This window comes from Mesoplasma florum L1 (assembly GCF_000008305.1).
Taxonomy (GTDB): Bacteria; Bacillota_I; Bacilli_A; order Mycoplasmatales; family Mycoplasmataceae; genus Mesoplasma; species Mesoplasma florum.
On sequence record NC_006055.1, the window covers coordinates 230,685 to 346,027 of the forward strand.

95 protein-coding genes, 2 tRNA genes and 1 other RNA gene (2 of these 98 cut by a window edge) are annotated in these 115,343 nt (G+C 25.9%); 90 read left to right on the forward strand and 8 right to left on the reverse strand.

Features of this window, described 5'->3' with window-relative positions; translation table 4 throughout:
- From recA to MFL_RS01130, 9 genes are all read left to right on the forward strand, one after another.
- Positions 1-851: the 3' portion of a recombinase RecA gene (gene recA / locus MFL_RS01090; RefSeq protein ID WP_011183103.1), read on the forward strand. Its footprint begins 190 nt before the window's first position; 851 of the gene's 1,041 nt are visible here — the last part of the coding sequence; its start codon lies off the left edge, out of view; its stop codon occupies positions 849-851.
- A gap of 89 nt (positions 852-940) precedes the next feature.
- Positions 941-2,452: a ribonuclease Y gene (gene rny, locus MFL_RS01095; protein ID WP_011183104.1), complete on the forward strand. Its 1,512-nt coding sequence runs from the start codon at positions 941-943 to the stop codon at positions 2,450-2,452.
- A gap of 72 nt (positions 2,453-2,524) precedes the next feature.
- Positions 2,525-3,487, forward strand: coding sequence for a Gfo/Idh/MocA family protein (locus MFL_RS01100; RefSeq protein ID WP_011183105.1), 963 nt, complete (start codon positions 2,525-2,527; stop codon positions 3,485-3,487).
- Positions 3,488-3,539: 52 nt separating this feature from the next.
- Complete coding sequence (gene rnr / locus MFL_RS01105; protein ID WP_011183106.1) at positions 3,540-5,654, forward strand: ribonuclease R; 2,115 nt, start codon at positions 3,540-3,542, stop codon at positions 5,652-5,654.
- Positions 5,655-5,673: 19 nt separating this feature from the next.
- Complete coding sequence (gene smpB, locus MFL_RS01110; protein ID WP_011183107.1) at positions 5,674-6,123, forward strand: SsrA-binding protein SmpB; 450 nt, start codon at positions 5,674-5,676, stop codon at positions 6,121-6,123.
- Between the two features lie 9 nt (positions 6,124-6,132).
- Complete coding sequence (locus MFL_RS01115; RefSeq protein ID WP_011183108.1) at positions 6,133-6,363, forward strand: hypothetical protein; 231 nt, start codon at positions 6,133-6,135, stop codon at positions 6,361-6,363.
- A gap of 9 nt (positions 6,364-6,372) precedes the next feature.
- Positions 6,373-6,861, forward strand: a complete 489-nt coding sequence (locus tag MFL_RS01120; RefSeq protein ID WP_011183109.1) for a hypothetical protein — start codon at positions 6,373-6,375, stop codon at positions 6,859-6,861.
- 78 nt (positions 6,862-6,939) lie between these two features.
- Positions 6,940-7,173, forward strand: a complete 234-nt coding sequence (locus MFL_RS01125) for a hypothetical protein (protein ID WP_023025545.1) — start codon at positions 6,940-6,942, stop codon at positions 7,171-7,173.
- 39 nt (positions 7,174-7,212) lie between these two features.
- Positions 7,213-9,342, forward strand: coding sequence for a PTS transporter subunit EIIC (locus MFL_RS01130; RefSeq protein ID WP_011183111.1), 2,130 nt, complete (start codon positions 7,213-7,215; stop codon positions 9,340-9,342).
- A 42-nt stretch (positions 9,343-9,384) separates the two neighbouring features.
- Here MFL_RS01130 and add read toward each other — a convergent pair whose 3' ends face one another.
- Complete coding sequence (gene add, locus MFL_RS01135) at positions 9,385-10,389, reverse strand: adenosine deaminase (protein WP_011183112.1); 1,005 nt, start codon at positions 10,387-10,389, stop codon at positions 9,385-9,387.
- Positions 10,390-10,565: 176 nt separating this feature from the next.
- On the opposite strand from add, the gene MFL_RS01140 reads away from it, so the two are divergent.
- On the forward strand, positions 10,566-11,684 hold the full coding sequence (locus tag MFL_RS01140) for a serine hydrolase domain-containing protein (RefSeq protein WP_011183113.1): 1,119 nt from the start codon (positions 10,566-10,568) through the stop codon (positions 11,682-11,684).
- Positions 11,685-11,724: 40 nt separating this feature from the next.
- Here the strand turns inward: MFL_RS01140 and ssrA are convergent.
- Positions 11,725-12,132: a transfer-messenger RNA gene (gene ssrA / locus MFL_RS01145) on the reverse strand.
- Between the two features lie 49 nt (positions 12,133-12,181).
- On the opposite strand from ssrA, the gene mgtE reads away from it, so the two are divergent.
- Genes mgtE through MFL_RS01185 form a run of 8 tightly spaced genes read left to right on the forward strand, consistent with a single transcriptional unit; the run spans position 12,182 to position 19,811 of the window.
- Positions 12,182-13,588, forward strand: coding sequence for a magnesium transporter (mgtE, locus tag MFL_RS01150; RefSeq protein ID WP_011183114.1), 1,407 nt, complete (start codon positions 12,182-12,184; stop codon positions 13,586-13,588).
- 8 nt (positions 13,589-13,596) lie between these two features.
- Entirely contained in the window at positions 13,597-14,268 is a 672-nt protein-coding gene (gene trmB / locus MFL_RS01155; protein WP_011183115.1) for a tRNA (guanosine(46)-N7)-methyltransferase TrmB, read from the forward strand.
- Between the two features lie 53 nt (positions 14,269-14,321).
- Positions 14,322-15,665: a hypothetical protein gene (locus tag MFL_RS01160; protein WP_011183116.1), complete on the forward strand. Its 1,344-nt coding sequence runs from the start codon at positions 14,322-14,324 to the stop codon at positions 15,663-15,665.
- 26 nt (positions 15,666-15,691) lie between these two features.
- Positions 15,692-16,456 carry a PP2C family protein-serine/threonine phosphatase gene (locus MFL_RS01165; RefSeq protein ID WP_011183117.1) on the forward strand — a complete coding sequence of 255 codons (765 nt, stop codon included), beginning with the start codon at positions 15,692-15,694 and terminating at the stop codon, positions 16,454-16,456.
- A 1-nt stretch (position 16,457) separates the two neighbouring features.
- Positions 16,458-17,618, forward strand: a complete 1,161-nt coding sequence (locus MFL_RS01170) for a serine/threonine-protein kinase (RefSeq protein ID WP_011183118.1) — start codon at positions 16,458-16,460, stop codon at positions 17,616-17,618.
- Positions 17,619-17,627: 9 nt separating this feature from the next.
- On the forward strand, positions 17,628-18,524 hold the full coding sequence (gene rsgA, locus MFL_RS01175) for a ribosome small subunit-dependent GTPase A (RefSeq protein ID WP_011183119.1): 897 nt from the start codon (positions 17,628-17,630) through the stop codon (positions 18,522-18,524).
- Positions 18,524-19,195 carry a ribulose-phosphate 3-epimerase gene (gene rpe / locus MFL_RS01180; RefSeq protein ID WP_011183120.1) on the forward strand — a complete coding sequence of 224 codons (672 nt, stop codon included), beginning with the start codon at positions 18,524-18,526 and terminating at the stop codon, positions 19,193-19,195. The genes rsgA and rpe overlap by 1 nt, the downstream gene beginning before the upstream one ends.
- The gene (locus tag MFL_RS01185) at positions 19,188-19,811 is read left to right on the forward strand and encodes a thiamine diphosphokinase (RefSeq protein ID WP_011183121.1); all 624 of its coding nucleotides are present in this window, start codon (positions 19,188-19,190) and stop codon (positions 19,809-19,811) included. Before rpe ends, MFL_RS01185 begins: the two co-directional genes overlap by 8 nt.
- Before the next feature lie 8 nt (positions 19,812-19,819).
- On the opposite strand, the gene MFL_RS01190 is transcribed toward MFL_RS01185, so the two are convergent.
- Both MFL_RS01190 and MFL_RS01195 read right to left on the reverse strand, forming a co-directional pair.
- The gene (locus tag MFL_RS01190) at positions 19,820-20,257 is read right to left on the reverse strand and encodes a hypothetical protein (protein ID WP_011183122.1); all 438 of its coding nucleotides are present in this window, start codon (positions 20,255-20,257) and stop codon (positions 19,820-19,822) included.
- Positions 20,258-20,366: 109 nt separating this feature from the next.
- Positions 20,367-20,451: transfer RNA gene (locus MFL_RS01195), tRNA-Leu, on the reverse strand.
- 54 nt (positions 20,452-20,505) lie between these two features.
- On the opposite strand from MFL_RS01195, the gene MFL_RS01200 reads away from it, so the two are divergent.
- Positions 20,506-21,249, forward strand: coding sequence for a hypothetical protein (locus MFL_RS01200; RefSeq protein WP_011183123.1), 744 nt, complete (start codon positions 20,506-20,508; stop codon positions 21,247-21,249).
- Positions 21,250-21,286: 37 nt separating this feature from the next.
- Here the strand turns inward: MFL_RS01200 and rpmB are convergent, their stop codons facing one another.
- Complete coding sequence (rpmB, locus tag MFL_RS01205) at positions 21,287-21,487, reverse strand: 50S ribosomal protein L28 (protein WP_011183124.1); 201 nt, start codon at positions 21,485-21,487, stop codon at positions 21,287-21,289.
- A gap of 155 nt (positions 21,488-21,642) precedes the next feature.
- Here rpmB and MFL_RS01210 point away from each other — a divergent pair, with 155 nt between their 5' ends.
- From MFL_RS01210 to MFL_RS01290, 17 genes are all read left to right on the forward strand, one after another.
- Positions 21,643-21,954, forward strand: coding sequence for an Asp23/Gls24 family envelope stress response protein (locus MFL_RS01210; RefSeq protein ID WP_011183125.1), 312 nt, complete (start codon positions 21,643-21,645; stop codon positions 21,952-21,954).
- A gap of 28 nt (positions 21,955-21,982) precedes the next feature.
- Positions 21,983-23,629, forward strand: coding sequence for a DAK2 domain-containing protein (locus MFL_RS01215; RefSeq protein ID WP_011183126.1), 1,647 nt, complete (start codon positions 21,983-21,985; stop codon positions 23,627-23,629).
- A 63-nt stretch (positions 23,630-23,692) separates the two neighbouring features.
- Complete coding sequence (plsX, locus tag MFL_RS01220) at positions 23,693-24,688, forward strand: phosphate acyltransferase PlsX (protein WP_011183127.1); 996 nt, start codon at positions 23,693-23,695, stop codon at positions 24,686-24,688.
- Position 24,689: 1 nt separating this feature from the next.
- On the forward strand, positions 24,690-25,385 hold the full coding sequence (gene rnc, locus MFL_RS01225) for a ribonuclease III (protein WP_011183128.1): 696 nt from the start codon (positions 24,690-24,692) through the stop codon (positions 25,383-25,385).
- 149 nt (positions 25,386-25,534) lie between these two features.
- Complete coding sequence (locus tag MFL_RS01230) at positions 25,535-28,522, forward strand: AAA family ATPase (RefSeq protein ID WP_011183129.1); 2,988 nt, start codon at positions 25,535-25,537, stop codon at positions 28,520-28,522.
- Between the two features lie 143 nt (positions 28,523-28,665).
- The gene (ptsS, locus tag MFL_RS01235) at positions 28,666-29,805 is read left to right on the forward strand and encodes a phosphate ABC transporter substrate-binding protein (protein ID WP_011183130.1); all 1,140 of its coding nucleotides are present in this window, start codon (positions 28,666-28,668) and stop codon (positions 29,803-29,805) included.
- A 28-nt stretch (positions 29,806-29,833) separates the two neighbouring features.
- Positions 29,834-31,981: a phosphate ABC transporter permease PstA gene (gene pstA, locus MFL_RS01240; RefSeq protein ID WP_011183131.1), complete on the forward strand. Its 2,148-nt coding sequence runs from the start codon at positions 29,834-29,836 to the stop codon at positions 31,979-31,981.
- On the forward strand, positions 31,974-32,834 hold the full coding sequence (gene pstB / locus MFL_RS01245) for a phosphate ABC transporter ATP-binding protein PstB (RefSeq protein ID WP_011183132.1): 861 nt from the start codon (positions 31,974-31,976) through the stop codon (positions 32,832-32,834). Before pstA ends, pstB begins: the two co-directional genes overlap by 8 nt.
- Before the next feature lie 3 nt (positions 32,835-32,837).
- The gene (gene phoU, locus MFL_RS01250; RefSeq protein ID WP_011183133.1) at positions 32,838-33,524 is read left to right on the forward strand and encodes a phosphate signaling complex protein PhoU; all 687 of its coding nucleotides are present in this window, start codon (positions 32,838-32,840) and stop codon (positions 33,522-33,524) included.
- A 79-nt stretch (positions 33,525-33,603) separates the two neighbouring features.
- On the forward strand, positions 33,604-34,707 hold the full coding sequence (gene ftsY, locus MFL_RS01255; RefSeq protein ID WP_011183134.1) for a signal recognition particle-docking protein FtsY: 1,104 nt from the start codon (positions 33,604-33,606) through the stop codon (positions 34,705-34,707).
- Positions 34,700-35,026 (forward strand): YlxM family DNA-binding protein, encoded by a 327-nt coding sequence (gene ylxM / locus MFL_RS01260; protein ID WP_011183135.1) that lies wholly within the window; start codon positions 34,700-34,702, stop codon positions 35,024-35,026. The genes ftsY and ylxM overlap by 8 nt, the downstream gene beginning before the upstream one ends.
- Positions 35,026-35,790, forward strand: a complete 765-nt coding sequence (locus MFL_RS01265) for a TIGR00282 family metallophosphoesterase (protein ID WP_011183136.1) — start codon at positions 35,026-35,028, stop codon at positions 35,788-35,790. The genes ylxM and MFL_RS01265 overlap by 1 nt, the downstream gene beginning before the upstream one ends.
- Positions 35,791-35,876: 86 nt before the next feature.
- Positions 35,877-37,010, forward strand: a complete 1,134-nt coding sequence (gene metK, locus MFL_RS01270; RefSeq protein WP_011183137.1) for a methionine adenosyltransferase — start codon at positions 35,877-35,879, stop codon at positions 37,008-37,010.
- A 66-nt stretch (positions 37,011-37,076) separates the two neighbouring features.
- A complete protein-coding gene (locus MFL_RS01275; protein ID WP_011183138.1) occupies positions 37,077-38,975 on the forward strand; it encodes a M13 family metallopeptidase in 1,899 nt (632 codons plus the stop codon).
- A 79-nt stretch (positions 38,976-39,054) separates the two neighbouring features.
- Complete coding sequence (gene trmFO / locus MFL_RS01280) at positions 39,055-40,383, forward strand: methylenetetrahydrofolate--tRNA-(uracil(54)-C(5))-methyltransferase (FADH(2)-oxidizing) TrmFO (RefSeq protein ID WP_011183139.1); 1,329 nt, start codon at positions 39,055-39,057, stop codon at positions 40,381-40,383.
- Positions 40,367-41,026: a uracil-DNA glycosylase gene (locus MFL_RS01285; RefSeq protein WP_164919777.1), complete on the forward strand. Its 660-nt coding sequence runs from the start codon at positions 40,367-40,369 to the stop codon at positions 41,024-41,026. The genes trmFO and MFL_RS01285 overlap by 17 nt, the downstream gene beginning before the upstream one ends.
- Before the next feature lie 27 nt (positions 41,027-41,053).
- The gene (locus MFL_RS01290; protein WP_011183141.1) at positions 41,054-42,034 is read left to right on the forward strand and encodes a 3'-5' exoribonuclease YhaM family protein; all 981 of its coding nucleotides are present in this window, start codon (positions 41,054-41,056) and stop codon (positions 42,032-42,034) included.
- An 83-nt stretch (positions 42,035-42,117) separates the two neighbouring features.
- Here the strand turns inward: MFL_RS01290 and MFL_RS01295 are convergent, their stop codons facing one another.
- The 3 genes from MFL_RS01295 to MFL_RS01305 are packed head-to-tail and all read right to left on the reverse strand — an operon-like array spanning position 42,118 to position 47,428.
- A complete protein-coding gene (locus tag MFL_RS01295) occupies positions 42,118-42,525 on the reverse strand; it encodes an HIT family protein (RefSeq protein ID WP_011183142.1) in 408 nt (135 codons plus the stop codon).
- Positions 42,525-44,573 carry a lipoprotein gene (locus MFL_RS01300; RefSeq protein ID WP_011183143.1) on the reverse strand — a complete coding sequence of 683 codons (2,049 nt, stop codon included), beginning with the start codon at positions 44,571-44,573 and terminating at the stop codon, positions 42,525-42,527. The genes MFL_RS01295 and MFL_RS01300 overlap by 1 nt, the downstream gene beginning before the upstream one ends.
- Positions 44,573-47,428 carry a lipoprotein gene (locus MFL_RS01305; RefSeq protein ID WP_011183144.1) on the reverse strand — a complete coding sequence of 952 codons (2,856 nt, stop codon included), beginning with the start codon at positions 47,426-47,428 and terminating at the stop codon, positions 44,573-44,575. Before MFL_RS01305 ends, MFL_RS01300 begins: the two co-directional genes overlap by 1 nt.
- Positions 47,429-47,579: 151 nt before the next feature.
- On the opposite strand from MFL_RS01305, the gene MFL_RS01310 reads away from it, so the two are divergent.
- From MFL_RS01310 to MFL_RS01575, 54 genes are all read left to right on the forward strand, one after another.
- Positions 47,580-48,806, forward strand: a complete 1,227-nt coding sequence (locus tag MFL_RS01310; protein WP_011183145.1) for an aminotransferase class V-fold PLP-dependent enzyme — start codon at positions 47,580-47,582, stop codon at positions 48,804-48,806.
- A 9-nt stretch (positions 48,807-48,815) separates the two neighbouring features.
- Positions 48,816-49,244 carry an iron-sulfur cluster assembly scaffold protein gene (locus MFL_RS01315; protein WP_011183146.1) on the forward strand — a complete coding sequence of 143 codons (429 nt, stop codon included), beginning with the start codon at positions 48,816-48,818 and terminating at the stop codon, positions 49,242-49,244.
- A gap of 57 nt (positions 49,245-49,301) precedes the next feature.
- Positions 49,302-49,949 (forward strand): 5-formyltetrahydrofolate cyclo-ligase, encoded by a 648-nt coding sequence (locus MFL_RS01320; protein WP_011183147.1) that lies wholly within the window; start codon positions 49,302-49,304, stop codon positions 49,947-49,949.
- Positions 49,950-50,043: 94 nt separating this feature from the next.
- On the forward strand, positions 50,044-50,400 hold the full coding sequence (locus MFL_RS01325; protein ID WP_011183148.1) for a MerR family transcriptional regulator: 357 nt from the start codon (positions 50,044-50,046) through the stop codon (positions 50,398-50,400).
- 73 nt (positions 50,401-50,473) lie between these two features.
- Positions 50,474-51,460, forward strand: coding sequence for an aldo/keto reductase (locus MFL_RS01330; RefSeq protein ID WP_011183149.1), 987 nt, complete (start codon positions 50,474-50,476; stop codon positions 51,458-51,460).
- An 89-nt stretch (positions 51,461-51,549) separates the two neighbouring features.
- Complete coding sequence (locus MFL_RS01335) at positions 51,550-52,050, forward strand: hypothetical protein (protein ID WP_011183150.1); 501 nt, start codon at positions 51,550-51,552, stop codon at positions 52,048-52,050.
- A 128-nt stretch (positions 52,051-52,178) separates the two neighbouring features.
- Positions 52,179-53,459, forward strand: coding sequence for a glucose-6-phosphate isomerase (locus MFL_RS01340; protein WP_011183151.1), 1,281 nt, complete (start codon positions 52,179-52,181; stop codon positions 53,457-53,459).
- A gap of 114 nt (positions 53,460-53,573) precedes the next feature.
- Positions 53,574-54,278, forward strand: coding sequence for an ABC transporter ATP-binding protein (locus MFL_RS01345; RefSeq protein WP_164919778.1), 705 nt, complete (start codon positions 53,574-53,576; stop codon positions 54,276-54,278).
- Positions 54,278-55,243: an ABC transporter permease gene (locus tag MFL_RS01350; RefSeq protein WP_011183153.1), complete on the forward strand. Its 966-nt coding sequence runs from the start codon at positions 54,278-54,280 to the stop codon at positions 55,241-55,243. Before MFL_RS01345 ends, MFL_RS01350 begins: the two co-directional genes overlap by 1 nt.
- A gap of 108 nt (positions 55,244-55,351) precedes the next feature.
- A complete protein-coding gene (locus tag MFL_RS01355) occupies positions 55,352-55,855 on the forward strand; it encodes a dUTP diphosphatase (RefSeq protein WP_011183154.1) in 504 nt (167 codons plus the stop codon).
- Position 55,856: 1 nt separating this feature from the next.
- The gene (locus tag MFL_RS01360; RefSeq protein WP_011183155.1) at positions 55,857-56,612 is read left to right on the forward strand and encodes a TrmH family RNA methyltransferase; all 756 of its coding nucleotides are present in this window, start codon (positions 55,857-55,859) and stop codon (positions 56,610-56,612) included.
- An 80-nt stretch (positions 56,613-56,692) separates the two neighbouring features.
- On the forward strand, positions 56,693-58,111 hold the full coding sequence (locus MFL_RS01365; protein WP_011183156.1) for an NADP-dependent glyceraldehyde-3-phosphate dehydrogenase: 1,419 nt from the start codon (positions 56,693-56,695) through the stop codon (positions 58,109-58,111).
- Positions 58,112-58,250: 139 nt separating this feature from the next.
- Positions 58,251-60,746, forward strand: coding sequence for an MOLPALP family lipoprotein (locus tag MFL_RS01370; protein ID WP_011183157.1), 2,496 nt, complete (start codon positions 58,251-58,253; stop codon positions 60,744-60,746).
- A gap of 27 nt (positions 60,747-60,773) precedes the next feature.
- Entirely contained in the window at positions 60,774-65,855 is a 5,082-nt protein-coding gene (locus MFL_RS01375; protein WP_011183158.1) for an FtsX-like permease family protein, read from the forward strand.
- A gap of 94 nt (positions 65,856-65,949) precedes the next feature.
- Positions 65,950-71,124 (forward strand): ABC transporter permease, encoded by a 5,175-nt coding sequence (locus MFL_RS01380; RefSeq protein WP_011183159.1) that lies wholly within the window; start codon positions 65,950-65,952, stop codon positions 71,122-71,124.
- Positions 71,125-71,134: 10 nt separating this feature from the next.
- Positions 71,135-71,680, forward strand: coding sequence for a DJ-1 family glyoxalase III (locus MFL_RS01385; RefSeq protein ID WP_011183160.1), 546 nt, complete (start codon positions 71,135-71,137; stop codon positions 71,678-71,680).
- 35 nt (positions 71,681-71,715) lie between these two features.
- Positions 71,716-73,533 carry a cysteine peptidase family C39 domain-containing protein gene (locus tag MFL_RS01390; RefSeq protein ID WP_164919779.1) on the forward strand — a complete coding sequence of 606 codons (1,818 nt, stop codon included), beginning with the start codon at positions 71,716-71,718 and terminating at the stop codon, positions 73,531-73,533.
- A 31-nt stretch (positions 73,534-73,564) separates the two neighbouring features.
- On the forward strand, positions 73,565-74,074 hold the full coding sequence (ybeY, locus tag MFL_RS01395; protein ID WP_011183162.1) for an rRNA maturation RNase YbeY: 510 nt from the start codon (positions 73,565-73,567) through the stop codon (positions 74,072-74,074).
- Positions 74,067-74,972: a GTPase Era gene (gene era, locus MFL_RS01400; protein WP_011183163.1), complete on the forward strand. Its 906-nt coding sequence runs from the start codon at positions 74,067-74,069 to the stop codon at positions 74,970-74,972. The genes ybeY and era overlap by 8 nt, the downstream gene beginning before the upstream one ends.
- On the forward strand, positions 74,972-75,775 hold the full coding sequence (gene recO / locus MFL_RS01405) for a DNA repair protein RecO (RefSeq protein ID WP_011183164.1): 804 nt from the start codon (positions 74,972-74,974) through the stop codon (positions 75,773-75,775). Before era ends, recO begins: the two co-directional genes overlap by 1 nt.
- Positions 75,776-75,866: 91 nt before the next feature.
- On the forward strand, positions 75,867-77,222 hold the full coding sequence (locus MFL_RS01410) for a glycine--tRNA ligase (RefSeq protein ID WP_011183165.1): 1,356 nt from the start codon (positions 75,867-75,869) through the stop codon (positions 77,220-77,222).
- Positions 77,223-77,250: 28 nt separating this feature from the next.
- A complete protein-coding gene (gene dnaG / locus MFL_RS01415; RefSeq protein WP_164919807.1) occupies positions 77,251-79,122 on the forward strand; it encodes a DNA primase in 1,872 nt (623 codons plus the stop codon).
- 16 nt (positions 79,123-79,138) lie between these two features.
- Positions 79,139-80,554, forward strand: a complete 1,416-nt coding sequence (locus MFL_RS01420) for a sigma-70 family RNA polymerase sigma factor (protein ID WP_011183167.1) — start codon at positions 79,139-79,141, stop codon at positions 80,552-80,554.
- A 1-nt stretch (position 80,555) separates the two neighbouring features.
- Positions 80,556-81,245 (forward strand): tRNA (adenine(22)-N(1))-methyltransferase, encoded by a 690-nt coding sequence (locus MFL_RS01425; protein ID WP_011183168.1) that lies wholly within the window; start codon positions 80,556-80,558, stop codon positions 81,243-81,245.
- A complete protein-coding gene (locus tag MFL_RS01430) occupies positions 81,223-81,999 on the forward strand; it encodes a Nif3-like dinuclear metal center hexameric protein (protein WP_011183169.1) in 777 nt (258 codons plus the stop codon). The genes MFL_RS01425 and MFL_RS01430 overlap by 23 nt, the downstream gene beginning before the upstream one ends.
- A complete protein-coding gene (locus MFL_RS01435; protein ID WP_011183170.1) occupies positions 81,989-83,371 on the forward strand; it encodes a DEAD/DEAH box helicase in 1,383 nt (460 codons plus the stop codon). Before MFL_RS01430 ends, MFL_RS01435 begins: the two co-directional genes overlap by 11 nt.
- An 89-nt stretch (positions 83,372-83,460) precedes the next feature.
- Positions 83,461-85,005 carry a YitT family ABC transporter gene (locus MFL_RS01440; RefSeq protein ID WP_011183171.1) on the forward strand — a complete coding sequence of 515 codons (1,545 nt, stop codon included), beginning with the start codon at positions 83,461-83,463 and terminating at the stop codon, positions 85,003-85,005.
- Positions 85,006-85,067: 62 nt separating this feature from the next.
- Complete coding sequence (locus tag MFL_RS01445) at positions 85,068-89,078, forward strand: protein translocase SecDF, variant type (RefSeq protein ID WP_011183172.1); 4,011 nt, start codon at positions 85,068-85,070, stop codon at positions 89,076-89,078.
- A 17-nt stretch (positions 89,079-89,095) separates the two neighbouring features.
- Positions 89,096-89,608 carry an adenine phosphoribosyltransferase gene (locus tag MFL_RS01450; protein WP_011183173.1) on the forward strand — a complete coding sequence of 171 codons (513 nt, stop codon included), beginning with the start codon at positions 89,096-89,098 and terminating at the stop codon, positions 89,606-89,608.
- Positions 89,609-89,665: 57 nt separating this feature from the next.
- A complete protein-coding gene (locus MFL_RS01455; protein WP_011183174.1) occupies positions 89,666-90,229 on the forward strand; it encodes a DNA-3-methyladenine glycosylase I in 564 nt (187 codons plus the stop codon).
- 72 nt (positions 90,230-90,301) lie between these two features.
- Entirely contained in the window at positions 90,302-92,599 is a 2,298-nt protein-coding gene (locus MFL_RS01460) for a RelA/SpoT family protein (RefSeq protein WP_011183175.1), read from the forward strand.
- A gap of 85 nt (positions 92,600-92,684) precedes the next feature.
- Positions 92,685-93,272, forward strand: a complete 588-nt coding sequence (locus MFL_RS01465) for a sigma factor-like helix-turn-helix DNA-binding protein (protein WP_011183176.1) — start codon at positions 92,685-92,687, stop codon at positions 93,270-93,272.
- 26 nt (positions 93,273-93,298) lie between these two features.
- A complete protein-coding gene (locus MFL_RS01470) occupies positions 93,299-93,577 on the forward strand; it encodes a hypothetical protein (RefSeq protein WP_011183177.1) in 279 nt (92 codons plus the stop codon).
- 1 nt (position 93,578) lies between these two features.
- Entirely contained in the window at positions 93,579-94,139 is a 561-nt protein-coding gene (coaE, locus tag MFL_RS01475) for a dephospho-CoA kinase (protein WP_011183178.1), read from the forward strand.
- A 54-nt stretch (positions 94,140-94,193) separates the two neighbouring features.
- Complete coding sequence (gene truB / locus MFL_RS01480; protein ID WP_011183179.1) at positions 94,194-95,054, forward strand: tRNA pseudouridine(55) synthase TruB; 861 nt, start codon at positions 94,194-94,196, stop codon at positions 95,052-95,054.
- Complete coding sequence (locus MFL_RS01485; protein WP_164919780.1) at positions 95,054-95,596, forward strand: FAD synthetase; 543 nt, start codon at positions 95,054-95,056, stop codon at positions 95,594-95,596. Before truB ends, MFL_RS01485 begins: the two co-directional genes overlap by 1 nt.
- A gap of 118 nt (positions 95,597-95,714) precedes the next feature.
- Positions 95,715-95,981, forward strand: a complete 267-nt coding sequence (rpsO, locus tag MFL_RS01490; RefSeq protein ID WP_011183181.1) for a 30S ribosomal protein S15 — start codon at positions 95,715-95,717, stop codon at positions 95,979-95,981.
- A gap of 68 nt (positions 95,982-96,049) precedes the next feature.
- Positions 96,050-96,123, forward strand: a tRNA-Gly gene (locus MFL_RS01495).
- 75 nt (positions 96,124-96,198) lie between these two features.
- Positions 96,199-96,915, forward strand: a complete 717-nt coding sequence (locus MFL_RS01500) for a DxFTY motif-containing membrane protein (protein ID WP_011183182.1) — start codon at positions 96,199-96,201, stop codon at positions 96,913-96,915.
- A 75-nt stretch (positions 96,916-96,990) separates the two neighbouring features.
- Complete coding sequence (locus MFL_RS01505; RefSeq protein WP_011183183.1) at positions 96,991-98,046, forward strand: phosphatidate cytidylyltransferase; 1,056 nt, start codon at positions 96,991-96,993, stop codon at positions 98,044-98,046.
- Positions 98,047-98,060: 14 nt separating this feature from the next.
- Complete coding sequence (locus MFL_RS01510; protein WP_011183184.1) at positions 98,061-99,329, forward strand: M50 family metallopeptidase; 1,269 nt, start codon at positions 98,061-98,063, stop codon at positions 99,327-99,329.
- Positions 99,330-99,342: 13 nt separating this feature from the next.
- Positions 99,343-103,824: a PolC-type DNA polymerase III gene (locus MFL_RS01515; protein WP_011183185.1), complete on the forward strand. Its 4,482-nt coding sequence runs from the start codon at positions 99,343-99,345 to the stop codon at positions 103,822-103,824.
- A gap of 22 nt (positions 103,825-103,846) precedes the next feature.
- Positions 103,847-104,476 carry an NAD(P)H-dependent oxidoreductase gene (locus MFL_RS01520; RefSeq protein ID WP_011183186.1) on the forward strand — a complete coding sequence of 210 codons (630 nt, stop codon included), beginning with the start codon at positions 103,847-103,849 and terminating at the stop codon, positions 104,474-104,476.
- 33 nt (positions 104,477-104,509) lie between these two features.
- Positions 104,510-105,628 carry an AbiH family protein gene (locus MFL_RS01525; protein ID WP_011183187.1) on the forward strand — a complete coding sequence of 373 codons (1,119 nt, stop codon included), beginning with the start codon at positions 104,510-104,512 and terminating at the stop codon, positions 105,626-105,628.
- An 87-nt stretch (positions 105,629-105,715) separates the two neighbouring features.
- Entirely contained in the window at positions 105,716-106,210 is a 495-nt protein-coding gene (rimP, locus tag MFL_RS01530) for a ribosome maturation factor RimP (RefSeq protein WP_011183188.1), read from the forward strand.
- A 9-nt stretch (positions 106,211-106,219) separates the two neighbouring features.
- The gene (gene nusA, locus MFL_RS01535) at positions 106,220-107,635 is read left to right on the forward strand and encodes a transcription termination factor NusA (RefSeq protein WP_011183189.1); all 1,416 of its coding nucleotides are present in this window, start codon (positions 106,220-106,222) and stop codon (positions 107,633-107,635) included.
- Positions 107,622-107,885 (forward strand): RNase P modulator RnpM, encoded by a 264-nt coding sequence (gene rnpM / locus MFL_RS01540; RefSeq protein WP_164919781.1) that lies wholly within the window; start codon positions 107,622-107,624, stop codon positions 107,883-107,885. The genes nusA and rnpM overlap by 14 nt, the downstream gene beginning before the upstream one ends.
- A complete protein-coding gene (locus MFL_RS01545) occupies positions 107,872-108,171 on the forward strand; it encodes a L7Ae/L30e/S12e/Gadd45 family ribosomal protein (protein WP_011183191.1) in 300 nt (99 codons plus the stop codon). Before rnpM ends, MFL_RS01545 begins: the two co-directional genes overlap by 14 nt.
- An 18-nt stretch (positions 108,172-108,189) precedes the next feature.
- Complete coding sequence (gene infB / locus MFL_RS01550) at positions 108,190-110,079, forward strand: translation initiation factor IF-2 (RefSeq protein WP_011183192.1); 1,890 nt, start codon at positions 108,190-108,192, stop codon at positions 110,077-110,079.
- A gap of 13 nt (positions 110,080-110,092) precedes the next feature.
- Positions 110,093-111,544 (forward strand): AAA family ATPase, encoded by a 1,452-nt coding sequence (locus MFL_RS01555; protein ID WP_011183193.1) that lies wholly within the window; start codon positions 110,093-110,095, stop codon positions 111,542-111,544.
- Positions 111,545-111,546: 2 nt separating this feature from the next.
- Entirely contained in the window at positions 111,547-112,101 is a 555-nt protein-coding gene (locus tag MFL_RS01560; protein WP_011183194.1) for a hypothetical protein, read from the forward strand.
- 127 nt (positions 112,102-112,228) lie between these two features.
- The gene (locus MFL_RS01565; protein ID WP_011183195.1) at positions 112,229-114,118 is read left to right on the forward strand and encodes a DUF2075 domain-containing protein; all 1,890 of its coding nucleotides are present in this window, start codon (positions 112,229-112,231) and stop codon (positions 114,116-114,118) included.
- A 31-nt stretch (positions 114,119-114,149) separates the two neighbouring features.
- The gene (locus MFL_RS03630) at positions 114,150-114,806 is read left to right on the forward strand and encodes a J domain-containing protein (protein ID WP_011183196.1); all 657 of its coding nucleotides are present in this window, start codon (positions 114,150-114,152) and stop codon (positions 114,804-114,806) included.
- Positions 114,806-115,343, forward strand: the 5' portion of a protein-coding gene (locus MFL_RS01575) for a hypothetical protein (protein ID WP_011183197.1). Its footprint extends 371 nt past the window's final position; only the first 538 of its 909 coding nucleotides appear in the window; it begins with the start codon at positions 114,806-114,808; its stop codon lies off the right edge, out of view. Before MFL_RS03630 ends, MFL_RS01575 begins: the two co-directional genes overlap by 1 nt.

Consider the following 115,343-nt stretch of genomic DNA (forward strand, 5'->3'; position numbering starts at 1 on the left):
ATCAAGCAATTGGTATAGGTGGTTATCCAAAGGGAAGAGTTGTTGAAATATTTGGTCCAGAATCTTCAGGAAAAACCACACTTGCATTACATGCAATTGCTGAAGCACAAAAACAAGGTGAAATTGCTGCTTTCATTGACGCAGAACATTCTCTTGACTTAAATTATGCTAAAAAAATAGGTGTTGATATAAATAGCTTGTTAGTTAGTCAACCATCTTATGGAGAAGAGGCTTTAGATATTTTAGAAACTCTAGTTAAATCTAATTCTATAAGTTTGATAGTTGTTGATTCAGTAGCTGCTTTGGTTCCTAAAACTGAATTAGAAGGTGAAATGTCTGACCAATCTATAGGACTTCAAGCAAGAATGATGTCAAAAGCTCTTAGAAAATTAAATGGAGTAATTTCAAAGTCTAAAACAACTGTAATTTTTATTAATCAATTAAGAGAAAAAATAGGAATAATGTTTGGAAATCCAGAAACAACGACTGGTGGTAGAGCTTTAAAATTTTTCTCTACTTTAAGAATAGAAGTAAGAAAAGGTGAATCTTTAATTGAAAATGGAATTGTTGTTGCTAACAAAGTAAAAGTAAAAGTTGTTAAAAATAAAGTTGCTGTTCCTTTTAAACAAACACTAATAACAATTGGTTATGACAAAGGAATTGAAAGAATTAATGAAATAATAGAATTAGCAACTCTTTATAATATTTTAGATAAATCTGGTGTTTGATACTCATATGAAAAAGAAAAAATAGGACAAGGTAAAAACGCAGTAAAAGAATGATTAAATAAAAACCCTGATAAACTATCAAAAATAGAATTTGAATTAAAAGAATTTATTGAAAAATCATAGACGCCTCTTATTTTAATCTATTTTTTTAATCTTCATTTTGAAGTATAATATATATGTGTCTAATAAACACACTTATATAAGGAGTAAAAATGGGAATTATTATAGGTCTGATTATTGTATCAGTAGCCTTGATAATATCACTATGCTCATTACTTTATATATTGACTTCTAAATCTCAAAAAGTCTTAAATGAAAAAAAGATAAAAGAAGCAAAAAATGAAAGAAAAAAAATTCTCTCAGATACATATAGAGAAATTAATGAACAAAAAAAGTCATTTGAAGAGAATCTTCAATTTGAAAAAAATAAATTAGAGATCGCTAAACAAAACATTGAAAATGAAAATAATTTATTAATCAAGGAAAGAGCTATTATTATCAAACAACAAGAAGCAATTGATGTTAAAAATACTGACTTGGATAAAAGAATAAAAAATTATTCTGATAAAAGAGAAGAGCTTATAAAAAGATTAGAAATTATTAGTAACATGACAAGTTTTGAAGCAAAAGCAGAGTTAATGAAAAATGTTGAATCAAAAATTCAATATGAAATTGTAAGTCAGATTAAACAAGCTGAAAACTTAGCTCACGCAAGAGCTAAAGAATTATCAAATAATATTATTTTATCTGCAATGGAAAGATTTAAAACAGATATTGTTAATGAAAAAACAACAAATTTAGTTAAATTGCCAAATGATGATATAAAAGGTTGAATCATCGGAAAAGATGGTAGAAATCTTAAAACTTTTGAACAATTAGCTGGTGTTGAAATAATTGTTGATGATACACCTGAAGTGGTAACTATTTCTTCTTTTAATCCGATTAGGAGAGAAATAGCAACAAAAACCTTAGAAAAATTATTAATTGATAAAAGAATTCAACCAATAAAAATCGAAAAGGAATTAAAAGTACAAGAAAAATTAATTGATGAAACTATTTTAGAAATAGGATATCAAGTAATGGATGAGCTTGGTATTCATGATATGGACAAAGAACTTGTTAAATTAGTTGGTAAATTGAAATATAGAACAAGTTATGGTCAAAATGTTTTACTTCACTCAGTCGAAGTAGCTAAAATAGCTTCAAGTATTGCTTCTGAATTAGGTTTAAATGCCAAACAAGCGCTTAGAGCAGGATTACTACATGATATTGGTAAAGCAATTGATTTTGAAAAAACAGGTAGCCACGTATTCTTAGGCGTTGAAGTAGCTAGAAAATATGGTGAAGATGAAGTTATTATTAATTCAATTGAAGCTCACCATGAGGATGTTGCTAAAGAGAGCGAAATAGCTGTCATAGTTGCAATAGCGGATGCTATTAGCGCTTCAAAACCAGGTGCTAGAAATAATTCAATAGAAGATTTTATTGTAAGAATGAAAGAAATTGAAAAAATTGGGAATAGTATTCCTGGAATTTCAAAAACTTATGCATTTCAAGCAGGAAGACAAATCAGAGTTATTGTTGATCCAGTAACTACTGATGACAAAGACCTTGCTGGTATATTAGAAACTCTAAAAAATGACTTAAAAAATAGTGTTATTATCCCAGGTGAAATAACAATTACAGCAATAAGAGAAAAAAGAGAAATCTTAGTATTTAATTAAAAGGTTGATAAACCTTTTTTTGTTTGTCTAAAAGATTTAAAATTAATGTAAATAGGAATAGAGGGTCTTTATATGAAATTTGCAACAATTGGAACTGGATGAATAGTAAAAGAATTTTTAGATGCTGCAAAGGATTTTGCTGAGCTTGAATATTCTATTTGTTATAGCAGAAAAAAAGAAACAGCTTTAAGTTTTTTAAATGAAACAAACAATACAAATACTAGAATACTTACAGATTTAAACGAGCTAGCAAAATCTGATTGTGATTTTGTTTACATAGCATCTCCAAATGGATTACATTATGAACAAACTAAACTTTTATTGGATAATCATAAAAATGTTATATTAGAAAAACCAGCAACTTTTAAAACACAACAAATAATTGAATTAAAAGAAATTGCCAATAAAAATAAAGTAATTTTAATGGAAGCAACAAAATCTGTTCACGTTGATGAACTTAAAATTTTAGAAAGTTTTATAGAATCTAATAATGTTAATTCGGCTATATTTAATTTAAATCAATATTCAAGTAGAATGCCTGATGTAAAACAAGGAAAGTTTAATTCTGTTTTTGATTTTGAACTTGGTAAAGGATCATCTTTTGATTTAAATGTTTATCCTGTAGAACTTGCAATTAAACTCTTTGGAAAAGTTTCAGATGTTGTTGCAAAAAATGTTAGATTAAAAAACAATGTTGGAATTATGAATCATTCAATTTTGTCGCATGAAAATGGAATAATAACTTCTATCACATGTTCAAAGAATAATTTTCAATCAATAAACTCACAAATTTTTGCAGAAGATAAAAATGTAGAAATTAAAAACATCACATCAATAGATGAATTTACAATAAACAATTCTATTTTAAGAGTTGCTCCACTTAATATCAAAATTTCTAAATCAAATGCAATGTGATATGAAGTAAAAGATTTTATTAATCTAATATTAAATAAAGATTTTGAAAAAATGAATTATTGACTTGATATAACAATAGAAACCATAAGAGTACTTGAAATTATTGAAAATAATAACTAGGTTATTATAAAAGAAATGAGTAAAAAGCATTTAATACTTTATAATTATTAGTATGAATAAAGAAATAATATTACAAATAGTTAAAGAAAATAATGAAATGATATCAATTAATAGTTTAGCAACGAAGCTAAACTATTTTGATTTACCAAAATTAGAAGATTACTTAAAAGAACTGAACGAAGAAAATATTCTTGCTTTCACTACTGAAAAAAATGTTTATTTATTGGGTGGTTCTTTTAAAAAAGGAAACTTGAGAATGAATCCAAAAGGATTTGGATTTGTAAACGACGTATTGCAACCTGAAGAAGAGGCTTATTTTGTTCCCCCTGTTAGTTTAAATGGATGTTTTGATAGTGATGAAGTTATTTTTAAAGTTGTTAAAGACCAAGAAAAAACAAGAGCTGAAATTGTTGAATTATGTTTAAGGGTTAAAGAATTTTTAATAGGAGAAATAGTAAGAAGTTTTGATGGTAAGTTTTTAGATTTTATACCTAGTGATCAAGCATTTACAGGTTTTAGAATTAGGATATTAAATAAAAAAGAATTTCCAATTCAAGAATACCAAATTGTCAAAGCTAAAATAATATCAGTTAAAGAAAGATTATTATTTGTAAGACTTAAAAAAGTAATAGGTGATGCTAGAAAAGCTAGTGATAGAATTTTATCCATTGCTGAAGAATTCGAAATTAGAACAGAGTTTGAAAAAGCAACTTTAAAAGAGGCAGAAAGAGTAAATGTTCCTGTTGAGCATGAAGTTGATGAAATAAACAGAAGAATGAAAAATTCATTATTAGATAAAATGGTTGTTACAATTGATGGAATTGACTCAAAAGATTTAGATGACGCAATATGTGTTGAAAAATTAGAAAATGGTGAATTTAAATTATATGTTGCTATTGCTGATGTTAGTCATTATGTTGAACCAAAAACACCATTAGATAAAGAAGCATTAATAAGAGGTAACTCAACTTACTTAGCTAATAGAGTCTTACCTATGCTTCCAAAAATTTTAAGTGATGATTTATGTTCATTAAATCCAAATACAAAAAAATTTGCATTAGCATGTGAAATGAAGTTTGATAAAAATGGAATTATGATTAGTAAAGAAGTTTATGAAACAATTATGATTTCAAAAGTAAGATTAAACTATAATGAAGTTAATGAATATATTGCAAATAAAACATGAAATCATTGCGAAGAATCAAGAACAATGATTGATCAAGCAATTGAACTATTTAAATTAATTGAACAAGTAAAAATTAAACGTGGAACAATTACTTTTGATGTTAGAGAACCAAAAGTAATAATGGATGAAAATAGTAACGTTATTGAAATTAAAGCAAGACAAACTGGTGAATCTGAAAAGTTGATTGAACAATTTATGGTTAGTGCAAATGAAGCTGTTGCTGAAATAGTTTATGAAATGGAATTACCATTTATTTATAGAAATCATGATAAACCTGATGAAGAAGATTTAATTACATGATATCAATCATTGAAATCATTTGGGATTGATCCTAAATTAACACCATTGGAAATGTTAGATCCTATAAACATTAATAAAACATTAAAAAGAATTAGTGAACAAACCAAAGATCCTATTGAAGAAGAATTATTAAACTTATCTCTTTTAAGATATATGGCAAAAGCTAAATATGAATTAGAAAATATTGGGCATTTTGGTTTATCAAGTAAATGTTATACCCACTTCACTTCACCAATTAGAAGATACAGTGATTTAATTGTTCACAGATATTTAAAACAATACATCATTAATAAAGATTATGATCAAAAAGCATTAGAAATGAATGAAGCATTTATCAAAAAAGCATCAGTAATAATTAATGAAACAGAAACAACTAGCGTAGACTGTGAACGAGAAGTAGTTAAAGCTTGTACAGTTGAATATATGAGCGATAAAATAGGAAATATTTATGAAGGAACAATCTCTGTAGCATTAAAATTTGGTATTTTTGTTCAACTTGAAAATATGGTAGAAGGTTTGGTTCATATTTCAAATCTTGAACCTAACATAGTTTATGATGAAACTAATAAAATACTAATTAAACATGATAATACATTTTATAGAATGGGACAAAAAGTTAAAATTAAAGTTATAAGCGCTGATATTAGAAAAAGAAAAATTGACTTTATTTTAGTTAAATAAAAGTAAGGAGGTTCTTGTTATGGGTGAACATGTTATTGCATTAAACAAAAAAGCAAAATTTAATTATGAAATACTTGAAACTTGAGAAGCAGGAATTGAACTTTACGGACCTGAAATTAAATCTATTAGAAATCATGAAGCAAATATTGCTGAAGCATTTATATTAATCAGAAAAAAAGAAGCATTTTTAATAAATGCAAATATTAAAAAATATGATTATGCAAATTTTGTAAAAGGTATAGATCCTTTACGAACAAGAAAATTGTTACTACATAAAAAGGAAATTAATAAAATTTTAAAAAGAGTAATGCTAGAAAAACTTACAATTGTACCTTTAAGACTTTATTTAAAAGGCAATTATGCTAAATTAGAAATTGGTTTAGGTCGTGGTAAGAAAATACATGATAAGAGAGAAACAATTAAAAAAAGAGATATTGAAAGAAAAGAAATGCGAAAATATAAATATTAGGAGAACAATATGAATAGACAACAAACTATTGGATTAATTATTTTATTAATAGGTTTAGCATTTTTTATAGGTTTTGGTTTAATAGCATTGTTTTATAGAAAAACTATTAAGAAGTCTGATGATTTTTTAACTGAAAAAAAATATGTAGGTATGCGAGAATTTACAAAGACAAATTTTACACTTTTTCTTTCTTTATTTGGTTTAGTATTAGCAATAGCAGGATTAGTATTTTTAATCTAAAGGAGTATTATGGAAAATAGCACAAATATGAATTCTCTTCCTTCATGGGGAATAGCAATTTTAATAGTAATATTTGTCATAGCTTTAATTATTGCTTGTTGGGGTTTTTTATCAGGTTTTAATTTAAAAAGAAAACATTCTACAACTTCTTCTTCAATTGTTTGAAATGAATTATTTGTGAATAAGAAAGCAATTAAATTTGATCAAACTTTTAATATTAACAAAGGTATATTTGCTTTAACTTTTGCTAAAGTTGAAAAAAATGATTTTTTCCTGCCTATATATATATTTGAGACTGATGATTTTAAACGTGAGTCAAAAGAATTAATTTCAAAAATAATTGAAAATGAGTTTGAAACTATAAACAATTATATGAAAGAAAATAAAAAGAATTTAAAAGATATATTTTTTGTCCAATTAGAAGAAAAAACTTCTGATTTAAAAAAAGAAGAATGAATTAAAAAAACCGGAAGCAAAAATAGAGGTTTTAATACATAACATGGTTTTATTTGGAATAATTTCCCAAATAAAACCTTTTTATCTTTTTTTATGTGAAAATATACAATGAGGTGCAAAATGGAAACAAACAAATTATTAGGATTAATTATAATGATTATCGGTCTATTAATAATGGTGATTTTTGGTGTGTTAGCTTTTTGGGTTAAGAACAGATCAAAGATTCATGATGAGTTTTATAGAAGAAATAAAGAAAGTCAAACTATTTGAGAATTCACTAAAAAGAATTTCCCTATTTTTCTATCTTTATTTGGATTTGTTATGGCGTTTTCAGGATTAATGATGTTAGTCTAATTTTGCACCATTAAAAACAAATTATGAAAGGGAAAAAAGATGAAAAGTTTTTCTTCTATTGAATGAAAAAGTAGTGCTAAAAACTCTTGAGAAATGTTCAAAAAGGGTTGTGGAAACATTATGCCTACACTTTCAAAACTAAGTAAAGCTTTCCTTTTACCTATTGCTTTACTTCCAATCGCGGGAGTATTCTTAGGTGTAGGGTCAGCTATAGCTTCAAATTCAGTTGATGGTACTTTTGGTTATTTCTTAGGATCATTGCTTAATAAAATGGGTGATGTATGTTTTGGGAACTTACCAGTACTGTTCTGTATTTCAGTTGCCCTTGCATATACTAAAGACTCAGGAATTGCAGCTATTACAGCTGTTGTAGGTTTCTTAGTTATGAATGGTATGCAAGCAGCGTTATTACATACTCAACAATTAAACATTGATACAACAAACTTATGAGTACAAACAAGTATCGATGAAAATGGTAAAGCTGTTTGAGAACATTTTACTAGTGTAGTTGTAGATGCAAACGGAAAAGGTAAAATTAATTGAGCAGACTCTTCAATTAATTTACAAAATATAATGGCTTGAGGAATTGGTTCTAGTGAAGATAATCTTCGTATGGTTAATTCAAATTTTGAATTAATTGATGGAGCTGGATCAGTTTACTATTCATTATTATGAATTAATAAAATTCCTAATGGTTTAATTACTTCAAATATTGGTGTAAATTCATTAAATACAGGAGTATTTGCAGGTATTTTCGTTGGAGCTATCGCAGCTAAATGTTACAATAAATTTCATCAAACTCAATTACCATCAGCAATTAGTTTCTTTAGCGGAACAAAATTAGTTCCGATTGTAACTTTTGTTGCTGTTATACCATTATCATTTATTTTTATGTTTATTTGACCATATGTTGGTATGGGATTAGCAGCATTTGGTCAAGCATCAGGAAAATTACCTGGTGGTTTAGATTCATTTATCTATGAAGTAGCAGAACGTTCATTAGTTCCATTTGGACTACACCACGTATTCTATGCTCCATTATGATGGACAAATGCTGGAGGTTCAATTGCTGAAGCATTCAACAAAGCAACTCCAGAACAACAAGCAGAATTTGTTAAAATTTGATCAGCAAATCATTCAGTTTTAGCTGAAACACTTTTAAACGGTGTTTCAGAAGGATTAAAATTCCAAACAATTAGAAATATGATTTCAAGTGATTATCCTGATTTATGAAAATCAATGGGTGATCAAACTATGGCATATTCAGTTATCGCAAAAATTAATGTATTAAACTTTACAGACTTAGAAGCTTTAGGGTTAAACATAGGTAGATTCCAATCAGGTAAATTCGGATTTATGTTATTAGGATTACCAATGGCTGGATTAGCTATGTGATTAAACGTACCTAAAGAAAACAGAAAAGAAGTTATGGGAATTTACTTCTCAGCAGCCTTTACTTGTTTCTTAACAGGTATTACAGAACCAATCGAATATACATTCTTATTCTTAGCACCATGATTATTCTATGGTGTACATATGCCTTTAGCAGCTATTTCATTCTTATTTGCTGGGTTATTCAAAACTCACGTATCAATGACTGTTTCTGGAGGATTTATTGATTACATCGTATTCGGAGTTATCCCTTACTTTGGATCAAAAGCAATGTCAGCTAAATCAGCATTTGCAATCTTAGGAGTTTCAGCCGCAATGGCGCCAGCTTACTTCTTCGGATTCTACTTTGCAGTAAAATACGGAAATGTTATGGTACCAGGTCGTGATGGAAGTACAAACGTGCAATTAGCAACAAAAGCTGAATATAAAGCATCAAAAGGATTAAATGTTGATGGAAGCAAAATTGAAGAGGGAAAATCTACAAAAGCATCTGCAAAAGATGCTGTTGAAGAAGCAAGAATTCAAAAAGCTACAAAAATCATCGAATTCTTAGGTGGAGAAGCTAATATCGTTGACGTTGATGCATGTGCTAGCCGTTTACGTTTAACTGTTAAAGATGGATCTTTAGTTGATAAAGATGGAATTATTTCTTTAGGTGGAGCTACTGGAGCTCTAATTAGAGGAACAAATGTACAAGTTGTTTATGGTGGAGAACAAGAAGCTATTAAACCTCGTATGATTAAAATCTTAGATGAACAAAGAAAATCTAAAAAATAGTAATATTTAAAAATAAAATGCTTATCGTAAGATAAGCATTTTTTATTTGAAGTAGTTTTCTATTTTTTCTTTTAAATATTCTTTTTCTTCAGTATTAGTGAATGTTGAATTTAATGTTTTTAATAATAGATTTTTTCATTTTTCTTCAGATATTTTATTATTTTGATTAACTAAAAGATAGTTATCATTCAAAGTTGTAGGTCCAAAATATGCAGGGTCATCAGAATTTATTGAAAAAGAAATATCATTGTCTAAGAAAACTTGAATAGGAAATGTTTTTGGGTCAAGTCAAGCTTTTGAGTAAAAATTAGGCAAAGGACATAATGATAAATGTATTTCTTTTTCTTTAACTAATTTTAATGCTTCTAAACTTTTATGAATATATAATCCATGATCAATTCTATCAGGGTTTAAAATATTTATAACCTCAATTGGGTCTTGTTCAAAACTATTTTCAGCAGCATGTGTTGTTACATTTAAGCCTAGATTCCTTGCTTTATCAACAACTGGTTTAAAAATGGCTGCTCAGTTTTCAATTTCATTAGAATCAAAACCTATTCCAACAATTTTTTTATTTTCAATAGCAAGTTTTGACATATCTAAAATATTTAAAGCTTCATCAACGCTTTCATCTTTCAAAAAACACATAATTAACTTTGCTTTTAAATCAAGTTCTTTTTCTGCTTTTTCTAAAGCTTGATACAAACCATCTATAACATCATCTAAATGAATGCCTCGTTTAATGTGAGGTTGTGGATCAAAGAAAATCTCAGTATAGATAACATTTTGTTTTTTTGCATTTTTCAAATGATTTCAAGCTAAATCAAAAAAGTCTTGTTGATTCTCTAAGACAGCCATATTTTTATAGTAGTCTTTTAAAAAATCAGACAAACTAGTAAAAACGGGTGGCTTTGATAATTTTTCTAAGTACATAGGATCAAAATTTAATTGCTTTTGTTCAATTTTAGCTAAAACTGTTTTAGCTTCTAAAGTCCCTTCTATATGTACATGTAATTCAATTTTTGGCATATTTTCAATATTTTTCATACAACTCCTTTATTTAAAAATATGAACTTATAATATCAAAATACTAATAAACAAAAGGTATTTTTGAAACACAATATAATTACTTTTTTATGTTAAAATAAAAAAAATGTGTCGAATAAATATGAATAATTTTTTATTTTATTCATTGTGATATTAGTCAAAATAGAGGTACTAAAATGAATTGAAAAAACACTGAAAATAAGTTAAATGAATTTATAGATAATAAATTATTTAATGGGGTTGTATTAAAAATAACTAATGAAAACAAAACAATTTATTTTAATAGTTTTGGGTATTCAAATCTTGAGGAAGAAGTTAAAATGAACAATGACAACATATTTGCATTGTATTCAATGACAAAACCAATTACAGTTATTGCATGTTTACTATTGATACAAAGAGGATTATTATCTTTTGAAGATAAAATTTGTTATTTTTACTCAGATTTTAATGAAGAAATTAAAATAAAGCATTTATTGAATATGACATCTGGATTGACTTATTTTTGAAATAACTCAGAAAGTGGAAAAGAAATTAAAGATGCTTTTGACTTGGTTGAAAATGAAAATATATCTTTACAAAATTTTTGTGAAAAAATTAGTAAAGCTAAGGTAATTTCTAAACCAGGAGCTGAGTGACATTATGGTGTTTCACTCGATATCATCGGTGGAATAATTGAAAAGATTTCAAATCAAGGATTTAATGATTTTGTTAATGAAAATATACTTGCACCTTTAGAGATGCAAGATACTGCTTTTTATATAAAAGATTTAAATAGAAAAACACAAGTATATGAATTTAAAAAAACAATAGATGGAAACAAATTAGTTTCTAATAAAGATTTTCATTTCCTTATGCCGTTTACAAATAAACAACCAGCAGCTTCATTGGGTGGCAGCGGATTATTTTCTACAGCTGATGATTACTCAAAGTTTTTGAATTTCTTAATAGATGGAAAAATCAATGGAATACAATATTTAGAATCTGAATTACTTGAAGAAATGAGAAGCGATCAATTAAAAGATATCAAAGAAACTTTTAAATGAACTTTTAATAAAGATTATTCTTATGGATACGGAGTTAGAGTAAGATTGAGAAATGAATTAGACCCTTTAACAGAAATTGGGGAATTTGGTTGAGATGGAGCTTTAGGCAGTGCTGGGCTTGTTGACCCTAAGAATAATATAACAATGACCTTTTTAAGTTCTAGTTACCCAGGTAATAATAGAATTGTTCAAACAGAATTATTCGGTGCTGTTTATAAAGATTTAAGAGAACTTAACATAATAAAATAAAAACCTAGTTATTTCTAACTAGGTTGTTTTTTCTTAATAATGGTGGAGATGGTGGGAATCGAACCCACGTCCAAAATACCGAATCATATAAATTCTACAGTTTAGATAATTTTCTAATTTGCTATATTAAATAAAATTATCAAAAGACTAATATAACATCCGTAATTGAGTTTCAAAATTATTTATTACGATCATAATTTCTATTGGAATTGGTATGTACAATAATTAACAGATTCCAAGACTATTAAAAATTGCCAAACGTATATTTGTATTTAAGTCAAATTAAGCGAAAGCGTAATTTGCTTGTCCAGCATTTAACATAAATGTTGGAACTTCGTTTGTGTTTTCTTCGTTTTTGTTTGCATTTTATCAAACCTAGAAGTATTATGGTCTACCACACCACTGCTATTATATGACCAGAGTATCCTGTCGAAACCAGGACATCCCCATAAATTTATTATACAATATATAAATAAGAAGTTCATGAAAGGTAAATTATGTTGAAACTAGATCATATTGAAGAAATGCTTGAAAAAGCTTTAGAAGAAAAAGATGTTAAAAAAATAAGAAGTATTTCTAAGGAATTTCAATTTGTTGATTTTGCTGAGGCAATGGAACAATTTGAAAGTAAGAAAGTATTAAAAATATTTAGATTATTGGAGCTTGAAGAAGCTGCAGAGATTTTTACATATTTAGACTCTGAACATCAAGAATATATTATCGAAGCTTTTACTAATACAGAAATACAAGAAATCTTAGATGAACTTTACACTGATGATATTGTTGATTTAATTGATGAAATGCCAAGTGAAGTTGTTAAAAAGATTTTAAAAGCAACCACAAAAGATGTTAGAAAAGAATTAAACAATATTCTTAAGTACAAAGAACATACTGCTGGTGCTATAATGAGTATCAACTTTACTGAACTTAAAGCGGATAATACCGTTGAAATGGCAATTAAAGCTATTAAACGTCGTCACGAAGACTATGATGAAATAGATGATTTATTTATTATTGATGAACAAAATAAATTATTAGGTTGATTAGAATTAAAACAACTTTTAATAAATACACCAGAAACTAAACTTGAAAAAATAATGAATTCAAAAATTATTAGTGTTAACGTAGAAATGGATCAAGAAGAAGTTGCTAACTATTTTAAACGCTATGATATAAATACATTACCTGTTGTAAATAAAAACCAACAATTAGTAGGTATTATAACTGTGGATGATGTTATTGACGTATTAGTTGAAGAATCAACAGAAGATATTCAAAATTTTGCAGGTATTGATGCGGATAATGTTGAATCAGATTACTTTGAAACAAGTATATTTAAAATGTATAAATCTAGAATTGTATGATTATCAATTTTATTATTAATTGGAATAGTTACACATGTTATTATGTTAATTATGTTTAACCTAGTTGATGGATTAAAAAACTTATCTTCAGGTAGAGAAATGATTATGATGATACCAATATTAATTGTTTTAGCTGGTGTATCTGGTAATATAGCGAATCAATCATCATTAATGATGATAAGATCATTAGCTTTAAACCAAGTTCATAAAAAAGAAATTAAAACTATTTTTATAAAAGAGTTAATAGTTGGTTTCTTACTGGGTATAACATTATCGTTTATAAATGTAATTAGATTATTGATTATATATGCTATACAGGGCGGTGGCTCAATTAATCATATGGAATGAATGGTTATCTTGTTTTCAACTTTAGGAATTTTAGTTGTAGTTATGCTAGCTAATTTATTGGGTATTTTACTACCACTAATATTGAAAAAAATAAAAAGAGATCCAACAATTGCATCTTCACCATTAATAACTAGTTTAGTTGATATAATGTGTGTACTTGTATTTATTGGGTTTGCATTAATTATAGTTTAGGAGAAAATATGAGATTAAGAAATAAACCTTGAGTAAAGGAATATTTAGAAAAAAATGATAAATATTTAATTAGTTGAGATAAAGAAACAAAAATTAATTTATCTGATTTATTCAATAATAAAAAGCAACCAGTTCACTTAGAAATTGGCTGTGGTAAAGGAAATTTTATTACAAACCATGCATTAAAAGAATCAGATATTAATTTTATTGGAATGGAAAAAGAAGAAACTGTTGTTGGAGTAGCATTGAAAAAAACTTTAGCAGAATTTGAACAAAGAAATAAAGAAGTAACTAATTTAAAGTACTTTAATGATTTTGCTGAAGACTTATCAGATATTTTTGCCCCATCATCAATTGATAAAATTTATTTAAACTTTTCTGATCCTTGACCAAAGGCTCGACATTCTAAAAAAAGACTTACATATAGAACATTTTTAGACATATATGCCAACATAATAAAATCTCATGGAATACTTGAGTTTAAAACAGATAATGATGGATTATTTGCTTTTTCATTAGAAGAGATAGCTGAAAATAAAAACTGAGAACTTATATATCAAACAACTGATTTATATTCAGATATTGAGGCTTTAAAAAATAATATACCTACTGAATATGAGACAAAATTTCATACAGCTGGTAAAAATATAAATAAATTAATTATTAAAAAAACTTTTTAGAAACTTGGAGAAATCCAAGTTTTTTTATTAATAATATCAAGAGGTGGTTTATCGTGAATCTAATTCTTACATTTTTATTTTTTATATTTAGTTTTAATCAAAATATTAATTTTAAATCAGGACCAAAAATAAATAATCAAAAAATTTTTAAAAATGAAATAGAGTATCCATCAAAAATGTATTCTACAAACATAAATTTTAATCAAAATTTAAATAATGGAGATTTATGGCATTCAAATTATAATTATACATTTGTTGTTAATTTAACTGATTTCAAAAAGTATACTTTTGAGTATTATAATTTTAAAATAGAGTATCAAATACTTGAAAGAATAATTGATAAAAACAATAATGTAATTTCAACAAAAAATGGTATTTCATTATTAGTTAGAAATGAAATATCTTCAAAAGCTAAAATAAATAACTATGTATTAGAAGAAATTGGAACATCAAATAAAATTGAATATCAAAGTTTTTTAATGGCAGATTTAGAAATAAAACAAGATTATAAATTAACAACAATAATTACAAATAACCGTGCCAAAGAGGCTGCAATTAAATCTACAAATTTGTTTAAACAAAGAACTTTAAGTGTTAGTCAAATTGAAGTTTTTTTAATTCCTAAAATAGACTACGAAATTTTTGATAATCAAAGTTTAGAAGTAAAATATGATCCTTCAAAAATGCCAAATAGTATTGATAATATTAATAAAGAATTGAATAATAAATTATTACAAATGATAGATCAACTAAATTTAAATTCTCAAATTTTTTTCTATTTCTTTTCTGGAATTCAACTGTCAAATAATAATTTAAATGATTTATCAGAAATTACCCCAAATTTGATAAAGACAATGGAGATTGAAGTTTCAAAAAGCTATATTATAGAGAAAGATGCTTTTCTTAAACCATTAACTCCCTTAAAACTAAAAGTAATTTTTTTACAAACTTTTAATATCACCAATATAGGACTAGCAAAAGAAATTTTTGTTGAAAATTATTCTATTGTAAACAAAGAATTTTTAATTTCGAAATTTGACTCACTTGCATTTTTATTTGATGATATTCTTTTTATTGAAAAAGAAAGAGAAGATAAATGAATTATAGATGTAAAATATAAATATAAAACCTATATTTATGGAACCTTAGAAATTAATATACACCTATACTCTAATAATTGAAATGAATCAAATAATGAGAACATAGATAGTGAAAACCCATCTTGAATTGATGGTGAAATATATGATGAAAATCCACAGTTTAAAAATATTAAAGAAAGTAAATACTTAAAATCTATAATTTTATTTTCTATCAGTATATTGATGTTTAGCTCAATATTGTTGCCAGAATTATTAAAAAAACTAAAAAAGAAGCATAGAAAAAATGATAAAATATAAAAAGAAAATACTGAGGGCTTATTCAAATGAGATATAAAATTCAATCAATGAGTGATATAGGTAGAGTAAGAAAATCAAACCAAGATTTTTTAGGCTACACTACAAACAACGAAGGTTGTCTTTTTGCTATTGTTTGTGATGGTATGGGTGGTCATGCTCACGGTGAATTAGCATCAAAAATGGCAGTTGAAACATTTATAAGATTATTTGAGAAAGAAACTTTTTTAGAAAAGGATGATAATCAAATAAATCAATGATTAAGAGATTCTGTTAAACAAATAGTTCAAGAAATGAAAGATCATGTTGATGTTTTTTATGAAACACATGATATGGGTACAACTCTAACAGCAGTTCTTTTTGTAGAAAAAAAAGCTTTTGTAGTTAATATTGGAGATTCAAGAACATATAGATTAAAAGACGGAAAACTAAATCAAATCACAGTTGATCAAAACTTGTGAAATGATAAAGATAATAGAGAAAAAAGAAAAGAAGAAATTAAAAACTATTTAGGTGCAAAATTTAATGAAATGACATATTGAAAAGTATTAACTAGTGCACTAGGGCCAAATAAAAATACTAAGATTGATACATATTTACTTAACGACAATGTAGGAACTTTTGTTTTAACAACTGATGGAGTTCATGATTATATTGATGCTGAGACTTTTACTGAAATTTTAAGTTCAAAGAGAAGACTTAAATCAAAAGCTAAAGATATTATCGAATTTGCTATGAATAACTTTTCAACAGATAACCTGTCTTTATTAATAGTAGAAATGATGGGTGAGTAATATGCAAGATGAAAAAAAATATACAAGAATAGATGAGATTCCAGTTGATTATTTTGCAAATAAAAAAATAAGTGGAAACTATTTATTAATAAATGAAATAGGTAGAGGTACTTTTGGTTTAGTATATAAAGCTAAAGATTTGAGTAATCAAAACTATTCAAGTGAAAGTTTTTTAGCCATCAAGTTAATGTTTGTCCCAAATATCAAAAATGAAAATGATAGATTAAGAGAACAAGAAATAAGAGATGAAATTAAGAAATACTCTACTCAAATTTTTAATCCTAGAGTTGTCAAAATTCAAGATTATCTTCAATGAGAAAACTTTTTATTAATTGTAATGGAATATGTAGATGGTCAATCCTTACAAGACATGCTAAAAGAAAAAGACGGAACTTTAACTTTTGAAGAAATAATTTACTATTTTAGTGAAATAGCCTTAGGTCTTCAAGGAGTTCATGATATGAACATGATTCATCGTGATATAAAACCGGGAAATATTTTATTATCAAAAGACAAAAAAATAAAAATAACTGATTTTGGTATTTCTCATGTTAAAGGATTTGTTTATGAAGGTGGAAATGCTAAAAAAACGCTAAAACCTTCTTCACCAGGAACTCCAAGATTTGCATCACCAGAACAATACATTGAAACAGATAGTTCTAGTGAAGATAAAGTTTCATTTCAATCAGATATTTATTCATTAGGTGTAATGATGTATGAAGCAACAACTGGAGTTGAACTGATAAAAATAAATGATCCAAGGTTATTTAAACCTCAAGATGACAAAGCTAGAAAAGATAGAAATTCATATTTGCTTGATCAAACTTTAGTTGCAGAAATTGTTTCACCATCAGTTATAAATCCTTCAATTGATAAGAGTTTAGAATACATAATTATGAAATGTTTAGAAAAGAATGTGGCAGAAAGATATAAAACAGCCAATGAAGTTGCAAGAGATTTAAAAGCAATTGGTAGAGGCGAAAAAATAATAATTAAAAAAAGTAAAAATGAGCCTTACAGAACTGATAGCATCAAAAAATTAGAAAATGAAAATAAAAAATTTAATACATTTATTTCAACTTTTATTAATGCTAAAGTTGTTCCTATAGTAGCTTGCATTTTTATAATATTCGTTTTATTAATTTTTGTTTTAATTTGATAGGAGGTAAAAATGAAGGGAAAAATTATTCAAATAGATAGTAATGTCAGTTTTATTCTTACAGAAGAGCAAAAAATATATGAAGTATTCATAAAGGGCAATGTAAAAAAAGAAATAAAACCTTTAGTTGGTGATGATGTTGAATTCGAACTTATTGAAAATGAAAAAGGGAATATTACAAAAATTCTTTCAAGGAAGAATGAAATATACAGACCGCGTATCGCAAATGTTGATCAAGTTATTATTGTAACATCACTATTTGAACCCCTTTTTGCTTCATATATTTTAAATAAATATATTTTTATGATTGAAGCAAAAAAAATAAAACCTATCCTTCTTTTTACAAAAAATGAGCTGTTAGTTAAAACTAAATATTATGATGAAGTAACAAACAAAATTAATTCTTATAAAGAATTAGGGTATGAAATTGTTGTTTTAGATAATATTGAAAATAAGAACTATTTAAATGAAATAGATAATTTAAGAAAAAAAATGATTGATAAGGTTTCTTTTTTTACAGGACAAACAGGTGCTGGAAAATCAACTACTCTTAATAATTATTTATTCCAATATCAAATTAAAACAAATGAAATATCTCTTAAATTGAATAGAGGTAAACATACTACTACAAATGTTAAAATTTATAATTTACCAGATAATATTTTAATAGCTGATACACCAGGTTTTTCAAGTTTTGAATTAGTTAATTTGGAAATAGAAGATATTTTAAGAACATCTAAGATTTTAAACAATTTTAACAATGACTGTAAATTTATAGATTGCATACATATTCATGAAAAAAAATGTGGTGTAAAAGAAGCTGTTGAACAAAATAAAATACCAGTTTTTATATACGAAGATTATAAAAAGATATATGAAGAAATATCAAACAGAAAGGTAAAATACTAATGCAAAAAATAACAATAGCTCCTAGTTTTTTATCAGCTAATTTTGCAGATTTAAAAAATGAAATAAAAAGATGTAAAGAAGCTAACATTGAATGAATACATTATGATGTTATGGATTATGATTTTGTTCCTAATTTAACATTTGGATCAAAAGTTTTAAAAGATATCGTTAATTCAAGCGACTTTAAAATTGATATACACTTTATGGTTAAAGTAAAAACAAAAAGGTTTGAAGACTTTTTTTCAGAATACATTAAATGTAAACCTACTATGATGACAATGCATGTTGAATCAATGTCTAAAAAAGAAATAAATATGTTTTATAACATATGTAAAACAAATAATATAATGTTTAGTTTAGCTGTTTCACCAAAGACAAATATAAAAGTTTTAAATAAATGAATAGATAAATTAGAAAACATCTTGATAATGAGTGTAGAGCCAGGATTTGGTGGTCAATCATTCATTCCCGAAGTTTTAGAAAAAGTAAAACATTTAGCTGAATTGAAAAAAACAAATGGATACACTTATTCTATTGAAATTGATGGTGGAATTAATGATGAAACTAGTAAAAAAGCTATCGATGCAGGTGTAGAAATGATAGTTGCAGGAAGCTATTTATTTGAAAGCAAAAACTTTTTAGAGAAAGTTGAATCTTTAAAACATGATTAAAAATATTATTATTGTTGCAGCTAAAACAAACATAAATTTAAATATATTTAATAATGATGAATCTTTTATTATTGGTGTAGAGCGTGGTTGCTTAGATTTAATAGATAAAAAAATAAAAATAGATTTAGCTATATCTGATTTTGATCAAGTTCTTGATGAAGAAATTGAAATAATTAAATCTTATGCTAAAAAAATTAATATATTATCTAGTGAAAAAGATTATTTAGATGGAGAAATTGCAATTATTGAAGCTAAGAAAATTTCTTCAACAGCAAATATAGTATTTATAGCAAATCCAACAAAAAGATATGACATGAATTTTTCAATTTTAAATTTAATATTTAAATATGGAATAAAATTAATGAACGATGAAAGTGTAATATTTAAATTGAATAAAGGGAAAACAGAACTAAGTTTTGAAAATTTTCAAGTATACACTTATGTAAGCTTCTTTTCTAAAGTTGATACTAAAATAACTTTAAAAAACTTAAAATATGAATGTGAAAACTTAGAATTAAAGGCTTGGGAAAATACATGTATTTCTAATGCAATAGTATTAAATAAAAACCCAATAATTTATTCTGATGATGAAATTATTTGCATTGCAACAAAATAAAAAAGGAATTAAATTTCCTTTTTTTCTTGCAATTTAATTCTTTTTTCCGCAGCTTTTAAATTTAGTTTAGCTTTTTTAAGTCTTATTTTAGCATTTCTTATTTTAGCTTTAAAAGTTATTTTTTCAAATTCATTTTTATTAGATTTTAATTCTTGTTTTCTTTGATCCAATTCAAGTTTAGCAACGTTTACTTCGGCTTTGGCTAACTTTAATTCACTTAAAGATCTTTCATGAATCTCATGCGAATTGAAAAAGCTAGTGTAATCTATTGTCATTTCTTCTGTTGAATGAGTGTTTTCGTTATTTTCATATATTTTAGCTATTAATTTATGTTCTCTAGCTAGTTTTTTTGCTTCTGATATTGCATCTTCTTTTTCTTTAAAAGAACCTAATTCGTCTTGTGTTACTATAACTTCTTTTTCATTTTTAACTATTTTTCATGGCATAAATAAAAACCCTTTTCTTTTTATTTATTATATTAAATACTTAGAAGAAAAACAAACTTAAATATAAAGAACAAAAAAAGGACTCATAGTCCTAAATTTTTTTTGAGATTGGTGCCTCCTATCGGGGTCGAACCGATACGAGTTTCCTCGTCAGATTTTGAGTCTGATGCGTCTGCCAATTCCGCCAAGGAGGCATATAACAATTATAATACTTTTTTTGGTAAAATAATTCTAATGAAAGAGGTATTATGAAAAAACAAGAAAATAAAATACTGATGCTAAATATATTTAATATACTAGTTACAATACTTTTCAATTTATTAATCATTGCAGTTATAATCTTTGTTTGTGTTTCATTGAAGCAAGTTATAGTAGCTATATTAGCTGTGTTACCAATTGTTTCAATTATTTCACTAATTATTTTTTATACAATTTCGTATAAGAAAAGAAAAATAGGAGTAACTAACTTATTATTATTTATGTGTTCAATTAACATTCCTTCATTATTAATTAGTTATAAAATTATTTCTGAATTAGAAACTTTAGATATTTTTGCAAATGCTAATAATGATGAAAAAACAATTGAAAAAAACAACTTAATGGCTGATTGAGAAATTAAAATTGAACAAGAAAAGATTGAAAAAAAATTAGCAAAATTAAATTCTAAAAATGAATCTAATAATAACTCTAAAAAAGTTATTGAACAAAAAAGAGAAGAAAGAAAAAGAGAAATATATAAGAGTTATTCAAAATTTGTTTACAATAAAATTATTAAAAAATATCCTGATGAAAAAAATACTTTTAAATTGATATCACTAACAACTGAAGCTTTAGAAAATTCAAATTTTCTTGGTGCATATATAAAACAAGAAAAATTAATTAATTTATTACAAGAGTTTGATTGAACCAAAGAGCAGGTAATAGAAATTCTAAATGAAAAAGATATTGAGCAAATTGTTATAACATTTAAAGAAAATAGAAAAAACTTTTAGAAAAAAACACATGCGTTTAAGCATGTGTTTTATTTTATTAAGCAACAACTACGTTTTGTTTTTTTAAAGTTCTTAAAGTTCTTGCTGAAACTTTGATAGTGAATACATTACCGTTTTCGTCCATAACTTTAACTTTTTGTAAGTTTAAATTTCATTTTCTTTTTGTTGCATTTAAAGCGTGTGATCTTGAATTACCAGATAACGCACTTTTACCAGTTAACATATCTTTTCTTGCCATCTCATTTCACCTCTGTCTATAGTTAAGATTAATAACACTAAAAAAATAATACTAAAAATAAAGAGATAATACAACATATATAATAAAATTTTGCTTTTTTACCCAACTTTTATATAATATTGTTAAAATAATATAAGTGAAAGTAAGGTGATTTTGTGAACACAATAGACAAATCAGTGATTAAAGTTATTAAAGATGCAATAGTAACAGTTCCTGGTGTAGTTTCATTTTCTAATTTTAATGCAGATTCTTATGATGAGATTGCAACAAATGATATTAACAACGCTATTGAGTTTACGAACACTGACAATATAACTCGTTTCAGAATACATGTTATAATATTATCTGGTGTTAATATCAAAGATGTTATAAAAGAAATACAAATTAGAGTAAAATACGAATTAGAAAAAATCTCAAAATTTACTATGAAATACATGGTAGATGTTGTGGTTGACGATTTAGCTTAAAAGCAATAATGATAGGTGAAGGAAGAAAATGGAAAAATTAATTTTAATAAAAGACTCAATGACGAGTGCTGTAAACAATTTATATAATAACTACCCACATATTGATAAGCTTAACGTTTTCCCTGTTCCAGATGGAGATACAGGGACTAACATGAATCTTACTGCTACAAATGGATACAATGATGTTAAAGATATTGAATTTAAAACAATTGGTGAATTTTTAAATGCTTTTTCTAGAGGTTTAATTATGGGAGCTAGAGGTAACTCTGGTGTTATTTTTTCTCAAATCATTAAGGGTCTAGCAAAAGGAATGAATGATGCATCAGAATTATCTGCAGCAGAATGAAAAAAAGGTTTTGCAGAATCTAAAATAATTGCTTATAGAGCGGTAATGAAACCTGTTGAAGGTACAATTTTAACTGTTATTAGAGAAGTAGCTGAACAATCAGCTTTATTACCTGATGATATGGAAATTAAAGAATTTTGAAATAAAATAATTTTAATTGCTAATGAAGCTTTAGAAAACACTCCTAATTTATTACAAGCACTTAAAGATGTTGGTGTTGTTGACTCTGGTGCTTATGGATTAGTTAAATTTTTAGAAGGTATGAATTCAGTATTCCAATCAAACAAAATAATTGCAAAAACAGACAAACTTGAAATCAATGAAGGTGGAAACATCGAAATGGAAATTGAAGCTGAGTTTGGTTATTGTACTGAAGGTATTGTAATGTTAAATGAAGAATGAATTAACAAACTACAAACTAGTGCAATTAGAGATCAATTACAAATTTATGGAAATACTTCAATTGTTGTTGTTATTGATGAAGATATTTTAAAAGTTCATACACACGCATTAAGTCCAGGTCAAGTATTAATGTTCTTACAACAATATGGTGATTTTAAAACTATTAAAGTAGATAATATGAATTTACAAGCAGATAAGCAAGTTAAAGGTAATGAAGCTTCAGGATGACAAGAAACTACATCAATTAAACTTGAAAGAAAATTAAACAATGATTATGCAACTATAGCGGTTGTATCTTCACCAGAAATGAAAAAATACTTTGAAAAAGAACTTGGTATTGATATAGCAATTGATGGAGGTTCTAAAATGAATCCTTCAACTAACGATTTCTTAAAAGCTATTGAAGAAGTTGATGCTAAAGCTGTTTATTTAATGCCTAATAACGGAAACGTTTTATTGGCAGCAAAACAAGCAGAAAAAGAAGAAACTAAATCAAAAATAATAGTTATTCCAACAAAAACTATTCAACAAGGAATGACTGCAGCATTATCTTTTGATCCTTCTGCAACAACAATGAAAAATACAAAAGCAATAACATCAGCAATTAAAAATGTGATTTCTTTCCAAGTGTCACAAGCTGCAAAAGATTCTGTTGTTAACGGAATTAAAATTAAAAAAGATCAACAAATGGCTATCGTGGATGGAAAAATTGTTGGTACAGCTAATGATATTGGCATTTTATTTGAAAAACAATTATCAAGATATATAACAAATAAAACAGAAATTATAACTATTTTTATTGGTCAAGATGCATCAGCTAAAAGTGTTAGTCAATTGAGAAAATTCTTAGATGAAAATTTCGACGTTGAATATGAGATTATTGAAGGTGGACAAAAAGTTTACAGTTTCATAATCGCAGTAGAATAATTTATTAAAACACCAATTTGGTGTTTTAATTTTATAAAATAATTAAAAAGGTAGGTACTACAAATGTATAAAATAGCGTTTGATGTTATGGGTTCAGATAATGGTAGTGCAGTTGCAATAGAAGCTGCAAGCAGATTTATAAAATCAAGAAAAGATTTATATCTTGTTTTTGTTGGTGATGAAGACCAAATAAAAACATCTTTAGAAAAATTCCCAATTGACGAGTCAAGATTTGAAATTTTAGCAACAAAAGAATTTATTGATATGAATGGTTCAATTATGGATATTAGAAGAAAAAAAGATTCATCTATGGTTAGAGCTTTAGAAACTTTAAAGGATAAAAAAGTTGATGCAATGATTACTGGTGGAAATTCTGCTGCATTTATTGCAGGTTCACATTTTATTCTTGGTGAATTAAATGGAATTTCTAGACCAGGGTTCATGCCAACTCTTCCAACAGCTGTAAGCAATAAATTAACTTTATTGCTTGATGTAGGGGCAAATCTTGAAGCTGACATTGAAGATATCATAGGATATGCAAAAATGGCTAATATATATGCTAAAAACGTCTTAAAAATAGAAAATCCTTTGATTGCACAATTAAATATAGGTGAAGAAAAGTCAAAAGGTACTTTATTACAAAAAGAAATATATAAAGAATTAGAATCAGATGAGAATATTAACTTTTTTGGTAATTTAGAATCAAGAGATATATTAGCTGGTAAAGTTGACATTATAGTTACTGATGGTTATACAGGAAATATGTGTTTAAAAGCTTTCGAAGGAGCTTCTAAAATTTTAATGACTGAGATTAAATCACAATTGTATAAAACAATTTTTACAAAATTAAAAGCCTTAACACTTAAAAAATCATTTGATAATGTTTCAAAAAAATTTGATTACAAAAATCACTCTGGTGCTATTCTACTAGGAGTTGAAGGGATTGCTTTTAAAGCTCATGGTTCAAGTGATGTTAAATCATTTGAAGCAACACTAAGAATGACTTGTGATGCAGTGGAAAATGACGTATTAAATAAAATTAAAAAGGAATTGAATTAATATGACAATGCATGAATTTTTTGAAAATTTTGGAATAAAAATTAATGATTCAAAAATATTTAGTACTGCTTTAACTCATAATTCATATGCTAATGAAACTAAAACAAAAGAAACATACCAAAGACTTGAATTTCTAGGTGATGCAGTTTTACAAATGTATGTTTCTAAGTTTCTTTATTTAAATTTCACAAATGCACCAGAAGGTAAACTAACAAAAACAAGGTCTGATATTGTTAGACAAGAAACATTAAGTGAAATTGCAAAGATGATAGATTTAGGAAAAATTATAAGATTAGGTCAGGGAGAAATAAAATCTAAAGGTTATGAAAAACCTTCTATTTTATCTGACGTATATGAAGCTGTTACAGCTGCTATATATTTAGATCAAACCGAAGAAGTGCTCATATCATGAATAAAGTCAACAATATTCAAATACATTGAAAAAAATGATTATAAAGAATTAAATCATGATTATAAATCAGAATTACAAGAAATTATTCAAGCTGAAATAAGAAGTGATCTAGAATATAGGGTTGAAAGCCAAAAACACATCGAAAAAGATAATAAAATTGAGTACACTGTTAGCGTTAATTTAGATGGAAAAAAATACGGTATTGGAACTGGATTTTCTAAACAAGAAGCATCACAAAATGCAGCAAAAGATTGCTTAAATAAACTTAAAAAATCAGCAAAATAAAGAGCCAAAAGTGAGAATTTATCTCACTTTTTATTTCTTAAAATATAGCTTTTATACATAGTATAAAGAAAGAAAAAACTAACACTTTTTCCAGTTTTTTGCTATAATTTTATTAGTTATTACATTTAAATTTAAGGAGTTAATAAATTATGCTATTTTTAAAACAGATTAGAGCAGTCGGATTTAAGTCATTTGCAGAACCAACAACTTTAAACTTCACAAAAGAAATGATTGGTGTTGTTGGACCAAATGGGTCAGGTAAATCAAATATTACAGATTCTATAAGATGAGCATTGGGTGAGCAATCAACAAAATCATTACGTGGAGCTAATATGGATGATATTGTTTTTTCAGGAAGCACTGACAAACCAGCAGCAGACTTTGCAGAGGTAACTTTAGTTTTTGATAACCAAAGAGACATATTCTCTACTATAAAAACAGATGTTGTTGAAATCACAAGAAGATTTAATAAAAAAACTCGTGACAGTGACTTTTTCATTAACGGTGAAAAATGTAAATTAAGAGATATTCAAGATGTTGCTTTAGAAACTGGACTAACAAAATCAAGTATTGCAATTATTTCTCAAGGAACAATCTCAACATTTGCTGAAGCAAAACCCGATGCAAGAAGAGAAATTTTTGATGAAGCCGCTGGTTTAGCAAAATACAAAAAAAGAAAATTAGAAGCTCTAAAACAATTAGCCAAAACTACTGAAAATTTAACAAGAATAAGTGATATTAAGTTAACTCTAGAAAAAAGATTACCAAGAGAAAAAGAAAAAGCAGAAAAAGCTGCTAAATATAAAGATAAAATTGAAGAACTACAAAAAATTGAATTAACTATATTAGCAAGTGATGCGTTAAGATTTGAAACTGAATTATCTTCATTAAGAGATAAAAGACGTCAATTAGATATAGAAGTTCAAAAGTTAGCAAATGAAATTAACTTATCTCAAGATGAATTAGATGTAATGTTATCTAAAAATGGGGATGCTGATAAAGAAATAACTCAATTAAATTTAAACTTCCAAAGAATTGTTGAAAGAATAGCAAACTTAAAAAATCAAAAACAACAAGTTGAAGCAAGAGAAAACTCAGAAAATGTTAATGAAAATATTGATGACATAAAAGCAAGAGCAATTAAAAAAGAGTTTGATGAAAAATCAATATCTTTAAATAGTGAAAAGGATCTTATTATTAGTCTTGAAAGACAAGAATTAGATTTAAAGAAAAGATATGATGAAGTAAATGATCAATTTAGAACTTTCCATATGCAATCACAAGAGATTGAATCAGAAAAGAATAAATTACAATATCGTTTAGAAGAACTTGAACATAAACAAAATACAAATAATTTAAATCCTATGTCAGGTGCAAAAGCTATTATTGATAATGCAAAAAGATTATCTGGAGTTGTTGGTACTGTTGGTTCATTAATCGATGTAAAAGAAGAACACCAAATAGCAATTTCATTAATTACAGGTAACCATTTACAATCAGTTGTATTTAAAACAAGTGATGATGCTAAAAAAGGAATTGAATTCTTAAAAAATCAAAGATTAGGTAGAGTTAATGCATTACCTATTGATACTTTGAATCCTTCTTCAATCGCTGGCCCACAAAGAGACATAATAAAAAGAGCTCCAGGGTTCGTTGGTTTTGCTAATGAATTAGTTGAAATTGAAAAAGACTGCCAAGTAGTATTAGATTATATTTATGGTACAACAATTGTTACAAGAAACTTTGATGATGCAACTAGACTTGGAAAAAGTATTAACTTCCGTTATGGAATAGTTTCATTAGATGGTCAAAGAGTTTTACCTAGAGGTGCAATGAGTGGGGGTTCTGTTAACAAAGCTTCAAATATATTTGCAGCTAAAAAAGTTGATGAATCATTTGATCCAGAATCAATTAAAAATAAAATTATTACATTAGATAAAATATTTAATGAAAAACAAAAAACATTTAATGATTTAAAAGAAGTAAGAGAAAAATTAATTGACGATATAAATCAAGCATCATCAAATATTAGGATTGGTAAAAACTCAATCAACATACTTAATTCTTCATTAGTAGAATTATCAGATAACTACAAAATTATTACAGGTAAAGATTTATTGAATAATCAAACCACTTCTTCATTTGACGAATCTGAATCAATTAGGTTAGCTAGAGAAATTGCTAAACTAGAAACTGAAAGAAATGAAATTTCAATTAAAGTTAACGCACTATCAGATTCAAAAACAAAAACAACTGATCGTCAACATGAATTAAATAAAGAAAACAAAGAAAAACGTGAAACTTTAAATAATTGAAAAGATGAATTAGCAAATGTTAAATCAGACTTAACTATTTTAGAATCTACAAACATTCAAATTCTAAAAAGATTGTCAGAAGGATACAATTTATCACTTGATGCAATTAGAGAAATGCATTTTGATGAAATCGAAAACCCAGAAGAAACAAGAACTAGAATTCAAGAATTAACTATTGAATTAAAATCAATTGGTGAAGTTTCAATGGATGCAATTCAAGAATATGAAGAAACTAAAAAAGAGTACGATTACTATGTTACAAATTTAAATGAAGTTCAAGAATCAGCAGACAAATTAAACGAAATAATTTTAAATATTGACATTGAAATGAAAACTCAATTTAAACGTATTGTTGATGATGTTAATGCTGCTTTACCTGAAGCATTCCAAAAATTATTTAATGGTGGAACAGCAAGCTTAATTTATACAAATCCAGATGATATATTAGAAACTGGAATTGATATTGAAGTTAATCCTCCAGGTAAAAAAATTACAAACTTGAATTTATTAAGTGGTGGAGAAAAATCATTGGTTGCACTATCAGTGCTATTCTCAATCTTAAAAGTAAGACCATTGCCATTAGTTATTTTAGATGAGGCAGAAGCTCCATTAGATCCAGCTAACGTAACAAGATTTGCTCGTTATGTAAGAGATTTCGTTGAAAACACACAATTTATTATTGTAACTCACCGTGAAGGTACAATGGAAAACTGTGATATCTTATATGGTGTAACTATGGAAACTAAAGGAATTACAAAAATTGTTCAATTAGCTTTAGATATCGATAAAATTAAAAAATTAATAAATAAAAACAAAGAATAATTTAAAAATGCACATTTGTGCTTTTTTATTTTTTTTGACCCTTTAATCATAGATTAAATAAAGCAACTAAAAGTAACATTTTTAAAGTTTTAGACACTTAAATTGGTATAATATTATTAATTATTTCTAAATAGGAGAAAAACATGAACAAGAAATTCTTTTTAGTTATGGTGATAGTTGTAGGAGCTATTGTTGGTCTTTGATCATGAACTTTAGTTGCCCCAAATAACTCAATTAGTATTGGTGGTAGTGCCAGTGTTCAACCATTATTAAAGAAACTTACTGATAAATATAAAACTGAAGATGGTAAAAAATTTGTTTATTCAGCAACAGGTTCTGGTGCTGGAGTTACCAATGTTAAAGAAGGCGTTTATGAAATAGGTTTTATTTCAAAAGACATTGGTGATAATGATTTCACTCCATTGCCAATAAATGAAAATAAAACTTTATTCAAAGATCTAACAGAAGAAAACATTAATGATAAGCATTGATATTCAAATACTTTAGCAAGCACTCAAGGTACAGAAGAAACTTATCGTTCTATTGAATTTGCACGAGACTCAATTGTTTTTGTTTATAATGACCAAGGAACTGGTTTTGATAAATTTTTAAAAGATTCAAATTTAGAATTTGTTTTTGAAGTTAATGATGAAGGAAAATTTGATCAAAAAGATAATGCACAAGGCAAAAACATAAATAGAAGTTATAAAATATTAAATGAAATTTATAATAATGATTCTCAAAATGATTTAATTACATGAAATCGCTTAGCTATTTTAATAGCTGAAAACTTTTCTGAAGAAGGAACTAAGGAACAAAATATTAAACTTGCCCAACAAGTTTCATCAACAGCTAAGGTAACACCTTATTCTTCAACAAGTGGTTCAGGAACAAGAACTTCATTTACTAATTTAACAGGTATTAATCCTGGTAATGCAGTCAAAGAATATGGAGCAAATGGAACAATTTATAGTCAAATAGAAAAATCACCTGGATCAATTGGATTTGTTTCCATGCTATATGGTTCTGCAAATTCTTCAAGAGTAAAATCAGTAAAAATTAAGCAAGGAGACACAACTTGAGATCCTTCAAAAGATGATTCTGAAAAGTTGTCTTCTTACCCTTTAACAAGACCTTTTATAGCTATATACAAATATGATACAAACAATAAAGATTTAAATAGCATATTAGACTTTTTATTCTGAATGGCTGCAAGCCCAGAAGTTAAAAATTTATATTCATCTGTAGGTTTAACACAATTAGTTCAACCAACTAAAAAATAAAAACAAATTACAATGGAAAGGAGCATTCATGTTTCTAAATAAAAAAAGCGAAGATAACGGATTTAAACCAAAAACATTTAAACCAAAACAAAATTTTAATGCTAAATTTTTTAAATCATTAATTTATACATTAACTTTCACAGTTCTTGCTATATTATTTATTTTGGTTTTATTTGTTATTTTGAAATCACTTCATGTTTTTGAAGAACAAGGATTTTGAAGTTTCATAACAGGAACTAATTGAAAGCCTGGTAAAGATGGTGAAGGCCAATATGGAATTGGTTTAATCATTATAATGACAATAGTTCTTTTAACTATTTCAATGTTATTTGCTATTCCATTAACAATATTTACAACTCTATTTATTTCTGAATACTTATCTGTTGGTATGCAAAAAAAAGTTCTTACTGTTATTAAATTATTAGCCAGTGTTCCATCCGTTGTATTTGGTCTTTTTGCAAGAGATCAAATTGGTGCATTATTTCAATTAATGGGAGCGCCAAACAATGATAACTTAATGGTCGCTTCTATGACTATGACATTCATGGCTGCTCCAACAATGATTAGTTTAAGTTACAATGCAGTTCAATCAGTACCAGAAGGGTATAGACTTGGAAGTTTAGGACTTGGTATTTCAAAAGAACAAACAACATTTAAAATTATTAGAAAATCAGCTTCAGCTAAAATTATCTCAGCGATAATATTAGGTATGGCAAGAGTTATTGGTGAAACTATGGCTATTATGATGATAGCTGGTAACTCAACTGGTGGATTTATAACTAATAGCGGAATAAGTGGATTCTTATTCTCATCAATCAGAACATTAGCAGCTACTATTGGTCTTGAAATGACTGAAAATAGTGGTTCAACACATCAATCAGCTTTATATGCAATTGGTTTAATTTTATTCTTATTAGTTTTCATTATAAATATTGTAATTTTATTCATGTCTAATGTTGATAATATTAAATACTCAAGAAGAATAAAAAGAGAAGAAAAATTGAATAGTAATTCTTCTAGAAAAATTAAAACACCAAAATATGTTTATGATAAAAAAATGTTAGGTATGATGGTTCATAATAGAACAGAAAATAAATTTTTCAAAAAAACATATTCAGCTGTTATGTTATTTTTAATGTGAATATCAACAGCTATAATTATTTCTTTCACTTTTTGAATTTTAGGTGATGTTATTATTAAAGGTTTAATGGGGTTATCAGATCCAATAGCATTTATTCATATGGATACAGAAAATAGAACTGGTGGAGGAATCTTTGCTGCGTTATTCACAACTATTTTATTGGTTGTGTGTACTCTAATTTTTGCAATTCCATTCGCTTTAGGTGCTGCAATTTATTTAAATGAGTATGCAAGACAAAGTTCTGTTTTAACAAAATCATTTAGATTTGCAATTAACTTATTGGCGTCAACACCATCTATTGTTTTTGGTATATTTGGTTTATCAATATTTATTGTTTTATTAGGATTACCTTTTAGTATATTGGCTGCAGGTTTGACTATGACTGTTGTTGTACTTCCAATGTTAATATCAAATTTTGAAGATGCATTACAACAAGTTCCTCATCAATATCGTGAAGCTGGTTCAGCTTTAGGTTTAACAAAGATTCAAACTTTATTTAAAATAATATTACCTAATGCAATGGAAGGTATTATTACTGGAATTATTTTAGCGATGGCTAAAATAATAGGAGAGTCAGCACCAATTTACTTAACACTTGGAACAGATATCCAAATGCCTACACAAGGTTTCTTATCACAAGGAACAACTTTAACAACAGGAATTTATATGATGGTTGCTGAAGGAATTCCTGGACATGGTCAAGGAACAATATACTTAATGGCATTAATTACAATTATTTTAATTATTGGATTAAACTTTACATCTGGAAGATTATCTTCATTGCTTGTACAAAAATCAAAAGATTTAAAAGCTAAATCAAAAATTAAACGAAAAGAATTTAATGTCAAAACAAAAGCTAAAATTAAAAAAATGAAACCTTCACTCAAATTTAAATGAATGAAATTACAAAGTAAATTCAGAAAAGGTGAAATTAAAATAACATTCTTTAAAGAAATGGCATCAAAAAATAAATTGTGAGTTAAACGAAGAAAAGAATATAGAAAATTGAAAAAAGGAGTTATAGATCATGAGTAATACACTTAAAAAAGATGAAACTTTTAAAGGTTTAGATTTAAATAAAAACCAAAAAGAAGAAAAACCTGCAAAACTTCCTGCTTTATCAAAAAGAGCAGATGTTATCAAAGTATCAGATTTTAACTTCTTTTATAAAGGCAAAAAACAAGCGTTATTTAATATAAATATGGAAATTAAAGAAAATTCAATCACTACTTTCATTGGGCCTTCTGGTTGTGGTAAATCAACTTTATTAAGATCAATTAATAGAATGAATGATTTGATAAGTGGTTCTAGTGTTGAAGGTTCAATTGAAGTATTTAATGAAGAAATTTACAAACAAGGAACAGATGTTTCAAAATTGAGAACTGAAGTTGGAATGGTATTTCAAAAAGCTAACCCATTTCCTTTATCAATTTATGAAAATGTTGTTTATGGGCCAAAAACTCAAGGAGTTAAAAGCAAAAAAATATTAGATCAAATTTGTGAAGATTCTTTAAGAAAAGCAGCTCTTTGAGAAGAAGTTAAAGACAAACTTGAAACACCAGCTCTTGGTCTTTCAGGTGGACAACAACAAAGATTATGTATAGCTAGAGCAATTGCAATGCACCCAAAAATATTACTAATGGATGAACCAACTTCTGCACTAGATCCTATTGCTACTTTAAAAGTTGAAGAGTTAGTATTAGAACTTAAAAAAGAATATACTATTGTAATGGTTACTCACTCATTACAACAAGCAACAAGAATTAGTGATATGACCGCATATTTCTTAAAAGGTGAATTAATAGAGTATAATACAACTAAGAAAATATTTATAAATCCAAAAGACTCAAGAACAGAAGATTATATTTCAGGAAGGTATGGTGATTAGGATATGTCAATTAACAAAATTTTAGATAATGATATTCTACAATTAAGAAACATGCTTGAAGACATGATTAAAGAAACTAAAATTCAGTTTGCTGAAACATTTGAAGTTATTACTAAGAATAATGTTGAGGGTGCGGCTTTAATTGTTGAGCATGACAAAATAATTAATGATAAACTGAATGAATTTACATCAACAGCTCTTTGAAAAATAGCTAAACAGCAATTGGTTGCTCGTGATTTAAGACTTGCTGTTGGAGGTATATTACTTGCCAGAGAAATTGAAATTATTGCTGACTATTCTAAAAAACTATGTATATTCTTTTCTAAATTCAAACCAACAAAAAAATATACAACATCAATTGTTAACCTTTTCCAACTTGTAATAGATATGTTAGATAGTTTTTCAGAATTATTTTCAAACTTTGACAATAATTTAGTTGTTAAAGTAATGGAACTTGAAGCTCAAATTAATAAAGAATTTGAAGAACTGTATTCATATTTAGTAAAAGCACTTAAAAAAGCTGAAAATAATGAAGAGCTTTTAGAAATTTCTGAAGCAATGAAGCAAGCTAAAAATTTAGAAAGAGCTGGAGATCATTTATTAACAGTTCAAGAAATTGTTTCATTCATAAGAACAGGAAGATTCGAAGAAACTTCAGAAATTTATGATAATTTAAAAACATTAATGTAATAAATTAAATTCTGTATATTCAGAATTTTTTTATTTATGATAATTTGATAAAATAATAAATAGTAGACAGAGGTATATCATGGGTTTTTGAAATAAATTAAAAGATAAAATATCTGGTAATCAAACAGAAAAAAAAGTTAATGAAGAAAAAGTTATTAAATCTGAAACTGTTATCGAAAATAAACAACCAACAGAAAAAGAAATAGCTAAAAAGCAAAAACAAAAAGCTAAAAAAGAAAAAGCAGAAAAAGCGATTGCCAAATCAGCTTTAGATTTCTCAAAAGATATTAAAAAACTTTCTAAAAAATACAAAAAAATGGATGATGACTTTTTTGATGAACTTGAAGAAGTATTAATTAAAACAGACATGGGAATGAAAATGGTTTTAAAAATTTCAAATAATATAAGAAGAAAAGTTAAGAATACATCTGAAGCGAATGAATTTAGAGAAATATTAGCAGAAGAAATTTATGATATTTATACTGATGGTTCTAAAAAGGTTGAAGAGCTAAATTTTGAAGATGGAAGATTAAATGTCTTTATGGTTATTGGTGTAAACGGAACTGGTAAAACAACTTCATTGTCAAAGATAGCTAATTACTATGCAGAACAAAACAAGAAAGTTCTTATTGCAGCAGCAGATACATTTAGAGCTGGTGCTATTGAACAATTAGAAGAATGAGTTGATAAAAGACTTGATAATAAAGTTGATCTAGTAAAGGGTAAAAAGCAAAATCAAGATCCAGCTAGTGTTGTATTTGATGCGCTTGAAAAAGCAAAAGCAGAAAATTATGACTTATTATTAATAGATACTGCTGGTAGACTGCAAAACAAAATAAACTTAATGAAAGAGTTAGAAAAAATGTATCAAATTGTTCATAAGTTTGATAAAAAAGCTCCTCATGAACTATTATTAGTAATTGATGCAACAACTGGGCAAAATGGTGTTATGCAGGCTCAAGAATTTAATGAAGTTGCAGATGTAACTGGAATTGTTTTAACAAAAATGGATGGAACAAGTAAAGGTGGTATTGCCTTATCAATTAAAGACCAATTAAACATACCAGTAAAATTAGTTGGTGTTGGAGAGCAAGTTGATGATATTGAGAAATTTGATGTTGATCAATATGTTTATAGTTTAGTCGTTGGATTTATGGAAGATAAGGAAGAAGACGATGAGTAAAATAACTTTAGAAAAAACTTTAGAATTATCTTCTTTATTTTATTTATACAAGAATATGTTGACTGAAAAACAGATTGAATATTTTGAACTTTATTTTGAAGAAGATTTGAGTTTTCAAGAAATTGCAGATCAATTAGGAATATCAAAAGCAGCAGCTCATGATGCAATTAACAAAATTATTAAGTCTTTAAATGATTTAGAAGATAAATTGCAATTAAATCACAAAAAAATATCAATTAATGAATTGCTAGAAAAAAATAAAAATTCAAAAAACGAAGAAGTTTTAAATTTAATTAAAAAAATAGAAGAGGTCATTTAATGAAAGTACTAATGATAGGAGATGTCTTTGCCAAACCAGGAAGAGACGTTTTTAAACAAAACATTGAAAAATTAATAAATGACAATCAAGTAGACTTTGTTGTTGTTAATGGTGAAAACACAACTCATGGTAAATCAATTTCAAAAGAACACTACAACTTTTATAAAGAGAATCATGTTGACGTTATAACAAGTGGAAATCATATTTTTAAAAATCCAGAAGTTTTAGATTACATTCAAAATACTCCTGATCTTTTAAAACCAATGAACATGTATAAGACACCTGGAAGTGGTTATGTAGTTATTGAAAAGAATAATAAAAAAATTTGTGTTCTGAATTTAATGGGAAATAATTTTATGGATCCTTCAAACAGTGTTTATGAAACTATGGAAGATTTTTTAGGTTTAAAAATAGCCTATGATATATTACTTGTTGATTTTCATGCTGAAACAACAGCTGAAAAAATAGCTTTTGCTTTAAATTATGATGGTATCATAACAGGATTTGTTGGGACACATACACACGTCCAAACAGCAGACGAAAGAATACTTCCAAAAGGTACAGCATTTATTACAGACTTAGGCATGAGTGGGGTTATTGATTCTGTTATTGGTATAGAAGCAAGTGATGCTATTTATAAGCAAAAAACAGGTTTAGTTAAACGTTTTCAACCTGCTAAAGGTAAAGCAAAACTTAATGGAGTAATCATTGAAATTGATGAAAAATCTAACAAAGCTACAAACATCAAAAGAATAAGTATTTAAAAGCAAATTATTTGCTTTTTTTGTTTCAGATTTTTAAACCGATTTAGTATAATTTATATTGATATCGCAGAAGGGAAAATGGAAAAATGAGAAAATTATTTACTAGCGAAAGTGTTTCAGAAGGACATCCAGACAAAATATGTGATCAGATATCTGATGCGATATTGGATGAAGTTCTGAAACAAGACCCAAACGCTAAGGTAGCCTGCGAAACATTCGCTACCACAAACTATTTATTAATCGGAGGGCAGATAACTACAACTGCTTCTGTTGATTATGAAAAAATTGCACGTGATGTATTAAGAAAAATAGGATACAACAACGATGCATATGGTATCAATGCTGACACTTGTAAGATTGATATTAGAGTTGAACAACAATCAGCTGATATTGCTTTAGGAATCGATTTAGATACTGAAGTTATTGGAGCTGGTGATCAAGGAATTATGTTTGGATATGCAACAAACGAATCTAAAACATTCTTGCCTTTAGCTATTACTATTTCACATGAATTAGTTTATTTAGCATCAAAGTTAAGAAAAGAAGGAAAATTTAAATGAGCAAGACCAGACATGAAATCTCAAGTAACAATTGATTATACAGATGAATCAAATCCTAAAATTGATACAATCTTAATGTCAATTCAACATGATGATGAAATGATTGAAGAAGAATTTAAAAAATTCATAAAATCTGAAATAATGGATGTTGTTGCAAAAGAATTTGAATTGAATACTGATTTTAATGTTTTAATCAATCCAACAGGAAGATTTGTTATTGGTGGACCACAAGGTGATACTGGATTAACAGGTAGAAAAATTATTGTTGATACTTATGGTGGATATTCACGTCACGGTGGTGGAGCCTTTTCAGGTAAAGACGCAACAAAAGTTGATAGAAGTGCTGCCTATATGGCTAGATATGCTGCTAAAAATTTAGTTGCATCAGGATTAGCTGATAAAATTGAAATTCAAGTTTCATATGCAATTGGTAAACCAGAACCAGTTTCAATTTTTATTGAAACATTTGGAACAGAAAAAGTTAGCAAAGAAGTTATAGCAAAAGCATTAAATGAAAATTTTGATTTTTCAGTAAACGAAATTATTAAAAAATTAGATTTAAGAAAACCAACATTCTTAAAAACTGCAACTTATGGACACTTTGGAAAAGATGAATTCACATGAGAACAATTGGATAAAGTTAAGACAATTAAAAAATAAAAACAAATCACTTTTTAAAAGTGATTTTTTTGTTATAAAATAATAACTAATAAAAGGAGAGATTATATGACAAAAATTAGACCACAAGATAATTTCTATGATTCAGTAAATAAAGAATGAATAGATAATAATGAATTACCAGATGGATATGCATCATGAGGAAGTTTTGAAATGCTTCAAAAAAAATCAACAGACGATATTAAAGCAATTATTAACGAACTTGTTAATGCAACTAAATTAGACAGAGATAGCAAAATGATAGCTAACCTTAGATCAAATTATTTAAATGATAAAGCAAGAAATAAACAAGGCATAAAACCTATTCAACCAATTTTAAATAAAATAAGTGCCTTAACTGATAAAAAAGAACTGACAAGTTTATTTGTTGATTTATTCCAAGAGTGAGGGATTTCTTTCTTCCACTCAAAAGGCGTAGATTCAGATTTTAAAGATAGCAATTTAAGAGCTTTAATGATTGATTCAATGGGTTTAGGAATGTCAGATAGAGATTTCTATGAAGAAACTCACCCAAGACATGAAGAAATTAAAAATGCTTATAAAAATTACATTGAAAACTTAGTAAAGCTTTCAGGTGTAAGATTAAATACAAAAGATATTTTTAATTTAATTTATAGTTTTGAGGAAAAAATATCAAAATCAATGTTTAAACAAGAAGAATTACGTGAACCTGAAAATATTTATAATGTAGTAACTATTAAAGAATTAAACGATATATGTCCGATTGTTGATTGAACAGAATATCTAAATAAAACTGGTTATGACAAAGCATCAAAAATTATTTTAACTGAACCTAAATATTTTGAAAAACTAAATCAAATGATTGAAGAAATAAGTTTAGATGATTTAAAAGATATTATGTCATATAAAGTTACTAGTTCTTACTCAAGAATGTTAACAATTGATTTATATGAAAATAGCTTCAAGTATGGATCAGTATTTAGCGGTGTTAAAAAAATGAAACCAATTGAAGATAGAGTAGTTGAATTTGTTGATGGTACTCTTGGAGAATTAATTTCAAAAGAATATGTAAAACGTCATTTTTCTGAAGATGCTAAAAAAGATGTTTTAAAAATGGTTAATGATCTATTGAAAGTATATGAAAATAGAATTAATACATTAGATTGAATGTCAGATGAAACAAAAACAAAAGCTATTGAAAAATTAAATTCATTCACTATTAAAATTGGTTATCCTGACAAATGAGAAGATTTAAGTGATGTTGAAATCCTTAGTTATGAAGAAGGCGGAAGTTTATTCGATAATATGCAAAGTTTAGCTAAACATTATATTAAAAAAGAGCTAAAAGAAATTAATTTACCTGTTGATAAAACAAAATGATATATGGATGCACAAACTGTAAATGCATATTACAATCCAACATCAAATGAAATCTGTTTCCCTGCTGGGATTTTACAAAAACCATTTTATGATGTAAATCAATCTCATGCTGCTAACCTTGGTGGAATTGGTGCTGTTATTGGACATGAAGTTAGTCATGGTTTTGATGATGAAGGAAGTAAATTTGATAAAGATGGAAACTTTGAAAACTGATGAACTGAAACAGACAATGAACAATACAAATTAAGAACTCAAAGAGTTGTTGATCAATATAACGAATATCAAATTAATGGTTCGAATGTTAATGGTAAATTAACACTTGGTGAAAACATTGGTGATTTAAGTGGAGTTGCTGCTGCTTTAGATATATGTAAAGCACAAAGTCCAAATGATTTAAAAGACTTCTTTACAAACTATGCTTTAGTATGAAGAAGAAAAGCAACTGATGAACAAAAAAACACAAGACTATTAGTTGATCCTCATTCACCTGAAGAATTCAGATGTAATGGTGTATTAGTAAACATAAATGAATTCCATGAAGTTTATGAAACTAAACCTGGTGATGGAATGTATAAACCAGAAGAAGAAAGAACTAAAGTTTGATAATAAACTATTTAAACCGTCTTTAAGATGGTTTTTTTCTTGTTTTAACTTATAATTTTATATAGAAGCAAGAGGTTTAATAATGCAAAAAGAAGTAAATATTATTGGTGCAGGATTAGCTGGTTGCGAAGCTGCTTATTTATTAGCTAACAATGGAGTTAAAGTAAACTTATTTGAAGTTAAGTCTTTAATGAAAAACGATATTCAAAAAACTAATGATTTAGGAGAATTGGTTTGTTCTAATACTTTAAGAAGTAAATCGAAGAAAAATGCTGCAGGGATTTTAAAAAATGAAATGAAGTTATTAAATTCATTAGTTATAAAAGCTGCATTAGAAAATGAAATACCAGGTGATGATGCATTGAGTGTTGATCGTTTTGGTTTTAGCAAATATATTACTGATAAAATTAAGAATCATAAAAATATAAATTTAATTGAACAAGAAGTTTCTGAAGTTGATTATACAAAAGTAACTATCATAGCCTCAGGTCCGTTGACAACAGATAAATTAGGTAAAAATATTGAATTAATGACAGGTAATGAAAAATTATTCTTTTTAGATGCTTCAGCACCTATTATTACAAAGGATAGTATCGATTTTAACAAGGTATATTGAGCAAGTAGACATAATGATGGTAAAGATGGTCAATATATATGCATACCACTTAATGAAGAGCAATTTAATGCGTTTGTTGAAGAATTAAAGAATGCTGAAACTATTAAATTAAAATCATTTGAGAAAGAAATATATTTCAAAGGATGTCAACCAATTGAGCAAATAGCAAAAACAAGTAAAAAAGTATTATTAAATGGACCACTATCGCCAAATAATTTAATTGATGAAAATGGAAATACACCTTTTGCTGTTGTTCAATTACGTCAAGATGATGCAATTGATTCACTTTATAATTTTGTAGGTTTTCAAACTAATATTAAATGACCTGAGCAAAAAAGAATTTTACAGACATTACCTGGTCTTGAAAATTTAAATATTGTTAGATTTGGAGTTATGCATAAAAATTATTATATTAATTCTCCTAAATTGCTTAATAGATCACTACAAGTCAAAAGGAATAAAAACATTTTCTTTGCAGGTCAAATAACTGGGGTTGAAGGTTATATTGAATCTGCAAGTAGTGGTATTCTTACTGCAATCAATGTCTTAGCATATTTAAACAATATAAAAATTGAACAGCCATCAAGAAAATCTATGTTAGGAGCTCTTAATTTTTATATAACTAATCCAAAGCATGATAAATTAAAACCAATGAAATGTAATTTAGGAATTTTAGATCAACAAAATAAAAATGCTAAATCAGAGTTCTATTCATTTGATGAATCAGAAAGAGAAATAAGAAGATTCATAAAGGGTATTAATAATTTTGCAAAGATAGGTGAAAACAATGAATAAGAAATGAAATAGTTTATTAACAAATCAAGATCTTTCAAAAAGAATTGAAAACACAATCGAGTTGGCATATAAAACGAATGAAAAAATTTATCCCTCAAAAGAAGATTGTTTAAGATTATTTGATTTAATCTCACCAGATGAAATCAAAGTAGTAATAATTGGTCAAGACCCGTATCATAATCCTAAACAAGCTAATGGAATAGCTTTTAGCGCAAGTAAAGATATCAAAACACCCAAAAGTCTAATTAATATTTTTAAAGAATTAGAAAATGACTTAGGTATAAAACATTATGATAATAATGATTTAAGCAATTGGGTTAAACAAGGCGTTTTATTAATTAATACTTGTTGAACTGTAATTGAAAATCAACCTGGAAGCCACTCAAAATTAGGTTGACAAGAAATAGTTAGTGATATATTGGTTAATCTAAACAAACAGAATCCAAACATTGTTTATTGTTTATGAGGAAATTATGCTAAAAAGGTTTATGAAAATTTAGAACATAAAGCAAATAATGTCATTAACTCTGCTCACCCATCACCATTTAGTTATTTGAAAGGTTTTAAAAATTCAAAACCTTTCTCAACAATAAATACAATTTTAGTTAATAATTCTTTAGAACCAATTGATTGGTCTAAATAAGGTAAAATAATAAATAAGGAGTTACATATGAGAAAAATAAATGAATTAAACAATACAATTTCTTCAACTGATTTAGTTGTTAGAATTGAAAAAGTTATTATTTCAACAGCTACTAATGGTTCATCTTATATCATTTTAAATTTATCAGATAAAACTGGTAGAATTGAAGCTAGAAAATGAACAGTAACTGAAGAAGATAAACAATTGTTACAACCAAATGCTTTTATTTTATTTAAGAATGCTGCTGTTAACGAATTTAGAGGCGTATTACAGCTTAAAGTTAGTGATTACAGTGTTCTTAGCGAGAATGATTTAAATAGCTATGGTTTAGATGTTAAAGACTTTTTTATAGAAGCCCCTATTAACATCGAAAAAAACTATGGAGAATTAATGTCAATTCTTGAAAGCTTAACAAATCAAACATATAAAGAATTAACAATTGGTTTAATCAAAAAATATGAAAAAGAGTTTTTAACTTATCCAGCTGCAATGTCAATTCATCATAATGTAAAAGGTGGTTTATTCTGACATAGTTTTACATTAGTTAAAAATGCTTTAGCTTTAAAACCAAGTTATGCATATGCTTCAATTGATTGAGAATTATTGATTTGTGGAGCTATTTTACATGATATAGGTAAAGTTATAGAAATTATAGATCCAACAGGAACTGATTATAGTTTACAAGGTAAAATAATTGGTCATATTAGTATTGGTAACACTGAATTAAATAAAATAGCTGAAGAGTTAAACTTATATAAAGATGAGCAAGGGAACATTAATGAATCATTAACTTTATTACAACATATGATTATTGCTAGTCATGGTAAAAAAGAATATGGTTCACCAACTGAACCAGTTATTATTGAAGCTATTATGTTATCTATGTTTGATGATTTAGACGCAAAAGTATTTAAAATAAATGATGAACTAAATAAAGTTGAATTAAAAACATGAACACCAAGAATCATTAGTGTGGATGGAAAAATGTTTTATAAACATAAAAAGTAATGTAATGTAACTTAGGTTACATTTTTTTATGTCAAATTATTAGGTATTAAAGTAATAAAAAAGATGACTTTTAAAGCCATCTTTTATTTTGTTATTTCATTAAAAACATCTTCTAAAGTTGCATATTTAAGATTCACGTTCTTATCGTGTAAGAAACCTTCATCTTCTTTAAATTTAGGTAAGATATGTTCGTGATAATGGAATACCACTTGTTTAGCAATTGCTTCTTGATTAGAAACATAGTTAAAACCTTTGACACCTTTTAATTTTTCTTGAAGTATTTGAGCAACAACTTTTTTTGCTTTGCTTACTTCAGATAAATATAAATCAGGTGTTGTTGATAAATTTTCAGCGTGTACTTTTGGAATGACCAATGCATGTCCATCACTAACAGGATTAATATCTAAGAATGCATAAACATATTCATTCTCATAAATTTTATACGAAGGAATTTCTTGCTTTATTATTTTACAAAATATACAATCATTCATTAGTCTGATGTATTTCCGTCTTCGTCTTTAATATATTTTGCAAGTTCATCGTATAATCCTTGGAATAGAACATTATCACCATCCATGATGTATTTAGTATAAAGTTCTTCTTTAGCTTCTGTTGTGTAATCTGTATCTCCTGCAACTAAACCATTTTCAATTTCAGAAATTAATAGTTGTTTATTAGTTGCACTTAAGTTTTTAATATCTGAACTTGATTGAACTGAATTACTTCAAGCTTCACTTAATTGGTAAACACTTTTTGGATCAGCATTTCTTGCTCATAATACTGAGTATAAAATTTTATCAGTATCTTTTACTTTACCTTGTTGTTCTGTATCAAATCCACTTGTAAAAGCTGAGTCTTCTTTATTAATTGTTTCATGAATACCTAACATTGTATCATTTGCATTTTCAACATTAACTGTAATAGTTCTTTGATTACCTAAAGTGAATGAACCTTTATCTGCTAAGGCTTTAACATAAAGATTTCCATTATTATCTTTAATAATTTCAACATTAGTTTCATTTGTAAAAGTCTTCATATCGTCTACATAAGGACTGTATTTATCACCAAGAGGTACTCAAGTATCACTTGGAATAGAAAGTGTTGCTACTTGATTAACAGCATTTAAAGTTACATTTGAGTTATCATAAATATCATTTAAATATATAGGTAAAACTAAAACGATTTCACTTTCACCATTGTCACCTACCGCAAAACCTTGATCTCTTGGTCCTGTTAGTAATGTTGGTCTATCTATTGATTTAGCTGCAGTTTGTGCATCAGTTGAAATACTTAATGAACCACTTATTGCTTCAATTCCTGTATCATTATTTTTTGCAATACCGTTATAACCAACTAAACCTAAAAATGGATCAGTACCTAATTTTGTATTGTTTTCTAGTGAATTAGAACTAAAGTTATTTTTTAAAGTAGTTATACTGTTTTCATCCAAAATAATGTTTCCACTACTATTTGGTTCACCTAATGCTTGTTTATAAGATTTAACTCATGAAGTTGCATCAGTCGAAACTTTTGCTTTGAAAGATCAAATCAATTTAACATTTGAACTTTTAGTTTCAGAAGTTAATGAATTTTGAACAGAAGAAACTAATTTGTTTGATGTATTTAATCTAACAAATGATCTTGTATAGTTTGTTGTTGTTAAATTTGTTGAATATAAATTACTATCTAAATATGCCAAGCTGATTAATTGAGTATATAAATCAGGAATGATTTTTGCATTAATGTAGCTTTGGAAACGATATTTCATAATTTCATTTCCACTAAAGCCTTGTTCTTGTTCATTTTTTGCAACTAAGAATGGACCAGTCACTTCATCAATTTTAGTATCTTTATTTAAAACCTTTGTATTTTTAGTGTCAGTCAATTTAGTTACTTTAGTATTGTCAGCTGATCCAATAATATAGAAATTGTTACCACCATTTAAAGCTTCTATACTAGGAATATTTCATTCATTTTCACCAAATTCTCCTAAAACTTGTCATCTAGTTAAAGTTTCATTTTCGCTTTTCTCTTTATAATAAATTGAATAATTTATTTTTTCATCATCCTCAAATAAATTAAAAGGATTTAATGAGTGATTATTTGAATATTGCTTGTCATTTACTAAACCATGTTTATCACTAATTACTTTAGCTGTGTATTCACTAAAAAATTTGTTAGTTGCTAAATCATTTAATAAATTTGAAGTAATATTTTCAGTTGTTTCTTTTTCTTTTACTTTTAAAGTAGAGGCAATATTTGAACTTGTTGTTTTATATTCTTCTTCAGCAATTTTTTTATCTAAAATTTTTAATACATCAGCAATAATTTCAGTATCAGAAATTTTTAAAAATTTCTCTGCTTGTGAAACACTTATAAAACCACTATCTTTCATTTTCAGTATGAAAGATGTATATACTTGTTTATCACTAAAATTTAATTTGCCAAATCTATCAACTGTTGTTGTACATGAAATTACAACTGAAGAAGTTGTTGCAGTTAGTCCAACTGCTGCTAATATAGCTAATAATTTTTTCATTATTTAACTCCTCCTTCATGTTTATTTAAAACATTAATAATAACTTCATCATTAAATCATTTATCAGAAATAATGTAATTTAATTTATTAAATTTTGATTTTGTTGACAAGTCAGTTTTTCAGTGCTGACTTTGTACAATTGAAGAATAACTTATTTCCAAGCCATTTTTAGGAATAAATGATCTTGCTGTTTCAGTTTTTAAATCTTCATGTTGTTTTTCATAATTATCTTCAACGCTTTGATTTCAATTGTTATTTTCTAATGTAAAACTTGTTAAAGGAGCAGCACTAAGAGTTTCTTGTTCTGTTGTAATAACCTTAATTAATTCATAAACTGCTTTTGTATCTACATCTTCTCCTTCGATTTCAAAGAATTTTCCAAATAATTCAGCATAGTCCCCATTTGTACCTAATATCTCATCTAAGTAAGTTCATAATCATTGACTTAACAATCCGAAATTTTCAGTTGTTGAAGTAGTTGCTTTTGCATCAGCTAGAATATCAAAATTATAAAATAAGTTTGTTTTTTCTTCATCGGTTGATAAAAATCCATTAGCTACAGTATTGTTAACTAAGAATCTTTCATAATCATTGGTAATTGAGTAATTAATTATTTTACTATAATCATTACCAAATTCAGTACCCATATTGTCAATAATGTTTTGTCTATAAATATCATTATTAATTCCAGGCTTAATTGCTGTTGATTCGTCAATTTTATTTATTTTTCCTGAACCTTCACCAGCATTGCCTGCTTCAGTACTTGAACTTAATTTTGGATTTAATAAGTAAGGAATTAATTCTTTATTTGTTTTTGAAAGAAGATCATAAGCTATTGATTGTTGTTTATCTTTATCAACACTTGTTTCACTTTTTTCAGCGTTAGAGCTATTTAATAAACTATATCCATCAATTTTCATGAAGTGTAATCCATCACTATCAATGAATGCAATAATTCCATCTTTAGCATTTAATACTTTATAAGGTTTTGCTGTTTCGCCTTCTTTTGTGCTGTTTGCTTCAGTTTCAGCATGTCGTCCTAAATCATTTACAAGGTTAAACAATAAGTTCTTTCCATTTGTAGCATCAGTAGATACATTTGTCATTTTTTGATCAAAACTTGCTCATTGACCTATCATATTAGTTGAATCTGCATCTCAATCATTCTTTGTAGAAATTACATCTTCTTTAGGATTTGAAGATAAGAAATCATAAACAGAATATTTAGCTATGTTTGAATATGTTCCAGTTGTTGTATCATAGTCTAAAGTTAATAATTTTTCATTATTTTTAGCTGTTAAGAAATTAATAATCCCTGTATCAGTTTGGTTTTGACCTAATTTTCATAAATTATTTTTATTTGAACCTCTATAAAATGTTTCAAAATCTGTTAATCCAGTTGAACTACTTGTTTCAGCATTTGCATATGATGATGCACTCTCACTTGAAACATAAGCATTATAAAATTGATAAAAACCTTCAAAGTAATTAATTAATTCAGTTTGAGTATTGGCATTGTTAACAAATTGAGCAGGACTTATTTCTTTATTAATATCTGGTGTTGCAGTACTATTAATTTTTGAAAATTCTAAAACAATTTCAGAGGTTGCAACAGGTTTTTTAGTTTCAAAATAATTATCTACTAAGAATTTTTGTGAATTTGAAAGTATATTATTTTTTTGATTATCTTTAGATGAATTTAAGACAGGTGCCACAGAAACGATTTGTGTTTTATTAAGTTCTCTAGAAGATCTAGCATTATAGTTATAGAAATCTTTATATATATTATTATCAGCAAGTCTTATACTTTCGACATCAGAATATTTAAAAATATTATTATTACTACTACTAATTTGAGAAATAGTTCCATTTATTGAATTTGGACTATTAGCAAAAATACTACTAATTCCTGATAAAAACGTTCTTCAAGTTAAAGCATTCAAGAAAACATCGTTTGTATTTTCAATAAACTCGATTTTAAAAGTTGTACCATTGTTTTCTGTGTTTATTGTTTCATTGTAGTTAGAAGAATTGCTTGATTTAAATGCATTCTTTCCACCTAAAGCGTTTACTAAATTTATAATAGAAATTTGTTGAGCTTCAGTTGTTGCTTGTTCTTTAATTGTTTTATCTAAAGTTTCATTATTAATTAAAACATTTCCATTTTGAGTTAAAAATACTGACAGTAGATTTGAAATAGTTGTTCTATTTACTTCGATTGTTGAATAACCTTTTGCTCAAGTTGATTCAGTTGCTCCAAAACCTAGTGCTTTTGAAAGGTTAGCATAAGCAGAGTTAGTTGAATCAGTTAAGATATAGTTTGATATTCAAGCATTTTCTAGTGCTGTTTGATCACCAGTAACTCAAGGAAATTGTCCTTTTAAATATTTAACTCAAGCTTTTGTACCTTGTTTTTTATTGTCAAGATATTCTTTTCTTGCTCTTTCCATTTCAGTATTAGCACGACCATATATTGTATTTGAAGCTTTTGATTCCTTACCATATTGTGTTTTTAAGCTTTCAGCAAATGCTTTTCCATCTTCATTCATATAAGGATTTTTTTCAGCACTTATACCTTGAAAAATGTTATTTTCTTTACTTGCTTCTTCATAAATGGCAACTGCAAAAATATTATAGAATTGTACTAAAAATTTTTGAGAATCTTTACCTAAACGTCCATAAGTTTCATTGTATCAATTTAATAAGTCTTCAGTAGTGATTTTAAAATCTCCATCATCATTAATAAATACATTTCCATATTTATCATCGTCTTTATCATTAGAACATGAAATTAAAACACTTGTTGCACTAGCTGTTAAAGCAAAAGCACCAATTAGTGATAGTAGTTTTTTCATTTTGTTTTCCTCCTGCGAAAATCGTTTCTGTTAACACTTATTTTTATATAAATATAAGCATTGATAATATTATAACTCAAAACCCTATAAAATTACCAAACTTTTAATTCTAAAATAGTATAATAACAAAGATAGAAAAGTAGGTTTATGGATGAAAGACTTAAAAAAATATTTCCCTTTTTATGATAAACAAAGCAATCTAATTTATTTTGATAGCTCAGCTACTAGTCTTAAAATTAAGAGCGTAATTGATGCTGAAATGAAATTTTTGAGTGAAAATGGTTCAAATCCTCATGCAGTTGATTATAAAAAAGGATTTGAAGCTTTTGAAATAATTAAAAATGCTAGACAGTTAACTCAAGAATTTATTAATGCTAAAAAAGTAAATGAAATAATATTTACAAGTGGAACAACCCATTCAATAAATCTATTAGCAAACGGACTTAAAAAAATAATAAAAAAGGATGATGAAATTTTGGTTACAGAATTAGAACATTCAGCTAATTTATTGCCATGAATTGCTTTAGCAAATTCTGTTGGTGCAAAAGTTAAAAAAATTAAGTTAAATGAAGACTTTACAATTGATCATGAATCATTAAAACTACAGTTATCAGATAAAACAAAAATAGTTTCATTTGCTAGTGTTTATAATACTGTTGGGGCTAAAAATGATGTTAAACTAATTACTAAAGTAATTAAAGAGTTTAATATTAATATAATTGTTCATGTTGATGCAGCACAATCAATTGGTCACACAAAAACTGATGTTACGGATTCAAATATTGATTTTATGTCTTGATCTTTTCATAAAATGTATGGACCATTTGGTGTTGGTTGTTTATATGGAAAATACGAATTACTTAATCAATTAGAACCATTGTTTTATGGCGGTGGAATGAGTTTGAAAATTGAAGAAAATTTAATTGATTATTCCTTATCTTCATTACCAGAAAAATTAGAAGGTGGAACACCAAACATAAGTGCTATTGCAGGGGTTGTTGAATCAATTAAATTTATTAACTTAATAGGTTTAGATCAAATTGAAGAACATGAAATAACATTAAAAGATTACTTTAAAATTAAAGTTAAAGAAAATAACCTAAATGATCACATAACTTTTTATAATTTAGATACTAAATCACCCATAATACTATTTAATGTTAAAGGTGTAAATCCACAAGATATAACTAATTTTTTAGATGAAAAATACAATATTTTAGTGCGTGGCGGTGCTAATTGTGCTAGAAGAATTGAAGGTGTTATTGGAACAAAAATAGCCATTAGAGCTAGTTTTGGAATCAATAATAATAAAGCTGAAATTGATCAATTTATAGAAGCTTTAAAAGATACAAATAGTTTCTTAGATGTGCTATTTTAAAGGAGAAAAATGATAGATATAAGTGATGATATTTTATTAAGAAAAATTTTAATGAAACATTTTACTGAGCCTGAAAATTTGGGATTAAAAAATATTACAAATGCAATTATTAAAGATGCTAAATCTCAAACTTGTGCAGATGAAATGAAAATTGAAATATTACTTGAAAATAACATTTTTAAAGAAATAAATTTTGAAGGAACTGCATGTGCAGTTGCAACATCTAGTGCTGATATTTTCATTAATTTAATAAAAAATAAGTCTTTAGAGGATACAAAAAAAATAATAGATCAATATCAAAATTTTTTAAATACTGGTAATCTATCTGAAATTGATCTTTTAGAAGATTTAGTAGTTTTTAAAAACATTAATAAGCAAAAAAATCGCATATTATGTGCTAATTTAGCAATTGAAGCCATAAATGAGATTATTGAATAGTTTGTTTATGTATAATTATATTATGTAATAATAAATTATATTTTTAAAGGAGAAACAATGAGCAACAAGAATCAAATAAGAGAAAAATTTCTTAAAACAAGATCTTTTTTATCAAAATCATACAAAGAAGAAGTTAATAAAATTATCGAAAGAAAAGTTAATCATTATATAGATAGATATAACTTAGAAAAATATGCCATTTATCTTTCAACTGAGAATGAACCTAATACTTTAAACATTATTGAAACAAGTTTAAAAAAAGGAATAGAAGTTTATGTTCCATTAATTATTGAAGATAACAAAATGGAATTCAAGAAAATTACAAATTTAGAAACTGATTTAGAACAAAATAAGGTTTTAAACATTTTACAACCAAAATCAACATGTTCAACATTAGAAAATGGTAACTACATTAATACTATGTTTATTCCATTGGTAGCTTTTGATAAACAATTAAATAGAGTTGGTATGGGTAAAGGGTTTTATGATCGTTGATTAAATGAAAATGATTACATTGGATATAAAATTGGTTTATCAGCTTCAACTCAATTATCAAATGAAAGCATTGATGCTGATGAGTTTGATGTTAAATTTGATAATGTAATTACAGAAAAAGAAATTTATGTTCCATTTGTTGAAGAAGAACAAGAATTTGATTATGATGTTACTTATTCAGTTTTTAACGATGAAACTATTGTAGGTTAATTGAAATAGGTTTTTACCTATTTTTTTTATTTTCTCTTGCATTAAAGTAGGTTTAATCTTTTAAAATAATAAATATAGAACAAAAGAGGTCATTATGGAAAAGTTATACATAAAAGATATATCAAAAGAATTATCAATTCCAGAATATGTATTAAGGTTTTACGATAAGAAAGGTTTATTTCCTTTTTTTGAAAGAGATGAAAATAATTACAGATATATAGAAAGAGAAAAATTAGAATGAGTTAGAATTGTATCTTGTTTAAAAAAATCAGGAATGCCTTTAAATAAAATAAGTGAATATATTGGTCTAGCCTTAGAAGGCAAAAACACTTATGCAAAAAGATTAGAAATGATGATTGAACAAGAAAAAATAGTACTTGAAAAAATGAAAGATTTGCAAGAACAATTAGACTATATTAAATATAAAAAGAAACTTTACGAAAATAATTAATTTTTTTGCTTGCATTAAAGTAGGTTTAATGAAATATGATGATATTGAGTTCAAAACTCAGAGGAGATAAAATATGAAAACAAGAACATTAGGAAAAGATTTAATTGTTTCAGAAATGGGATTAGGTTGTATGGGTTTAAGTTACAGTCAACCTCCATTTCCAACAAAAGAAGAAGCAATTAAATTTTTAAGAGAAGCATATGAACAAGGTGTAACATTTTTTGATACAGCTGAAGTTTATGGTCCTTTTGATAATGAAGAATTATTAGGAGAAGCTTTCAAAGACATACGTGATAAAGTAGTTATTGCAACAAAATTTGGTTTTTCATTTGATGGAAAAAATATAACTGGAGTTGATAGTAGCAGAGAAAATATAATGAGAGCTATTGAGGGTTCATTAAATAGATTGCAAACTGATTACATTGACTTATATTATCAACATAGAGTTGATCCAAACACTTCAATTGAAGAAGTTGCACAAGTGATGAAAGAATTAATGGAACAAGGAAAAATTAAACATTGAGGATTAAGTGAAGCTTCTGCTAAAACTATTAGAAAAGCACATGCAATTTGTCCAGTTACAGCATTACAAAGTGAATACTCAATGTTTTGAAGAGAAGCTGAAACAAAAGTTATGCCTACTTTAGAAGAATTGGGAATTGGTTTTGTACCATTTTCTCCGTTAGGAAGAGGATTCTTAACAGGAACAATTAAACCAGGTCATATTTTTCCAGAAGGTGATTTTAGAAATTCTATCCCAAGATTTAATACACCAGAGTATCTAGAAAATAATTTTAAATTAGTTAAATATGTTGAAGAACTAGCTGAACAAAAAAATACAACTCCAGCTGCTGTTGCTTTAGGTTGATTGTTAGCGCAAAAACCATGAATAGTTCCAATTCCAGGAACTAAAAAAATTGAAAGACTAAAAGAAAATAATTCAGGAACAAATGTAATGTTTTCAAAAGAAGAATTAGAAAATATTAAAAAAATGTTAGATACTATTGAATTAGTTGGTCATAGATATAATGATGCTACTGAAAGTAGAGTAGATAAATAATAAGATATTTAAAAACCGTGATATTCATTTCGGTTTTTTTACTTTATAATTATTAAATAAATATAATCTTATTATCAGAAAGGGAAAATATGACAAAATGCAATTTATGTAAATTAGATATAAAACCATATCAATTAAGAAAAAAAGAAGTAAATCCTTCTCAAACTCAAAATAATCCACATATGTCAAATTTTGGTTTTACAATCATTGGTGCTAGAGTTATGTATAGTCATTTAGGTTGTTATAATTTATATTATAAAAAGAATAAATATTGAACTTGAATAGGCGCTTTAATAGCAATAATTGGTATAGCTTTATTCATACCTGGATTTTTTCATTTTTTTAATTCTGTAACTGATCAAATTGACCCACAAACAAATGATTGAATTATTAATCATGCATTAAGAAAACAAGGAATGATAGAACTAATATGTGCGTCATGTTTAATTATTGGATCGATCATAATAATTACTATTGGAAATATTTATGCTAAAAAATTTATTAAAGATGGTTCTCATGCTAATGATTTCATTGATGAAAAAATCAAAATTGAATATTATAAAAATATAGATAAAGAAAAAAATATTTAAGATTTCTTTTTAATTGAAAATATAAATAATTAAAATATAGATTTTAAGGTACTGCTCTAAATCTATATTTTTTATTTTTCATAAGAGTATAATAATTTTTGTAAAGTAAAAATTTAAGGAGAAAATATATGATTAAAGTTGATTTACAACATTCAGGACTTTCTATTGCAGATTTAAATGAAGCTAAAGTTAAAAAAGTTCATGAGATGATCATTAATAAATCTGGAAAAGGTAATGATTTTTTAGGATGAATTGAATGACCAAAAACATTTGATAAAAAAGAATATGAAGAAATGAAAAAAGTAGCTTCTTCATTAAGAAATAAAATTGATGTATTAGTAACAGTTGGAATTGGTGGTTCATACTTAGGTATTAGAGCTGCTGATGAAATGATTAGAGGAATTAATCACTCTGATAAAGTTCAAGTAATTTATGCAGGACATACAATGAGTTCAACTTATGTTGCTCAGTTATCAGAATACTTAAAAGGTAAAAAATTTGGAATTTGTGTTATTTCTAAATCAGGAACAACTACAGAACCAGGAATTGCTTTTAGAGCATTAGAAAAACAATTAATTGAACAAGTTGGAGTTGAAGCTTCAAAAGAATTAATTGTTGCTGTAACAGATTCATCAAAAGGAGCTTTAAAAACTTTAGCTGATAATAAAGGTTACCCAACATTTGTAATCCCAGATGATATTGGTGGACGATTCTCAGTTTTAACACCTGTTGGAATTTTCCCATTATTAGTTGCAGGAGTTAATACTGATAATATTTTTGCAGGAGCTATTAAAGCAATGGATGAATTAGTTCAAGGCGATTTAACAAATGAAGCTTATAAATATGCTGCTGCTCGTAATGCTTTATATAATGCAGGTTATAAGGCTGAAGCTTTAGTTGCTTATGAACTACAAATGCAATATACTGCAGAATGATGAAAACAATTATTTGGAGAATCAGAAGGAAAAGACAATAAAGGTTTATATCCTACATCAATGATTTTCTCAACAGATTTACACTCACTAGGACAATGAGTTCAAGAAGGTGCAAGAAACGTATTATTTGAAACAGTTATTAAAGTAAAAGAACCAGTAGCTAATATGTTAGTTGAAGCTGATACTGATAACTATGATGGTTTAAATTACTTATCAGGTAAATCATTCCACGAAATCAACTCAACTGCTATTGAAGGAGTAATTGATGCTCATGTTAATACTGGAAAAATGCCAAATATTGTATTAGAATTTGACAAAATGAATGATGTACAATTCGGATACTTAGTTTACTTCTTCGAAATAGCTGTTGCAATGAGTGGATACTTATTAGAAGTTAATCCATTTGATCAACCAGGAGTTGAAGTTTATAAATATAATATGTTTAAATTACTAGGAAAACCAGGAGTTAAATAGTAAAAACCAAAAAAATCCATGATTATTTTAAAAAAATAGAACTTTTTCCATAAAAGTTCTTTTTTTTTTTTTTTTGTGAGTAGAATAAGACCTATATGAAAGAAAGTGAAACTAATGATAAGTATAAATAATGTAAGTAAAAAATATGGAGAAAAAGTAGGAAACTTTAATATAAATATACAAATTAAAAAAGGCGAAATTTATGGAATAATAGGTCCTAATGGTGCTGGTAAAACTACTTTAATTAGGCAGATATTAGGTTTTGTAAAACCCGACGATGGCAATATAACAATTAATTCTATGGATTCATGAGAAAAAAGACAAGAAATAATGGAATGAACAGGTTATATAGCTGGTGAAGTTAGTATTTATGAAGACTATACAGGGATGCAGTTTTTAAAATTAATGTCTAATTTAAAAGCAAATGTAGATTGATCTTTTGTTGAAAAGCTAATTGAATATTTTGAACTTGACACATCAAGAAAAATAAAAAAAATGTCAAAAGGAATGAAACAAAAAATAGCTATAATATCAGCAACTATGAATAAACCAGCTTTTTTAGTATTAGATGAACCAACTTCAGGATTAGATCCAATAATGCAACAGAGATTTAATGAATTGATTTTAAAATTAAAAAAAGAAAATAGCTCAACAGTTATAATTTGTTCTCATATTTTTGAAGAAGTTGTAGCACTTGCTGATAATGTAGGAATGATTAAGTCTGGTGAATTAATAGAAGAGTTTGTTATTAAAGAAAAAAATATCGAAATAATTAGAGAAAAATTTAAAAGTGTTTTTATTAAGGAGAGTATTTTATAATGATAAAAAAAGTTTCAGGGTTTCAAATAATAAAAACTCATTTAAAGTCTAATTGAAAACTAATTTTATTTTTATTTTTAATTGCTCTTGCAGGATCAGTTCTTGTTTTATGAATTTTTATTCTTGGAGATGCAGGCAGAAGATATATTGCTCCATGAAGTCTTACTGTAACAAGCTCAGGTCCTTGAGGAACAGGAACATCTTTAAGTGGTGGAATGGGACTTCAATACCCGATTAGCTCAATATTATTAAGTACGGGTTGTGTATCAATATTTAGCATATTATCTTTAATTTTAATTTTTATAACTTTTAATAAAGAAGTTAAGTCAACTCAAATAAGTATTTGACTAACATCTCCGGTATCTAAAAAAAATATAATGTTATTTAAATTTTTATTTGTTATTTTAACTTTATTTTTAATTTATTTACCTATGTTTTTTTCAATAATAATATTTGCTTCTTTATCATATGACGCAGATAAATATTTCATTAATGTATTTGCACAATTAATTTATTTCTTTGTCTTTGTTATTCTTATAAGCGCAGTTTTTAGTTTAATTTTAACTACTTTATCAGACAAAGTTACTTTAGCTATAATTCTTTGTGTGGCCATTTTAGTTTGAATGTTTCTTACTTCAATAATAATTAGTTTTTCTCATATAACTAAAGCGCGTCAAGAAGACATTGAAGGAACAATAGTTATTGTTTATAGAAGACCTTATAAATGATTAGAAAATTTCAAATATATTGCACCACAAACTTTATATGCTCAATTTTTAACTTTCAATATGGATAAATACATATTGGATCAATCACCTAAACCAAATGAAATATATGAAGTAGCTACATTAAAAATTGCAAAAACATGATGATTAGTAATCTCTTTATTTATTAATATAACTTTAATTTGTTTAATTGAAGTTTTGAATTTAAAAATTGTAAATAAAAAAGATTTCAATATCTAAAATCAGCATTGCTGATTTTTTTATTTCAATACATTTATTTCAATAATTAAATATTTTATAAGATAAAATCATTAATATATAATATTAAAATTAAAAAGGAGAACATATATGATTAAAAAAGAAACACTTAAATGATTAAGCGAACAACAAGAATTTTTAGATAATAAAATAATAGAAAAACACAATTTAACATTAGATCACGAAATATTCAGAAAAAAACTAATTGCTTTTTGAGTAGAATTGGGTGAATATGCTAATGAAGAAAAGAGTTTTAAATATTGAAAACAAGGAGCACCTGGTGCTAAAGAAGTTCAGTTAGAAGAATATATTGATGGGTTACACTTTATCATAAGTTTAGGAAATCAAATTAATTATAATTTTGAAACTTTTAATTTTAATGATCTAGGATATAACAATAATATTGATTGTTATTTTGAATTAATAAAAGATTTAACTGCTTTAGTTAATCAACCAAATGATCAAACATTCTCTAAAATTTTAAATTCATTTTTACAAATTGCAAAAGTGCAAAATTATTCTGAAGAAGATTTAATTAAAACTTACAAAGCTAAACATGAAAAAAACCAACAAAGACAAGTAGAAAATTATTAAAATGGAAAAAATAACATCAACATCAAATAAAAAAATCAAAGATTTAATCAAATTAAGAGATGATAAAAAATTTCAAACAGTTGAAAATCTTTTTGTAATCGAAGGATTGCACATGGTTAATGAAGCCATTAAAAGAAATATTGTCAAAACTATATTTTTGGAAGAAAAAATGTTTAGTAAAATTTATGATATCAATAATTTTGAATGCGTTTTAATTTCAGAAAATGTTTCAAATAAAATATCTTCAACTAAAACTAGTCAAGGAATTTTTGCAACTTGTATATTAGAAGACCAAAAAATCAACATGTTGGAAAATATATTAATTTTAGATCAAATTCAAGATCCTGGTAATATGGGAACTTTAATTAGAAGTGCAGCTTCTTTTGAATTTCAGACTGTAGTTGCTTCAAATAATTCTGTTAGTTTTTATAATCCTAAAGTTTTGAGATCAACACAAGGAAACTTATTTTCAATAAATTTAATAAATGATGATTTAATTAAAACTATCGATGAATTAAAACAAAATAATTACCAAATCATAGGAACTGTTTTGAATGATGAAACAAAATTTATGAAACAAATAGAATTTAGCAAAAATCAAAAGTATGCGTTAATAATAGGTAATGAAGCAAAGGGCATAAGTGATGAACTTAAACCTTTAATAGACATTAATTTAAACATAGAAATGAGCAATGAAGTTGAATCATTAAATGCAGCAATTGCAGGTTCAATTATTATGTATAACATTAAAAAATAAATAAATTTAATTTTTGTATTGCCTTATAGTAGGTTGAATGTTTTAAAATTAAATTGCAATCAAATAAAGGAGAATTTAATATGGAAAAATTCAAAGCAATAATTAACAATCAAGAAATAGAATCTAACTCTTGATTAGATATTATGGACCCAACAACTGATGAAGTTTATGCACAAGTTAGTGCACTATCTGCTCAAGAAATTGACTCAGCATTTAAAGCAGCAAAAGCTGCTCAAAAAAAATGAGAAGCAATTGGTATTGAAAAAAGAACTGAGTTTTTAATTAGATGAAGAGATTTATTGTTAAAAAACGAAGAAGATTTAGCAACAACAATGATGCATGAAATCGCAAAAGCATATAAAGATTGTTTAACTGAAGTTCGTAGAACAGCTGAATATATAGATCTAACAATTTCAGAATATAATGATTTACAAGTTTTAACTTTTGATAAAAATTCTAAAGGTGTTACTGAAGACATTGTTGCTGAATACAAAAGAATAGCAAAAGGTGTTGGTGTTGGTATTTCACCATTTAACTACCCTATTAATTTAGCTGTTTCTAAATTAGCACCAGGATTATTAACTGGAAATACATTTGTATTTAAACCAGCAACTCAAGGTAGTGTTGTAGGTATCAAAATTGGTCAATTAGCCATTGAAGCTGGTATACCAGCTGGTGTATTGAACGTTGTAACTGGACGTGGAAGAGACATTGGAGATGTTATTGTAACAAACCCATTAATTGACTTCATTTCATTTACAGGAAGTGTACCTGTGGGTAGAAGATTAATGGAAATTTCCAGCTCAAAAGACTTAGTTTTAGAATTAGGTGGAAAAGATGCAGCTATCTTATTAGATGAACATAACTTAGAAAACATTGCTAAAGATATAGTTGCAGGAGCATTTAGTTATTCAGGGCAAAGATGTACAGCTATTAAAAGAGTTATTACTACAGACAATATAGCAGATAAGATAACACCATTAATTAAAGCAGAAGTTGCTAAGTTAACTGTTGGATTACCAAATGAGAATCCTATTATTACACCTATGATTGATAAAAAAAGTGCAGATTTTGTAACTGATCTAATTAATGATGCTGTTAAAAAAGGAGCAACTTTAGTTTATGGTGGAACTAGAGATAAAAACTTATTACAACCTACATTATTAGATAATGTTACAGTTGAGATGAATGTAGCTTGAGAAGAACCATTTGGTCCTGTACTTCCAATTATAAGAATAAATGAAATTGAAGACATGATTAGCGTTGCTAATAAATCAAATTTTGGTTTACAAACTTCAATCTACTCAAAAGATGTAGATTTAGCTTATAAAGTTGCTGAGCAATTAGAAGTTGGAACTGTAAATATTAATAGAAGAACTCAAAGAGGACCTGATGTTTTACCTTTCTTAGGTGTAAAAGATTCAGGATTCGGGGTTCAAGGTATTAAGGAAACTATTTTATCTACAACTCGTTACAGAGGTATAATAATTAAAAAATAATAAACTATAAGGGTTTTAGAACTCTTATTTTTTATTTTTTAGTACTTAAATTAACCTCTTTTTCTATCAAAATACCTAAAAATGGTATAATAATATAAATATTTTTAAATTTATATTAATCAAAGGAAAGGGAGTTAATATGAAAAAAATGCTTTTAAGCTTAACTGCTGTTAGTATGTTAGCTTCATCGACTGCAACTGTTAGTTGTACATATACGATGAAAGCTAAAAGTGAATTTGTAAAAAGTATTCAAAAGATAATTAATATTGCAAATGTTTCAGCTGAAGCACAAATATTAACTTCAAATAATACACCAGATACTAAATTAGCTATAGACGACTATAGCAATAATAGTAGAAAAATAAATGGAATTGAATATTCAACAACTAATGCAAACATAGGTTATTCATATACATTAGATAACTTTAGTGGTATGCAAGCTAATCAATTTTTACCAAAAGAAGATTTAACACTTTCACTTTCAAATAATCCTAATGATGATAATACAAGAATGGATCGTTATTTATTAAAAAACTACGGAAGTAATTGAGTTAATAACATTAATTCATCAAGTATAAAAAATGGTGAAATACATAAAGGTAAAAAAACAGGTTCAAGTTCTATAACTTCAACAGCAAGTCTAGTTTCATCATTAATTGGTGTTATCTTTGGAAGTGATTTTAGTGTTTCAGAAGCTGGTTTCTTAAATGATAATATTGCTACTATATTAAACCAATTACCTAATGATACAAAACAAAATTTAGCAAAAACATTAGATGATTTATCAGTTAAATTTAAAACACTTCCAGAAAGTTTAAAAGAAGGTTTTTCTAACCCTTTAACTAAATATGTTGGACAAACAAAATATAAAGCTATAACTGACATATCTAAAAACTTTTGAACAGAAATTTTCAAAAAAGATACTGCTGAAAATACTGGTGAAAATTCAACTAATGAAAAAGCTGGAACAGTTAATAAAATGTCTTCAGCACTCCAATATATATTTACATTGTTATGATATATTCAAGAATATGCTGATATTATAGATGCAAAAATTACACCAGATAATTTAACTAACGTTTTAAACCAAGAAATAAATGCTAATGATGTTAAAAACTATGATCAAATAAATCTTAATAAAACTTTTAAAATTTTAAATAATTTTTTAAATCCTGGAAGAGATACAAGAAAAGCAAAAAATCTTGTTATTGTTCTTTTTGGTATTCCAACATCAGCAGATAAATTTCAACCAAAATCTAATATAATTGTTGAACCAATATTTCAAGCTTTATCAAGTAATTCTTCAGGTACTCCTGAAACTTATGGTTTAAAATCTAATCAATCTAAAATGTTTGGCTTAAACATAACAGAAATTATAAAATTTTTAAGCGACATTCTTAAAGCAAATAATTCTTTACCAAAAGAAGTTGTTAAAGAAATTATTAGACTACTGGGTGTTTTACAAGAAATTTTAGCGAGTGAAAATAGAGATACTTATACAATAATTCAATCTTTATTGAATGAAGCTGTTTTTAGACCGTTAACAGAAGAAGGAAAATCAGTATTGTTAATAGGTGACATATTATATCTACTTGCAGAATCAGTAAATGCTAAAAATAACAATAAAGTTGTAATTGATTCAGCTCCATTGTTAAAAATATCAAGTTTAACTGGATCACAAAATCCATTTAGTGCCTTATATGATGGTGGACTATTGAAAAGTATTTTCCAAACTATTAATTATTTCACAACAAAAGATGGTTCAAGTGAACCTATGTTTAGTGATGTTGTTATTAAAAACTTTAAAGACTTAAGTTCAATTTTCAATACAAAAATGGATATAATTTTCACTCAGATGTTAAATATAGATTATGACAATAATATGCAATTTTTATATGGTTTAAAAAATTCTTCAATAGCAACTATTGTTGATACTATTTCTAAAAAATTCATAGATCCAATAGAAGGAAAAGAATACTTCCTTGATTTAGGTGCTATTAGAAATATAATACTTTCATTGTTTAATAGCTCTTATAATTCTATTTCAATTGAATCAAATGTTTTAGAAAAACCAAATAACTTATTTGCAACTTTAAAAGTTGTTTCAGCGGCATTAAGAAAACAATCAGTTATTTTTGATGGCAAAGAAGTTAATAATTCAAAATCAATAGTGAATGTTTTAGGTTTAAACCCTAACAATTCAAATAAGTTTATGGATGACAGCATTTTTGATGCAATTGCTCAAGCTTATGGTCACGGTGTTGTAACTGAAAGAGACAATGACGGAAAAATAATAAAAAGAACAGAAATACCTGAAAAAAGAGAAAACACAATCAAAATGATTTCTGTAATGCTTGAAGGAATATCATGAATGTCAAAATCTTCAGAAAGACAATATTACAATGACAATTTTGGCCATTTCTTTGATCAACAAAACTGAACAACTCAAATTATTAGTTACACAAATTTTGACAAAATACATAATGATGCCGAAATAAAATATAACTTAATTTATCAAAACAAAAAATACAAAATTAAAGAAATTTATCAAGTTACTTTAAAAAGAGATAAAGCCCCATTGAATGAATCAATAGGAAATAAATATTTCTATATTACAAATATAACTAGAAAATAATAAACACAAAAAGGAAAGGAAGCGTTTATGAAAAAAACAAGTAATTGATTACTTTTTAAACAGGGTTTAAAAGGTATATTTAAATTTAAAATTCAATTTGTGATCATTTTAATTCTTTCTTTTCTATCAATATTTATTTTAACAACTTCTATTTCTTTAAGAGATAGATTGAACCACACATACAATGAAGTTGTAAAAAGTGTTGACAAGTTCGACTATGAATATGACGATGAATTTTTTGGTATATCTGGTGGAGTTACATCAAATAATGTTTCACAAAATCCAATGATAATGTTTGTAGAACCAGAATCATATTCAACAATTAATGGAGGTTCTAAAACTTTTAATATTTCTTTTAATGAAATATATGGTGGTAAAACTTTTATAACTGAAGCATTTTTAGATCAAAATATGAAAAATACTTATTATGCTAATAATGAAGAAGTTGGGTGAGATCTAAACAGTAAAGATTTCATGGTAAAAACTAGAAATATTTTATTAAATTACTTTTATGGTGATTTAGTTTCAGCTTTAGATGGTCAAGAAACAGAAAGTTCTCTAAATTTACAAAAAACACCAATTTTTGCATATGCATCAACTTTAAACAAAGATGAAATAAAATCAGATTATGAAGTTATCAAAAGATATGAGTCAATAGAACCTATAAATATATACGAAATTAAACAAAAAGATTTATTTTATTTTTCAACTATAGCATTTAGTAGTATTGGAGCTTATATTTCTGAAATAAATAATACTTATAATTTGAGCAATAGTACAAATCGTCTAGCAGAAAAAACATATGAAATAATCACAGGTAACAGTTTAAGAGAAAAACCTATTGATACTAATTTTATAGTTAATGAAGAAAATAAATATTCTCTAAGAGTAACTAATTCAACAAATAGTGATGCTTTAATAAGTATTAATTCAAACTCTAGAATAGATATTGAAAGTGCTATACAAAAAAATGGATTAAAAGGTATATCTACTCCAACATTTTTTCAAAATAATAATAAAACCAATAAAATTATAAATCTTAATTCGTTTAAATTACAATCATCAGCAAATGGTGATGATTGATCTGCTAGATTAACTGCATTTAATTCAACTAAAATTGAAGAAAACTTATTTAACAATTTAATGAATAATTCTAATTACGATTGAATTTTACAAGGTAAGAATTATACGAATACGAATACGAATACGAATACGAATGATGAAGTTGCTAATATATTATCTTTTACTTATAAAATGCAATCTGATATTGCAACAATTGCTTCAAATGTAGAAACAGAATTTAGGAAAGAATTTTCAGTATTTGATAATTCTTCACAAGTTGAATACAAAGCTGTTGTTTTAGATGAAATGAAACATTCAAACTTAAAAATACTAAATCCCGATAAGGGAGGAAGAATGCCAATTGCAAAAGGTGAGATATTAATTTCTGAACAATTTGCTAGAGCCAGAAGAATACCTTTATTTTCAGATTTAAAAGTTGGAGCACAAAACTTTACTGTTATTGGATATGCTACAGATACATTTTCATATTATCCTGTTGTAAATGATGATTTACCAATACCACAGCCTAAAAATACAGGGATTATTTATGCATCGCAAGAGACATTAAAATCTTTGTTTGAGGATACGCCTTCTTCAAATGCAGAAAAAATTGCTAAAACATATGCAAAAAGATTTATTTGAACAAATGAAAAATCAGATATTGATTTATTCAATTATTTATTTGCTCCATCTCAAAAAGCAAAAACATTTGCTGAATCTGTATACAGATTCTCTTGAGACTTACAGCCTCAAGTTGTATTAGCTTATAGTTTATTTACTATTATAATTTCACTAATAATAGGTGTAATAGCATTATCTGGTTTATTAATATCCCTTAAAAAATCAATTAAAGCGAATACAAAACAAATAGGTATTTTAAAAGCATTAGGTGTAGAACCACATAATATTGCTTTATCTTATATAGCTCAATCAGTTATTATTGCTATATTTATAATTCCTTTAAGTTGAGGTATAGGATTATTGGTTCAATCTGGTTTTGTACATTTATTTATTCCATATTTTAGTATTCAATTGTATCAAATTCAAGTTTCTGTATTACCCCTTATTATAGGTTTCATATTCTTTGGATTCTTATCTGTTATGGTTTCATTCTTAGTTGCATGAAGACTAACAAATAAACCAGTTATTGAAATTTTAAGAGTTGAAGAAACTAAAAAATCTCATTCTTGAATTTTAAATAAAATGAAAAATACTATTTTTAGCAAATCTAAATTTACTTTGAAATTCAGTATAACTTTAGCTTCAACAAATAGAAGAAATATATATTTAATGACAGTGGTTATTTTTATAACATCATTTTTAGTTTCAATTGGTTTCACTATTCCAGCAACCGTAAGAACAGCTGAGTCTGCATATTATAAAAATGTTGAATATTCAAATAGTTATAATTATGTTGAAAATGTGTCTAACTCACCATTATCTAAAGGCACAATAAGTTATTCAAAAGACCCTAGTGCAATAGACAAAGATTATACTAAACATGGAGACATCTATTCGTATTCAAATCCTTCAAATTATTTTGAATCAACGTATGATTCATCACCAATTTCTAAGTACTTATATAATGGAATGGATGCTAATAATAAACCTGTATATTCAAACACAATTAAGTATTTAGTTTCAGATTCAGCAAACTTGCCTTCAAACATTGAAGGTGAAACTGAAGCTAAATCAGGGTTATTCCAAATTATTACAGAACAATTTGGAAATAACTTTGCAAACGGAATTGGTTCGCAATTTTCAATTGGGACAATTGAACAAATTTATGGTCTTTTATCAAGTTCACTTTATGATGCAACTACACTAAATCCTGAAACAAATAGTGCGCAAGAAACATATCTAAATGATGCCTTAGTTCAAAAGAAATATGATGTTATTACTAAAAACTTAACTCAAGCTATACCAATGATATTAGGAAGTATCTTAGGATCAGGGACATCTGGTGATGAAAAAGATTGAAAAGAACAAATACTTTCAGTTATAGCATCATCTGCTCCAGCTTTTGTTCAAAGTTATATTCAAAACCCATCAAGAGTTGAACAATATGGATTTGGATATAATGTTAAAAAAATATATAAAGATAGTGAAACTTTTGCAACTAATATTCAAGTTTCAAATAATGAAAATAATATTAAATTAACAGGTCTAGAGCAAAATCAAAAAGCCTTTACTATAAACAATAGTTTACAAAATAAACTTTTTGTAAGTGAAGAAACTTTAAATAAATTAAATAACGTATTTAATGGTACAAAATATGATTCTGATATTGAAGAAAATGGCTTTAAATATTATGATCATGAAACAAACACAGTAAATGTGCCAATTTTACCAAACAAGCAAGCTTTAAACTCATATGGATTAAATAAAAATAATACAATTGATAATATTTTTACAAAACAACAACAAATTTTATTCGAACATAAAAATGGAGAGAATATAACATATGATGTTCTACCAAAAGAAGCTTGAATATATGATGATTCTGATTTTGTTAACTCAAATTACTTTAACAGTTCTTTTATTAAAGGTAGTGAAAACGCTAATACAGTAATGAATGATAGAACAGGAACATATGAAACAGACAAAAATTATTTAAGTTTATATGATTTAGATAATAATAAGTTTACATATAAATATTTATATGACAAGAACAATATACTTCAAAAAGACAGCTATTTATTCAATGATTTTGCTGTTAAAAATAATGAAGGAATTTCATATGTTAGACCATATTATGAATACTCAAATATTAAATTGTTTTTACCTAAAGCATTATTAAATGAAGAGAAAAAAAATGGAATTAATAAATGAGCAAATTACAATCAAAAAGATGGTGTAGTTACTGATGGATATTTTAAAGACAATGTTAGTGTAAATGACATTCCATCAGCCACTAAAAAAGCGTGAGAATCAACTTATGGAATTGATGCTAGTTCTGATGGTTATATAATGATAAAACCTTATTCATTAGAGTATAGTTTATCTAAAGAAGAATCTATTAATAGAGGATTAGCAAATATTGTAGATGGACAACCTTTATGATTTCTTGATGCAATGAGAGCAAACTTATTTAAACAAGAAGCAGCTCAAGTTAAATACGCAAATACTGATTTAAAAGTTAATTTAAAATCAGTTGGAAGTCTTGATTCATATAATGGTAGTTTAACTATTGTTGATCAAGGATTAGCTAACTTAATTGGTAATTTCTCAATTAGCAAAAAATATGATGTTAATTATAATTTCTTTGAACCTGAAATTGTTGTTAAAGCAGGAGATACAATCAATGCTAATGGTGTATCATTTATATCTAGCTATGATAAATATAAATTACATAATGAAAGCGAAGATTTATATGTTTCAGATTATACAAAAATGTTAAATGGTGGAGCTAGCTCACTTAATTACACACAAATGATGTGAAACAATGCTAAATTTTCTAATATTGATGAACCAGTTGATCTAACTACTGGATTCCTTCAAACAACACAAGAGAACAATGGTATTCTACTTTTATCACAAGTCCCAATTAGTAATATATCTAAAGAAAATTTAAGATTACAAGTAGCTGATCAAAAATTATTAAGCATTGAAAAAGACTTAATTGCACAAATTTCTCAATTAGCAATTTCAATTGCCATGTTAATTATTGTAAGTGTTATTATAACCTCTTCGTTATTGATTATATTAATTGGAGATATTTACATAACGCATTATGAAAGATTTATGATTTTAATGAAATCATTTGGTTATTCAAACTGAAAAGTTCAGAAATACTCATTTGGAACTGTAACTATTTTATCTATTATTGGATGAATAATAGCTACATTATTAGCATGTGGATTAATAGCATTAATTATGTTCATGCTTAAAATGTCAGGGCTTGCTGTTCCATTCATTATTTCATGATGACCATTTGTTGCCAGTTTAGCTGTTGTTTCTATTTCTTATTTTGGAAGTTTAATTTTAATTTCTAAAAAAGTAAGAAAAGGTGATCCAGCAGGTCTATTGATGGAAACTCATGAATAAAAAATAAAAACTTATCACTTTGGAAATTATCCAAAAATTGATAAGTTTTTTTATCATATAGTATAATCTTATTAAAAGAAATAAAGGCGATAAAATGGACAAATTTAAAAATAATTTATTATTTTTTAAACAAAGTTTAAAATCTATATTTAAGTTTAGGATTCAATTCCTAAGTATTTTGTTATTGTCTTTTATGTCAATTGTAGTTTTAACAAGTTCATTAACAATAAAAGATAGACTTAATGATACTTATAATTCTGTTGTTGGAGATGTTGAAAAATTTGATTATCATGTTTCAGATCAAATGTCTTTTATTAAAAACCAACCTTCAACTAATAAAGTTTCAAAACAATTAATACTTAGTTTTTTACCAGTTGATTCAAGAACAAGTGTTGATCAACAAGAAACAGTAAACATTAACTTTAATTCAATATATGGAAGAACATTTATTACAGAAGCTTTTGAAAAAGACAATAGAATGCTTAATACTTTTATTTCAAATACTTTCAATGAAGATTCAAATAATAATTGAAATGCATTTTCATCAAATGCGTTTTTCTGAACTACAAGAATGTTGTTATTAGAAAGTTTTTATACCGATTTAGATCTTTACTATAACCATAACGATTCAAGTGTAGATTATTTAAATTACGTTCCTATAGTTAGTTATATAAATGAAATAGATGATAAAAGTTTTATAGAAAACGATTTAAATAATATAAAAACAAATCTTTCAACAAAAAAATTTGATGAAAACATAAACGAAAACAATACTGTTTTTACTCTTAATAGTCTAAATAACAATGAATCACAAACTAATGATATTATCGGAATTGAGAATAAAGACATTTATTTATATGCATCAAATGCATTTTCAAGTGCTTTTGCTTTTATCAGAGAATTTTTAAATAGTTCTAATTGAAGTTTTGAAAATGAAAATAGAGGAAAAGCTATTTTTCAATTTATAACAGGTCAAGATATTCAAAATAACTGAAATCAATCAAATGTAAACCAAGAGTGAGTAGTTAATGAGCAAAATAAATTGTATGATTCTGTAGTTACAGGAGATACAAAAGAAAAAAACTATATATATGTATCAAAAGATACAAATAATTCTGATGTGTATGCAAAAATTAAGAGTAATGGTTTAAAGGGTAAAGCAACCCCAATTGTTGCGTTTTATGATGATGAAGATAAAATTACAAAAGCTTCAACTGAATATATTAATTTAAACCCTTTAAGTTTAAATTCAAATAGTTTAAATGATGATTGAAGTGGTAAATTTAGTGCAATCAATAACTCTAACATGTCTGATCAGTTTTTTGGTAATTTGTTTTCAGAAAGAAATATTGAATGATTAACTTGAAGTCAAAGCAATTACTCTTTATTTGAAGCTAATAGCCCATGAACAAACAATATTTCAAATAATTATAGAATGTTCTTAAAAATTGCAGCATCTTACTCTAATTTTAATATTGAATTTAGAAAAGAGTTTAATGTATTTGATAATTTAAATCAAATTCAATATAAAGCAGTAATACTTGATGAATATAATCATACTAACCTGAAAATATTAAATGATAATGAGGGTGGTAGATTACCTTTAAATCATGGTGAAATATTAGTTTCTGAACAATATGCAAAAGCACATAATATTAAAAATAATTCAACTATAAAAATAGGACCTCAAGTTTTAACTGTAGTTGGTATTGCTACTGATACGTTTTCTTACTATCCAATAGTTGATGAAAATGTGCCATTTCCTCAATATAGAAACTCAGCTATTATATATGGAACTGAACAAACATTGTTCCCAATTGTTGAAAATTCACAATCAACTTCAAAAGAACAAATATCTAATACTAATATTAATTATTTCCTATGATCTAAAGACAATAGTGCTAGCAAAAACTTTGAAACCTTTGCATCATTCACTCCGTTATCAAAAAATACTAAAACTTTTAATGAATCAAGTTATAGAATGAACTGAGTGCTTCAACCATCAATAGTTTCAGGGTTATTAATAATCATGATTTCAATATCTGTTATTGTTGGTGTTATATCATTATTGGGAGTTGTAATTTACATTAAAAAAATGGTTAAAGCAAATATAAAACAAATAGCAATATTAAAGGCTATGGGAGTAAATTCATTCTCAATAGCAAAATCATATGCTGCTGTTGGTTTAATTATAACTTTCTTAGTTATACCTATTGGTTGAATGGTTGGAACATCAGTACAGTTAATATTTATTAAAATGTTTATTCCATATTTTAGTGTACAGATTTCTCAAATATCAATCTCAATGGTTGCTTTATTAATTGGTGTATTTGCATTTGGTTTTGCTGTAATTATTTTATCAATATTATTTGCTTACATTGAAACAAGAGAAGATGTAACTTTAATGTTAAACAAGGTTGGTAAAGTAAAACAACAAGCTGCAATAATGAATTGAATTAATAGAGTTTTTGCAAATTCAAAATTCACATTAAGATTCAGTTTAATTGTAAGTGCATCAGCAATTAGAAATACAACAACAACTGCATTTGTAATTTTCATTTCATCATTCTTGATTTTCTTCGGATTGTCAATTCCGGCTTTAGTTGAAACAACTAAAAATGGTTACTATAACCATTTGAACTATAACAACCAACATAGATTTGTAGAAAATGTATATAACGCGCCATTGTCAAAATCGACAATTAGTTATACTGAAGATTTGAAAACCATCGACGCGAACTATAAAACTACATCTTTAATGGAATATTATTCAAATCCAACATATAGTTATGATTCATCATTTGATGTTTCTCCACTATCTAAATATGTTTATTCAAAAAACCAAGCTGGTAGTGGGCAAATTACAAATACATTTAAATATATTGTTAATGATTCAAGTAACAATGCAGTTTATTCAACAGAAATTGAAGAAAATGGTAATAACACAGGATTATTCCAATTAATCACTGAACAATTTGGTAACAACTTTGCAAATGGTATAGGTTCACAATTTAGTGTTGGTATGATAGATCAAGCGCTAAACGTTATTATGAACTCTTATTATGATGCAACAGCTTATGGCACAAACGCTTATTCTAGAATAAATAGTGACATGGATAACTTAAATAAATTTAATATCATAACAAAAAACTTAACAGATGCAATACCAATGATACTTGGTGCTGTTTTGGGTGGGGGTTCTGGAGAATCAAGCGGTAATTGAAAAGAAGATATTTTATCAATTATTTTAAAAAATGTTCCACCTTATGTAGAGAGATATTTACAAGACCCTTCACGTAAAGAACAATATGCTTTTGGATATAATGTTAAAAAAGTAACTAAAAATGAAGATTCATTAGCAACAAGCATCAATGTTGATACTGAAGAATATAAAAATATGAGTTTTACAGGAATAAACCCTAATCAACAAGCATTTGATCTAAACAATGAAAAAATATTTGTAAGTGATAAAACAGCTACTGAAATTGAAATGTTAATAAATAATCAATGAGATATGACAAAATCAATTTCAGAAAATGGCTTTGTTTATTATGATGCTCAAACAAAAACTTTAACAATTCCTATAATGCCAAACAATCAAGCAAAAAATAAATATCATTTATCAAATAACAAGGTTTTACAAAATGAAAGTGTATTTGGAAATCAATTAAAATTTAAATCAAAAAATGATAGTCAATTTTTAAGCTTGCCAAAACAAGCTTGAGTATATAATGATTCAGATTTCTTGAATTCTGATTACTTTAAAACTAATTTAAATCAAAAAGATAGTGACTCAAATATTAAAAGTAATAGAACTGGTGTAATAAGCGATCAAAACTATTTAGATCCTGCTAATCTTGATAACAATAAATTTACTTATAAAATTCAATATACTGGTGAAAATGAAAATACATCATTAGATAATAATGCTTATATGTTTAATGATTTTGCTGTTGATAACAATGAGAATGGTGTAAGTTATGTTAGGCCATACTATCAATATGAAAATATTGAGTTATTTATTCCAGAAAACTTAATTGGTTCAGTTGATGAATGAGCTAATACAACAAACAATACACCTGATAAATCAAAATACTTTGAATCAGATATTAGTGGTGAAAATATACCAAAAGATGTTAAACATGCTTGAGAAAGTATGTACTCATCAGCAAAAGACTCAAAATATATTAAAATCAAACCTTATTCTTTAAGTTATAAAAGAACAGATTATAAAAACAAAGGTTTAGCAAACTTGTTAGAAAAAGAATCTAATTATGTTTGATATGCAAGTGCCATGAGAAATAATTTATTTAAGCAAGAAAATGATTCTGTTAAGTATTTAAATTCAAACTTAAATATAGATTACAAAGTTGTTGGAACATTAAATTCTTACAACACAAGTATGATCTTAATGGATCAAAAGATGGCTAATATTCTTTCAAATTATTCTCTAGCAAAAAAACAAGATGTTAAAAATAATGTTTTTGAAGATACTCCAAAAGTTAAAGCAGGACAAACTATAACAGATAATAATGGAAATAAAATTGTCAGTGAATTTGATAGATATGAATTACATGATGATAACAAAGATATTTATTTAAATGATTGAACTAATATGTTATCTGAAGGTGCAGACTCAACACAATATACTCAATACATGTGAAGTAATACAAAATATTCAAATGTTGAAGAATCGATTGATTTAACAACTGGTATATGACAAAGTATTTCAGAAAACAATGGATTATTAATGTTAAGTCAAACACCAATTGGAAATATATCTGATGGATTTGTAACAAGCAGTATTATAAGTTCTAAACTTCTTTCAACTGAAAAAGAATTAATTAAACAAATAACAAGTCTAGCTATTGTTTTAGGTTCATTCTTTATTATAATTGTAATTATCACGGCATCGTTATTAATAATGTTAATCGGAGATATCTACATTGCTTCGCTACAAAGGTTTATGATATTAATGAAGTCATTCGGATATTCAAACTGAAAAACCCAGAAATATTCATTTGGTGTAGTTAGTGTATTAGCAATATTTGCATGATTTATATCAACATTATTAGCAACTGCAGCAATGTCTTCAGTTTCAATAATTCTAGCTTCATACGGACTTGCAATACCAATGGCACTAACTTGATGACCATTTATTGTTTCTGCAGTTATTATCGGATTATCTTTCTTTGGAAGTCTATCTGTTATAACTAGAAAAATAAGAAAAGGTGACCCTGCAGGATTATTAAGTGAAACTCATGAATAAAGGAGAAATTATGAAAAAAGTAGCAATAATTTTACATAAAAATTTTGAAGAATCAGAAGCTATTGTAACAATTGATATACTAAGAAGATCTGAAATTATTGTAGATATATACAATATTGAAAATAAAGATTTTCAAGTAGGTTCTCATAATATAATTGTAAAAACAGAATATAATATTCAATCGCTGAATTCACAAAATTATGATGGAATAGTTATACCTGGAGGACCAGGAGTAAATGAATTATTTGATAATGAAATTTTATTAAATTTAATAAAAGATTTTAATGATAAAAATAAAATGGTTAGTGCTATTTGCGCTGCACCACAAATTTTAGGTCTAGCTGGAATTATCGATGATATTAAAATAGTAAAATTCCCTACTTCTAATAAATACTTAGAAAAAGCTTTAGTTCAAGAAAAAGATAGTATTATAGACAAAAATATTGTTACTGGTTCAAGCATCGGAACAGTAGTTCCATTTGCCTTAAATATAATAGAATATCTACAAGGAAAAGAACAAAAAGAAAAAATTAGACAACAACTTGTAATTATTTAACAAAATCACCTTACTAATACAGTGAGGTGATTTTTTTGAAGTTAGTAAAACAAACCTCGTATCAAGATTGTGGTGTTGCATGCATAGCAATGATGATTAATCATTTTTATAAGTATGAAATAGATTTGCAACAAGTTAAAAATTATCTATCAATCCATGATGATGAACTTAGTTTTTATGACGTGATTGATTTAGCTAGTAATTTTTATTTAAAAGGTGATGCTTTTAAAGTTGAGCAAGATTTTTTAGAATTAAAAAATAAAGTACCATTTTTAGCACAAGTGATAAATTCTGATGGATTATTACATTTTGTTATAGTAGAAAGTATTTTACAAAATAATTTAATTGTTTTTGATCCAAGCAAAGAAAAAAAGATTAAGCAAAATATCTCTGAATTTTTGAAATGTTTTAATAGTAACGTAATAATTTTTAAATCTAACATCAAATCATTTAATAAAGACTTTAAATTTAATTTTAAAAAGTTTTTAAATATTTTTAATTTTGATTTTATTTTATACTTATTAATAAATTTAGTATCAACACTATTGTTCATTTTAGATACACAATTTCTTAAGATGTTTTCTAATTCATTATCTGAACAGACTCAAGATTTTTTAATATATTTATTTCCATTAATCATTTTATTGTTTAATATGCTTTTCAAAAATATATCGATTAATATTCTTAATAAGAATTATAAAAAAAGAAAACATTTTTTATTAAAAAAATTCTTAAACTTAATTGAATCTACAAATTCAGAAGATTTATTTTATTTATATCAAGAAATAAAATGAGTATGTCAATATGAAAACTACAGTTTGAAAAGCAGCATTTCATCGTTTATTTCTGAAGTAGTAAGTTTATTCTTTATTTATTTTATTATTAAAGAATTATTTTTAATAATACTTATAGCTGATGTTATTTATATATTGATTAATACTTTTATAAATAATTTTGTTAAAAAAGATAGTTTTAATCAAGATAAAGAATGATTTACATTTTTAAGTAATATTGAACATGTAAAAAATATTTGTGCTGAATATGATATGTTAACAGAACTTTTAAAATTAGAAGAAAAAGATAAGTTGGCAAGTTCAACGTTAAATTGAATTGAACTTTGAGATAAAGTTGGCTTAATATTAATTTATATAGTTAGTTGATCATTATTAAAAAATGGTAATTTAGAATTTTCACTTTTCTTTATAATTTTATTGTTTAAAAATTTTAGTAGAATTAATATTTTTAATTTAGGTCAAACTTTAATATGAATAAAAAAGTATAAGATATCAATTATAAAATTTGAAAAAATTTTTATTGAAAAAAATGAAGTTAATTTTAATGAAGAAATAAGCAATATTCTAATTTCAAATAAACAACAAAAATTAGAATTAAATAAAGGGTTAAACATAATAAATTTTAAAATTGATTTAGGTAATGTAAATAAAACTAAAAATGATATAGAAGTTGATGTCTACATAAATAACAAGAACATTAGCATTTTAAAAACATCTGATTTACGTAAACAAATTTATTATTCAAAAAATTTTCAAATCAAATTTGGAACTATTTTTCAAAACATAACATCATCAAACATAAATAGTATAAATATTTTTAATATTAAGGAAATTAATGAACTTTTAAATAAATACTCAATCAAAATAACAAAACTAGTAAAACCAGAAACTAATAGTCAAATTGAAAAAGAGATAATTAAGCTATTGAATGTGTTTTACATTAACAAAAAAGTAATATTAATTAAAAATGATTTTCAAATATTAACTTTTGATGAAATAAAGTCAATTTTAACTATCTTTACTGAATTAAGTGATGATAAATTTTTGATTTTGTCTTAAAATTAATATATTAAAGTAAAAAGGGATAAGAATGATAAGTATTGATTTTATAAATGAAACTGATTTAAAAGTAAAAGAATGAGAAGATTTAGCAAAACAAATAATTAATTCAGGTTTTAAATATCTGAAATTAAAAAATAAAATAAATCTATCTATTACTTTTTTAGATAGTGAACCAGCTCAAAAAATAAATCAAGAATATAGAAATCATTCTTATATACCTGATGTAACATCATTTCCAATAGAAATGTCTCCACAAGAAATAAAAGCTTTAGGATATCAAGAAATAGGAGATATCTTTATCTGTATTGAAGAAGCAGAAAGAAAAAGCATTAAATATGATCATTCTTTGAAAGAAGAAATGGGATTTTTATTTACACATGGTTTTTTACACTTAATGGGTTATGATCATGAAACAAATGAAAAAGATGAAGAAGAAATGTTTTTCATTCAAGATGAAATACTTAAAATAAATAAAATAAATTACACAATAAAATTCACAGAAGAAGATTATAAAGAAATAGAGGAAAAAGATGAATAAAATTAAATCGGGATTTATATCTATAGTTGGTAGACCAAACGTTGGTAAATCAACTTTATTAAATAAAATAATAGGGCATAAAATTTCAATTGTTACAAATAAAGCTCAAACAACAAGAAATAATATAAGAGGTATTTTGACAGAAAAAGAATATCAATTGATATTTGTAGATACACCAGGAATACACACTTCAAAAAATCAAATTGATAGATTTATGAATTCTAGTGCTATGAGAAGTATGAAAGAAGTTGATGTTGTTGTATTTATGGCACCAGCTGATGAAACAATAGGAAAAAATGATTTATTTATATTAAATGAATTATCAAAAAAGAATGACATTAAAAAGATACTTGTAATTTCAAAAGCTGACGTTGTTAGCAAAGAAAAATTATTTTTAAAAGCTACTGAATGAAATACATATGAACAAATTTTTGATGAAATTATTATTACTTCGTCAACTGAAAATATTAATATTGATAAATTAATAGAAACAATTGTTGGTTTCTTGCCTGAAACAGGTCATTACTTTTATGATGAAGAATCTATTACAGATCAACCTAATCGTTTTGCAATAAGAGAAATAATAAGAGAAAGCGTACTTTTAAAAGCTGGACAAGAAGTTCCTCATTCAGTTGCTATACTTGTAGATGAACTTGAAGAAACAGAAGATGAAATTAATATTGTTGCATCTATTATAGTTGAAAGAAAATCTCAAAAAGGAATTATTATCGGTCATCAAGGTAAAAAAATAAGCGATATTAAATATAAATCAAGAAAACAAATAAGAGAACTTTTTGAAAAAGATGTTAATCTAGAATTATTTGTAAAAGTCCAAGAGAATTGAAGAAACTCTGCAAGTTTAATTAAAAAGATGGGATACGACAAGGATAAATACTAATGAGTGAAGTAAAAATCAGAGGAATAGTTTTAGATTCTTTAAATTATGAAGAAAATGACAAAATTATTACAGTTTATTCTGATGAATTTGGGAAACTAAGTTTTATTGCTCTAGGTGCTAATAAAGCATCAAGCAAAAATAATTACTCACTTAATGTATTTTCTGAATCTGATTTTGAAATATTTAAATCAAGAAAAACACAATCAATTTCAAAATTAAAAACTGGAATATTAGTAAGAAATAATTTTAAAATTGCAAAATCATATAATAATTATTTATTTGCAAGCATTATAAGTTCAGTTATTTTACAAGAAGAACTTTTTTATAACAAAGATTTTAAATTATTTGATATGTTAAGAGAAGCTATAAGAAATATTAATGATGAGGTAAACCCTTTTTCAAATATGGTTTGATTTCTTTTTTACTCATTAAAAAATTTTGGTGGATACTGAGAATTAAATAAATGTTATCGTTGTAACAAAGCAAGTAAGATTTATAGAAAATTTGATCTTCAACATTATGGTTTAGTTTGTCCTAATTGTATTAATGAAAATGAAGAAGAACATGATTATGAATTTATTAAATATTTACAAAGAATGGATAATAACACTTTTTTCACTATTCAAAAATTTCCTATAAACGTTTCTTTTGAAATAATAATTTCTAAATTACTTTTTAGCTATTATCTTAACGAAATAGGAATATATTCATACCCGATGAATGAAATTTTAAAGAAAGAAGTTTACAAAGATGACACCTTTTGAGAGTACACTCATAAAGTGTTGACAAAAAATAGTATTTAAAGGTAAAATCATTTATAATTGAAATAGTTTTATGTCAGCCAAATGCTGACTTTTGTTATTTTATATACAAGACTATTAAGGAGAAAAAAATATGGAAAAATTAATTGCCCATTTAAAATCTCAAGGTTTTATTTTTCAAGGTTCAGAAATTTATGGTGGACTAGCTAATTCTTGAGATTATGGACCATTGGGTGTAGAAGTTAAAAATAAATTAAAGCAAGCTTGATGAAATCATTTTGTTAGAAAAAACCCTTACAATATTGGTTTAGATAGTTCAATCATTTTGAACTCAAGTGTTTGAAAAGCTAGTGGTCATATAGATGGATTTAACGATCCATTAATTGATTGCAAAAAATGTAACAGTAGATGAAGAGCAGATAAATTAATTGAAGAATTTAATTCTGAAATTAATGCTGGAGTTATGACAGAAAATCAAATGGAAGAGTTTATTAGAGAACAAAACATAAAGTGTCCAAAATGTCAGGCATGTGATTTTACACAAATAAGAAAATTTGCACTAATGTTTAAAACTAATCAAGGAGTTCTTGAAGATGAATCTTCTTCTGTATATTTAAGACCTGAAACAGCGCAAGGTATTTTTATAAACTTTAAAAATGCTCAAAGATCATTGAGAAAAAAATTACCTTTTGGTATTGGTCAAATTGGTAAATCTTTCAGAAATGAAATTACACCAGGTAACTTTATTTTTAGAACACGTGAATTTGAACAAATGGAATTAGAATTCTTTTTTAATCCATCTGATGAAAAAGATTGATTCTCATACTGATTAAATGAAGTTGAAACATTCTTACAAGATAAAATTCAAATTAATAAAGAAAATTACAGAGTTAGAAGTCATGAAAAAGATGAATTAGCACATTACTCAACAGCAACTAGTGATATTGAATTTAAATTCCCATTTGGTTGAGGAGAGTTATGAGGAGTTGCACATAGAGGTAATTTTGACTTAAATGCTCATCAAGAAGCATCTAAGCAAGATTTAACTTATTTAGATCCAACTACTAATCAAAAAGTTTTACCACATGTAATTGAACCAAGTGTTGGTGTTGAAAGAATGATGTTAGCTATTTTATGACAAGCATATCATGAAGAAGATTTAGGTGAAGGGAATTCACGTATAGTTATGAAATTACCATATAACCTAGCTCCGTATCAAATTGCTGTTATGCCTTTACAAAAACAACAAAATGATCAAGCACAAGCTCTATATTCAAATCTTTTAAATAATTTTGATGTTACTTATGATGAAACAGGAAATGTTGGTAAAAGATATAGAAGACAAGATGCAATTGGAACACCATTTGTGATAACAGTTGACTTTGACACACCAGAAACAAATTCAGTTACAGTAAGAGAAAGAGACTCAATGGAACAAGTACGTATTAATTTAGATGAACTTGAAGCATATTTAAAAGCAAAATTTTAATTTTTAATTTTGAAAGGAAGTGATACTCATGTTAATACCAAAAGAAGTTATTGATGATATTATTGAAAAATCAGACATAGTTTCAATTGTAAGCGAAAGAGTAGCGCTTTCAAAAAAAGGTAGAAACTTTTGAGGGTTATGTCCATTTCATCAAGACCAAAATGCTTCAATGTCTGTTTCACCAGAAAAAAAATTTTTCAAATGTTTTTCTTGTCAAGTTTCTGGTACAGTTTTAGACTTTGTTAAAGACTTTGATAATATAAGTTTTCAAGAAGCTATAAAAAAATTAGCAGTTATATTAAACTATGATTTGTCTAAGTTTGAAAATGAAAATCCAGTTAAACAAAATAAAAATACAATTATTTATAAACTTAATGAAGAATCTTTAGCATTTTTTAAATTAAACTTAAGATCTAATGAAGCAAAGCATGCTGTCAAATACCTTCATTCAAGAGACATAACAAATGAAGATATTGCATTTTTTGAAATAGGATTCTTACCAAAGAATAATAGTTTAGTTGAACACTTAATAAGCAAAGGATACAACATATCAGATATTGTTGAAGCTGGATTGGGGACTTATAACGAAGAACGCCAAAAAATGTATGATATTTTTACTGATAGAATAATGTTTCCAATAAGAAATGAAAATAAAGAATTAATTGGTTTTAGTGGAAGAATTATTGAAACAAATTCTGAAAAACCAAAATATTTAAATACAAAAGAAACACCAGTATTTTCAAAAAGAAAAATAGCTTACAACTTTAGTGAGGCTATTAAATCAGCGCGAGTTAAAAAAGAATTAATTGTTTTAGAAGGATACATGGATGTTATCAGTTTGCATAAAAATGGAATAGATAATACAATCGCTTTAATGGGAACCGCTCTTTCACAATATCATGTTAGTATTTTCAAAAATATTAAAGGAACTATAAAAATGTTCTTGGATGGTGATGAGCCTGGTATAAAGGGTAATATAGAGGCTTCCCAAACATTAATTTTAAATAATCAAAAGGTACTGGTAGTTAATAACCCTACAAATAACGATCCAGATGAATTAATAAAACAAGGTAAAAAAGCTGAAATTGAAAAAATGATTTCTGAAGCTTTAAATCCTTTGGAATACATTATTTCAAAACGTTGACCAAAAGTTAATTCAAAAGATTTTAATTCTGTTGAAGAATTCATGAAAGAAATATGTTCATTTGTATTAAAGTGTAACAACAATATACTTTATGAAACTTCAATTGATGAACTTGAAAAAATAACAGGTCTTTCAAAAGAAGCAATTATTAATTTTTATAAAAAAATATTAAATAAACAAATCAATAGTATTTCTAATAATAAGGTTGAAGAAGTTAAAACAAGTTCTGAAAAACAAGCAGTTAATAATAAAAATACGAGTTTTAATATTTTGTCTTCTTTGAAAGCTTATGAATTGGCAGAAAAAACTATTTTATTTGATTTAATAAAATCTAATAAAAACTTAGAATTGATAAAAGATAAAATTAGAGAAGTAAAATTCCCACATAAAGAATTTGGAAGATTAATTTTAAAAATAATTAATTCTTATGAAGAGAACATGAATTACAATGAGACTGAAATAAAAGAAATAATTAATCAAAACTTTTCTCAAGAAACACTTGAAGAAATAAACTTGTATGAATCTGATCCTTTAATGGTAAGAATAAAACCTGAAGCAAATACAGCTAAGTTAATTGAAAATTCATTTGAAAAATTAAAAATGTATTCTAATGAGAAAAAAATAGCAGAAATTAATGAAATGTTAAATTCAAATAATTTGAGTAAAAACGATCGAGATAATTTAATGGACATTTTATCTGAAAGAATTAAAAAAAGAGAAGAATGACTAGGAAATTTTAACGATAAGAACAACTAATGAAAGAGGTAACTATATGAAAAAATATATGGATAAAAAAGAAATAGCAAAAATTAAAACAATTGAAGATTTTTATGAAGCAACAGTAGAATTTGCAAAACAAAATAATAATGAAATAACATCTGAAGAAGTTCAAATGAGTTTTAGTAAAATATTTGCAAATGCAACTGATAATGAATATGAAAAATTATTAGAAGATTTACAAGCAAAAGGAATTCAATTCACAGATTTAGAAGATATTGACATTGATGAAGAAATAGATCTTGATGAAGAAGTTGATGAAGATGCTGAAATAAGTGATGATGATGCTTATGCTGATGAATTAATTGGAGAAAGAAAAGGTCCAGGTAGAAGACCAAAAGATGCTGGTACAACTAAATATAGAGTTGGATCAATTTCAAATGAAACTAAAATTCAAGATTTAATTAAAACATACTTTTCAACTATTGGACAAACTAAAATTTTAACTAAAGATCAAGAAATTGTTTACGCTAAATTAGCTAATTCAGAAGATCCAGAAGAAAGAAAAGAAGGAAGAGATATGTTAATCACTTCTAACTTAAAATTAGTTATTTCAGTTGCTAGAAAACACTTAAATAGAGGTTTAGATTTTGCAGATTTAATTGAAGAAGGAAATATTGGTTTAATTAAAGCTGTTGATAAATTTGATTATGAAAAAGGGTTTAAGTTTTCAACATATGCAACATGATGAATTCGTCAAGCTATAACAAGAGCTATTGCTGATCAAGCTAGAACAATTAGAATACCAGTTCATATGGTTGAAACAATTAATAAACTTTCTAGAATTGAAAGACAATTAACTCAAGAACTAGGAAGAGAACCATCATCAAAAGAAGTTGCAGAAAGAATGGGTGGAGACATGACAGCTGAAAAAGTTGTTGAAATTAAAAAAATTGCTGTTGAACCTGTTAGTTTAGAAAAACCATTTGGTGATGAAGATGACACTCATTTTGGAGATTTCGTTGAAGATAAAGATATGATTTCTCCAACAGACTTTACTGAAAAAGAAATTTTAAGAGAAGTTATAGACAAAGTATTTGAAGATATGCCAGCAAGAGAAGAAAAAGTTATTCGTATGAGATACGGGATTGTTCCAACAAAAGTTAGAACATTGATTAGACTTGCTGAAGAATGTAATGATGAAACTGCTGGAGAATTAGCTAAAGCAATTAATAAACTAGATATTCACTTAGAGACTCCTGTTGAAAAAATAAGAACAGTTGATAGTAAAATAATTCAAGACCATTTATTAAAATATGAAGCATCAAAAACTTTAGAAGAAGTTGGTAAAGAATTAAATGTTACAAGAGAAAGAATTAGACAAATTGAAGCTAAAACAATTAGAAAATTAAAACAACCTGCAAATGCTAATAAATCAGGTAAAGTTTTAAAAGAATTTTACAAAGGTTAATATGCTGACAAAAAGACTAAGAACTATTGCTGAATTAATTGATTCTTGCAATGTTGTCGCAGATATTGGTACAGATCATGCATATTTACCAATAACTTTAGTAAAAGAAAAAAGAACTAAGTTTGCTTATGCTGTTGATGTTAATGATGAACCTTTAGGTTGAGCTAAAAAGAACATCAACATGTATAACTGCGATAATCAAATTCAAACTATCTTAAGTGATGGTTTGGATTTTGTTTTAGAAGAACAAATTCAATTTATTGATGTTGTTACAATTTGTGGTTTAGGTAGTACAACCATTCTTGATATTGTAAAAAAAGATAATAATAAAATAGGTAAGTACATTATTTGTTCTAATACAGAAGTTAGCAATATAAGAGAATGAGTTTTTGAAAAAGAATATTCAATAAGCTTTGAAAATTTTATAATTGATAGCAAAAAAGGCTATTGAGTAATTGTTATTGAAAAAAACAAAACTAATTTAATTGCGAAAAACGATATTTCTTTTGGAAATAAAAAATACTTTACAAATAATGATGAAGTTATAAAATACTATGATAATGAAATTAAAAAGTTTGAAAAAATATTAAGTAAAATTGATGTTGAAAAACACTATAATTCTCATGAAGAAATTACAAATAAGATTATAGAAATTAGAGGATACTTAAATGAAATTAATAAAATTGATTAAATATTTAGAAAAAAAGTTTCCTGCTAACAAAGCTTATGAATGAGATAATGTAGGTATTCAAAAATTTAATAAAAAAGTGGTTAATTTTGATAAAGAAATTTCAAACGTTTTGATTACAATGGATTTAAATAATGAATCATTAAAACAAATGGAAAACAGTAAAATTGATTTTATTATTACTAGACACCCTTTTATATTTAATGAATTAAAAAAAGAGAAAGAAAATCCCTTTAAAAAAGAATTAATTAAATATTTAACAAAAGAAGATATATATGTTTTTTCAATTCATACAAATTATGATATTTGTGGATATAAAGCTTTTATTGATTTGTTAACAAATGCATTTAAAATAAAGAGTGCAAAATTTCCATTATTTAATAAAGAGTATTTAGAAGTTAATTTAAATAGTGATATATCAAAAGATGATTTAATTCAAAACTTAAAGAATGTTTTTCAAGTTAAAACAATTCAAATAAATTCAGATGAAAATTTTAAAACTTCTAAATTTTTAATAAATCAGGGAAGTGGAGCTAGTTCAATGATTTCTAAACAAATTCAAGATTGTGTTTTCATAACTGGTGAAGCTAAGTGAAGCGATTGAATATATGCAAATGACAATAATGTAACTTTAATAACTGTTGGTCATTATATGGAAAACTATTTCATTAATGATATTGAAGAAAGATTGTCAAATAATTTTAAAGATATAAAAATAGAGAAAGTAGATATAAAGGAACAATACTATGTCAAATAATAACGAAAGAAAGTTTAGTGATTTTGGTTTCAAAAAATACATTAATGATACTTTAAAAGAAATAAATTTTGAAACACCAACTAGAATTCAAGCTGAGATAATACCTTTAATCAAGAAACATCAAAATGTTATTGCTCTTTCTCACACAGGAACAGGAAAAACTCATGCTTTTTTACTACCTATTTTAAACAATCTAAGATTTGATCAAGATAAGAAAAATGTACAAGCATTAATTATTGCACCAACAAGAGAATTGGCAAAACAAATTTTTGATAATGTTAAACCTTTCACAAAAAATGAAACTCAATTGAAAGTAGATTTATTTATTGGTGGAGAGGACATAAATAAACAAATTGAATCTCTAAATAAAAGACAACCAACCATTGCTGTTGGTACACCAACAAGAATTAAAGAATTATATGAACAAAATCATCTTAAAGCTACAACATCAGATTACATTATTATTGATGAGTGCGACATGATATTTGATTTAGGTTTCATTGAAGATGTTGATTTTGTTGTTTCAAAAGCAAAACAAAATGTAAACTTATCTATGTTTAGTGCAACTATTCCTGAACAATTAAGACCTTTTGTTTCTAAATATGCTAGAAATGCACATTTTATAGATGTAACTGAAAAAAATGTATCAAGTAAAAACATAAAACACGTTTTAATTGAAACAAAGAATAGAGAAACTGATTTAGTTTTATCAAATCTTTTAAATTCAATTAATCCATATTTATGCCTTATATTTTCAAACCATAAAGAAGACATTCCTAAGTATGTTAAATTGATTCGTGAAATAACAGGTCAAAATGTTGGTGAACTACATGGTGATTTACAACCAAGAACAAGAATGAACATGCTTAAAAAAATTAAAAACAATGAGTTTAAGTTTGTTGTTGCAACAGACGTGGCTGCAAGGGGTGTTGACATAATTGGTGTAAGTCATGTTATTTCAATTGATTTACCAACAGATCTTTCATACTACATACACAGAAGTGGAAGAACAGGTAGAAGCAAAATGACTGGTGAAAGTTATGTTTTATTTAATGTTAAGAATCAAGAAAAAATTGAAGCTCTAGAAAAAATTGGGATTGAATTTATTCGCTTAAGAATGGACAATAATCAACTAATTGAAATAAGAAATAAAAACAAGAAAAAGGCTAAGCATTATGAAGACTTAGACACTGATTCAAAAAAAGTTATTGCGAAGTATAGTAATCAAAAAGTTAAACCTGGTTATAAGAAAAAAAGAAAAAGAGAACTTGATGAAATTACAAGAAAAAAACGACGTGAACATATTAAAAAAAGTATTGATAAAATCAAAAAAGAAAAGTACAGAAAACGACGTGAAGAATTATTTGATTAATATTTAAAAAAGTAGAATATTCTGCTTTTTATTTTTATATTTTTTAGTATTATTAAAAATAGAAATAATCAAATCAAAGGAAAGTAGATATGGCAAGAAAAAAAAGAATAAAAATTTATTCATCTAATGGTAAAAAAGCTTTACTACTTTCACCCGAAGAAATAACAATAGTAAAAAATGATCCAAGCTATGAAAAAAACTATGAAATAGAATTCAATAAAGGTAAACAGGCTTTCGAGGTTAGAAACTATTATGCTATTGGATTTTGAAAAGATCTTTTATTTGTTTTAATAGGTGCATTCCTTTCAACTATTGCAATAGATTATTTTATATCTATAACTGGTAATGCTGGATTATTCCCTGGTGGTTTAGGTGCCATAGCTCGTTTCCTATCTATAATAGGAGCTAATAATATAACAATTTCAGCAAGTACACTTTATTTTATAGTTTACTTCATCATGAATATTCCCTTAGTAATTTTTGGATTTATAAAAATAGGATGAAAGTTTTCAACTCTTACATTAATTTATTCAATTATTTCAATTTTCTTTGATTTAATATTACAAAATATTCCCTACATAAACCCTAATGAATTTAGTTTACTTATTGATTACAATTTAATTAGTTCTTTACCGGGTGCTTGAGGAGCAATTATTTGAATTTTTGCTTTTGCTATCTTTGGTGGAATGATTAACGGATTTAGTTATTCAATTACATATAAAGGAAATGCATCAACTGGTGGAAGTGACTGAGTTACTTATTATTATTCTAAAAAATTAAACAAAGATATTGGTTCATTAAATATAAAAATAAATATTTTCATATTATTTATTGTTATTTGTTTGAACACAATTATTTTAAAAACACAACACATTGATCAGACAATCAAACTAAGTGCTATTTACAATGAATATAATAGTTGAAATGAGTTGATAAATTCAGATTTAGGAAAAGCTCTAGATCCTATATTATCTGCTGAGGATAAAGTTTCAATAGACTTATTTAATAGTTGAAAAAATTTAAAATCTGGAAATTGAAACAATGAAGATTGATTTAATATTTCAAAATATATCTCATCATCATCTGAGTATGATTCATATTACACTTCAACATTAGTTTGAAAAATGAAATTCAAATGAATTATTGGACCAAGTTTATTTGCATCTTTAACATTAATAATTACACAGGGATTAACTGTTAATAGACTTTATCCTAAAAATAAAATTTTGAACTTATTTATATCAACAAACAAAATTAATGAAGTTCAACAATATTTATTTAGTGTTGGTTACACAAACAATATTTTCATTTGAAGAACTGTTGCTTCAAAGAAAAATGCCTGAAATGATCAAGAACAAGATTTAATTATGATTTCTATGCCGTTACTATACTTTAATAAGATTGAAGACTATTTAATCAAAATAGATGAAGACATGATTATTAATATAATTGGAAGTAAAGCTGTTAAAGGTAAAAACTTTAGTTATACATTTGATAATGAATTACGTGAAAAAGCATTAACTGAAGAATTCATGAATAATGGTAAATTAATGAAAAAAATTGAAAGCAATACAATTATTAAGACACACAAAAAAATGAAAAAAAATGGTGTTAGTATACAAAATGAGGTATAATCTTTTATAGATTATACTTTTTATTTTAAGTATTAACTTTTCAGACAAGGAGGAGTAAATAAATGAATAATAAAAAAGCTTCATTTAAGAAAATAGCACAATCTCTTTGTCTTGTTTTAATTGTGTTTTCTTTAATCATTTCAATCGTTTTCTCTTCATTCAGTATTGCTAATAAAACAAACTTAAATACTAGATATTCAGGTGGATATGATGCGCTTGTTGAAGTATATGATGAAAAACAAAATGCAACTCAAGGAACTTCAACTCCAAATGGTGATGCTAGACTGGCTGCTGAATCTCTTCAAACTAAATTATCTCCATTTTCAGATAATACTATTGATGTTAAAGTAGTGGGGCAACATAGGGTTTCAATTAGAGCAACAAAAGAACAATACCAAAATAATCCTAGATTATTTATAAATGCGATCGAACAAGATGGTGGATTGATGGCATTTACTCAAACAAATAATATTTATACTGATATTTTATTTGATGATACTGCAGTTAAAAAAATAACAGCTTCAGAAAATGGAATATATGATAGTAACAATGAAATTGCTAATAAGTTAGCAATTTCAGAAATTTTCGGATCAGTTAAATATACACCAGATAGATCTGAAAGCGGTTCAGGTCAACAAAACTCACCATTTTTAACTTTTGAAGAAGGTTCAAATGGTAGTTATTTAAAAAACTTAACAGCTGCAACAACAGCAACAGAAAATGCACCAGCAACACCTGCAAATTTAACAGTTATATCATCATTTGAAACAATCTTAAACAATCTTAGAGAATATTTTTTACAAGCACCTAATGAAAATTCACTTGATACTTACTTAGAAAACTACTATAGGGGTGTAATTCAACCGATTTTAAGTTTTTATTCAAGCACGGACACAACTGCTCAACAAAGAGCTGTTATAGATGATTTTTTCTCTGTTTCATACATGACATCAAGTGGTCAAATGCAATCAGCTTCTTTAATTTCAGGGAGTTTTAATAAATGATGAACAGATAGTGCATCTAATGAACAAATGTTATTTAATAATTCAAATAATATTGAGCTTATTGTAAATGATTTAAAAGCATTATTATATGGAACATTTGAGGGCAGAACTGCACCAACGAACTATACTTATAATTTTGTAAATAATGTAAACAAATATGTTATTGATCCAAATTCAAAAACTGAAGACTTTAAAAAAGAACCAGAAAATGGTAATCCTGCTGGTAGGTATTCAGAAAATATAATTTTAGGCGCACAATCAATGAGAATTGATGAAGTAGCTAAAGTTATTAATGATGTTATGCTGTCAAAAGTATTATTTGCTCAAAAATCATCAACATCAATATTCTCACAATATCTTGATCAATCAATTTTTGAAAAAAACTTTATAATGATAAATGATTCAGTGACTCAAACTGGTGTTGCTTCTGCATCAGAAACAATGTCAAGAGCAACATTTACACCTAGTGTTGTTTATAATGGTGCTACAAGTCAATTAAGAGTTAAAACTAGATCAGCAACAATTGCAAGAACAATTGAAGCCTCAATTTCGCAAACAACTTCAGGATTTAGTTTTAAAGTTATAAAATTAACTGAATTTAATCCAGAAATAACTTTATACATGTTATTAGCATCTATTATATTCTTGCTAATATTAGCTATTTTTACAATGGTATTCTTAGTTATTGCTTATAGATTATTAGGTATTTATACACTAATAATTGCTGTGACATCTGTTTTTATAACATTGTTTACACCTACTTTATTTGGCATAGCAATTGGAATAGAACTTTACACTTTAATTTTCATAATGCTAGGTCTTGTTTTAGAATCATGTATTCTAACAATTGAAGCATTTAAAAAACACTTAAATAAGGAAAAAAGATCAATTACAGAATCATTTAAACTATCATATAAAGAAAATTTAGGTATCATACTTGATTCATTTATATTAATTTTGATTCCAAATTTAATTATTTTTTGAATTGGAACAGGTTCATTAAAAAACTTTGCAACTGTTGCAACAGTATCAACAGCAATTATATTATTTTTAGTAATTGTTGTATTTAGATTAATGATTTATTTAACAGTTAAAATTCAAATTTTTAAAAACCACCCATTATGATTGCCAATTGATACAAAAGATATCAAATCTGGTGTTGCAATCAGAGACAAAATTAATTTATCAAAATATGAATACCAGTTAAATATACTAACTAATAAAGAAAAAGTTAGCTCAAAAGAGTTATTAAAAATTAAGAGAATTAATGATTTAATTGAAACTTTAAAAATTAAAATTGAAAATAAAGAAAAAGATTATAATCAAAAATTAATTAATAAGAATAAAGAAAAAACTATCAAACTAAATCAAAAAATTGAATCTCTTGAAAAAACAGAGAAAAAAATTCGTTGATATAAAAAAGATTGAATCTCATTCTTAAAAGTTAATAGAGATGTTGCAAAAGCAGTTTCAACTAATGCTGAAGGTAAAGTAATTGAAGAAGTAAAAACAAAAAGAAATCAAAATTGAATCTTCAATATAAATAGAATTATTATTGTTTTACTATTAGTGTTTTCAGTAATTGGTGGTGTTGTAGCCGCTACTGTAGGTCCTAACTATTCAAACTTATTTGGTAAAGATAACACTTATATTGTTTATGGTGAATATTTATATGAATTACCAGGAAACAATTTTGATAATGTTGTTACTAAAATAGCAGAAAATCAATCTGAAGAACAAGCAAATGCATTTCAAAGTGAAGCTTTAAGAATGGCTAATGAAAAAGGACACAGTGATATTGAAGCTGGAGCAAATGATAATGAATTTGTTGCTTGATTAAGTGAGTATACAGTTCAATATGTATTTGATAATAATTTACTTAAAGCATTCTATTCAGGATATAAAGGAACAACTTCTTTAAATTCTATTGAATCAGGAACTACATACGGTGATCAAACTGAGAATTCATCAGCTGAAAATCTAATGCCATATATTCAAATTGAATTATCAAACCAAACAAACATTACTAGAACTAAAAGATTATTAAATAGTATTTTTACAGGTAGAACTCGTTTAGGAAGTAATTATACTAATGAATCAAGAGGTATTTTAGGAATGTATCAAATTCCATTTACCGCATATGGTCAAATTAATCAAATATTAATTTCATTCGCAATTTTAATATTAATTTTAATTGTTTATATATTAATTAGATATAAATGAACTTACTATGTTGCCTTAGCACTAGCACTTGTAGTTGTTGTTTTAATTACAACATCTCTAGTAATTATGTTCAGAGTACCAATAAGTACAGAAATATTGGTCACAATGATTTCGATTGCAGCATTCACAATTATGTCTGTAATATTTATTCTTGGTAAAACAAAATCCTTAATATCTATTAAAAATAAAAATGAGTTAAGATTCGAATTTGATAAAGAAGCTAATGCTCAAGCAATTATTAAACACAAAGTCTTAGAAGCAATAAATAATAAAAAAGCTTTAAATAAAGCTAATAAAAAACGCATTAAAGATATTAGAAGAAAAATAGTTGATATTAAAATAGCTAAAAAATCAAAATTCTACACATGAGATGCATTTAAAGCTATATTTAAATCAAATAGAATACCTAAAATAGCAGAATTAAGAAAAGAAATTAAAGCAATTAGAAAAGAAAATAAAACTGATCTAAAACCTTTAAGAAAAGCAATTAAAGCTGCTAAAAAAGCTGGTAGAAAAGAAATATCAACAATATTAAAAGATAATCAATTTGCTAAATCATTATTTGTTGGTTCATTAAGATTTGGGATAAATAGATTAGTTTATATTTCTGGATTCTACTTATTATTTGCAATTATTTTAGCTGTTACAATACCTTCACTAGCTGGAGTTGGAATTACATTATTAATTGGTGTATTTGTAGCAAACATCGTAATCTTAACAATGTCATTACCTTTATTGATATGATTAGAAAAACGAAGAATAGTTTCAAACTATGGTAGAAAAGAATTTATCTCTCAAACTAATGTTTCTCAAGAAGAACAAATAGTTAAAGATATTAACGATTAATTAAAAGGAGTAAATATATGGATTTAAAAAAACATATTTTAAATGTTAAGGATTTCCCAATTGATGGAATTGACTTTAAAGATGTAACACCATTATTAAATGATGCTGATGCTTTTGCTTATGTAATTGATGAAATGGCAAAATTTGTTATTGAATGTGGAGCTAATGTTGTAGTTGCTCCAGAAGCAAGAGGATTCTTATTTGCAAGTGCTGTAGCTTATAAATCACATACTAGATTTGTATTAGTTAGAAAACCTGGTAAATTACCTCGTGAAGTTATCGATATTGAATATACTTTAGAGTATGGAACAAATCATCAACAAATGCACAAAGGTGATATTAAACCTGGTGATAAAGTAGTTATTATAGATGATGTACTAGCAACTGGTGGAACAATTGAAGCTATTGTTAAATTAGTTGAAATGCAAGAAGGTAAAGTTGAGGGAGTTTCATTCTTAATTGATTTGCCAGCATTACATGATGAAAATCTATTACAAGAATACAAAGTTCAAAAACTTGTTAAATATTAAGATTAACACCTATAATTAAAATAGGTGTTTTTTTATTTAAAACAGAAAGGTATATTTATGGAAGACAAACAAAGATGTGATTGATCATCAAATGCTATTTTAAATGAATATCATGATAATGAGTGAAGTAAAATAACTCAAAATGATGATTACATATTTGAATTACTTATATTAGAAAATATGCAAGCGGGTTTAAATTGATTAACAATCTTACTTAAAAGAGAAGAATTCAAAAAAGCATTTGATAATTTTGAATTAAAAAAAATTATTAGCTATGATGAAAATAAAATAAATGAATTAATGAATAATAAGGGTATTATAAGAAATAAACTAAAAATTAAATCACTAATTTCAAACGCAAAAGCTTTTAAAGAAATTCAAATACAATTTGGTTCTTTTTATAATTACATTTGAACTTTTACAAATAACAAGCAAGTTATTAATAATTGAAATTCAATTGATGAAGTACCAGCTGAATCAGATTTATCAAAAACAATATCAGTGGATTTAAGAAAAAGAGGATTTAAATTTGTAGGACCTGTTATTGTTTATTCATTTTTACAAGCAATAGGAATAATCGATGATCATTTAAATAAATGTTTTTGTAAAAATCAAAATTAATTATATAAGAGTGTATAGACTTATTTTAAGTCTATTTTTTGTTATAATTTTAAAAATAGAATGGGTGATTTCATGGCTGGTATAATTTTACCTAGAAGAACTAGTAAAAGAGCTTCAACAAACTTAAATATTGTTGAGATAAAAGACTATATAACACTAGAAAATGAATTAAAAAAATATATTAAAGATAGAAAAGCATTAATTAAAATTAAGGAAGCTTATTTATTTGCTGAAAAAATGCATAGCGAACAAAAACGTAAAAATGGAGATCCCTATATTTATCACCCACTTTCAACTGCATACTATTTAGCACAACTGCAAATGGGACCAAAAACTATTAAAGCTGGTTTATTACATGATGTTGTTGAAGATACACCTGTTAAAATTGAAGAGATAGAAGAGAAATTTGGAAAAGAAATAGCATCACTTGTTGAATCTGTAACTAAAGTTAGTTATTTTGCCGAAGAAAATCGTGAGCAAATTAAATCAGAATATTTAAGAAAACTGTATATTTCTATGGCAAAAGATATAAGGGTTATTATTATTAAAATTGCTGATAGATTACATAATATGTTAACAATTGAGAATTTACCAGAAGAAAAACAAAGAGTAGTTGCTAAAGAGACATTAACTATTTATGCAGCCATTGCTCACCGTATAGGAATGAAAAATGCTAAATCTAAATTAGAAGACATGGCATTTAAAGTTTTAAATCCAAATGATTTTACAGACATTGAAAATTTAATTGAAAAAGGTCGTGAATCTAGGGAAGATAATATTGCTAAAACAATTGATGATATTTCGTTTTTCTTAAGAAAAGAAAAACACATTAAAATAATTGATATTTTTGGAAGAGAAAAAACAATTTATTCAATTTACAGAAAAATGAATGTTAATGGTAAACAATTTGAAGAATTACATGACCTTGTTGCAATTAGGATAATTGCAAAATCAACTGATGATTGCTACAAAATTTTAGGGTACTTACACCAAAAATACTTACCATTATCAGGAAGATTTAAAGATTATATTGCAACACCTAAAAATAACGTATATCAGTCATTGCATACTACTTTAAGTAATAGTAAAGGAATGTTTTTTGAAGTTCAAATAAGAACTCAACAAATGGATGATGTCGCTGAAACTGGGGCTGCTGCTCACTGAAGATATAAAGAGGGTGAAGTTGTAGATATTGCTAAGAGACAAAAACAAATTGACGAACAAATTGATATATTTAGCAGAATTTTGGATTTAACAGATCAAATAAATGAAGAAGAAAATTCAAAAGAGAAAGAATTAGAAAATCAATTACAAAAAGATGTTTTTGGATCAATGATTTATGTTCTAACTCCAACTCAAAATGTTATTACTTTGCCTTATGGAGCAACTGTATTAGATTTTGCTTACAGAATACACACTGAAATAGGAGAAAAAACTACAGGAGCAAAAATTGATGGTATATTCTCTCCAATTAACACAGTCTTAGAATCAGGGCAAGTTGTTGAAATTAAAACTTCTTCTAAACAACAACCAACACACGAATGATTAAAAATAGCTACTACATCAAATGCTAAAAATAGAATTAGAAAATACTTGGGTAATAAACTAAAAGAAGATAACTCATTTGATGAAGATAGAAAAGAATTAGCAAGAAAAACAGAAAACTTAATTAACTCATATATTAATCAAAAAGAAATAAAATGAAAAAGAAAATCTCAAAGTGAAATTCTTGAAGCTGTTAAAAAAGCAGGTTATGCCAATCTTGAAGAGTTTTTAATTAATGTTGGTAAAGGTGAAATCTCTATTGTTGAAGCCACTGATAAATTCTTCATTAATCACAATTTCTCAAAGGACGAAGAAGCTTTAAGAAGTATTCAATCAAAAACTATAAATGATAGAAGTTTAAAAAATGATATTGTTATAGATGGAATAACAAATATTAAAACATCAATTGCAAGTTGTTGTTTACCAATTCCATATGAAGATGTTATTGGTTATGTTGCTAAATCAGGAAATGGTATAAAAGTTCATTTAAAAGAATGTTATAACCTATATACAACAGAAGAAACAAAACGTTTAGTTCAAGTACAATGAAACTCAGCTGTTGCTGAAAATAGTTTATATACAACAAAACTAAAATATTTTGCTACAGATAGACCAAATCTTTTATATGACATATCAAGAGCATTATCAAATTTAAAAGCAACAACAATAAATGTAAAACTTGGTGTTGATGATAAATCTTTACTTGTTAATGGTGAATTAACAATTAAAGTTAAAAGTTCAGCACAATTAAATCAAATTATTTTAACAATTAAATCAATTGCAAATATCATAGATTGCGAAAGATCTGTAAAGAGTATTAAATAGGTTTTAAACCTATTTTTTATTTTTCTAAATTTTTTCCAATATTTTTTATTAATAATATAATGACATTGAAAGGAACTAAAAATCGATGAAAAAAAGAAAAAAAGTTAAGTTAACTTTAGAAGAAAAATATAAATTGTTTAATTCTAATAAAGCTAGAATTTATTTTGCTATTAAAAAAGCATATAGTAAATTTGATTCAATACCATTGGAGTTAGAAGACTTTGAATTTTATGCATGAGAAGCATATTTGGATATTTTAGATAAATATTATGATAGAAATATGAGAAAAAGTTTTGAGAGTTGTTTAGTAGATGCTGTTTATTGAAAGGCAATGAATGTTTGTGCAAAATTTGTAACTAACAAGTATAAAATAATGAATCAAGGAATGAGAACAAGTAATTTTATGAGTGATGAATATAAAGAAATGATAAATAATATTAGTGTTGAAGAAAACTCATATGACGAAATTGGTTGAACACAGTTATTTGAACAATACTTTGCAAAAAACACTGATAAAATGCCAAAACAAGTTTTTACACTTTATATTTATGGAATGAGTTTTGTAGAAATTGCAAAAGAATTAAATATTTCATCAGCAAAAGTTAGAAATACTTTTTATAAAGTTTTACCAGAAATTAGACAAGTGGTTTCCAATCAAGTATTTTTAGATTAAAATATATTGTAAAGGGGCGTGATTGAATGAGTTATTATTATAAACCAAGTATGGGTTATTCAGTGCACGCTTTACAAAGAGCTAAAGAAAGACTTAAATTACAGGATAAACAAGACTGAGAAGTTAAAGAAGCAATTAAAAATCATATTTTTAATTCAACAAAAACTTTTAAGATTAACGGAATGTTATATTTATCAGCGTCTAATACAAACATATTTTTTGTAATCAATGAAAGTAGTAACACATTAGTTACAGTCACTCTTGTGTCAGCTGAAAAGCAACTAAGATTAATGGGCGGGTGATAATATGATAATTGGAGTTTATGGAACAATAGGTGCTGGTAAAACAACTATTTCAAATAAAATAAAAAAATTAAAATTTAAAGTAATAAACGCGGATAAAATTTCAAAGGATGTTTTGAATTCAAGAGATATTGAAAAACAAATAAAAGATGCTTTTCCTAATGCTTTTATTGAAAATAATTTAAATAGAGCTAAATTAAGAAAAATTATTTCAGAAGATCAAAATTGTTTAAATAAATTAAATTCAATTGTTTGACCTGAAATAAAAAATCAAATCTCGTTATTAATTCAAACAAATCCAGGAAATATTGTAATAGACGCAGCATTATTACCAGAACTAGGGCTTGAAGTTGATAAATATATAAGAGTTAAAGCAAATCTTTTAACTACTCTTTTAAGAGTTAAAAAAAGGGATAAAAAACCCTTTAAAGAAACTTATTCAATTTACAAACAACAAAAGCAAAGAATTAAAAAATATGATTTAAATAACGAAGTCATAATCATTAATGATATATGAACAAAAAGCATAACTTATAAGCAACTACATAAAAAAATATTTAAATAAGATCACGATCTTATTTTTTATTTTTTTGCATTTAATTAAGATAAAATTAATAGTATGAATAAATCAGGAATAATAATTTTAAATAAACCAAAAGGTTTAACAACAAATCATTTAATTCAAAAACTTAAAAGAAAATTAAATGTAAAAAAAATAGGGCATGCAGGTACTTTGGATCCTTTAGCTACTGGTGTGGTTATATGTTTAATAAATAATGGAACAAAATTAAGTGATTATTTTTTAAATGAAAATAAAGCATATGAAGTCACTATGAAATTATTTCAAGCTACAGATACATATGATAGTGATGGAAGCATAATAGAAGAGCAGGAACCTTTCAAAATAGAACAAGAACAAGTTGAAAAAGTTATAGCAAAGTTTAATGGACTTGCTTATGAACAAGAACCGCCAATGTATTCAGCAATTAAAATTGATGGAAAAAAACTTTATGAATATGCTCGTGAAAATCAAGTTGTAAAAGTGAATAAAAGACTAATAAAAATTAATTCACTATCTTTAGATAAATATGAAAATAATGAAATATCAATGACTGTTTATTGTTCAAAAGGAACTTATATAAGAAGCCTTATTGTAGATATAGCAAAAGAACTAAATACAATTGCTCATGTAACTAGTCTAAATAGAATAGAATCAGGAAATTTTATAATTAAAAATTCTGTTAACATTGAAAATTGTGAAGAATCAAATTTGATTAAAATGTTTGATGCAATTAAAATGGCTGACTATGAAATAGTTGAATTAGATGACACATTAAATGTTGAGCATGGTAAAAAAATAGAAGTGATAGCTGAGAAAAATATTGTTTTTATTTCAAATAAATCAAAAGAACTTATAGCTTGTTATGAGAGAGAAAATGGAAATGTCTTTAAATGCAAGCGTGGAGGTTTAAATATTTAATGAAAGTTTTTAAAACTGATATAAATAGTATTATCCAAAATGAAAGAGAAACTTGTGCAACTATAGGTATGTTTGATGCATTACATAAATATCACAAATTGATTATAGAAAAAACACAAACAATTGCTCAAGAAAATAATTTGGAATCTATAATAATAACTTTTGATCACAAACCAACAAAAGGAACTGAAACATTATTAAATGAAAATAAAAAAATTAATTATATTAATGAAAATTTTCAAATAGATAAAATGATAATTTTACAAGTAAATAATGATTTGATTAATACTTCAAAAGAACAATTTGTCAAAATACTTAAAAATAAATTTAAAGTAATTAAGTTAGTTGAAGGAAGCGACTTTAGATTTGGATTTGAGAAAAGTGGAGATGTTGAATACTTAAAAAATAGTTTTGGTGAAAAAAATGTTTTTATTTATGAAAGAGATAAAAACATATCAACATCTAAAATAAAAAAGCTTGTAAAAGAAAATAAAATTGCAGAAATAGATGATGAATTAGAAGTTGACATAAATTTATTGTAATAAAGATTTAAAAAGTCTATAATATAAAAAGTGATTGTTCACCAAAGATGTTATTCGCTCCCATGAATGCACCTTTGATGAAACGCTAAAAATCAAAAAAAAGAAAGGGAGACAGATCATGATTTCAAAAACAAGAAAAGCTGAAATTATTAAAGAATTTGGTGGAAGCGAAGCTAACACAGGATTAGCTGAAGTTCAAATTGCTTTACTAACAGAAGATATCGCTAACATGACTGAACATTTAAAAGAACATAAAAAAGATGTTCCTACAAGAAGAACTTTATTAAAAAAAGTTGCTCAAAGAAGACACTTATTAGATTTCTTAATTAAAAAAGATGTTAACAGATATAAAGAAATTATTGCTAAATTAGGTTTAAGAAAATAATTTCAAAAAAACTCAAAAATTATTGACACATAGATTTAATTCTTATATTATATTTATGTGTCTAAAATGCAGGTGTAGTTTAATGGTAGAACTTCAGCCTTCCAAGCTGACTGTGAGGGTTCGATTCCCTTCACCTGCTCCATTTAAAAAGTAGAACAACCGAAAGGTTGTTTTTTTATTTTTTGATATAATTAAAATTAGAAAAAAGGTGAATCTGATGAGTGATACAAAAACCCTGGATTGAAATAAAACTAGAGAATTTGATCTTGAAAGAACAAATATTTGAATAAGTTTTATTTTTGAAATCTTAGTTGTAGTTTTACCTTATGTAGTCATTTGAATACTTATTGGTAGTTCATGGAATACTGAAAAATTTCATAATTATTATAATAACTTACCTTTGAAAGATTTATTACTTACGATAATTTGTATAGCTTATGTAATAATAGCGTTGGGAATTAATTTAATTACATATATTTTAAAATGACAAAAAGAAGATAGTTTCACTTTTACAACTGCAATTGCCTTGTGCTTAACAGGATTAATAACTAATAGTATTTGAATAGACAAATTATCAATAGGCGGCTTTTCAATATTTTTAAAAGTTATATTTTTAATATTATTTGCTTTATTGGGTATATTCATAGGAACTTTAGCAACAATGTTAATAAGAAATTACAAATTTAAAATAGAGGAAGAAGATCAAATTTTACTACAAGCATATAAAAATGGTGAAGAAATACCTTCCATTAAAAAAATAAGATTAGACAGAGCTGAAAAATACAGAATCAAAAAAGAACAAGAAATTGAAGAATTAAATAAGTTTAAAGAAGAATTAAACGAAAAAATAGCAATTGAATTAAAAAATAAAAAGCATGAAAAATTAGATCAAAAAGAAAACAAAAAACGAAATAAAAAAAATAATAAAAAATAACCTGTGTTTAAGGGTTAAAAAACAATGCAAAATTTGCTAAAATTAATATAATTGTATTTTAAAGAAAGGATCATTATGACTAATAAAATAGAATCCAATCAAAGTAAATTTTTAAATTTAAAAAATAATAATTTCTTTATAAGATTTTCATCAAGTGTAATTATAGTTGCTATGATAATTTTATTTTTATCAACAGCAATATTGAGTGAAGAATTATGAGTTCATTTAAGCGATAAAAATAAAGCAGAAGCTGTTAGTCAAGCTCTTGGAATTGTTATGCTATGCATATCTGTTGCTATATTAATGTTTTGTATATATGAATTATCTACATCATTAAAGATTAAAAATAAAGTTTTCATAATAATTATGGAATTATTAGCTTTGGGACTATTTTTAGCACCGATAACTTCAATAAGAAATCTAAATGATTTATTCATTTACCAAGATTGAGTTTTAAAAGCTAAACTGGCTGAATGATATATGCAATTTATTTATTTAATTATATTTTTAAGTGCTTCAACAATAACAGGTTATTTATCAGGAGTTAATCTTAAAAAAATGGTTATGATCATTGGAACTTCATTAATTATAATATTTGGTATGAAAGGATTTACTTACATATCACTAACAAATGATTATAATTCACAAGATTATTCAAGTATTAGATTTGGTTATGTAACAGCAATTTGAATTTGATTAATTGTTATATTAACAGATACATTTGCTTATATATTTGGTATAGCATTTGGTAAACACAAAATGGCTCCAAAAATTTCCCCTAAAAAAAGTTGAGAAGGTGCAATCGGAGGATTTACAACAGCTTTTATAGTTTCAGTAACAATGGCAATATTATTTTTCTTCTTTGTTAATTCTCATTCTATTTTTAAAGATTATATGAGTAATATTCAAACCAATTTAGGAACAGGATTAGTTATATTCATGTATATTCTTTTAGCATCTTTAATTTCATTTATAGGTCAATTAGGAGATTTGTTTTTTTCACTAATTAAAAGAAAAAATGATATAAAAGATTTTTCAAATTTAATACCAGGCCATGGAGGAGTTTTAGATAGACTTGACTCATTCATGTTAGTATTCTTATTTATGTATTTATTTACATTAATCAATTAGTTTAAGGAGTTTATATGGGAAGTGTAATGATAGTAATTTTATCAATATTAATTTCAATCATTGTTGTATTGGTGCTAATTACACTTCATGAACTAGGACATTTCATTGTAGCAAAGTTATCAAAAGCTTATGTCTTTGAATTTGCAATTGGTTTTGGTCCTAAATTGTTTGTTATAAAAACAAAAGAAACTTGATATTCAGTTAGACTAATACCTTTGGGTGGTTATGTTTCTATAGCTAGCGATTTTGCTGAACCACCAAAAGGCAGAGAAGAAGAATTTGAAAAAATACCTGACATAAGAAAAATTGATTATGCTATAAAATGAAAGAAAACTTTATTTATTTTATTTGGACCATTAATGAATTTATTTATAGCCTATATTTTAATCTTTTCAGTAATGTTTGGAGTTGGATACAAACCAAGTGATCCAAATTTTTACGGTCAAAACTTTTCAACGACTTCTATTGCTTATAAAATGATATATGAAAACGAAAAAGAAGGACAAACACCACCAGTAACAGAAGAAAAATATATTTACAATGATTTGCAAATTGCAATTACAGGATGAAATGTAAAAATTGAAGAAAAACCTTTTGAATTTAAAACTACTAATTCTGCTAATTTAGCACCTACGTATTTACAAATTTCAAAAATGTTTAATGACGGTAAAAAAGATATCTTGAATTATTTATATAAAAATAATATTGAGTCAGGTAATGTTGAATATCAATTTAGTTATGTTAATTTAACTAATGATTATTCAGGGGATGTTAAATCTGATGGTAAAACAGAGTTTAAACTTATAAGTGAAGAACAAACAATAGCTGAATGAAGAAAAACAGGTCAAATAAATGGTATAGCAATTGCACCACCAGATAGACATTTTAAAAATGGTGCTCAAAAATTTGGTTATACATTCGTTGAAACATGAAATCAATCATTTTCATTATTAGTAGGTATTGGTAAATTCTTTACAGGTGATTTTAGTGCTATTTCTGGTCCTGTTGGTATTGCTAAATCATCAATTGGAACTACAGGTGCTGCAACTACATCAATGGTTGCCAGTCGTTTGTTTTATGTTTCTTCTATATCAGCAAACTTATTTATGCTAAATATGCTTCCATTTCCACCATTAGATGGATATAAGTTTTGAGAAACATTAGTAGAATGAGTAACCAGAAAAGAAGTTAGTCAAAAATCAAAAACAATAATTTATGCAGCTGGAGCAATTTTATTAGTAACTTTCATAGTAATAGTAACAATTAAAGATTTTATAGTTTAAAAAAGGAGCTTATATGTCAGACAATAAGGTATTAGAATTATTTCAAAAATTGAAGATCAATTTAAATGAAGGCGAACTTTCATATTTTGAACATTCTGAAATTGAAAAAGCTACAATAAGCTCTTTAAAATCAAAACTTAGATTGTCATTAAAAATTAAAAACTTTTTACCTATAAGAGTATTAAGTGAAATTCATGAAAAATGTGTCGGATCAGAAGAAATAAAAATAAAACTAATTTTAAATGTGCAAAACCAAAGAATAGATAAAGAATTAATTTGTGAGTATATTGAATTTATTAAAAATTTTAAATCTCAAAATAAAACAATTATCTGAAACTTTATTGAAGCTGAAGGATTTGAATATGATGCAGATGAAAATTTAATTAAATTTGTTGTTGATTCTAATGAATTGAAAAACCAATTAACAACTGAATTGGAATATTGTTTAGCTAAATTAAAACAATTTGGTTTTAAAGAACTTAGTTATGATATTCAAGTTGAAGATAAAACAGAAGAATATATAAAACAATCTTTAATAATTGAACAACAAACTAAAGAACAATATAAACAATTTGCCCCTGAATCAACAGAAAAATCTCAAAATATGATTATTTCAAAACAAAAGTCACAGAAGTGAAATCAATCTTTAGATAATCCAAGTTATGATTCATTTGAAGACATTGAAGAAGATGCACAAAATATTGTCTTACATGGTAAAATGATGAGCATTGATATAAGAGATTCTAAAGCAAATAATCGTAAAATATATTCAATTGGTTTAACAGATAATAATTCATCAATCAAATGTATATATTTTGGTAAAGAAGATGAAAGAACTATTATGGACCCTTTAACCGAAGAAGAAATATCATCAGATAGAATTGAAGAAATTAAAAATAAGAGAATTGCTAAAGGTGATTGAATAGCTGTTAAAGGTAAAACATCTTATTCACAATTTGATAAAGAACAAAATTTTATTATTGAAAAGATAGGAAAAATATCTCGATCAGAAGCTATGGTTAAAGACGATTCAGAACAAAAACGTGTTGAATTGCATGTTCATACTAAAATGAGTGCTATGGATGGTGTTTCATCAATTCAAGAATATTTACAAATGGTTGATAAATGAAATTGAAAAGCAATCGCAATTACTGATCATATAAATGTTCAAACTTTCCCTGATGCATATAATGAATTAAAAAAAATTAATAAAAATAAAGCTGAAGAAGATAAACTAAAATTAATTTATGGTCTTGAAATGAATATGATTGAAAAAGAGGATTATTGAATTGTTAAAAATCCTAAAGGTCAAAAAATAAGAGAATCAAAAATGGTTGTATTCGACTTAGAAACAACTGGTTTATCACCTGAGTTTAATGAAATCATTGAATTTGGTGCTGTAGTTTTTGATCCTGTAACTGGGAAAACAACCAAATATGACTATTTATTTAAACCAAAACAACCTTTAAAACAATTTACAATAGATCTTACAAATATAACTCCTGAGATGTTAGAAGATAAGAAAAATATTGATGATGATTTTGATAAGATTTATGAATTAATTAAAGATAGTATTTTAGTTGCTCATAATGCAAACTTTGACTTTAACTTTTTAAATAGCTTATCTAAAAGATTAGGATATGGTGATTTACAAAATACTGTTATTGATACATTAACACTTTCTAGATTAGTTAGACCTGCTTTAAAATCTCATAGGTTAGGAGCAGTATGTAAAAAATTCGGTATTTTATACGATGAACATGTTGCTCACCGTGGAGATTATGATGCAGATGTTTTAAACGATTTATTCTTTAAAATAATAGCTGAATTAAAATTAACAACACCAATCATTTATGATGCTGACTTAATTAAGTTAGAACCTGAAAATGATAAAGATAACATTAACTTATTAAGATCTCGTGGAGCTCATGTTAATGTATTAGCTAAAAATCAACAAGGGTTAAAAGACATATTTAAATTGGTTTCAATTTCTCATACTGATAACTTTTTTAACTCTCCTAAAATATTTAAGGAAAAATTAAAAGAATTTAAAGAAAAAAATAATATTTTAATTGGAGCTGGTTGTGTAAACTCAGAAGTTTTTGAAACAGCTAGAATTGGAACAGATGAAAAACTAGAAGAAATCATTCCTTTTTATGACTATATAGAAATTCAACCATTAAGTGTTTATAAAAACTTAATTAATGATAATCAGTTAGAAGAACATGAACTAATAGATGTAATTAAAAAAATAATTAGGCTAGCTAAAAAATATAATGTAATGCTAGTAGCAACAAGTGATGCTCACTATACAAGACCTGAATTGAAAAAAATTCGTGATGTTTATATTAATGCAAAAGGACTTGGAGGAAGTAGACACCCATTATTTAGTTTTAGAAATAAAAACAAATTAATTGACTACCCTGATCAATATTTAAGAACAACTAATGAAATGCTTAAAGAATTTGCTTGATTAAGTGAACCTGCTTTAGTGCAAGAAATGGTTATCACAAATACAAATAAAATAGCAGAAATGATTGATTCAAATATCATTGTTATCAAAGATGGTTTATTCACTCCAAACATTGAAAACGTAGATACTTTATTAAAAGATAAATGTTATGAAACAGCACATGCAATGTATGGTGATGTTTTACCTGAAATAGTTGAGTCACGTTTAGAAAAAGAATTAACATCAATTATTAAACATGGTTTTGCTGTTGTTTATTGAATTTCACATTTACTAGTTGAAAGATCTAACAATGATGGATATCTTGTTGGTTCAAGAGGAAGTGTTGGTTCTTCATTTGTAGCAACTGCTTCAAAGATTACTGAGGTTAATCCATTAAAAGCTCATTATAGATGTTTAAACTGTAAATATTCAGATTTTAATACTCCAATTGAAATTAAATGTGGATATGATTTACCAGAACAAAATTGTCCAAAATGTAATGAAAAATTAATTGGTGATGGGCATGATATTCCATTTGAAACATTCTTAGGATTTGATGGAGATAAAGTTCCAGATATTGATTTAAACTTTTCTGGAGAATACCAACCAATTGCTCATAACTTTACAAAAGAGATGTTTGGTGAAAACAATGTATTTAGAGCCGGAACAATTTCAACAGTTGCTGAAAAAACTGCTTTTGGATACGTAAAAGCATTTTATGAAGAAACTGGTGTATTAGAAGAAGATATGCCAAGAAAAATTGAAATTGAAAGACAAGCTAAGTTAGTTGAAGGAGTAAAAAGAACAACAGGACAACACCCTGGAGGAATTATTATCTTACCTAAAGAATTTGAAATTGAAGATTTCTCTCCTGTTAACTTCCCAGCTGATGATGCATCAAGTTCTTGAAAAACAACTCACTTTGATTTCCACTCAATTCATGATAACTTATTAAAAATGGATATTCTAGGACACGTTGACCCAACTGCTTTAAGAATGCTTGGTGATCTAACTGGAGTTAATCCAATCAATATTCCAACAAATGATCCAAAAGTATATTCATTATTTAGTAATCTATCTGCTTTAAATATAAAACCAGAACAAATTAATGGAGAAACAACTGGAGCTATTGGTTTACCTGAGTTTGGAACAGGATTTGTTAGATCAATGTTAAGAGAAACAAAACCTAAAACATTTGCTGACTTAGTGCAAATTTCAGGACTATCACATGGTACTGATGTTTGATTAGGAAATGCAAGAGATTTAATTAAAAACAATACAGCAAATATTTCAACTGTTATTGGTTGTCGTGATGATATTATGGTTTATTTAATGGGCCAAGGAATCGATGCTACTACTTCATTTAAAATAATGGAATCAGTACGTAAAGGACAAGGTTTAAGAAAAGAATGAAAAGAAATTATGCTAGCACATAATGTTCCTGAATGATACATTGAATCTTGTTTAAAAATTAAGTATATGTTCCCTAAAGCTCATGCTACAGCGTATGTATTAATGGCTTATCGAATTGCTTGATATAAAATTTATTATCCTGCAGAATACTATGCAACATTCTTAACTAATAGAGCCGATGCTTTTGATTTAAAAACATTCTTAGGTGGTTATAATGGAGTTAAAGAAAAACTAGCAGAATTAGAATTAAGAAAAAATAAAAAAGATAAAATGACTACAAAAGAATTAGCTTTAATGCCAGTTCTAGAAATAGGATTAGAAATGTTTAGTCGTGGAATTAAAATGGCTAACTTAAACTTTGAAAAATCTTTAGCTGATAAATATATTATTGAAAAAGATGAATCAACTGGTGAAGCTACACTATATCCTCCGTTCTTAGTAATTGATTCACTTGGAGATGCTGTGGCTGATTCAATTATTAAAGCTAGAAGTGAAAGACCATTAACTAGTGTTAAAGATCTAACATCAAGAACAACAATTACTCAAACACAAATGAAAATATTTGAACAATTAAATGTATTAGATACTTTAGCACAAGATGAACAATTAGAATTTGACTTTTTTAACTAAAAGATAGACTGAGAGAAAGAATATGAAAAATTTAGCAGAATTAATGACACAAAGAAGAAGTGCTCGTGATTTTGATGTTAATTATGAAATACCTGAAGCTGATTTTAATGATATTATTCAAGCAATGAGAATGTCACCATCTTCATATGGTATTTTAGGACAAAGATTATTAGTAGTTAATCGAGGAGAAATGCGTCAGAAATTAGTACCATTCTTTTACAATCAGTTAAACTATGTTAATGCATCAAAATTTATTATTGTATTGGGAGTAAATCATAAAGGATTGCAAGAAGTTACAAATCATTCATTAGATTTAAGATTTAAAGGAAACCCTGAAGGAAGAAGTACTTATGGGGCTAATATCAATAAAAACTTATTTGGTGGTAATTTAAGTGATCAACAATTGGATAACTATTCAAGTCAACAAACTTATATCACAACTGGAATAGCTACAGCGGTGGCTGCTAGTTTAAATGTTGATACTTGTATGATTGGTGGATTTAATGCAAAAGGATTAGCTGAATTTTTAATTCAAGAAGGTTTAATGCATGATTATGAAACTCCATTCATTACAATGGCATTTGGTAAAAGCACAAAAATAAGTGGTGAAAAACTTAGATCTGAATTAAAAGATTTTGTAAAAGAAATTTAAATTAAAAACTATTTTTAGAAAAGGAAAATAAAAATGCAGCGTAATTTAAAAAGAGTTTTATTAGTTGGAAATGGATTTGATTTAAGTATTGGTGTAAAGGAATTTGAAGTAAATAATCTAAATGATATTATTTTTTTGAAAAATAAAAGTACAAAAAATCAAATTCAAAATTTTTTTGAACAATCGATAATTGAAATTATTGATGAAGCTAATGATGAAGATTTAAAAAAACAAGAAACTGAAATAATTTATAAACTAAACTTATTTTTTTTAAATAATTACGATAAATTCAATTTTAATATGACCAATGGTAATGATAAAATAGGTTTAGAAAATTTTTCTCGTCCATTTTATGAATACTTATATGTTTACTCAAGATATTGTAAAGATCCTGTAAAAATAGACAAAAAATATGTTAAAAAAATTTGCAAAACTTTTTTTGAAAAAGTTCTACAAAATATATATCAAAATTACAATTTAAATAATCTTAATAATTTAACAAAACAAAGTATTAAATGAAGATTAGAAAAATATGATAAAATTATTTCTTTTAATTATACAGATTTTGTGGATCAAATTTCAAATAGAAATGATATAAAGCATATTCATGGTAGTTTAAAAGAAAATAATATAATTATTGGCGGATTGGATGAAAAAGAAGATTCTGTTTTTATTGTAAATGAATTAAAAGATATATTAGTAGACAACAAAGAAAATATAATTGAAATAGATATATTTGGTTTTTCGTTTGATGAAGATCAATCTGTTTTTGAAACTATTTCAAATCTTAAAATGAAATGAAATGAGTTTACTAATGTTAAAATATTGGTTAATTACTTTTTTTATTCTAATGAAGAAAACAAAAATTTTCAAAAATTTTGAGATGATTTTGAAAGTTTTTTTGAAATGACTTCTGAGAAATATACTTATCAACAAAAAATTAAACAAAAAAAGGAAATTTTTCACAATTTTTACAGAAATGAAAACTTCATTTATCATAGATTTAATAAACAAGGTATTTTTGATGGATATTGATTATATGATAGTCCAATAAATCAAAATAATTATATTCAACGTTTTTATGATTACATATTTGATAGTGATGGTTTTTCTTTATACGTAATAAAAAGCGAAAAATGACTTAATAAATAATTTTTTCTTTGCTATAATATAATTAACAATACGAAACAGCAAGACTTAGTGGTCTTGCTTTCTTATTGATTTGAAAGGAGATTTTAAGTGAAAAATTTTGCATCTATTAAAGATGAAATCCAAAAGATTGCTGAATCAATTTTGAAGGAATACAACTTGCAAATATATGAAATAAATAATTTCTTTGATTTTGAAAGTGATGTTTTGCAAATCTTAGTTGAAGATATAACTGAACCAAACAAAGCTTTAGACTTTGACTCAATTATTTCAAGTAATGAAAAATTATCTGATGCTTTAGAAAACTTCCCAGGATTAAGTGAACCTTATATGTTAGAAGTAGCTAGTGCTGGAATTGAAAAACCAATCAGAAGTAAAGATGAATTAGTCAAAGCTGTTAACAGTTATATTCATGTTGAATTAAATCAAGAAAAAAACACAAGTAGTGAAATAGAAGGTATTTTATTAGATTTTGATGTAAATAAAGATACATTTAGAATCACCTACTTTTTAAAAGGTCAAAAGAAAAAAGTTGACTTTAAATATGAACAAGTAAAGTTTGCAAGATATGCAGTTAAATTTTAAGGAGAAAATATGGTAAACGGAGCACAAATATTAGAAGCATTAGCTTCATTAGAAAGTGAAAAAAGCATTAGCAAAGAAGTTGCTATTGAAGGAATTAAAGAAGGATTCCAAAAGGCTTATGAAAGATTTTTTGATACAGAAGCTGTAGTTAAAACTGAAATTAATGAACAAACAGGATCAATCAACTTGTTTCAAGAATTAATGGTAGTAGCAACAGATGATGAAATCGAAGATGATTGATTAGAAATTGTTTTAGAAGATGCTTTAAAAATCAATAAAGAAGCAAAAGTTGGAGATAAAGTATACAAACCAATTGATTTTGATGAAGAATTCTCAAGAGTAGCTGTTGGACAAGTAAGACAAATCTTCCAACAAAAAATTAGAGCTACTGAAAGAGCTATGATTTATGAAAAATTTATTCAATTAGAAGGTGAAATTGTTAGAGGTAAAATCGTTGGAATGAACGATCAAGGAACTTCATACATTTTAGATATTGATGGAGTACATACTTCATTATGAAACCAAAAAACAATCAACAGAGAAGAATTTGTTGTTAACGAATTAGTTGATGTTTTATTAGAAGAAGTTGCTAGAGAAAATAAATACTCACAATTAGTTGTTTCAAGAGTAGCACCTAAATTTTTAGCTAAATTAGTTGAAAAAGAAGTAAGTGAAGTTGCTCAAGGATTAGTTGAAGTAATGTCAGTTTCAAGAGAACCAGGTAAACGTGCAAAAATTGCTGTTTTATCACATGATGAAGATGTAGAACCAATTGGAGCTATTGTTGGAGTTAAAGGTTCAAGAATCAATAACATTTCAAAAGAATTAAGAGGAGAAAAAATTGATGTTGTTAAATGAGATGATGAAATCATTCCATTTATTATTAACGCAATGGCACCTGTTAAGGTTATTTCTGTAAATGAAGTTGAAGGTGAATTTGATATAGTAGTTCCTAATCAACAATTATCATTAGCTATTGGTAAAGGTGGAATGGCTGCTAAATTAGTTGCTAACTTATTAAAACGTCGTATTAACATTTACAGCTTAGAAAATGCTATTACTGACAACATGGATGTTTTATGAAATGGAAACATTACAGAAGAAGAAGTAAACAACCCAGACTTTATTAACGAAGTAAACAAACGTAAAATCAACTCTCAAACAGTTAAACCAGAATACCACAAAAATTCATTTAGAAATGCACAAGCAAATAATGAAGAAGAATTAATGAGTTTCCAAGCTGAAGTTGAGGAAGAATACAACCAAGTTGAAGAATTAATTGAAGAAACAAATGCAGTTGTTCAAGAAAATAAAGATTTAGAGTCAATTCAATCTGAACTAGAATCATTTAATGATATTTTAAATGATGAAGATGAAGAAGATTTTGAAGAAGACGAATACGAAGATTTATATGATCAAGAATAATCTAAGAAAAGATGTCGTTAGTAAAGAAATGTTAGATAAATCAGCATTAATTAGAGTTGTTTTAAATAAAAACAATGAAATTTTTATTGATTTAACTTATAAAGCAGATGGACGTGGAGTTTATGTTAAAAATGACTTAAACTCAGTTAAAATCGCTAAACAAAAAAACCTTTTAAGCAGAGGATTAAAAACAAAAGTTGATTTAAGTATTTATGATGAATTAGAAAAGTTATTTAATGAACAAAACTAAATTATTAAATGCTATTGGATTAGCTTATAACTCTGCTAAATTAATTAAAGGTGAAAAATTATTAGATTCAATTAAAAGAAACAAAGTAAAATTTGTTATCTTATCAACAGATATGGGTGCTAGTCAAAAAAAGAAATTCAGTGATAAATGTAAATTTTATAATATTGAATTTATTGATGATGTATTAACTGTTGATGAAATTTCACAAGCGTGTGGATCTACCACAATTGTAGCGATTGGTGTTAATGATATTAATATTATTAAATTAATTAAAAACAATTTATAGAAGAAAGGGGATTTTTACATGGCTAAAAATATAAAAACAAATAAAAAACCACAACAAGTAAACAAAAAAGAAATGTCTAAACAACATGCTAAACAAATTAAACAACAATTAAATGAAACAGTTGCAACTGGAATCATTGATGGGGTGTTTGTTTATACTGAAGCTTTAAGCATTGCTGATTTTGCTAACCAAATTGGGAAAAGTGTTGCTGAAATACTTAAATATTTCTTTGCACAAGGACTAATGTTAAATCAAAATGTTGTGTTATCAGAAGAACAAATGGCTGAACTTGCTTTAGAGTTTGGTTTTGACTTTAGAAAAGAAGAATCTTTAACTAAAGAAAACTTCTTTGAAGCATTAGATGCTAGTGAAGAAGATAAACCAGAAGATTTAGAACATAGAGCACCAATTGTAACAATTATGGGTCACGTTGACCATGGTAAAACTACTTTATTAGACTCTATCAAAAACACTAATGTTGTTGGTGGAGAAGCTGGGGGAATTACTCAAGCAATTGGAGCTTACCAAGTTAAAAACAAAGATGGTAAAAAAATAACATTTATTGATACTCCAGGTCACGAGGCATTTTCAGAAATGCGTAGTCGTGGGGCAAATGTAACTGATATTGTTATTTTAATTGTTGCTGCTGATGATGGGGTTATGCCTCAAACAGAAGAAGCAATTGATCATGCTAAATTAGCAAATGTACCAATTATTGTATTTATTAATAAATGTGATAAACCAGGAGCAGATCCTGAACGTGTTAAAGCTGAATTAATGAAATATGAAATAGTAGCTGAAGAATATGGTGGAGATATTCCATTTGTTCAAGGTAGTGCTAAACAAAAGATTGGTTTAGACCAATTAGAAGAAACTATTTTATTAATTGCTGAAATGCAAGATTATAAAGCAAATCCAAATAAATTAGCTAAAGGGGTTGTTATTGAAGCTCACTTAGATAAAGCAAAAGGACCAGTTGCTTCTATTCTTGTTAAAGAAGGTACTTTAGATATTAGAGATATGATTATCGCTGGAACTACATATGGAAATATTAAACATATGGAAGACGAAACTAATAAAAAAGTATTAAAAGCAGGACCAAGTAAACCAGTTGTTGTTTATGGATTAAATGAAGTTCCAAGTGCTGGAGATAAATTCATTGTTATGAATGATGAAAAAATGGCTAGAACTATTGCTGAAGCACAAGCTGAAAAGAAATTAGCAGCTGAACGTCAATCAAACCAAATCTTTAGTTTAGATTCAATTAAAAAACATATTGATGATGGTGAGTTAAAAGCAATTAACTTAATTGTTAAAGCTGATACTCAAGGTTCAGTTGAAGCACTTAAAGGAAGTTTAACTAAAATTGACATACCTGGTGTTAAATTAAATATTATTAGAGCATCTGTTGGAACTATTACATTAAGTGATGTTACTTTAGCTTCAACTGTAACTGATGGAATTGTATTAATCTATGGATTTAATGTAAGACCAGATGCAGTTGTACGTAAAAAAGCTGAAGAAGAAGGTATTGAAATTCGTTTACATAATATTATTTATAAAGTAATTGAAGAATTAGAAGATGCAGCTAAAGGGATGTTAGATCCAGAATACAAAGAAGTAGTTACTGGATCAGCTGAAATTAGAGCAACATTCAAACACTCTGACATCGGAACAATTGGTGGGTTCCATATTACTGATGGAAGCATTGAACGTAAATCTAAAGTTCGCATTATTAGAAATGGTATTGTTATTTATACTGGAGAATTAGCAACTTTAAAACATTTAAAAGATGATATTAAAGAAGCTAAAATCAACTCAGAAGGTGGATTAACAATCAAAAACTTTAATGATATCAAAGAAGGCGATATTGTTGAAGGATATAAGGAAGAAGAAGTTAAGAAATAGGGGAATTTAGCATATGAAAAAAATTGAAATAAATAATTTTAGATCAATTGAAAAAGCAATAATGAATTTTGGTGAAATAAATTTTTTTATAGGAGATAATAACACTGGTAAAAGTTCTACTCTAAAATTGATTGAGGCATTAATGCAAAATAGTCATTTGAATTTTCAAAATACTTTTTTATACAGTGAACAAATTGAAAATTTAAAATACAATATTAAAGAACCATTAGAAGTATTATATAAAGTAAACTTTGAAAGTGAAAAACAGAAAGAAAAAAATGAGATAATAGAGAATTTTGAATATTTAAAAATAGATTCGATTAATAATTTTGATTATCCTTTAATAAAAACTTTAATAGTGCCTTTTTTTGACGAAGATTTTAACAATAATGAACAAAAAAAATTTGAATTTGTAAAATTTGATATTGATTATGAATTTAAAGACTATAGACCTGTAATAAAACAATTAGATATAAGCATAAAATATTTATCTTTAATTGAATATAAAAATATAATAAAAAAATTAAAAATAAAAAACTTGCTAAATTTAGATTTTGAAATAAAAAAATCAATAAATTTTGATGTAAATCAAAAAAATACTAAATCAAAAAAGGATTTTTATTTCTATTCTATTAATTTTTTAACTAGAATATTAAATAATTCAAATAAAAGTGTTGAATTTCGAATAGATATATTATTTGACATTTATCAGCTAATAAAAAAGGAAAATTCCACAAAAATTAAAGAAGTTCATGGATTATCAAGAATTTTTGGAACAAAAAAAACTAAATATATAGACCCATTAAGACCTATTTTAAAAGATATCTATTTTAAAAATGAAATTGATAAAGAAGAAAAACTTCAATTTGTTAGAAAATTAAATGTAAACAATAGTGATTTAAGAATAATTTCTAAATTTTTGAAAAAGTCAAAAATGCTAGAAAATTTAGATATAGCAAAAATTAAAGCTAAAGAGTTTTCAAGTGAAGCATATAAATTATCATATAAAAAATACAATAAACAAAATATACCAATTTCAATTTCTGGGACAGGAATTTCACAAATTATTCCGATACTTTTTGCAATTTTAGAAAAAAGAAATGACAAAATTTTCATAGAACAACCTGAAGTTCATTTACATCCAAGAGCACAAGCAGAATTTGGAACTTTTATCTCAGACTACATCAATAATTATAGTCAGAAATCAACTTTTAAAAATAACAAAATTTTATTAAAAAAACAATTTTTTATTGAAACTCATTCTTTATACATGATAAATAGATTTAGAAATGAAATTAAAAATAATAAACTTTGTGATGATAATTCAAGAATTACATTTTTTAAAAATACTTCAAAAAAAACTATTATAGAAAGTATAAAGTTTAATGAATTTGGTGAATTTGACGGTAAAATAGATAATTTTCTTAAATTTTTTGTTGATGAAAATATAAAGAATCTTAGTTAATAATGAAAGAAATAAAAAATATAATAGTCGATACTAATTTGATGATCGATATTTTAACTGTAAGAGAAAAACCTGTTATTTCTGACTATTCTAAAAATCAACTTTTGACTTTTTTTAAAAAAGGCAAAAATTTTAAGTTAATTATAGCAGGCAAAAAAATGTTAAACGAATTAACGGGAGAAGAATATAAAGGCAAAAAACAAAATTTATTAGAGTTATTAATGTTAATATCAGCAACTTCTGAAGCTATAAAAATTGAAATAAGAAATGACCAAGCAATTGATGAATTAATTTATAAATTTGTTCTTAGTGATAAATGAGACGGAAGAAAAGATGATCCAAATTCGGTTGCAACAAGAATGCCAGCTGATCCACACATGATATATGTTAGCTACTATTTTGATGTTAAATATATTATGACAAGGGATAAAGATTTTGCAAAAAAAGTTAATTCAAAATATTTACAATATTTTCCAGATAAATTTTTTTCTCCCGAAGTTATATGTAAATGTTATTGAGAAGATAAGGAATTTGATATTAATTTACTTATTAAATAAAATATGTTTTATATAAGAGATTATATTGACAAATAAATTGGTTAAATTAAATTTTAAAAAATTCAAATAGCTTACTTAACTTAATTATTTTTTAAATGTAAATTAATTTAAAAAGGAGAGCTTTAAAATGATAATTTATAAAAATATTAAATCAGGGTTTATTAAAGATGTAGAACAAGGGCTTATAGTAGAAATATTGCAAGAAAAAGTAGATAGTCTTTTAAAGAGAAAAACAAACATCGCTGAACTAAATAGTTGAAATAATTCACTTAAAGAAATGGCAATAGTTTTGTATGATCAAAATATACCAAGCGACTCAGGTATTGCTTTAGAATATAATATTTCTAGAACATCTAAAAGAATAGATTTTATTATAAGTGGAAAAAATAAAGATTTTAAAAAAATAATAATAGTTGAGTTGAAACAATGACAAGAATGTAAAAAAGTAGAAAATAGTAATACAGTAGTTGAGACTTTTATAGCAGGGAATATTAGAGAAACTGTTCATCCTTCATATCAAGCTTTTTCTTATTCAACTCTTTTAAAAGATTTTACAAAAATTATTCAAAATGATAAAAAAATCAAAATTGAAAGTTGTGCTTATTTACATAACTATAAATTGGATAAGGCACCTGATATATTAGCTGATCAATATAAAATATTTTTTGAAAAAAGCCCAGTTTTTTTAAAAGGTGAAATTGAAAAATTTAGAAACTTTATTAAAAAAAATATAACTTCAGGAGACAAATGTGAACTTATTCAAAAAATTGATGAAAGTCCTATATCACCAGGAAAGTCAATTCAAGATTTTTTAAAGGAAATTATCGATGGAAAAGATGTTTTTACATTGATTGATGAACAAAGAACATCATATGAAAAATGCATTCAGATAATTGATGAATATAGAAAAACAAAGGACAAAAAGGTAATAATAATCCCTGGAGGACCTGGAACAGGTAAAACTGTTATAGCTTTAAGAATTCTTTCTGCTTGTATTCAAAAAGGTTTAAATTCAATATATGTTTCCAAAAATGAAAGTTTAAGAAATGGATATAAAAAAATAATTCTTGAAAATGACGTTGAAAAAACATATTCAAGAGCAAGAATAGACAATATCTTCTATGGTAGTGCCAAATTTTCCAATCTAACAAAAGATAATTTTGATTGCACGGTTGTTGATGAAGCACATAGATTAATTGAGAGACATCAGTGAACGCCTAAAGGAAAAGGATATAACAATCAAATTCAAGAAATAATTTGTGAGTCTAAAGTTTCTATATTTTTTGTTGATGAAAAACAAATAGTTACAACGCAGGATATTGGAACAATAAAAGAAATAAAAAGATGTGCTTTAAAAGAAGGCATTTTAAGTGAGAACATATTACTATTGGAACCTTTAAAGTCTCAATTTAGATCATCTGGAGCCGATGATTATATTGATTTTGTCGATAACATTCTATATGATGAAAACAAAAACGTATTAAACTTTACAAATAATTTCAATTTTAAAGTCTTTGATAATATAGAAAAAATGTATCAAGAATTGTTAGAAAAAAATACTAAAAATAATGCAAGATTATTAGCAGGTTATTGCTGAAACTGAGTTTCTAAAAAAAATACTGAAAAAAATGATATTAAAATAAATAACTTTGAAATAAAATGAAATCTTGCAAATGATAAATATTATATGTTCAATAAAGATTCTATATCTCAAGCAGGTTGCATACATACATCACAAGGTTTGGAAAAAGAATACATTGGTGTTATTATAGGGCCCGACATGATTTATAGAAATAATAAAGTAACTGTCGATTATTCAAAAAAAGCCAAAACTGATACTAGTCTAAAAGGAATCGGAAAATTAAGTCAAATGGAAAAACATGAGATAGCAGATAAAATTATAAAAAATACTTATAGAGTTTTATTAACAAGAGCTACAAAAGGTTGTTTTGTTTATTGTTGTGATAAAAAACTTGGAACATATATATCAAATAAACTAAATGAATTAATTAAATAAAGTAGTAAAATTAATAATAAGAGGTTTTTAAATGTTAAAAGATAAGACTAATTTTATTAATAAATTAAAAATACAAGAGCAACTTAAAGTAGAGTTGCTTTTTCTTTATGAACGCTTTTCAAATAAAACTATTAATTTAATTAATAAGTTATCATTTGAAATACAAAATATCAAAAACAATATTAATCAATTCACGGATACTGATTTTTCATCAAATTTATATAACGAATTTAAACTAAAAGTTTTAATGAATCAAGATATTATTGAAAACAAAATAGAATTAATTGATGAAAGCTTCAAAGAAATTGATTTAAAAAAGCTTGAACAGTTAATGAATGAAATCATTTACAAATTAAATGAAAATTACATTTTAACTATTAAAAAATGAAAACAATTTATATTAAACAAATATGAAATTGATTTTGAATCAATTGAAATCAATTTTTCTGAAAACAAAAATAAGTTTGAAGACTTTTCACGTAAAAATATATTAGGCTCTAATTCAAACGTTGACTTCTGACCTTATGAAATACTAGGAATTAGTTTAAATGCTTCAGACATGCAAATAAAACAAGCTTATAAAGCATTAGCTAAGAAGTATCATCCAGATAATAACAAAGACCCTGAAGCAGAAGAAATGATGAAATTGATAAATAAAGCATATAATATATTAAGAGGAAAAGAATAATGAAAAGTACAATAAAAAAAATATTAAAATTTAGTCTATTATTAATTATTATTTGATCAATCTGAATAGTAATTTTTCTTTTTTCGATTTTAATTGAAATTAAATTTAATTTACAATATTTTTCTTTATTATTTAAAGAAGAAAAAGATTTTTTATTAATTTTATTAGTTTCAACTTTGTGCTTATCTTTATTTACATTATTTTTAATTGAAAGTATTAAAATTGCTTTAGTTACAAAAAGTACTATATTTTATAAAAACTTTAATAAAAAAATAAAAGCTTATTCCTTTTTTAGAAATGGAGAAAAGGAATTAATTAATAAGTATAATAGTTGATTAAAATTAAAAAAAGTTAAATCTAATTTTGAAGAAAATAATTTATTTATTATATCATTTTTTGGTTTAGTAATTTGCTATATTTTTCCAATTTTATTAATTATTTTTACACTAATATTTGCAGATTTAAATACTTTTATTTCAAAATTGTCTATTTCATTTTTAAGTCTTAGTCAACTTATATTACCTATATTTAAACTTT